At 38.4% G+C, this 115343-nt stretch carries 115 protein-coding genes (2 of these 115 cut by a window edge); 3 read left to right on the top strand and 112 right to left on the bottom strand.

What is annotated here, in order from left to right:
- The 52 genes from mutS to NV349_RS05410 form a co-directional block, all read right to left on the bottom strand.
- On the bottom strand, positions 1–668 hold the beginning of the coding sequence (gene mutS / locus NV349_RS05665) for a DNA mismatch repair protein MutS (protein WP_271912545.1). It extends 1903 nt beyond the left edge of the window; 668 of the gene's 2571 nt are visible here — the first part of the coding sequence; the start codon lies at positions 666–668; its stop codon lies beyond the left edge, outside the window.
- A 128-nt stretch (positions 669–796) separates the two neighbouring features.
- Positions 797–1444 (bottom strand): outer spore coat protein CotE, encoded by a 648-nt coding sequence (gene cotE / locus NV349_RS05660; protein WP_170829783.1) that lies wholly within the window; start codon positions 1442–1444, stop codon positions 797–799.
- 135 nt (positions 1445–1579) lie between these two features.
- The gene (locus tag NV349_RS05655) at positions 1580–2017 is read right to left on the bottom strand and encodes a YlbF/YmcA family competence regulator (RefSeq protein WP_058844648.1); all 438 of its coding nucleotides are present in this window, start codon (positions 2015–2017) and stop codon (positions 1580–1582) included.
- Complete coding sequence (gene miaB, locus NV349_RS05650) at positions 2018–3562, bottom strand: tRNA (N6-isopentenyl adenosine(37)-C2)-methylthiotransferase MiaB (protein WP_058844647.1); 1545 nt, start codon at positions 3560–3562, stop codon at positions 2018–2020.
- A 203-nt stretch (positions 3563–3765) separates the two neighbouring features.
- The gene (locus NV349_RS05645; RefSeq protein ID WP_271912544.1) at positions 3766–5034 is read right to left on the bottom strand and encodes a carboxylate--amine ligase; all 1269 of its coding nucleotides are present in this window, start codon (positions 5032–5034) and stop codon (positions 3766–3768) included.
- A 569-nt stretch (positions 5035–5603) separates the two neighbouring features.
- Positions 5604–6617: a histidinol phosphate phosphatase domain-containing protein gene (locus tag NV349_RS05640; protein WP_271912543.1), complete on the bottom strand. Its 1014-nt coding sequence runs from the start codon at positions 6615–6617 to the stop codon at positions 5604–5606.
- A complete protein-coding gene (locus NV349_RS05635; protein WP_271912542.1) occupies positions 6617–7399 on the bottom strand; it encodes a DeoR/GlpR family DNA-binding transcription regulator in 783 nt (260 codons plus the stop codon). Before NV349_RS05635 ends, NV349_RS05640 begins: the two co-directional genes overlap by 1 nt.
- Positions 7396–8397, bottom strand: coding sequence for an ABC transporter ATP-binding protein (locus NV349_RS05630; protein WP_271912541.1), 1002 nt, complete (start codon positions 8395–8397; stop codon positions 7396–7398). The genes NV349_RS05635 and NV349_RS05630 overlap by 4 nt, the downstream gene beginning before the upstream one ends.
- Complete coding sequence (locus NV349_RS05625; protein ID WP_141903508.1) at positions 8394–9179, bottom strand: ABC transporter permease; 786 nt, start codon at positions 9177–9179, stop codon at positions 8394–8396. Before NV349_RS05625 ends, NV349_RS05630 begins: the two co-directional genes overlap by 4 nt.
- A complete protein-coding gene (locus tag NV349_RS05620) occupies positions 9176–10021 on the bottom strand; it encodes an ABC transporter permease (RefSeq protein WP_271912539.1) in 846 nt (281 codons plus the stop codon). Before NV349_RS05620 ends, NV349_RS05625 begins: the two co-directional genes overlap by 4 nt.
- Positions 10022–10093: 72 nt before the next feature.
- The gene (locus tag NV349_RS05615) at positions 10094–10930 is read right to left on the bottom strand and encodes an alkaline phosphatase family protein (RefSeq protein WP_036121228.1); all 837 of its coding nucleotides are present in this window, start codon (positions 10928–10930) and stop codon (positions 10094–10096) included.
- Positions 10920–12008, bottom strand: coding sequence for an ABC transporter substrate-binding protein (locus NV349_RS05610; protein ID WP_101966385.1), 1089 nt, complete (start codon positions 12006–12008; stop codon positions 10920–10922). The genes NV349_RS05615 and NV349_RS05610 overlap by 11 nt, the downstream gene beginning before the upstream one ends.
- Before the next feature lie 241 nt (positions 12009–12249).
- Positions 12250–12627, bottom strand: a complete 378-nt coding sequence (locus tag NV349_RS05605; RefSeq protein WP_230593789.1) for a 2-oxoglutarate ferredoxin oxidoreductase subunit beta — start codon at positions 12625–12627, stop codon at positions 12250–12252.
- 209 nt (positions 12628–12836) lie between these two features.
- Positions 12837–14210: a sensor histidine kinase gene (locus NV349_RS05600; protein WP_271912537.1), complete on the bottom strand. Its 1374-nt coding sequence runs from the start codon at positions 14208–14210 to the stop codon at positions 12837–12839.
- The gene (locus NV349_RS05595) at positions 14201–14860 is read right to left on the bottom strand and encodes a response regulator transcription factor (RefSeq protein ID WP_036121239.1); all 660 of its coding nucleotides are present in this window, start codon (positions 14858–14860) and stop codon (positions 14201–14203) included. The genes NV349_RS05600 and NV349_RS05595 overlap by 10 nt, the downstream gene beginning before the upstream one ends.
- A gap of 10 nt (positions 14861–14870) precedes the next feature.
- Positions 14871–15626 (bottom strand): lantibiotic immunity ABC transporter MutG family permease subunit, encoded by a 756-nt coding sequence (locus NV349_RS05590; RefSeq protein WP_089932025.1) that lies wholly within the window; start codon positions 15624–15626, stop codon positions 14871–14873.
- Positions 15627–15629: 3 nt separating this feature from the next.
- Complete coding sequence (locus NV349_RS05585; protein WP_089932023.1) at positions 15630–16358, bottom strand: lantibiotic immunity ABC transporter MutE/EpiE family permease subunit; 729 nt, start codon at positions 16356–16358, stop codon at positions 15630–15632.
- A 1-nt stretch (position 16359) separates the two neighbouring features.
- Positions 16360–17067, bottom strand: a complete 708-nt coding sequence (locus NV349_RS05580; protein WP_089932163.1) for a lantibiotic protection ABC transporter ATP-binding protein — start codon at positions 17065–17067, stop codon at positions 16360–16362.
- 214 nt (positions 17068–17281) lie between these two features.
- Positions 17282–18148: a 2-oxoacid:ferredoxin oxidoreductase subunit beta gene (locus NV349_RS05575; RefSeq protein ID WP_058843921.1), complete on the bottom strand. Its 867-nt coding sequence runs from the start codon at positions 18146–18148 to the stop codon at positions 17282–17284.
- A complete protein-coding gene (locus NV349_RS05570; protein WP_271912534.1) occupies positions 18148–19887 on the bottom strand; it encodes a 2-oxoacid:acceptor oxidoreductase subunit alpha in 1740 nt (579 codons plus the stop codon). Before NV349_RS05570 ends, NV349_RS05575 begins: the two co-directional genes overlap by 1 nt.
- Before the next feature lie 262 nt (positions 19888–20149).
- A complete protein-coding gene (locus tag NV349_RS05565) occupies positions 20150–20416 on the bottom strand; it encodes a stage V sporulation protein S (protein ID WP_004224903.1) in 267 nt (88 codons plus the stop codon).
- Positions 20417–20594: 178 nt separating this feature from the next.
- Positions 20595–21392: a TIGR00282 family metallophosphoesterase gene (locus NV349_RS05560; RefSeq protein ID WP_058843922.1), complete on the bottom strand. Its 798-nt coding sequence runs from the start codon at positions 21390–21392 to the stop codon at positions 20595–20597.
- A gap of 405 nt (positions 21393–21797) precedes the next feature.
- Complete coding sequence (locus NV349_RS05555; protein ID WP_249646036.1) at positions 21798–22808, bottom strand: glycosyltransferase family 2 protein; 1011 nt, start codon at positions 22806–22808, stop codon at positions 21798–21800.
- Positions 22790–24319: an oligosaccharide flippase family protein gene (locus tag NV349_RS05550; RefSeq protein WP_089932019.1), complete on the bottom strand. Its 1530-nt coding sequence runs from the start codon at positions 24317–24319 to the stop codon at positions 22790–22792. The genes NV349_RS05555 and NV349_RS05550 overlap by 19 nt, the downstream gene beginning before the upstream one ends.
- Positions 24320–24338: 19 nt before the next feature.
- The gene (locus NV349_RS05545) at positions 24339–25538 is read right to left on the bottom strand and encodes a glycosyltransferase (RefSeq protein WP_244504798.1); all 1200 of its coding nucleotides are present in this window, start codon (positions 25536–25538) and stop codon (positions 24339–24341) included.
- Positions 25495–26574, bottom strand: a complete 1080-nt coding sequence (locus NV349_RS05540) for a glycosyltransferase (RefSeq protein WP_244504797.1) — start codon at positions 26572–26574, stop codon at positions 25495–25497. The genes NV349_RS05545 and NV349_RS05540 overlap by 44 nt, the downstream gene beginning before the upstream one ends.
- A gap of 15 nt (positions 26575–26589) precedes the next feature.
- Complete coding sequence (locus NV349_RS05535) at positions 26590–27288, bottom strand: CpsD/CapB family tyrosine-protein kinase (RefSeq protein WP_036121265.1); 699 nt, start codon at positions 27286–27288, stop codon at positions 26590–26592.
- Positions 27288–28004 (bottom strand): YveK family protein, encoded by a 717-nt coding sequence (locus NV349_RS05530; protein WP_271912532.1) that lies wholly within the window; start codon positions 28002–28004, stop codon positions 27288–27290. Before NV349_RS05530 ends, NV349_RS05535 begins: the two co-directional genes overlap by 1 nt.
- Before the next feature lie 68 nt (positions 28005–28072).
- Positions 28073–29230 (bottom strand): O-antigen ligase family protein, encoded by a 1158-nt coding sequence (locus NV349_RS05525; protein WP_101966486.1) that lies wholly within the window; start codon positions 29228–29230, stop codon positions 28073–28075.
- A gap of 20 nt (positions 29231–29250) precedes the next feature.
- Positions 29251–30033, bottom strand: a complete 783-nt coding sequence (locus NV349_RS05520; RefSeq protein WP_249646035.1) for a tyrosine-protein phosphatase — start codon at positions 30031–30033, stop codon at positions 29251–29253.
- A 131-nt stretch (positions 30034–30164) separates the two neighbouring features.
- The gene (gene rny, locus NV349_RS05515; RefSeq protein ID WP_036121270.1) at positions 30165–31724 is read right to left on the bottom strand and encodes a ribonuclease Y; all 1560 of its coding nucleotides are present in this window, start codon (positions 31722–31724) and stop codon (positions 30165–30167) included.
- A gap of 560 nt (positions 31725–32284) precedes the next feature.
- Positions 32285–33349, bottom strand: a complete 1065-nt coding sequence (gene recA, locus NV349_RS05510) for a recombinase RecA (protein WP_036121272.1) — start codon at positions 33347–33349, stop codon at positions 32285–32287.
- A gap of 158 nt (positions 33350–33507) precedes the next feature.
- Positions 33508–34767, bottom strand: coding sequence for a competence/damage-inducible protein A (locus NV349_RS05505; RefSeq protein WP_058843925.1), 1260 nt, complete (start codon positions 34765–34767; stop codon positions 33508–33510).
- Between the two features lie 17 nt (positions 34768–34784).
- Positions 34785–35363: a CDP-diacylglycerol--glycerol-3-phosphate 3-phosphatidyltransferase gene (gene pgsA, locus NV349_RS05500; RefSeq protein ID WP_036121302.1), complete on the bottom strand. Its 579-nt coding sequence runs from the start codon at positions 35361–35363 to the stop codon at positions 34785–34787.
- A 47-nt stretch (positions 35364–35410) separates the two neighbouring features.
- Complete coding sequence (locus NV349_RS05495; RefSeq protein WP_170829781.1) at positions 35411–36340, bottom strand: helix-turn-helix domain-containing protein; 930 nt, start codon at positions 36338–36340, stop codon at positions 35411–35413.
- Between the two features lie 16 nt (positions 36341–36356).
- The gene (locus NV349_RS05490) at positions 36357–37142 is read right to left on the bottom strand and encodes a DUF3388 domain-containing protein (protein WP_008178931.1); all 786 of its coding nucleotides are present in this window, start codon (positions 37140–37142) and stop codon (positions 36357–36359) included.
- Positions 37143–37359: 217 nt separating this feature from the next.
- Entirely contained in the window at positions 37360–37617 is a 258-nt protein-coding gene (locus NV349_RS05485; protein ID WP_004224939.1) for a DUF3243 domain-containing protein, read from the bottom strand.
- A gap of 43 nt (positions 37618–37660) precedes the next feature.
- Positions 37661–38389, bottom strand: coding sequence for an elongation factor P 5-aminopentanone reductase (gene ymfI, locus NV349_RS05480; protein WP_036121304.1), 729 nt, complete (start codon positions 38387–38389; stop codon positions 37661–37663).
- On the bottom strand, positions 38386–39687 hold the full coding sequence (gene yfmH, locus NV349_RS05475) for an EF-P 5-aminopentanol modification-associated protein YfmH (protein ID WP_271912529.1): 1302 nt from the start codon (positions 39685–39687) through the stop codon (positions 38386–38388). The genes ymfI and yfmH overlap by 4 nt, the downstream gene beginning before the upstream one ends.
- Entirely contained in the window at positions 39684–40955 is a 1272-nt protein-coding gene (gene yfmF / locus NV349_RS05470) for an EF-P 5-aminopentanol modification-associated protein YfmF (protein ID WP_058843927.1), read from the bottom strand. Before yfmF ends, yfmH begins: the two co-directional genes overlap by 4 nt.
- A gap of 175 nt (positions 40956–41130) precedes the next feature.
- Positions 41131–42090 carry an ABC transporter permease gene (locus NV349_RS05465; protein WP_036121312.1) on the bottom strand — a complete coding sequence of 320 codons (960 nt, stop codon included), beginning with the start codon at positions 42088–42090 and terminating at the stop codon, positions 41131–41133.
- Position 42091: 1 nt separating this feature from the next.
- Entirely contained in the window at positions 42092–43138 is a 1047-nt protein-coding gene (locus NV349_RS05460; RefSeq protein ID WP_036121315.1) for an ABC transporter permease, read from the bottom strand.
- Complete coding sequence (locus NV349_RS05455) at positions 43138–44685, bottom strand: ABC transporter ATP-binding protein (RefSeq protein ID WP_089932014.1); 1548 nt, start codon at positions 44683–44685, stop codon at positions 43138–43140. Before NV349_RS05455 ends, NV349_RS05460 begins: the two co-directional genes overlap by 1 nt.
- A 357-nt stretch (positions 44686–45042) precedes the next feature.
- The gene (locus tag NV349_RS05450; RefSeq protein ID WP_058843929.1) at positions 45043–46125 is read right to left on the bottom strand and encodes a BMP family lipoprotein; all 1083 of its coding nucleotides are present in this window, start codon (positions 46123–46125) and stop codon (positions 45043–45045) included.
- A gap of 54 nt (positions 46126–46179) precedes the next feature.
- Positions 46180–46908 (bottom strand): GntR family transcriptional regulator, encoded by a 729-nt coding sequence (locus NV349_RS05445; protein WP_036121324.1) that lies wholly within the window; start codon positions 46906–46908, stop codon positions 46180–46182.
- 200 nt (positions 46909–47108) lie between these two features.
- Positions 47109–49400: an FtsK/SpoIIIE family DNA translocase gene (locus tag NV349_RS05440; RefSeq protein ID WP_271912527.1), complete on the bottom strand. Its 2292-nt coding sequence runs from the start codon at positions 49398–49400 to the stop codon at positions 47109–47111.
- A 153-nt stretch (positions 49401–49553) separates the two neighbouring features.
- Complete coding sequence (locus NV349_RS05435) at positions 49554–51221, bottom strand: ribonuclease J (protein ID WP_058843931.1); 1668 nt, start codon at positions 51219–51221, stop codon at positions 49554–49556.
- 266 nt (positions 51222–51487) lie between these two features.
- The gene (dapA, locus tag NV349_RS05430; RefSeq protein WP_058843932.1) at positions 51488–52387 is read right to left on the bottom strand and encodes a 4-hydroxy-tetrahydrodipicolinate synthase; all 900 of its coding nucleotides are present in this window, start codon (positions 52385–52387) and stop codon (positions 51488–51490) included.
- 13 nt (positions 52388–52400) lie between these two features.
- Positions 52401–53438 (bottom strand): aspartate-semialdehyde dehydrogenase, encoded by a 1038-nt coding sequence (locus tag NV349_RS05425; protein ID WP_058843933.1) that lies wholly within the window; start codon positions 53436–53438, stop codon positions 52401–52403.
- Positions 53439–53520: 82 nt separating this feature from the next.
- A complete protein-coding gene (locus tag NV349_RS05420; protein ID WP_089932009.1) occupies positions 53521–54111 on the bottom strand; it encodes a dipicolinate synthase subunit B in 591 nt (196 codons plus the stop codon).
- Positions 54105–54884 (bottom strand): NAD(P)-dependent oxidoreductase, encoded by a 780-nt coding sequence (locus NV349_RS05415; protein WP_036121339.1) that lies wholly within the window; start codon positions 54882–54884, stop codon positions 54105–54107. Before NV349_RS05415 ends, NV349_RS05420 begins: the two co-directional genes overlap by 7 nt.
- 9 nt (positions 54885–54893) lie before the next feature.
- Complete coding sequence (locus NV349_RS05410) at positions 54894–55157, bottom strand: YlmC/YmxH family sporulation protein (protein WP_036121342.1); 264 nt, start codon at positions 55155–55157, stop codon at positions 54894–54896.
- Positions 55158–55323: 166 nt separating this feature from the next.
- On the opposite strand from NV349_RS05410, the gene NV349_RS05405 reads away from it, so the two are divergent.
- The 3 genes from NV349_RS05405 to NV349_RS05395 all read left to right on the top strand — a co-directional run bounded on the left by NV349_RS05405 (position 55324) and on the right by NV349_RS05395 (position 56315).
- Positions 55324–55662 (top strand): GntR family transcriptional regulator, encoded by a 339-nt coding sequence (locus tag NV349_RS05405; protein ID WP_230593794.1) that lies wholly within the window; start codon positions 55324–55326, stop codon positions 55660–55662.
- A gap of 141 nt (positions 55663–55803) precedes the next feature.
- Positions 55804–56061 carry a hypothetical protein gene (locus tag NV349_RS05400; RefSeq protein ID WP_271912523.1) on the top strand — a complete coding sequence of 86 codons (258 nt, stop codon included), beginning with the start codon at positions 55804–55806 and terminating at the stop codon, positions 56059–56061.
- A gap of 2 nt (positions 56062–56063) precedes the next feature.
- Entirely contained in the window at positions 56064–56315 is a 252-nt protein-coding gene (locus NV349_RS05395) for an ATP-binding cassette domain-containing protein (protein ID WP_271912522.1), read from the top strand.
- A 215-nt stretch (positions 56316–56530) separates the two neighbouring features.
- On the opposite strand, the gene NV349_RS05390 is transcribed toward NV349_RS05395, so the two are convergent.
- The 60 genes from NV349_RS05390 to fliF form a co-directional block, all read right to left on the bottom strand.
- The gene (locus NV349_RS05390) at positions 56531–57025 is read right to left on the bottom strand and encodes a pyridoxamine 5'-phosphate oxidase family protein (protein ID WP_036121345.1); all 495 of its coding nucleotides are present in this window, start codon (positions 57023–57025) and stop codon (positions 56531–56533) included.
- 11 nt (positions 57026–57036) lie between these two features.
- Positions 57037–57819, bottom strand: coding sequence for an ABC transporter ATP-binding protein (locus NV349_RS05385; RefSeq protein WP_089932007.1), 783 nt, complete (start codon positions 57817–57819; stop codon positions 57037–57039).
- Positions 57819–58811, bottom strand: coding sequence for a FecCD family ABC transporter permease (locus NV349_RS05380; RefSeq protein WP_036121351.1), 993 nt, complete (start codon positions 58809–58811; stop codon positions 57819–57821). Before NV349_RS05380 ends, NV349_RS05385 begins: the two co-directional genes overlap by 1 nt.
- 17 nt (positions 58812–58828) lie before the next feature.
- Positions 58829–59824: an ABC transporter substrate-binding protein gene (locus NV349_RS05375; RefSeq protein WP_058843934.1), complete on the bottom strand. Its 996-nt coding sequence runs from the start codon at positions 59822–59824 to the stop codon at positions 58829–58831.
- Between the two features lie 73 nt (positions 59825–59897).
- Positions 59898–60083, bottom strand: coding sequence for a hypothetical protein (locus NV349_RS05370; RefSeq protein ID WP_197412998.1), 186 nt, complete (start codon positions 60081–60083; stop codon positions 59898–59900).
- 517 nt (positions 60084–60600) lie between these two features.
- Positions 60601–61824: a M16 family metallopeptidase gene (locus NV349_RS05365; RefSeq protein WP_141903482.1), complete on the bottom strand. Its 1224-nt coding sequence runs from the start codon at positions 61822–61824 to the stop codon at positions 60601–60603.
- Positions 61825–61915: 91 nt separating this feature from the next.
- Positions 61916–64030, bottom strand: a complete 2115-nt coding sequence (gene pnp, locus NV349_RS05360; RefSeq protein ID WP_036121371.1) for a polyribonucleotide nucleotidyltransferase — start codon at positions 64028–64030, stop codon at positions 61916–61918.
- Between the two features lie 384 nt (positions 64031–64414).
- A complete protein-coding gene (locus NV349_RS05355; RefSeq protein WP_036121376.1) occupies positions 64415–64930 on the bottom strand; it encodes a DoxX family protein in 516 nt (171 codons plus the stop codon).
- Between the two features lie 458 nt (positions 64931–65388).
- Positions 65389–65658, bottom strand: a complete 270-nt coding sequence (rpsO, locus tag NV349_RS05350; protein WP_036121378.1) for a 30S ribosomal protein S15 — start codon at positions 65656–65658, stop codon at positions 65389–65391.
- A 173-nt stretch (positions 65659–65831) separates the two neighbouring features.
- Positions 65832–66779, bottom strand: coding sequence for a riboflavin biosynthesis protein RibF (gene ribF / locus NV349_RS05345; RefSeq protein WP_036121380.1), 948 nt, complete (start codon positions 66777–66779; stop codon positions 65832–65834).
- A 12-nt stretch (positions 66780–66791) separates the two neighbouring features.
- Positions 66792–67703: a tRNA pseudouridine(55) synthase TruB gene (gene truB, locus NV349_RS05340; RefSeq protein WP_036121383.1), complete on the bottom strand. Its 912-nt coding sequence runs from the start codon at positions 67701–67703 to the stop codon at positions 66792–66794.
- A gap of 111 nt (positions 67704–67814) precedes the next feature.
- Positions 67815–68156, bottom strand: coding sequence for a 30S ribosome-binding factor RbfA (gene rbfA / locus NV349_RS05335; RefSeq protein ID WP_271912521.1), 342 nt, complete (start codon positions 68154–68156; stop codon positions 67815–67817).
- 78 nt (positions 68157–68234) lie between these two features.
- Positions 68235–68513 carry a DUF503 domain-containing protein gene (locus NV349_RS05330; RefSeq protein WP_036121391.1) on the bottom strand — a complete coding sequence of 93 codons (279 nt, stop codon included), beginning with the start codon at positions 68511–68513 and terminating at the stop codon, positions 68235–68237.
- Positions 68513–70804 (bottom strand): translation initiation factor IF-2, encoded by a 2292-nt coding sequence (gene infB, locus NV349_RS05325; protein ID WP_089932001.1) that lies wholly within the window; start codon positions 70802–70804, stop codon positions 68513–68515. Before infB ends, NV349_RS05330 begins: the two co-directional genes overlap by 1 nt.
- 14 nt (positions 70805–70818) lie before the next feature.
- On the bottom strand, positions 70819–71127 hold the full coding sequence (locus tag NV349_RS05320) for a YlxQ family RNA-binding protein (protein WP_036121397.1): 309 nt from the start codon (positions 71125–71127) through the stop codon (positions 70819–70821).
- Complete coding sequence (gene rnpM, locus NV349_RS05315; protein WP_036121399.1) at positions 71124–71402, bottom strand: RNase P modulator RnpM; 279 nt, start codon at positions 71400–71402, stop codon at positions 71124–71126. Before rnpM ends, NV349_RS05320 begins: the two co-directional genes overlap by 4 nt.
- 136 nt (positions 71403–71538) lie before the next feature.
- The gene (gene nusA, locus NV349_RS05310) at positions 71539–72678 is read right to left on the bottom strand and encodes a transcription termination factor NusA (protein WP_058843511.1); all 1140 of its coding nucleotides are present in this window, start codon (positions 72676–72678) and stop codon (positions 71539–71541) included.
- 24 nt (positions 72679–72702) lie between these two features.
- Positions 72703–73179 carry a ribosome maturation factor RimP gene (gene rimP, locus NV349_RS05305; protein WP_036121405.1) on the bottom strand — a complete coding sequence of 159 codons (477 nt, stop codon included), beginning with the start codon at positions 73177–73179 and terminating at the stop codon, positions 72703–72705.
- Between the two features lie 334 nt (positions 73180–73513).
- The gene (locus NV349_RS05300) at positions 73514–77845 is read right to left on the bottom strand and encodes a PolC-type DNA polymerase III (protein ID WP_089932000.1); all 4332 of its coding nucleotides are present in this window, start codon (positions 77843–77845) and stop codon (positions 73514–73516) included.
- Between the two features lie 269 nt (positions 77846–78114).
- On the bottom strand, positions 78115–79821 hold the full coding sequence (locus NV349_RS05295; protein WP_058843510.1) for a proline--tRNA ligase: 1707 nt from the start codon (positions 79819–79821) through the stop codon (positions 78115–78117).
- A gap of 131 nt (positions 79822–79952) precedes the next feature.
- Positions 79953–81215, bottom strand: coding sequence for an RIP metalloprotease RseP (rseP, locus tag NV349_RS05290; protein WP_141903475.1), 1263 nt, complete (start codon positions 81213–81215; stop codon positions 79953–79955).
- A gap of 46 nt (positions 81216–81261) precedes the next feature.
- A complete protein-coding gene (gene dxr, locus NV349_RS05285) occupies positions 81262–82407 on the bottom strand; it encodes a 1-deoxy-D-xylulose-5-phosphate reductoisomerase (RefSeq protein WP_058843508.1) in 1146 nt (381 codons plus the stop codon).
- A 63-nt stretch (positions 82408–82470) separates the two neighbouring features.
- Complete coding sequence (locus NV349_RS05280; RefSeq protein WP_036124178.1) at positions 82471–83271, bottom strand: phosphatidate cytidylyltransferase; 801 nt, start codon at positions 83269–83271, stop codon at positions 82471–82473.
- Positions 83268–84062 carry an undecaprenyl pyrophosphate synthase gene (locus tag NV349_RS05275; protein ID WP_036124181.1) on the bottom strand — a complete coding sequence of 265 codons (795 nt, stop codon included), beginning with the start codon at positions 84060–84062 and terminating at the stop codon, positions 83268–83270. Before NV349_RS05275 ends, NV349_RS05280 begins: the two co-directional genes overlap by 4 nt.
- A gap of 311 nt (positions 84063–84373) precedes the next feature.
- Complete coding sequence (gene frr, locus NV349_RS05270) at positions 84374–84931, bottom strand: ribosome recycling factor (RefSeq protein ID WP_036124184.1); 558 nt, start codon at positions 84929–84931, stop codon at positions 84374–84376.
- On the bottom strand, positions 84931–85656 hold the full coding sequence (gene pyrH, locus NV349_RS05265; protein WP_036124188.1) for a UMP kinase: 726 nt from the start codon (positions 85654–85656) through the stop codon (positions 84931–84933). Before pyrH ends, frr begins: the two co-directional genes overlap by 1 nt.
- A gap of 213 nt (positions 85657–85869) precedes the next feature.
- Complete coding sequence (tsf, locus tag NV349_RS05260) at positions 85870–86757, bottom strand: translation elongation factor Ts (RefSeq protein WP_036124190.1); 888 nt, start codon at positions 86755–86757, stop codon at positions 85870–85872.
- Positions 86758–86856: 99 nt separating this feature from the next.
- Positions 86857–87576 carry a 30S ribosomal protein S2 gene (gene rpsB, locus NV349_RS05255; RefSeq protein ID WP_004269262.1) on the bottom strand — a complete coding sequence of 240 codons (720 nt, stop codon included), beginning with the start codon at positions 87574–87576 and terminating at the stop codon, positions 86857–86859.
- A 156-nt stretch (positions 87577–87732) separates the two neighbouring features.
- The gene (locus tag NV349_RS05250) at positions 87733–88317 is read right to left on the bottom strand and encodes a hypothetical protein (protein ID WP_271912518.1); all 585 of its coding nucleotides are present in this window, start codon (positions 88315–88317) and stop codon (positions 87733–87735) included.
- 9 nt (positions 88318–88326) lie between these two features.
- Complete coding sequence (locus NV349_RS05245) at positions 88327–88635, bottom strand: hypothetical protein (protein WP_036124197.1); 309 nt, start codon at positions 88633–88635, stop codon at positions 88327–88329.
- A 23-nt stretch (positions 88636–88658) separates the two neighbouring features.
- Positions 88659–89429, bottom strand: a complete 771-nt coding sequence (locus NV349_RS05240) for a FliA/WhiG family RNA polymerase sigma factor (RefSeq protein ID WP_036124200.1) — start codon at positions 89427–89429, stop codon at positions 88659–88661.
- Positions 89430–90115: 686 nt separating this feature from the next.
- Positions 90116–90487, bottom strand: coding sequence for a hypothetical protein (locus NV349_RS05235; protein WP_036124203.1), 372 nt, complete (start codon positions 90485–90487; stop codon positions 90116–90118).
- Positions 90487–90993 (bottom strand): chemotaxis protein CheD, encoded by a 507-nt coding sequence (locus tag NV349_RS05230; protein ID WP_369802726.1) that lies wholly within the window; start codon positions 90991–90993, stop codon positions 90487–90489. The genes NV349_RS05235 and NV349_RS05230 overlap by 1 nt, the downstream gene beginning before the upstream one ends.
- Complete coding sequence (locus tag NV349_RS05225) at positions 90993–91625, bottom strand: chemotaxis protein CheC (RefSeq protein ID WP_036124206.1); 633 nt, start codon at positions 91623–91625, stop codon at positions 90993–90995. Before NV349_RS05225 ends, NV349_RS05230 begins: the two co-directional genes overlap by 1 nt.
- A 9-nt stretch (positions 91626–91634) precedes the next feature.
- A complete protein-coding gene (locus NV349_RS05220; RefSeq protein ID WP_036124209.1) occupies positions 91635–92081 on the bottom strand; it encodes a chemotaxis protein CheW in 447 nt (148 codons plus the stop codon).
- Positions 92082–92108: 27 nt separating this feature from the next.
- A complete protein-coding gene (locus NV349_RS05215; protein ID WP_271912517.1) occupies positions 92109–94172 on the bottom strand; it encodes a chemotaxis protein CheA in 2064 nt (687 codons plus the stop codon).
- Between the two features lie 15 nt (positions 94173–94187).
- Positions 94188–95342, bottom strand: a complete 1155-nt coding sequence (locus NV349_RS05210) for a protein-glutamate methylesterase/protein-glutamine glutaminase (RefSeq protein WP_082673691.1) — start codon at positions 95340–95342, stop codon at positions 94188–94190.
- Positions 95343–96218 (bottom strand): MinD/ParA family protein, encoded by an 876-nt coding sequence (locus NV349_RS05205; RefSeq protein ID WP_058843507.1) that lies wholly within the window; start codon positions 96216–96218, stop codon positions 95343–95345. It lies immediately after the preceding gene.
- Positions 96215–97405 carry a flagellar biosynthesis GTPase FlhF gene (gene flhF / locus NV349_RS05200; RefSeq protein ID WP_058843506.1) on the bottom strand — a complete coding sequence of 397 codons (1191 nt, stop codon included), beginning with the start codon at positions 97403–97405 and terminating at the stop codon, positions 96215–96217. The genes NV349_RS05205 and flhF overlap by 4 nt, the downstream gene beginning before the upstream one ends.
- The gene (gene flhA, locus NV349_RS05195; RefSeq protein WP_036124222.1) at positions 97402–99435 is read right to left on the bottom strand and encodes a flagellar biosynthesis protein FlhA; all 2034 of its coding nucleotides are present in this window, start codon (positions 99433–99435) and stop codon (positions 97402–97404) included. The genes flhF and flhA overlap by 4 nt, the downstream gene beginning before the upstream one ends.
- A gap of 24 nt (positions 99436–99459) precedes the next feature.
- Positions 99460–100548 (bottom strand): flagellar biosynthesis protein FlhB, encoded by a 1089-nt coding sequence (gene flhB, locus NV349_RS05190; RefSeq protein WP_036124225.1) that lies wholly within the window; start codon positions 100546–100548, stop codon positions 99460–99462.
- 1 nt (position 100549) lies between these two features.
- A complete protein-coding gene (gene fliR / locus NV349_RS05185) occupies positions 100550–101323 on the bottom strand; it encodes a flagellar biosynthetic protein FliR (protein WP_141903467.1) in 774 nt (257 codons plus the stop codon).
- Positions 101324–101327: 4 nt separating this feature from the next.
- Positions 101328–101597, bottom strand: a complete 270-nt coding sequence (gene fliQ, locus NV349_RS05180; protein WP_036124229.1) for a flagellar biosynthesis protein FliQ — start codon at positions 101595–101597, stop codon at positions 101328–101330.
- A gap of 13 nt (positions 101598–101610) precedes the next feature.
- Positions 101611–102276 carry a flagellar type III secretion system pore protein FliP gene (gene fliP / locus NV349_RS05175; RefSeq protein ID WP_036124231.1) on the bottom strand — a complete coding sequence of 222 codons (666 nt, stop codon included), beginning with the start codon at positions 102274–102276 and terminating at the stop codon, positions 101611–101613.
- Positions 102273–102947, bottom strand: a complete 675-nt coding sequence (locus NV349_RS05170; RefSeq protein ID WP_230593865.1) for a flagellar biosynthetic protein FliO — start codon at positions 102945–102947, stop codon at positions 102273–102275. Before NV349_RS05170 ends, fliP begins: the two co-directional genes overlap by 4 nt.
- 10 nt (positions 102948–102957) lie before the next feature.
- Positions 102958–103320, bottom strand: coding sequence for a response regulator (locus tag NV349_RS05165; protein WP_004269288.1), 363 nt, complete (start codon positions 103318–103320; stop codon positions 102958–102960).
- 21 nt (positions 103321–103341) lie between these two features.
- Complete coding sequence (gene fliY / locus NV349_RS05160) at positions 103342–104565, bottom strand: flagellar motor switch phosphatase FliY (protein ID WP_058843505.1); 1224 nt, start codon at positions 104563–104565, stop codon at positions 103342–103344.
- Positions 104558–105553, bottom strand: coding sequence for a flagellar motor switch protein FliM (fliM, locus tag NV349_RS05155; RefSeq protein WP_036124724.1), 996 nt, complete (start codon positions 105551–105553; stop codon positions 104558–104560). The genes fliY and fliM overlap by 8 nt, the downstream gene beginning before the upstream one ends.
- 31 nt (positions 105554–105584) lie before the next feature.
- Positions 105585–106013, bottom strand: a complete 429-nt coding sequence (gene fliL, locus NV349_RS05150; RefSeq protein WP_036124726.1) for a flagellar basal body-associated protein FliL — start codon at positions 106011–106013, stop codon at positions 105585–105587.
- Positions 106003–106224 carry a flagellar FlbD family protein gene (locus NV349_RS05145; protein ID WP_036124831.1) on the bottom strand — a complete coding sequence of 74 codons (222 nt, stop codon included), beginning with the start codon at positions 106222–106224 and terminating at the stop codon, positions 106003–106005. Before NV349_RS05145 ends, fliL begins: the two co-directional genes overlap by 11 nt.
- A 101-nt stretch (positions 106225–106325) precedes the next feature.
- Positions 106326–107294, bottom strand: a complete 969-nt coding sequence (flgG, locus tag NV349_RS05140; protein WP_036124729.1) for a flagellar basal body rod protein FlgG — start codon at positions 107292–107294, stop codon at positions 106326–106328.
- An 86-nt stretch (positions 107295–107380) separates the two neighbouring features.
- On the bottom strand, positions 107381–107749 hold the full coding sequence (locus NV349_RS05135) for a TIGR02530 family flagellar biosynthesis protein (protein ID WP_058843517.1): 369 nt from the start codon (positions 107747–107749) through the stop codon (positions 107381–107383).
- 15 nt (positions 107750–107764) lie between these two features.
- Positions 107765–108454 (bottom strand): flagellar hook assembly protein FlgD, encoded by a 690-nt coding sequence (gene flgD / locus NV349_RS05130; RefSeq protein ID WP_036124730.1) that lies wholly within the window; start codon positions 108452–108454, stop codon positions 107765–107767.
- A 2-nt stretch (positions 108455–108456) separates the two neighbouring features.
- On the bottom strand, positions 108457–109722 hold the full coding sequence (locus NV349_RS05125) for a flagellar hook-length control protein FliK (protein WP_271912511.1): 1266 nt from the start codon (positions 109720–109722) through the stop codon (positions 108457–108459).
- A 26-nt stretch (positions 109723–109748) separates the two neighbouring features.
- Positions 109749–110357 (bottom strand): MotE family protein, encoded by a 609-nt coding sequence (locus tag NV349_RS05120; RefSeq protein ID WP_036124734.1) that lies wholly within the window; start codon positions 110355–110357, stop codon positions 109749–109751.
- A gap of 4 nt (positions 110358–110361) precedes the next feature.
- A complete protein-coding gene (gene fliJ / locus NV349_RS05115; RefSeq protein ID WP_036124736.1) occupies positions 110362–110811 on the bottom strand; it encodes a flagellar export protein FliJ in 450 nt (149 codons plus the stop codon).
- Entirely contained in the window at positions 110812–112137 is a 1326-nt protein-coding gene (gene fliI / locus NV349_RS05110; protein WP_036124834.1) for a flagellar protein export ATPase FliI, read from the bottom strand.
- Between the two features lie 5 nt (positions 112138–112142).
- Positions 112143–112931 (bottom strand): flagellar assembly protein FliH, encoded by a 789-nt coding sequence (gene fliH, locus NV349_RS05105; protein ID WP_036124738.1) that lies wholly within the window; start codon positions 112929–112931, stop codon positions 112143–112145.
- Positions 112924–113937 carry a flagellar motor switch protein FliG gene (gene fliG / locus NV349_RS05100; protein WP_036124740.1) on the bottom strand — a complete coding sequence of 338 codons (1014 nt, stop codon included), beginning with the start codon at positions 113935–113937 and terminating at the stop codon, positions 112924–112926. The genes fliH and fliG overlap by 8 nt, the downstream gene beginning before the upstream one ends.
- Positions 113938–113952: 15 nt before the next feature.
- Positions 113953–115343, bottom strand: the 3' portion of a protein-coding gene (gene fliF, locus NV349_RS05095; protein WP_036124742.1) for a flagellar basal-body MS-ring/collar protein FliF. 202 nt of this gene lie beyond the right edge of the window; the window shows 1391 of its 1593 coding nt (coding positions 203–1593); the start codon falls outside the window, past its right edge; the stop codon is at positions 113953–113955.

Raw genomic sequence — 115343 nt, 5'->3', positions numbered from 1 at the left:
AGACAGGCAACTTGTAATGGCTGGGGTACGGCTTCTAAATAGCTTGCTGCTTTGTCCATAGGCATTTCATCCACTTCAACTGATAGCACAATCCCAGCATGAACGGCGTGCTCTGCTAATAGTAGCTGTAAACTATCCGTTACAATAAGCTCTCGAATACCATAAGCCTGCATTTGCATTAAGAGGGCTTTTCCATCGCCTTCAATAGAAGAAGCCACTGCTTCACCTGTCGATAAATCTAAATAGGCATAGCCAAATGTCGTGTCATCTAATTGCTCTGCTGCCCCAATAAAGTGGTTGGTTTTACCGTCAAGCGCCTTACCTTCCATAATGGTTCCGGGTGTGATAAGCTGAACCACTTCACGTTTGACCACACCTTTTGCTTGCTTTGGATCTTCTGTTTGTTCACAAATCGCCACTTTATAGCCCTTTTGCACAAGTGTTTCAATATAATTTTTAGCCGAATGATGCGGCACACCACACATTGGTATTCGCTCTTTTGCGCCTGCATCTCGGCTCGTTAATGTAATCTCTAAAATTTGTGAGGCATTGATGGCATCCTCAAAAAACATTTCATAAAAGTCACCTAATCTAAAAAATAAAAAGGCATCTTTGTAGTCTTCCTTTACCTGTAGATACTGTTGCATCATTGGTGTATATGTTGTCATATAATTATTTACCTCGCTCTTACCATATAGATATTTTTATTATAACAAAAGATACATGCGAAACGCTTCCTTCACCTTTTTTAAGATGCTAGCATTTCGCATGTATCAAAAAATGATGTTTTTTAGACTTATCTTGGTCGTTCATCAGGAAACGATGAGGACTCTAACACATACCTGCTTTCTCCATCAGAGCTGGAAGATGAGCTGGAGCTTGATGAGGAGGATGAAGAACTTTCATCATTAAAGCTCCAATCTTCTTCATAGTCTAATGGATGGACACTAATACAAATTGTTGTTTCACCCATTACTTCGACAACTACTTCACGTTCTACAACAATTTCAAACTTCGTACCACATGGAGAGATAATCGCTTCAATACAATTTGGTTCTTGTATCACACGTACACGAACATCATCACCAACGCTAATTTCACCTTCACGATAATGAAGCTTCACTTTGTCTTTATAGTGAACCGTTTCGGAAAACACAGCTGTTTTCGAATGGTTACTATAGGCATACCACACATTGACATCAAATTTCCCAGTTACTTCTACAAATTTCCCGACTCTTTTCGCAGAGCAAGTATGATTGATTACCCAGCATCCTAAAATACTTGTCGGTTTATTTGTTGGTGATAATGTTACACGTTCTTCCGTTCTCTTCTTCCCTTTGGCAACTACTGCTTTCGTCACGATTTGTCGTAAACGTTTCAGCGCAATTCCTCCTTCGACTCTTTTCACTCCATCATATGCAGGTAGCGCCCATTGGGTGAACATATATTTTTAGAGAATGAAAAGTATCGTCCAAATCTTTTTCCGTGAGAGGTCTGCTATAGCATGGGAATGCTTCAATAGAAGAAGACATGAAAAAAGCTCGAATGCTGTCATTCGAGCTTTGATTTCGAGGATTTATTAAGAGCAGCTACCTGGCTGAGTATTTTCTACGTATGAACCCGTTTCACCACGAAGAACATCGCCACCAGTTGAGCGAACAATTTCATTTGTAACATTATTTGCGATGGTATTCGATACCAGTTGCAATAAGTCATTGACATCGCCTTGTGATTCTTTAAATTGTTGCACAACTGGAATAGCATTAATTTCTTCTTCGATTTTAGCAATTTTATCTTCAATCATTTTTAATGCTTTTTCTTTCCCTAAGTGTTGGAAATTAACCGCCTGTTTTTGTAAGCTTTTTAAGCTTGCAATACGTTCACGTACTTGTTGATTTTCATTAATCTGTGCTTCTGCCTTTTTGAAAAATTCAACCTCTGGTGTATTTGCAATCATATGTGCAATTTCATGTGATTTTTTAATTAAATCTTCTTTTGTATATAACACTTGTGTCATTTACGCTTCCACCTTTTCATTTTTTACGACTTCCACAAATTCACCCGTAAGTGAATAAGATGTAGTCTCTATTATTTTTACTTTTACTAATTGACCAATTACTTCTGCTGGTGCTTTAAAGTTTACTAAACGATTTTTCCGCGTATAGCCCGCTAGCACATCGTCTCGTCGTTTACTTGTACCTTCAACTAATACTTCGACAACCTCACCATTTAACCGTTCTAATGCTTTGCGTGAGTATTCACCCACCACTTCATTTAAACGTTGAAGACGCTCTTTTTTCACCTCTTCAGGTACATTGTCGACCATTTTGGCAGCTGGTGTTCCTTCACGAGGAGAATAAATATACGTAAATGCAGCCTCAAAGCCAACTTCACGATATAAGGACAATGTTTCCTCAAATTGCTCCTCTGTTTCATTCGGATAGCCAACGATAATATCTGTTGTTAATGTTACTTCAGGTATTGCGGCTTTAATTCTGTCTACTAAACCAAGGAAATGCTCTCGTGTGTATTTACGCGCCATAATTTTTAGGACGTCATTCGAGCCAGATTGAACTGGTAAATGGATATGCTCCACTAAGTTGCCACGCTTTGCAAGGATTTCGATTAAATGATCATCAAAATCACGCGGATGACTCGTAGTAAAACGGATACGTGGAATATCGATCTTTCTTAATTCATCCATTAAATCGCCAAGACGATAGTCGATATCCTCAAAATCCTTCCCGTAAGCGTTGACATTTTGTCCCAGCAGCATAATTTCTTTATAGCCCGCAGCCGCTAACTCACGAACTTCGGCAATGATTTCCTCTGGACGACGACTGCGCTCTTTACCACGAGTATATGGAACGATACAATACGTACAGAATTTATCGCAACCATACATAATATTAACCCAAGCCTTAATGGAGCCAAGGCGTTTTTTCGGCAGATTTTCAATGACATCGCCTTCTTTAGACCAAACCTCAATCACCATTTCCTTCGACATATAGGCTTCTTTTAAAATGTTTGGTAAACGGTGAATATTGTGCGTACCAAATACCATATCGACGTGTGGATAACTTCTTAAAATTTTATTAACAACAGATTCCTCTTGGGACATACAGCCACAAACCCCGATAAGCATCTCAGGGTTTTTTCGTTTATATTTCAGCAGGAAACCCAGTTCTCCAAATACTTTGTTTTCTGCATTTTCACGAATAGCACATGTATTCAGCAAGACAACGTCAGCCTCTTCAATCATCTCTGTTGGTGTGTAACCAAGCTGCATAAAAATCCCGGCCATCACTTCTGTGTCATGCTCATTCATTTGGCAGCCATAAGTACGAATATAGAAGGTGCGATCTTTGCCCATTCCTGCGAACTCTTCTGCAATGCTAAAATCCTTATGATACTTGACATCTTCTTTGCCACGTTTTTTAGCATCTTTTAAGGAAGGTGCTGTAAAGACCTTCTCAAAATATTTACTATAATCCTTTTCAGGCTTGTCTTCTTTTTTTGGTTGATTGACCTGTTGATTAGCTAAGCGTTGTTCCTCATTCATCGCAATCAGGTAACTCCTTTCAAACGAAATCCATGCACTTGAATTCCCATTTTATTATTATACTGAATAGTTGATACTTCCTACAAGGTTTGCGCCTCAAATGTCGTGGTTTCGACTTAATTACATGATGATAGGAGTAATTATCCATCAGCTTTAGCGTTCTATCCTTCAGTTTTGAAGCGCTATCCTTTCGTTTACATATGCTAACCATCGCTTTCATTAAAATACTTGCTGTACTTTACATGTAAGTACTGATTATACAATTTCAGCTTCATCCAACGTTTAATATTCATATCTTCTTTATACAGTAATGCATCTGTGTATCGTCCTTCTTTTACTAATCGCTTTGCTTCTAATTTTAATTTTTCATTGTTCATGTGTTTAAATAAAGTTTTTAGCGGAAGTAGTGACCATAGATGCTTAGTTTGGACATACGTTCGTTCATGATGAACGCCAAGCAAATAATCATCCACCATATACTGCATTAAATTATGACCGCTCGCCGTCACATAGTAGCTGGAAGCCCCTGCTCGCAAATTCATTTCAAATAGCTTATAGATTCCGTCTCGAGCATCATATTTCATATCAAAATTAGCAAAACCTGTATAGCCAATGTCCTCTAAAAAGTATCGAATGGAATCCATTAGCTGCTCATCGTAGTCTGTCATAACAGCTAAAGAAATACCTTTATTTTGCGGAGAAGGATCTTCAAGCAGTTTATTGCTGACACACATCAATTTGACTTTATGATCTCTTCCTACAAATACATCTAGTACACGAATAGAAGAATCATCACCTGGAATAAATTCTTGAACAATCAAGGAATCTTCATAGCTAGAACGATAAATACTGCGAATAATGTATTGCATCTCACTGGCATTATTTGCAAGAAATATTTTTTTCTTTTCGGGAAATGAACAGTGCGTATATGTCACTGCATTGGAAGGTTTAATGATAATGGGATACTGGAAAGGGAGTTCGCTGACTGCGTGATGCTCATTAGTTATGATCATGGTTTTGGGGTAGTTTAACTTATACTGATCACAAAGCTGATAAAATTTTTCCTTCGTTTGCACCTTCTTTAGTAAAGCTTGATCTATATAAGGTAAAATAAAATATTTTTCAAGCCGTTCTTTATTTTCAATGATAAGCTCTGCATAATAGCAGTCACAAACGATTAAAATCAATTTATTCTGTTGGCATTGCATGGCAACCTGGATTAAAGCTTGTACAAAATGGGCAGGGTCATCTAGACGCTCTACATAGTGAAAATCCAGAATGCTACTATTTTGCGTAGCAATTCCCTGTGAGCCTCCCAAAAAGAGTGAACGCATTGTTGCCCCTTTTACGGTGGGCTCAATAACAAGACTCTTGATACGATACGCTTCATAAAAAGAGCGGGCAACCCCGTAGGCATACTGACCCGATTGTATAATAATAGGTAAAAAGGGTTGTTCTTTTATACATGTCAATTTGACTCGCCTCACATTATAAAAATGAATTTAATCATTTGTATGCCAGCTACATTATACTTATGTAACAGAATGAAAAGGCACTATTATGTAACTTTAGTGCCTTTTCATAGTGTTGAAAAACAAAACTATCCATAGAATTTTTGTGAAAGGTGAAAATGGATTTCCGTTGCAGATTACTTACTTTCCTGTCGGCTCGCCTGTCTCCCTATCCCACGGGAGTCAAGTAGCCTTCCACTCCATAAAAATGTTAACTTTTTTTGCAAAGGTTCAAGTGGAGGGATGTTGTCACACATCACTTCTCCACATTGAAAATAAGAGGCTATCTCCTCTCTTATAATATAAATAATGGGCTATTTTGTTCAGGAAAAGACACTTTTGCAGAATGGTTGATTGGAGCGGAGCCAACGTCACTCCTAGGGGATTAGCGTCACAGTTGAGACATTGGAGCGCACGGAGTGAGTGAAGCAGCTCGTCGGACGCCCCCTGGAAAGGACGCTGGCAGAACGGAAATCAACCCCTCGCCTTTCAAAATGGCTGTTTCTGCTGTTGACATCACCTTTTTTCCATCACGTTAATGCTATCATTTTTTTGACTCGCTGCTCAAAAGCAACAATAGCTTGAACACCGTGACTTTTTAGTAGCTCGGTATTAGCACTTGTATATTTACCTAGATCATCAGGAAAATGCGCATCAGAGGATATAGTAAAAGCCACTCCATGGTCAAGTAAGGTTTGTAAAAAACGAGGGCCTGGGCACATTTCCTTTACAGGGTAACGATAATACAGCCCAGCATTGATTTCAGTGGCAGTTTGAGTTGTCGTTAGGGCCTGGGCAATCCGTTTATACCAGGCATCAAGAAAAGCATGATTCTCCACCTGATAATTAAATACTTTAAAATTATCTAAATGTGCAACAAAATCAAACATATTGGAATGAATCATTTGCTCGACAACCTTAAAAAATTGCTCATAACTTTGTTGTAAAGCAGACTGATCCATTTGCTCAAAAAGATGTTGTGTTTGAGGATTATCAAAGCCCCAGCCGTCAACAAAATGGACAGAACCAATCACATAATCCCAAGGATAACCAGCTAATAAAGCAGCTAATTGCTCTTCCCCGCCAATAAAATAATCTGCCTCTATACCCAGTCTCAAAGTAATGCCATGTTGACGCCATTTTTCCTTCGCCTGCTGAATGGTCGACACAAAGGCATCTATGTTCTCTGTCATCACGCGATCTAGCCAATAGCGCTGTACTTGACCAATCTCACTATCATCCAACCTCATAAAGCGTTCGAAATAGGCACGCGTTTCTTGAAAACGATATAAATGATCAACAATGCCTACCTCACGCAAGCCAAGCTGCTTGGCCTGTTCGAGATATAAATCCAACCATTCCTCACTATAACACCCCTTTTGCACTCGCTGTACTAACCGCTGTACTTGACAGGACATTTGTTGCTTGGAGCCTTTTTTCGCCTCATCCTCATGCTGGAAAAACTCCAGTGCCTGTGATGTACGCTCTAGCCAGCGAAATGAATAAGGTCCCTCTTCTAAATGTACATGATAATCAATTGTCATCAACTTTTCCCTCCATTACATACCGTCCATTTTTCCTCATAGGCTTGCCATTCTAATGGACAAGTACTTTCACAAAGAATTTCTGTACATTCATCAAGATGACAAATTTGAAAAAATGATTTGCCATTTATTTTGGTTGCATCGGCTAATAAATAACTCACTTTACTATGCTTGAGCATCTTCTTAGAAATAAGGGATTCATCCAAATCGTAATCATAAACAATGCCGTCACTAATGCCACCGCACGATAAAAATGTCTTATCAAAATTCATATTATCAAGCATCTCTAAAGTCATAGCGCCTGCAACTGAAGATTGTTTTGGATTCGCAGTGCCTCCTAGTAATATGACCTTGCCTGTCATACGTCGTTCTTCTATGGCTAAATTAAATTGTATTGCTGCTGCAATCGAGTTCGTTACAACCGTTATATCATCAACCGCTAGTAAAAAATCGGCCATATGGACCGTTGTCGTACCTGTATCAATTGCAATGGTATCACCATCACAAATACGTTTTGCTGCCATACGAGCAATTTGGCGCTTTGCCTCTTTTTGCATTTGCAGCTTGCGTAAAAATACAGGCTCGTTGCGCACGTTCGTATATTTAATAGCCCCACCATGGACTCTTGATAATAAATGCTGCTGCTCTAATTCATCAAAATCTCGGCGAATTGTTTCTGGTGCTACCTGAAGGGCATCGGCAATATTGGCAACAATGATTTTCCCGTCTCTCTCTAATTGCTTTAATATAAAATCAAATCTTTCAAGTTTGGCGTACGTCATGATAGTGCAATCACATCTTCTTTTGCGACATAACAGTTATAGGATTTGCCCATTTCAATCGAATAGCCTTGTTGATGTAGTTGTTCCATTGTAAACACCGTTTCACCATCAAATGTAGTACGAATAATATTGCCACTCATTAATGATTGTTTAGCGATTCCTACTAGACACATATCTCCTTCTCGTTGATTGAGATGCAGTGCTTCTGGTCGAATGGCAAATTTAGAGGCTTGCTCGACTAAAGATTCTCCAAGCATGTTTTCTAAAGTCTCGCGTGTAAAGACATTATAATGCCCAATAAAGTTTGCAATAAATTCATTATTCGGTCTTGTATAAATCTCTGTTGGTGTACCGTTTTGAGCAATGCTCCCATTATTCATGACAAATATTCTGTCTGAAACGGCCATAGCCTCTTCCTGATCGTGCGTTACCAAAATCATTGTCATATTGAGCTTACGTTGAATAGCTCGTAAATCTGCTTGTAGCTTCTTGCGAATTTGAGCATCGAGTGCACTAAGGGGTTCATCTAATAGCAGCACTTTAGGACGGACGATTAACGCACGTGCCAGAGCAACACGCTGCTGTTGCCCCCCCGATAATTCGTTTGGGTAAGCATTGGCTTTCTCACTTAGATGAACGAGGGCTAGCATTTCTTGAACACGCTGCTCGATGTCTGCCGCATTGACTTTTTGCATGCGCAAACCAAAGGCAACATTTTCTTGCACAGTCATATTAGGAAAGAGTGCATAGGATTGAAAGACCATGCCCACTTGACGATCCTTTGGCTGTACGCCACTCATATCTTTTCCTTCAATTGTAATTTTACCAGACGATGCATCTGTTAAGCCTGCCACAATGCGCAAAATGGTGCTCTTGCCACAGCCGCTAGGACCTAACAATGTAATAAATTCACCCTTTTGGATATTCATCTGAATATTGCTTAAAACCGTTGCTTGTCCATATTTTTTATGAAGCCCTTCAATAATAAGATAACTCATAGATTTGTAGCACCTTTCGATCGTTTTGTTACAATGGCAATGACAAATGTTAATAGACCCATTAGCACGATATAGATAAAAACAACTGCACTTGCAATATGTCCACTTGTGCTAAGCTTTTTCATTAAGTAAATTTGAACTGTTTCAAAGCGAGAACCAACCACAAGGTTAATCAAAACAAATTCACCAAATAAGACGGAGAATGATAACAAAGCACCTGCAAATAAGCCTGGATAAACGGTAGGCAGTAAAATTTTTGTGAAAGCCTGCCTTTTTGATGCACCAAGCAATTGGGCCGCATCAAGTAGCTGCCTTGCATCTATATTTCTTAAACTATTTCTTGTTCCTTGATAGATATAAGGAAGAATCCCCACCACATAGGCTCCTAGAACAACGAATATCATTGGTATACCTATTTGGCTATACACTCGAATGAGCCCTACAGCTAAAATGATTCCAGGGAAAGAATAGACCATGACCACTGCTATCTGTATCCATTTTTCGTATGTAGGAAAATACAAAACAATAACGAAAATGGCTGGCACAATGACAAGGAGTGCAATACTAACCGCACCACTTGCTAATAACACAGAACGGCCAAATGCCTGGATAAAATCGGTATCCTGAAACAATGTGGCAAGCCATTTTAATGTAAGTCCTTCTGGTAATATTGTTTTATTCCATTTCGATGCAAATGCATAAAGCGTCGTTGCCAATACTGGCAATAGTAAATACCCCACTAACAAGAGGAAAAAGAAATCAGCCAAGCCTCGCTTTTTCATTTTACTTTCCTCCTTGTTTTAGAGATACTCCACTCACTAATTAGCATGGCTGTCACCATTGTCACTGCTAATATAACAGCAATGGCACTAGCTAGCTCTGGCTGAGCAAAAATATCACCTTTTATTAAGGAACCTATACGAATGGCCACTAAATTATAATTACTGCTTGTTAGAGCATAGGCAGAGGCATACGCTCCCATTGCATTAGCAAATAACACACTAAACGTTCCTACAATCCCAGGTAACATAACTGGTAAACCAATCTTCAGCCAAAATTGCCAAATAGACGCTCCTAATAAAGCTGCTGCCTCCTTCCACTGTTGCTGAATCCCATCATAAATGGGATATAACAACATTAGCGATAATGGCAGCTGGAAGTAAATATAAATAAGTAATAAACCACCCCAGCTATAAAGAGAAAAGGATGTCAAAGCATCAATGTCCCATTTTTCAAATAACAATGTAAATAGACCACTATTACCAAGTAAAACGATAAAAGCAAATGCTAGCGGTATACCTGAAAAATTGGATGTTAAGTTCGTTAGTATTAAAATTTTCTCCCGTACTGGCTCAGTCAACTTCATCATGGCATAAACAGCGAACAATGTGACTACTAATGCAATAACAGCCGATACAACAGACAATGTAATACTATTTTTAAAGCCTTGCAATATATAGTCGTTCGTAAAAATGGACTCGTATTGCGTTAATGTAAAGCCCTCACTATTTTGAAAGCTCGTAATAAGCATATACAGTAAAGGCACTAGGAAAAATAATAAGAGTAGTACAAGAAAAGGCGAAAGCCAGGCAATGGACTGCCGCTTCGATATCAACACAACCACTTCTTTCTATAATTACTTGCGGCTCAAGAAGGATAGTAGTCGCTCCAACCTAAAAGGAGCGACTACTATTAGTTACACCTCTTTTGCTGTATACACACCTTCTAGCAAAAGGGGCTCCATATCATCCGCAGGCTCCATATTTAATAAATGACAGCACAGTGGTGCAATTTGTAATTGCGAAATAATCTCTTCTTTTATACCAGCCTTGACGGAATCCGAAATGACAAACAGTGGGACATGACGATCCTCATGCGTTGTTCCACCATGATTACCATCACTTGTCATACCATGGTCAGCCGTCACAATTACCTCATAGCCCTGTGCCATACACTTTGGAATAAATAATGAGAGCAGAGCATCCATCGCTAACACACGATTGCGGTATTGTGCAGAATCCGCCGTAAATTTGTGACCATCATCATCAACATTCATAGGATGAATATAAAGGAAATCAGGCTGCTTTTGATCCATTAACCAAGCTGCATCAGCAAATACATGACTATCTGGATAATGATCCTCAAAATAGAACAAGCCATTGTCAATCGGTAATTGCGTATCAAGCTGTAGCCTGTCCTCCATATAGTTAAATGGTGCTCTATTATAAAGCTCACTCACCCAATAATAGGCGGAGGCTGCCGTGGACAAACCATGCTCCTTCGCGACATGAAAGACACTTTTCTGCGTCGATAAGCGTACCGTCATATTGCTAGTAACGCCATGAACAATAGGGGGTGTCCCCGTTAAAATCGTCTCATATAATGGCCTTGATAATGATGGCACCTCTGCGCAAATCTTATAGCGAGCAGCCACCTGACGCTCCACTAAATGGTGCAAGAATCCCATATGTGTACAGGCTGTATCAAAGCGCAATGCATCGATGACAATAAGAACCACTTTGTTATTTTGCATGGATTAACACCTGCTCTTGATAGAGTTGAGGGATTTGCTTTGTTGTTTCTTCCCATTTCTTTTGATCTTTTACTGGCTGTGCATTCGTATACATATCTGCTGGTAATAATAAATCCTTTACATCTTGTGGAAGTTCTACGTTGTCTCGAATCGGACGCGCATAGCCTTTTGCTAAATTTTCTTGACCAGCGTCAGATAGAATGTATTCACGTGCTAGCATGGCAGCATGAGGGTTTTTGGCATATTTATTAATAATTGTTGCATAACCAGAAGTAACAGATCCTTCCTTTGGTATCACTACATCGAAGCGCTCCTCATCGATTTGGTGACGATAGCCTAATGCATTAAAATCCCATAAAATCGCTACATCGATTTCACCTTTTTCTAAGTTCGCTACTGATGGATCCCCCTGTAAACGACCTTGTTTCGCTAATTCAGCAAAGAAATCAACGCCTGGCTGGATGTTTGATTCATCTCCACCAAAGGCCATAGCTGCTGCTAAAATAGCAAACTGCGCTTGGTTAGCTGTTAATGCATCTCCAATACTGACTGTATAATCCCCATTTTTCAGATCCTCCCATGAGGTCGGGGCATTCTTTACATTATTTGTATCTGTTAAAAATGAAATTGTTCCAGTATAGCCAACAATCCAGTTTCCTTCATCGTCTTTTGCCCAATCCGGTATTTCATCCCAGTAGGAAGTTTTATATGGTAATGTTAAGCCCTTGTCCTTAGCGATTGGTCCAAAGGCAATTCCAACATCCCCAATATCGGCTGTCGCATCATCTTTCTCTGCTTCAAACTTCGCTAACTCCTCAGCACTCGACATATCCGTATCCTTGTGTTTGATGCTATATTCGGTTCCTAGCTCTTCCCAAGTTTCCACCCAGTTCGCCCATGTATCTGGCATACCAACAGAGTTAACAGTGCCCTCTTCCTTTGCTTTTTCTGTAATTTCTTCAAGCGATAAATCCTTGTTTACCTCATTTGCACTAGATGAACTGTCAGAACATGCTGCCAACATGGAAATGGCTAATGCACCGATTAGACCTTTTTTCCACAATTTTTGAATTGCCATGTGTTGGACCCTCCATTTGTTTTGGTTTATTTTTATTTGCTTACAACCCTAATGGTATAAAACAAACATTAAGCAAGTATGGAGGTCTTAAAAATATTTAGTAAAAATTATTGAGAAATTATAAATATCTATGAAAATACTTAATAAGTGAAGGAGCATTGTAAAGCTGAATGGAGGAGATGAAGAAGAAATCTAGTTTTGTATGTGTACGTTGGCTTTACCAGACGTACACATACCTAGATTATTTGGAGAGACCTAAAAAATCTGCATATGTATGCGGCTCATTTTCCTTTAGAATTGTTAAAAATGTAAACGCCAGTTGCACAACTGACCACCATCTCATATTGTAGGACATCTCAAAACGAGAAGGTTCTAACGTAAAGACATCTTGAAAAATCGTGAGCGGCTCGATTTGCTCATCTTTTAAAATAGATAGAAAGCCCAGAAACAACGTATGATCCTTCACTTCAATCAGTTTGTCATCTACAAGAGCATCAATATTTTCAGGTTGCTGAAAATTACACTGTGTAGCTACATAACGCTCTAAATCCTGAGCACGCTTTCGATCTTCACGTTCCTTTTTCTTTGCAATAAAATCAATGACGTTATTCACGTGCATCGCCTCTTTTTTTCTTTTATTGTAGCATTTTTTAAAAGAACATTGCCCGCACCGCCCCCTACAATTTTTACATGAAACCTTTAATTGTGTTTTTACTCACGATTGTACATTGAATACTCGTGATTGCAGTGTCTTTACTCACGGTAGCAGTACTTTTACTCGCGATTGATCGCTAAATAATCGCTAACAATAAAAAAGACATCTTATAATTAAGACGTCGCAATGGTGATTATCACTTTTCCTCCTCCCGTTATTGAATCATTAGCCAACGTTAGTGTTCCACCATGTTTTTGAATGATGGACTCGGCAATATAAAGCCCCATGCCATGATGATTTGCTGCATTTCTACTTGGATCTCCCTGATAAAATTGCTTTGTGGCTCTCTTTAAATCTTGCGATGAAAAACCAGCCCCACTATCCATCACAGTAAAATGAATAATATCGGCCTCTCCCTGAACAGATAAAGTGACTTTGCTATTATGTGGCGTGTGCTCTATAGCATTAACAATCAAATTTAATAAAGCCCGATAAAAAAGCTCCTCCTCTATCATAAAGGCATCAGGCAGTTTATCCTTTTCTACACTAACTTCAAGGTTTTTTTCTAAAGCAAGCGCCTTCATTTGCTGTTCTAGCTGTTGTATAAATGAAGCCAGCTCTACAGTTGTTTTTACACCACCAACACTTTGCTCCATATTGGATATATCCATTAATTGCTTTGTGAATTTTTCAATTTCTAGCGTATTTTTTAATATATAAGTGTTGTATTCTTTTTGTACTTCATCTTGAACAGTATCCAATAAAAGTTCCGCATTACCTCTAATAATCGTAAGAGGTGTTTTCAAATCATGAGCAAGTGCAGAAATTTGTTCTCTGCGTGCTCTCTCTGCCTGCCATTGTTGTGTCAATGAAGTATTTAATGCCTCCTTCATCTGCTCAAAGGAGAGTGCAATATCATCAATTTCTCGAATCCCAGATGGTTTTATATGAAAATCTAAATTTTGATGTTGGATTTTTTCAATGGCTTCTTGTAGGCCCAACATTTTTCGTTTAAGTCTTCTGCCGAAATGCACAGCAAGTACCGTTGCCTGTACGATAACGCCTATAATAAACAATAGTAAAGCCGTTAATTGGGGATTAGGTAAATATTTTCTCATAACAGGTGAGCGATACTCAGGGGCTAAACCATAGCGTAAAATACACACTTCCTGTTCTCGCTCAACAAATGCATAAAATCGAACATTACTTTTCGTCTCTCCCTTTTCCTTTAAACGCCATGCATGGGAAGCCTCTTTTTCTGTTAAAGTACCAGAAAGAAATTCCCCCTTATTAGAAATCACTGCGTAGTCTACAAGATCAGGAATCATATCATCTGTGACCTCACTGCTTGTAGCAATACGGTCTTTCGCTAAAGTGATTTGTGTTTCAGCATAATTGGCTGGCAAAATAATAGTAGCTGAAAAAGCAAACATAAATAAACCGATTAATAGTGCCCCTAATAAAATGATACTTAAGCAAAGAAAGAATAAATATCTCAGGAAAAATGTATGAAGGTGTGTTCCTTTCCTCGGTTTTATCATCTCCATTTATAGCCGATCCCCCAAACCGTATCAATGACATCTATGTCAAACGCATGTAGCTTTGACCGAATATTTTTGACATGTTCTGTTATCGCTGTACTGTCACTTTTGCCATCAAATCCAAAAATTGATTCGTATATCTGTTCTTTTGAGAAAACTTGCCCACGATGCCGTGCTAAAAATTCACATATTTCATACTCACTTTTAGTTAGCAGGATGCGCTCATTCTGAACAAACAGTTCTTTACCAGAAAGATTAAAATGAACTTTATCACTATAAAGGATGTTCCGCTTCTCTCTGCTTTCCCGTCGGATATGCGCATTCACCCTTGCCCGTAGCTCTCCAATGCCAAATGGTTTAATCAAATAATCATCTGCACCTAAGCCTAAACCATACATCACATCTTCTTCTAAGGATTTAGCTGTAAGAAAAAGAATCGGACAATCTACAGCATGCCGAATTTGCCCACATAATGTAAAGCCATCCATAATAGGCATCATCACATCAAGCAAAATTAAATCAAAGGAACCTAAATCCATCTTTCCTACTTCTGTCGGTTCGGACACAATGGTTACTAAGTGTTTATCTTTATAAAGTGCATTCTTTATCAACATTAAAATATCTACTTCATCATCCACTACTAATATATTTGCCATAATTCACCCTCTAATTTTCAGATGCTCTACCTTCCCATCTCCAAAACCATAAACAAGACAGCGCAAAAGTCAATAGGATACCCCCTAAGCACGCCATTATGCCAGTTTGAATACTTGTTTTGAGCAATGTTAAATCGGTTCCCATCGATGTTAAAATCCATAATGAAACAAAATGACCGCTCCATCCATAAGGGAAAAAGGGCCAAATACGATCCCCTAAGCCTGTAAGCAATAGGGCGACCAACAGCGCTTCTACAATACCTAAACCAATCGAAGCGCCTTTACCAAATTGGAGGCTTACAAATAAATGTAACATATAGAAAATCACATGACTGCCGAATAGAATACAAGCAGCCATACTATAAAATGAATAGCTCAAATCTACTTCATGTAATAATTCTCTAAAGCCAAAACTAAAAATAGCTATAGATAGAAAGATGGCTCCAAAGCTAAACAATAATAATAAGATGAGCTTGCTCATGTATGCCTTTATTTTTATGTTTGTTGTAGCTAGCATGCCTTGGAAACGACCAGCGTTTGCTTCTTGCTCAGATGCCATAGCACATACTAATCCTATAATAATCGGTAGCCCACAAGCTAACCCCTGAAAATAGGCAGTTACTTTTCCTTGAAAATCCCATGGCGAATAGGAGTAGTAGGCTAGAAATAGCCCAGAAATAGCAAGGGGGACAAGTATATGTGTCAGCAAAAAAGGTGTTCGTTTTGTTTTAAGGCATTCCACTCTCAATAATCGTAACATGTCCATCCGCTAGTTCGCCTCCCTTTTTTGGAACCACTTCGCAGTAAGAAAGCTAATCATCATAAACCAAGCTAGTGCTATCAGTAAGCCCGGAAGTATAACGCCTTTATCCAATAAAGGACTGCCTTGTGGTACTGGTAGACCGTTTGGTAATATGCCAAGTGTTGAACATAATAAACGTGCACCAATTGCAAATGGATAGTAATACCATAGTTCCCCATCCGCAAAGGCAACAATCCCTAAGATATTGGCTACTACATTGAGTAAGATAGTCAAATAGGTGCCTAATTTAGCTGCTAGGAAAAGACATAAAGGTATTTGCCACAAAAACGTCAAGAAAATAACAAAAGTACTTAGTAAACTGCTCTCTATTGGTAAACTATGACCGAATAGCCTGCCCCCAGCCGTGATTCCCCCAAAGAAAATAATCGTAATCACAAGAAGCCATATGCTTAATGATACTATTTTTCCTAGCCAAATCTTTTTAAGATCCAGTGGTAAAGCAAGAATACTATGGTATTTTATTTTTTTATCCTTTTCGACCACTAAGGCACAGCAAATCGTCAGTGCGCCTGGTAGCAGCATAGTATACCACCAGTTATAAGCACCTGTTTGAAAATACACGCCACCCATCAGCACGGCACTTATCAGTAAGGTCACAAGGGGCGTAAGCCAAAGTAGTTTGGCAATAAATGTTCGTTTCCATTTTAATTTTTCCGCTTTCATTATGGCTATCATGCTAGTAACCTACCTTTCTATTGGTAGCTACAACCTGCATAAACAGTGATTCTAATTCCTGACCTTGTGGTGCCGGTCCCTGATAGCCAAGCTTGCCATCAGCAATAATGCCAATGTCATCCACGACCTGTTCCACCTCAGACAAAATATGACTAGATAAAATAACGGTGATACCTTGCTCTGGAAATGAGCGAATAAGCTGACGAAGCTCCTGTATACCAATCGGATCCAGTCCATTTGTAGGTTCATCTAAAATTAACAGCTTTGGCTTGTTTAACAGCGCAATCGCTATACCTAATCGTTGCTTCATACCTAAGGAAAACTGTCCGGCCCGTTTTTTCCCTGTTTTCGTTAAATCTACAATTTTTAATACTTCTTCAATACGACTTTGCGGTAGACCTAACGCTATCGTGCGAACTTGTAAATTTTCCGTTGCTGTTAAATTGTCATACAAGGGAGGTGTTTCAATTAACACGCCGATGTCCTGTAAATCATTTCGTGTCCATGTATGTCCATTAAAAATGATATTTCCGGCATTTGGTCGTAACATACCTGTCATCATTTTTAATGTTGTGGATTTCCCCGCTCCGTTTGGTCCAAGTAAACCGTAGACTGTATTACGTTGGATTTCTAACGATACATTATCCACAATTTTTTGCCCTTTAAACGACTTATTAAGATTTTCTATCTTCAATATTAAATCTTTCATCATTATTCATCATCCTTTCGATGACCTTAGTATAAAAAACAATTATAAGGATTTTATAAGGATTCAATATCAAATACTCGCGGTGGCTGTGCTTTTACTCGCGATTCTTCTCTAAATACTCGCGGTAGCTAGGCTTTTACTCGCGATTCCTTACTAGAGCATAAAAAAAAGCATTTGGAATGTCCTCATTCCAAATGCTTTGATTCTATCATTTTTACATAAATTCTTTTACTAAATCATTGAAATCATTTTCACTCATTTTAATATCGATATCTGTTAATGGTAGCTCTGAGTAGCCAGGTACTTTTTCTTGATACGATGTTGTTTCCGTATCATGATAAATAACACCTGTTACTAAGCCCTCATGCTCCATCACTGTACGCATTGCCATACCACGATCATTGTGATCATAGCCTTCTACATCCGCTAGTTTTGTTAAGTTCTCTTTAAACCAATCGTATGTGTTCACTTTGTTATACGTTACACAAGGTGAAAAGACATTGATAAATGAGAAGCCTTTATGGTTGATACCAGCTTCGATTAAAGCTGTTAACTCTTTAATATCAGTAGAGAAGCCTTGTGCCACAAATGTTGCACCACTTGTTAATGCTACCTCTAATGGTTTCAATGATGGTTCAATCGCTCCACCTGGTGTAGATTTTGTAATAAATCCAGCAGCAGAACGTGGCGATGTTTGACCTTTTGTTAAACCATAAATTTGGTTATCCATTACAATATACGTAATATCAATATTACGACGGATAGCATGAATTGTATGCCCCATACCGATAGCAAATCCATCACCATCACCACCAGAAGCGATGACATGTAGATCACGATTGGCCATTTTTAATCCTTGTGCAATCGGTAGTGCACGACCATGAATACCATGGAATCCATAAGAATTAATATAGCCCGAAATACGTCCTGAACAACCAATTCCTGAAATCACAGCAAGTTCATTTGGCTCAATTCCGACATTTGCTGCAGCACGTTGAATAGCTGCTTGTACAGAGAAGTCTCCACAACCTGGGCACCAGTTTGGTTTCACTGTATTACGAAAATCCTTAAATGTTGCCATTAGCGAGTCAACTCCTTCACACGATTTTCTAATTCACCTGGCAAGAATGGCGTACCATTATATTTAGTGATTGTCGCGATTTTATCGTGACCACCAATATTCATCTTCATAATATTAGCCAATTGACCCGTATAGTTATTTTCTACAACGATCACTTTTTTCGCTTGTGCTACAAGAGGTGCCATTTCCGTAGATGGGAATGGGTGAATTAAACGAATATGCGCATGATTCACTTTCATTCCTTGCGCATTAAGTCGTTCTTGCACTTCCTCGATAGCTCCTCTTGTTGAGTTAAAGCCTACTAATAAGATATCCGCTTCCTCATGTGGTGCATTGACAAAGACAGGGTTATCAAATTTCAAACTCTCTAATTTACGGAAGCGTTTATCCATTTGTGTTTGACGATTGCCCGTTGCCTCAGATGGCTTCCCTGTTTCATCATGTTCAACACCTGTAACGTGGTGAATACCATGCAATGTACCTGGTAAAACACGAGGTGAAATCCCATCTTCAGTATCTTCATAGCGTTTGAAGTAGGCTTTATCGACAGCTTCATCAAGGTCATCAATCACAATTTTACCTCGACGAATTTCAATTTTATCGTAATCAAACGGTTCTACCGATTGTTTCCCTAGAGACAATTGTAAATCTGTCATTAAAATAACTGGTAATTGCAATTCCTCTGCAATATTAAATGCTTGGATTGTATCAAAAAATGCTTCCTCCATTGTTGAAGGCGCAATGACTACTTTAGGGATTTCTCCATGTGTTCCGTAAAGCATAGCCATTAAGTCCGATTGTTCTTGCTTTGTTGGTAGTCCAGTTGAAGGGCCTCCACGTTGCGTGTCTACTACTACTAATGGTTGCTCTGTCATACCGGAAAGACCAATTGCCTCCATCATCAATGAAAGACCAGGGCCTGCTGAAGCAGTAAAGGAACGTACACCACCAAAGTTAGCTCCGATTGCCATTGTTGCCGCAGCAATCTCATCCTCCGTTTGGATAACTGTCCCACCGAATTTCGGTAGCTTCTTAATTAAGTATTCCATAATTTCAGAAGCTGGCGTAATTGGGTATGCTGCCATAAAGCGTGTCCCAGCAGCTAATGCACCAAGTGCCACGGCATCGTTACCAATCATAAACATACGACGTTTGCCATCTGCAGGTGCAAGTTCCCATTGGCCTACACGTTCACCCAAAAGCTCATTCATAATTTGACGACCACGTGTAATGGCTTCCATATTTTTTTGAACGACCTCTTCGCCCTTTTTCCCAAAAATATCATCGACAACATTTTGGAACACTGCATCCTCTAGGTTAAGCAATGATGCTGTTGCTCCGATGGCTACCATGTTTTTCATTAACGATGTACCAAGCTCTGCTGCTATTTCTGTAAATGGAACAGCAAATAATGGCGCCTTTGAATCTTCTGGTTTGACCGGGTCAAATTTTGCATCCGCTAAAATAACACCGTTTTCTGTGAGCTCTTTATAATTGACATCGATTGTTTCCTGATCGAATGCCACTAAAATATCTAAATCATCCGCAATTGCACGCACTTCTGTTGGACGAACTGTAATTTTATTATTCGTATGGCCACCTTTAATTCGAGAAGAGAAGTGACGATAACCGTATAGGAAATAGCCTAGACGATTCATTGCCATTGAGAAAATTTCACCTGTACTCTCAATCCCTTCACCCTGTTGCCCACCGACTTTCCATGAAAGCTGATGTAACATGTCAACAACTCCTTAAATCCAATGTGTACTATTATTTTTCCTTCATAAGTTTAACACGAAGAAACCTTCTGCACTATTGTTTCTCAACGATTTAGGCGAAAATCAGACCTTTGACTGAAAATCCTGTTCATAAAGTTGTAATTTTCAAATCCAAGCAAAATCACACCTCTATTTCAAGTGACATGTATCATATGTAAACAGGAAAACGAAAAAATGCCTTGCCACGTTATTATGTGACAAGGCATTTTAGTTCATTACTTTTTTATCGAATACGTTTTTCCACGAGCAGCTTCAAGGCTGTACGTTCTTCACCAGCAATTAAAATATCGGCAAACGCCGGTGCGCAAATTAAATCTGTGCCACTTGGCGCTACAAATCCGCGTGCAATGGCCACTGCTTTTACGGCTTGGTTAAGTGCACCTGCCCCAACTGCTTGCATTTCTGCCTGCCCTTTTTCTCTGATTACCGCGACTAATGCACCTGCAACTGAATTTGGATTAGAGCGTGATGATACTTTTAATGAATCCACAATTATTCCTCCCCGTTTCGCGAATAGTGTTTACGCTCAACAACTCATGTCCCCCTTTTTGGACTTCAAGTTATTGTCCGTAGCACATTTTATGCTCCGCAAAACGGAAATAGACTAGTTTCACAAATAAACCTGTATCCACAGCAAAAGAGTCGTAAACCAACATACTTCGACTTATTTATCCTTGAAACGGATAATCTTCATTTATATAAATTCGTTCACAGGCAGTAGCTTTCCCTGTTCGATCATCCATCTCTACAAAGAAACCACTTAAAACCTCTCGTCCTTTTTTCGGTACTTCAAAACGGGATGGCATATTTGTTTGGAATTTATAAATGACACTATCCTTCGTCATGCCTAAAACCTCATCATATGGACCTGTCATACCTACATCCGTGATATAGGCTGTGCCGTTCGGGTAAATTCTTGCATCGGCCGTTTGTACATGTGTATGTGTCCCCACAACCGCAGAAGCCTTGCCATCTAAATGCCAGCCAAGGGCAATCTTTTCACTAGTCGCTTCCGCATGAAAATCTACGAAAACAAGTGGTGACGTTTGACGGGCTTCCTCAATTAGCTTATCTGCCATTGCGAATGGGTCCTCATGAGGAGGTAAAAATACACGACCATGTAAATTAATGACAGATAATGTCACACCGTTTTTAGAAATTTGCACCATACCTTTACCAGGTGCCTCACTTGAAAAGTTAGCTGGACGAATTAAATAATCCGCATCATCGATAAAATCGAAAATATCTTTATTGTCCCATGTGTGATTACCCATTGTAATTACATCTACACCTATTTGTAGCAGGCTATTATAAATATTATGAGTAATGCCACGTCCTGCCGCAGCATTTTCACCATTGGCAATGACAACGTCTGGATTATATTTCTTTTTTAAGCGAGGTAAATATTTTTCCACCGCATCTCGACCAATTGAACCTACAATATCGCCAATAAATAAAACCTTCATTTTTTAACCACTCTTTCTTTCCATTACGCCTCTATATCATTATGCTTCAGAGACTTTAACTTCGCACCTGAATACCATCACTAATTGTAACGCTAGGAGGAGGATTACGCAAAATAAAATATCAATGACGCCTCGGCGTCATTGCCGCTGATACTTCGCCTTTGCGCAGATAAACAATGCTTCCAGATTTTTTCGAGCTAACAAGTAGAAGTTAACCTAAGACCGTCACGACCTGTGACAACAATTAACTGACCTGCATCGTGCAGGCTTTCTTCAATATCAATAACCTCCGCCAGTATCCTTGGAGCAACATGATATTGGTCACACCGTTATTGCTCCTTTTGGTGTCTCCCTATTTCAGTTGGCGTCTTCATTGCAAAAAACATCGGCTAAATCAAGATCAATCTAACAACGCGAAATCACTTGATGCTTTTTCACATTTAAATAAATTAGTGTTGAAGATAGTGTAAGCCAATTGTTTTTGATAAGCTTTAAAAAAACAATTTGTTTCATCTTTCGTTTCATTAACTTAACCTTTAATACGTCTGGATAAGCCTTTAAAAAGGATTGAATCTCATACTTCATCTCTTGTGCAGTAGCACTTTGATGAAGAATAATCAATAGCCCCTCCAATTGGTAATTCAGAAAGCTATTTTTCACTTCCGCATAAACCTCGCCATCCTGTAGTTCCTTCAAAAGCTTTTTATACAATACATCATAATTGTGTCGTAAATGGACCATGGCTTTTTTTGTTAAGGAGCTTTCATTCGCCACATTATAATAATAAAGCTGTCTTGGAACATAACAGATGGACTGATTTTGTATGACAGCCCTTGTCAGAAACACTGTATCCTCTGCAAAGCTCATCGCTTCATCAAACCGTAGCCTATGGAAATCTAAAAAGGATTTTTTATACAATTTACAGCTGGCAAAACCAAAATGTGTTTCCCCTATTTCAGTAAATAATTTGTGTAAACAATCAATGGCACTGTAAGTACAGTAGCTGTTGGATGGATAATATAACGACCTGCTGCCCTCCGCTGCTTGCCAAAATAAATCACATTTTGCAATAGCAGAGCCTGTCAGCTTACATGCTTGATACAATTCTTCAAGCATCGTTAGCTCTAGCCAATCATCTGCATCAACAAAGGTAACATATTGACCGTTGGCATGGTGTATTCCAACATTTCTTGCTTTACTAACACCACTATTGGCATTCGTAAAAATGGTCATACGTGCATCAATTTGTGCAAACTTTTGTAAGATCGTTAATGATTGATCTTCACTGCCATCATTAATGACAATAATCTCAATATCCTTTAATGTTTGCTGACAAATGCTTGTTAAACATTTCTCCAAATAGGGCTCAGCATTGTAAACAGGTACAATAACGCTCACTAAGATTTTGGACGCCAAAATATTGCGCCTCCTTTACGAAAAAGCTCTAGCCACTTTGATTTTTGTTTTTTCGTCAAAGCAATACAAAATAGACTGATACCTGCCAGTAGCGTGTAGTAAAAAATAGATAGGCTAATAGATAGCCAAGTAACTGAAGGGTTTGTTAGTTCCCATAAAAGTTCGCTACAGCAAATAGCAACAACAAAGGCCAGTACTAGCCTGCCAATAGTTCGCCAAAACCTAAAGATATCCAAGCCAATTTTCTTGTGGTAATACATATTCATAATCACTACATTTCCAATAAATAATGAACAAGCTGTAACAATCGCGGTACCGATTTTGCCATAAAAGTAAATAGCCGGTATTGATACAAAAATATTTGCAACGGCAACAATGATTAATAAAATGGTTCTAAATTTAAACAAATTTTTTGCCTTCAACACATTAAGACCTAGATTTTGTATGAGATCAATACTAAACGGCACCATAATAATGAGGACAATCGCATAAATGGCAATAAACTCTTGACCTAGCCATAATACTAGAAACTCTTGACCAAAAAGAAAAAAGCCCCCTAATATATAGCCCACAACTAAAAATTGAATCGCGCCAACTTTTACGAATAGCTGATTTATTTCTACTAAGCCATCTTCTTTTGTCACTAGCATAGAAATACGAGGTAAAAACAATCCGCTAATCGCTAAAGCCAGTGACATAAAGATCAACACAATTTGAATCGCTACTGCATAGATGGCAACATCCTCGGTCCCCTTAAATATGCCTAATAACACTTGATCTGTTTGCCAATAAATTTTATCAACAATCACAGTAATAAAAATAAAAAATGAATAGATGAAAATTTCCTTTATGAGAGTTGTATTTTGGAGACTAAATGTGAATTGGATGGACAGTACCTTCATGCAATAAATGGCATCTAACAGTAAAAAAAGTATGTTGTAAATAGCAATAATATAGATCAATGTCACCGCATCTGTTCCCTGTAAAAGAAAAAACAACATTGTCAGGGGCTGCACAATCACCTGTAATAATGTCGTTAATTTAATAAAAATAAATTTTTCATATGCTTGTAAGATGGAAGTAAAGACACCTAACGGAAATTGCATTGCTAAACTAATCGTCATTATAAAGCCCATTAGCCTTGCCTTTTCTAATTGTTCCCCAGATAAGCTTTGCCCAAAAATAATATCCACATGGGAAAATAAGAAAAATCCTATCAATAAAGTAAGACAGCCGATACCAACAAATAATTTCAGAAAAAATCCATTTAATGCTGCTTCTAATGTTGGATCTGCTGCTGCTCGATTTCTAGCAATATAGCGTACAATAGCATTACCTAACCCCAAATCTAAAATGGAGAGATAACCTACAAGTACGATCATTAAGGAATATAGACCAAATTCTTTCTGACCAAGGAGTGATATCATAATCGGTGTGAAAATGAGTGAAGAGAGCATTGTACAGCCGATTGTTATATAAGAAAGAATGGCTCCAATCTTTATTTCTTTCATGAGCACACCTTTCTATTAGTTAGGATGGACTTTCCTTTAGAATTGCTGGATATAATGATTGATATTGCGCAACAACCTGTTGAATTTGAAAATTTGCTAACACATGTTCACGACCAAGGCTCGCTTTTTGTGCATATTGCCGTGAACTGTAATTTAAAGCCGTATTAATTCCACTTGCTAAAGCCTCTGCATCCTTGGCAGCTACAACCTCACCACTATTCCCGACCAAATAAGCACAATCCCCAACATTTGTTGTGACACAGCATGTGCCGCTTGCCAATGCCTCCACTAGTACATTCGGTAGCCCCTCTCCTACTGAGGACAAAACGAATACATCAGCTGCTGCCATTAATTGTGGAATATCCTCTCTACTGCCTAATAAGAACGTCACTTCCTCTAACTGGGCCGACTCAATCAGTTGTAGTAAATCCCTATTGGCATCATCAATTTCAAAACCTACTAAAAACAAATAAAAATCTTGCCGTTGCTGCCTTAGCTTTTTTACACTAGCCATCAAATTTTCATAATCCTTTAATGGGTCCCATCTGCCAACATGCAATAAAATGGGTTGATTGATGATGTCAAATTGTTCTACAAAATATTGCCTCTTCGTGCTTGGCTTATATTGATCTGTGTTGATGCCATTAACAATGACACGATGCTGCTTACCACTGTAGCCAATCGCTTCATGGATTTCTTTTACTTTTGGTCCACATGAAATAATAGCATCTACGCGTTTAGACAATTTTGCACAAAGCTTGGCAATAAAAATTGTCCGGCGTTTATTATCTTGTTTATTGAGATTACTATGGTGAATTCCCCAAATTAATTTCTTTTTTAGCAATATCGCTAGGATATATCCTAGTAAGTTAGCATGATACATCCATGTTTGAATAATGTCGCTTTCTTGACATAAACGATAGCAATTCATAAACGCGTTGACACGATTGCTACGCAGATCGCATATCGTTACCTTAATATTTAATTGCTTTTCTATTAACTCACCATACGTTCCCATCTCCGTTAAACAGATGACCTCTACCTCATAACCATCCCGATCCATGTTTTCTAAGAGACGATAAAGCATGGCCTCTGCTCCACCAAGGCCAATGGTCGTGATGATATGCGTAATTTTAATCTTCTTTTGAATAGTCTCATCCTTTGATGTAGTTTCGTTATATGTAGAGCGTGCACAATTTGCTTGCAATCGCTTGTGCATCAAGTCCTTTCATTTTAATATGGTCATGAATCATTTGGTGATCCACTTGACCATTCTGAGTTACAATGGCCTGAAGCCAACTATCAATCTCTCCATGTAGATCTAGATAATGCACTAAACCAATATGTAAATCTACTTCTCTCGGTAAAGAGGAAGAAACAATAGCAGGTGTCCCGCAAACTTGTGCCTCTAAAAGGACAATCCCAAAGCCCTCGAAGTGTGATGGCAGGAGAAATTTATCAAAGAGTTGAAGGAGCGTGAGTATATCTGCACGCTGTCCTAAAATTCGTACACAGTCCTCTACATTTTTTTGTTGGACGAGCTGTCGAATTTCTTGCTCTAAAGGCCCATCCCCTATCAAAAATAGTTGAAAAGGGATACCTCGCTGTTTTAAATAGACGGAGAGTTCAATTAAAAAAGAATGATTTTTCACTGGTACAAAGCGTCCAATATGCCCTAACACTAATTCATCATCTTTTATCCCTAGTTCTTCTCTCCATTTTTTTCTCTCTTCAAATGATATACATTTTACTTTTTGAAGTTCAATTGGGTTTGCTATTACTTCAAAAGGCCTTTTACTAAAACAAAATTCCCCCGCCTTTTGACTACATGCCACCAATTTTGTTGCATTGTAAACACTTAGTCTTTTCAACAATGCTAACATAATCTTATTGTTCCACTCCTCAGCAACATTCGTATGGCTGTGTAAAACACGGCATTGAACACCCGCTAAACGAGCTGCCAGCAATGTAAAGACCGCTCGATAGCCTGTATGATCGTGAACTGCGTCATATTGTTGCTGCTTTAGGATTCGATAAAGTTTCCTCATATAAGCAAGTGGTCCTTGCTGGGTAATGTATGTTTCGTAAAATATCTTGGAGCCCTGTTGAACTAATGTCTCATGGTATTGCCCTTTATTAAACGATAGAAAATCAAAATGGTACATTGATTTATTCGTATTCGTCCAAATGTCGACAACCATCGATGTAATACCGCCGAAATCTGTTGTTGGAATAATATGCAAAATTTTTTTCAAAGCTATTTTCCATCCTTATTCTTTGCCATAATAATGCTCGTACGTATTGCCCTTGATCTTATAGTTATTCAAGATAACACCTAAAATATTAGCCTTAGAAACTGTTAAGATTGACTTCGATTTGATAACGTCTGCTTGCCCAACCGCCCCTGTATTGACAATTAAAAGGGTGCCATCACATTTATTCGATAAAATTTGTGCGTCCGATAAAAAAAGTAACGGTGGTGCGTCCAAAATAATGATATCGTATATATTTTTCACTTCAGCCAGGAGGGAGGTCATTGTTTCTGAAGCTAATAACTCTGTCGGATTGGGAGGAATTGGCCCACTCGAAATGATATCTACTCCTTCGACGAAAGTTTCTTGAATCACCTCTTGTAGTGCAGATTGCCGTGATAATACTGAGGAAAGCCCTAAAATATTGTCTAGATAGAACGTATGGTGCAAAGTAGGTTTACGCATATCAGCATCTACAATCAGCACGCTTTTACCCTCTTGCGAAAATACCACACCAATATTCGCCGCATTTGTAGATTTTCCCTCGCCAGCAATGGAAGAGGTTACTAAAATCGTCTTCACATCTCGATTAGGCTGTGAAAACTTAATATTTGCGCGAATTGTTCGATATTGCTCTGATGGAATCGACGACATATCGGAAACGGTGATCAGCTTTCGAGCCATTGGTATTTTCTTTGTTTTTCTCTTAAAAAACATTAGGATGGCCCCCTGACCCTCAGTTTTTTTCTCGTCTGTAATTCGATATTACTGACGACCCCAATCACTGGTAATGATAAAATCTCCTCGATATCTTGCTCTGTTTTAATGGTCCTATCAATCGTTTCTAAAAAATACGCTAGCACAATAGCCAAAGCGAAGCCGCAAATAGCAGCTATAATAAGATTCAGCATTTTATTTGGCTTTACTGGTACTGGCTGCTCACTGTTTTGGGCAACAAAAAGAATATTAATATTGTCTACATGCATCAAGACAGGAATTTCCTCTTTAAACACTTCGGCAATTGAATTGGCGATTTTCACTGCATTCTCTTCATCTTTATCCTGTACGCGAATATTCACCACCTGAGAATTATTGGCGCTTGAAACCTCAATTTGCTTCATTAATTCATCTGGTGTCGTATCAAGTGACAGTACATCAATAACCTTCGCTAAAATAACAGGACTTTTAATAATCACATTGTACGTATTAATGAGTCGCAGATCCGTATCAACATTTTGTGCACCTACTAGTTGCTGATTTTCATAGCTTTTTTGATTGACCAATAATTGCGTTTCCGCTTCATATATCGGCGTTTGAATATAATAACTTATCAATATAGCGATGCCCATAGATAGAAGCATGAGCATGAGGATGAAGAACCAGCGTTTTAGCAATACTTTTATGAGACTTTGTATTGTCATTTCTTCATTCACAAATGGATCCCCTCCTAATAGGCAAATCGTGCACAATATTAATAAAGTATATTAAACAAGCCTACTGGTTATTCGGACAAAGTCGCACTTTTGCCCCTATCCCTCATACTTCCACTTACAACAAATACAAGGAGATGAAGCATATTAAAATAAAGTATTTCAAATGTAGAAACCCCTAATACGGCAACCACGACCAAGGCTGTAAAAACGATAAGCTGTTCATTCATCTGACGATAACCCTTGGCAATGGCAAAAAGAAACAAACAGTAGCTAACCAGTGCCAGCAAGCCTGCCTCCTGTAAAATATTAATCAATGTATTATGTGCATGGGAAACACCTATAGACCACAATGATTCAACACCGTGTCCCCAAAAATGAAAATGCTCAAAAACATATTGCCAAATTTCAAGGCGACCATCTGTTATGTTCGTAGATTTTTTCTCCATTTTTAATAGAATACTTTGTACCGCCTCTTGCATCATGTCCATTTTCATCATCACCATTACTACAACTACACCTAAACATGTAAACAATGTGACCAACTTTATGAAGGGCAGGAAGGTTTTGTTCATGCTTTTAACAATCCAAACCATGACAACAACTGTGGCAAGAGCAACGGTTAATAATGATGTACGCGCATTTGATAGCAAAATAACATACAAACTAATTAAATAGACGACCGTATAAAGTATAAAAGACAGCATGTATTTTACCTTTTGTTGCCCATGTAACATCTGTATTGTCACGTTATACAGTTTCATTAATACTACTATCACTAAACCAATCATAGAAAACCCCATTGTATTTGGATTTTCAAATACACCAGCAAAAGCTTCAAACATATAATGTGCTTGCTGAAAACATAGCATTAAAAATGGGATATAGGCGATTAGCACACTATTTAACACGATTTCTAATACTTGTGCTTTCACAAGATCATTAAAAAAAATAGAAACAGCTATAAACAGGCACATCAATTGTAAACTGTTTTTCAATAAAATCATGTCCTGATTCATACCTGCTGCTATGACACAAAAAAATGTATACAGACTAAAGAAAACACAGGCTTGTACATTGTGAATATGTATTTTTTTATGCAGGAGTACAGATATCACTATGATGAACAAGCCGATTACTAAAGATAATTTATGATAAATACCAGCGACTGGCTGCATGAGACTCATAAAAATAAGTGTGCTAAACATTAATGTGTAGAATATTTTCATGTGATTGTCACGCTCAAATCCTACAAAGACATATGAAAGAAATACCATCGTTTCCTTAAAGCCATATCATCCAATTCGAGTGGCAAAATTGGCTTATTTGCTAAAATGCTTGCATTATTCGTTAAGAGGCGATTGATCGAATCTCCCTCTTTCTTTCTCTCCAGATATTGCAGTGCTGCTTGATAATAAAAGCATCTTGTGCGTAGATCGTGGGCATCAGAGCCTATCATATGAATGTAATTGGCCCTCACTAAAGCAAGTGATAATCGCTGTACTTCCTTACCATACAATCCGGTTAAACTACCCGCCGTCAATTGTGTAAATACCCCTTGTTGAATGAGGGCATTCAGCCTTTTTGGATTTTCTCTAATAGCCATATTTCGTTCAGGATGGGCCAAAATGGGTTTATAACCCGCTATTTTTAATTGTCTTATCATTTCTACCGTATAGGCGGGGATAGTGCTAGAAGGAAGTTCCAATAAAATATAGTTGGACTTTGCTAATGTATGGAGCTGTTGTTGCTGAAGTAGTGTAGGAAGCTCATCATGTAAGCGTATTTCGTGGCCAGTATGGAGTGTAATTGGTATTTGCTCATGCTGTAACAATTGTTGTAAACTCTTGACTCGCTCTTCGACTTTTTTATATGGGACATGATATTGTGGGTGCATGGCATGGGATGTACAAATGATTTCTGTAATTCCTTCTTTAGCAGCTTGCCTTAACATATTCAAGGAATCTCTTTCATTTTGGGGTCCATCATCTACACCGTATAATACATGTGCATGGAGATCAATCAGGATCATCACATCTTTCATCGTTAATCAAAATATAGCCTTGTTCTTTTTTATGATAAGGGCTCCTTAAACATGACTCTACTGAAAGTAAAAAAGAGGCTCTCTAGATATGAATCTAAAGAAACCTCTAACTTTCAATATTATTTCGCGTACTCCACAGCACGTGTTTCGCGAATGACTGTTACTTTAATATGACCTGGATAGTCTAATTCTTCCTCAATACGTTTGCGGATATCTCGCGCAAGACGATGGGAGGCTAAATCATCAATTTTTTCAGGTTGTACAATAATTCGAATTTCGCGTCCAGCTTGAATTGCATAAGATTTTTCTACGCCATCATAGCTTTCTGAAATTTCCTCTAACTTTTCAAGTCTGCGGATATAGTTTTCAAGTGTTTCACTACGTGCTCCTGGACGAGCTGCTGATAATGCATCAGCTGCTGCGACTAATACCGCAATGACAGATGTTGCTTCTGTATCACCATGATGCGAAGCAATACTGTTAATAACGACTGGATGTTCCTTATATTTCGTTGCTAATTCCACACCGATTTCAACGTGGCTACCTTCAACTTCATGGTCAATTGCTTTCCCAATATCATGTAATAAACCTGCGCGACGAGCTAATGCTACATCTTCACCAAGTTCAGCAGCAAGTAATCCTGCTAAATGTGCGACTTCAATTGAATGTTTTAGGACGTTTTGTCCATAGCTTGTACGATATTTCATGCGGCCTAAAATTTTCATTAAATCCGGATGTAAGTTATGAATACCAATTTCAAATGTAGTTTGCTCACCTGTTTCGCGAATTTGTTCATCCACTTCACGACGAGCTTTTTCCACCATTTCCTCAATGCGAGCTGGATGAATGCGACCATCTTGTACAAGTTTTTCAAGTGCAAGTCGAGCCGTTTCACGACGAATTGGGTCAAAGCCTGATAAAATAACGGCTTCTGGCGTATCATCAATAATTAAATCAATGCCTGTTAACGTTTCCAAAGTACGGATATTACGGCCTTCTCGACCAATAATACGACCTTTCATTTCATCATTCGGCAAGTTCACAACAGAGACAGTTGTTTCTGCTACGTGATCTGCAGCAAAGCGTTGTAGTGCTAATGATAAAATTTCACGTGCTTTTTTATCTGAGTCTTCTTTTGCACGTGTTTCAGCTTCCTTCGTCATCACAGCTATATCAGTTGTCAGTTCTTTTTCTACTTCATTGAGGATAATTGATTTAGCTTCTTCTCTAGTTAAAGCAGAAATACGTTCTAACTCTGTTTTCTGTGATGCAACGAGCTCATCCACTTTGCTCTCCATCTGTTCAATATGCTGTTGTCTTTCAGCTAGAGCTTGTTCTTTACGCTCTAAGCTTGCTTCTCTCTTATTTAGAGCATCATCCTTGCGATCAAGATTCTCTTCTCTTTGCAATAAACGGTTCTCTTGTTTTTGAAGTTCTAAACGACGTTCACGAATGTCATTTTCGGCTTCAGTACGAAATTTGTGAGTTTCATCTTTGGCTTCAAGTAGTGCTTCTTTCTTCATTGCCTCCGCTTCTCGTTTTCCTTCTTCAACGATTGTTTCAGCGACATGTTTAGCACCAGTGATTTTTGAGTCATTCACTTTTTTCATGTAGATATAGCTAACAGCGGCACCAACGATGAGTCCAAGCAAAGCGGAGATGATAGTAATTCCATCCATATGAACACCTCCTCTTGCTATTTGGGTATTACAGTTTCAGTCGGCGCATACATCTATGTCACTTTGGCAAAAATGTGCTAGATTTTACTTGTGCAAAATCCGTTTTATTAGCCAAAGCTTTCGCTTCATTCAGTAGGTGTTTAGACATCTATTGAAAAGGAACAACAACCACCCATAACAAGGAAATCTTAAAAAGTGTAATGTCCATTTCACTATAAACATTTGCTAAATGAAGACAAAATGTACTGCCTATTTAAAGTCATAATTCAGAAATTATACATATTTAATTGTATAGCTAGCCTCAAACTCTGTCAAGGTTAGTCAGGCGTCTGCTCGCCCCATCGGATAAAAAAAAGTAAGTCCTATCCATTCAGTGAATTTTTTCCCTATTACTTTTACACTAGAAAAAAATTCACCTTCAAAACAATTACCATAAAAACAGTACATTAGAAATAACACGTCTAAGGCTTAGAGCCTCTCTCTTATTATGTGTAAAAATTGAAGATTATAGACAAAAAAATGCATTGTCCCCTTAAATAAAGCGGGAACAATGCAATCGTTTATTTTTCTTCTTCAAGAAGCAACATTAATTCGTCATCCATCTCTTCTTCATCATGTGCCGCAATTGTATAAGAAGAAGCCGCGATACCATAAGAAGCTCGAATTTTATTAGCGATTTCTTCTAAAACAGCTACATTTTCTTTTAAATACTGTTTAGCATTTTCTCGACCTTGACCTAGGCGTTCGTCACCATATGCATACCAAGAACCACTTTTTTGCACAATATCTAATTCTACACCTAAATCAACTGTTTCGCCTTCTTTAGAAATTCCTTCTCCATACATAATATCTACCTCAGCTGTACGGAAAGGTGGCGCTACTTTATTTTTAACAATTTTAATTTTTGTACGGTTACCAACAATATCATTACCTTGTTTAATTGCTTCTGCACGACGCACTTCTAAACGGACAGAGCTATAGAATTTCAGCGCACGTCCACCTGGTGTTGTTTCTGGGTTTCCGAACATGACACCAATTTTTTCACGAATTTGGTTAATGAAAATAGCAATCGTTTTTGATTTATTAATCGAACCTGAAAGCTTACGTAATGCTTGAGACATCAAACGTGCTTGTAAGCCGACATGAGAGTCACCCATATCGCCTTCAATTTCTGCTTTTGGCACTAAGGCAGCAACAGAGTCAATAACAATAATATCAATAGCACCACTACGCACTAATGCTTCTGCAATTTCAAGTGCTTGCTCCCCTGTATCTGGCTGTGATAATAATAGCTCATCAATATTAACACCTAATTTTTGTGCATAGATTGGGTCTAATGCATGCTCTGCATCGATAAATGCTGCTTGTCCACCTGTTGCCTGCACTTCTGCAATAGCATGTAGAGCAACTGTTGTTTTACCAGATGATTCAGGACCATATACTTCGATAATACGTCCACGTGGATAACCACCTACGCCTAATGCTGCATCAAGTGCTAGCGAACCACTTGAAGATGTCGCAATTTCTAAATCGGTTCTTTCACCAAGTTTCATGATGGAACCTTTACCAAAATTCTTTTCAATTTGTTTTAGAGCCTGTTCTAAGGCTGCTTTACGATCACTCATTCATTTTCCTCCTTCGAAAACTGTTCACTGTTTTTATCTATCTCTACTATACTTGTTTTTAAGAAAACGCGCAAGAAAAAAGCGAACATTTATTCGATTTTTCTTCAAAATAAAAATTTGGATAGTTTTCCTCTACCCAAATTTCTATTTCACTCTATTTAATATCGTTTTGTATAACCGCGTTCTTCTAAAAGCTGCATTAAATAATGACATGTAAATTTCACCGCACGTAGTCGATTTGTATTTCGCATGCCTGATAAATGCAGTAAATAAGTAAGTGGCTCCTCATCATTGATAGCAATACCAATCCAAACCGTACCTACTGGCTGGTGATCATGCGCTGTCGGACCAGCCTCTCCTGTAAGACCAATTCCAATATTAGTAGCAAACTTTTCGCGAACAGCACTTGCCATTGCCGCCGCACACTCACTGCTAACTACACCATGTGTATCAATTAATTCTTTTGAAATGCCAAGCTGTTTTATCTTTGCATCAGCAGCATAGGTAACAACGCCACCAATCAGTGCATTGCCTACCCCAGGAATTTCCGCAAGCTCAGATTGAAATAACCCAGCTGTTAAACTTTCTGCGGCAGCAATGGTTAACTGATTATCAAGTAGCATTTCTACCGTTTTAGAGGCAAGAGAGTCGTCATCTACACCATATTGATAATCTCCCACAAGTGCCTGTATCTCAGCAACCTTTGTAGCTATAAGCTGTTGAGCTTCCTGCTCTGTAGCCGCTTTAGCTGTAACACGTAATGTTACTTCTCCATCAGAGGCAAGTGGGGCAACTGTAGGATTTGTTTGGGCATCTAGAATATCTTGAACTCGTACTTCAAGCTCTGCTTCACCAATCCCATAGAAACGCATCACATGTGATGCAATGATCCCTCCATCATTAAGCATCGCAGCAAGCTTTGGTTTCGCTTCAAATTGAAACATAGGTTCCAGCTCTTTTGGTGGTCCTGGAAGTAAAATATAGGTGCGGTCATTTTTTGTGAAAATCATACCTGGCGCCATTCCATGGTGGTTGGCTAGCACTTCACTGCCAGCTAAAATTAATGCCTGTTTCCGATTATTCTCCGTCATTGGACGTCCTCGTTTGGCAAAAAATTGCTCAATATACGTTAATGCTACATCATCAGACTCAAGCGAAACACCAAGATGACGAGCAATCGTTTCCTTCGTTAAATCATCTTTCGTAGGTCCAAGTCCTCCCGAAAAAATAATTAAATCGGCACGAGTCTCCGCCACTTCAATAGCCTGTTCTAAACGTTTCGTATTATCGCCTACTACAGTATGATAAAAAACGTTGATACCAAGCTCGGATAATTGACTTGAGATAAATCTCGCATTTGTATTCGTAATTTGACCTAATAATAGTTCTGAGCCAACCGCAAGAATTTCAGCATTCATGATTCACAAGACCTTTCTTATTTAGACTCAAGTAAAACACGTCGATTTAGATAGAAATAATCCCACCCAGACCAAAGCGTAAAGAACAATGCAATATAGAGCATGATCGTATCAAATGGAATACCAAACAGTGTAAAGATTGTATTGTGTAAAAGAGCAGCTGCAATCGCTACAATTTGTGCCCAAGTTTTGATTTTACCGAGCTGATTAGCAGCAACAACTTCTCCCTCACCTGCCAAAATCAAACGTAAGCCAGTTACGGCAAATTCACGGCTAATAATAATGATGATTACCCAGGCAGGTGCCATATCAAGTTCTACCATTAAAATGAAGGCTGCTGAAACCAGTAATTTATCAGCTAAGGGATCTAAAAATTTCCCAAATGTTGTCACAAGATTATACTTACGTGCATAATAACCATCCACCCAATCTGTTGTTGAAGCAAAGATAAAAATAAGTGCACCTATAAAATGGTGGATCGGCATCTCAGCGCCAAATAGTGTCAAAGTTCCCCAGCCGAAATCAAACATCATCACAATGACAAAAAATGGAATAAGCAAAATTCGAGAGATGGTAATTTTATTTGGAATGTTCATTTTTCTAACACCTTTCATGATGAAAGAAAGTAGCCATCACCTGATGACTACTGTTCTTTATTGAAATTGATGACGATATTTTGCGTTACAATCTGCTGTGCATACGGTAGAAGTTCGTCATTAATATAGATTTTAGCCTGCGTTGAATTACCAAGACGGACACGTACATAGTTTTGTGTTGTAGCATCAAACTCAACTACTTCTCCAGCATTATAGACACGTGTGTCCGTTAATAATTCTTGTTGCTGTTGGTTGCGAATACCCACAAATGTAGGACCTGATACTTCGATTTTAATTTTCATTGTATCTGTACCTGTTAAGGTATAAGAAGTCGTCGCCCCATCCGCCTCAACCGTCCCCGCGGAAATTGTTTGCTTCATCTCTTCTGTTTGATCTGTTTGATCTTCATCAGTTGGTGTTTCCTCTGTAGAGTTTGTATCTTCTTTATCTTTTTTCTGTGCATCTTTATTTTCTTTGTCTTTTTTATCCTTTTCACTATCAATTGGTTGAATATTAGTATCATATTCCATTTCAGGAGTAGTATTTTCTACTTCGCTTGTCCCTGAACTATTTTTAGATTGCCATAGTATCCATATGGCCACAATGATTACAACGATAAATAAAGCTACAATGATTTTTGGCATAGCCTCCATCATTTTATTGGAAGGGCCTTTCGTTACTTTTCTTCTACTTGGACTATTCGTCATCGATTGACTTACTTGGTCATTTGGAGTACTCGGTAGTTCTTTTTTATAAGTCTCTAAAATTTCCTCTGCGTTCAAACCAACAGCTTCTGCATACTGCTTAATAAAAGCTCGTACATAAAACGAACCAGGCATAATGGAATAATTGCCTTCTTCAATTCCTACTAAATAACGCTTTTGAATTTTCGTTATTTCTTGTAAATCGTCTAAGCTGTAGCCTTTAGACAGTCTCGCCTCTTTCAGTCGAGTACCTAATTCTGCCACTAATAACACCTACTTTAACATCAAATTAAAAATTAAATCCTCCAAATGAATCGGATTCGGACATGTGATTTTTTTCCATTATTTCATAAGTAATTTCTTCATCCGTGTGATGACGTAATTCAATGATATAATCAAAATCCTCTATTTTATATTCTGAATGCTGCACAAACATATCTGGATGCTCAACAACTTTAATGCAAGGCATATTCATCATTTCACGCACTAATTGCAAATGTCGCTCATCAGATGAACGCCGAGTCACAATACCATCTAAAATAAAAATATTGTTACGACTAAATTCGTCTCCCACAAGTTTATTACGAACAGTTTGTTTAATCATTGTAGACGATAAGAAAATCCATTTTTTATTGGCACAAACACTTGCAGCTACAATGGATTCAGTTTTTCCAACGCGTGGCATACCACGAATACCAATTAGCTTATGTCCTTCTTTTTTAAAAAGCTCTGCCATAAAATCGACTAAAATACCAAGTTCGTCTCTTACGAAGTGGAAAGTGTTTTTTTCGTCTGCATCTCGAGGAATATAACGACCATGCCGAATAGCTAGGCGGTCACGAAGTTTTGGTTGTCGAAATTTGGTTACGTTAATATGTTCCATTGTCGAAACAATTGTACGAAAACGTTCAATCGCCTCATCATTGTCTGTATGCACTAACATACCACGTCGGTCCTCATCGACACCATTTATTGATATAATATTGACACGAAGCATCCCTAAAAGTGAAGCAATATCTCCTAATAATCCAGGGCGATTCACCTGAATTTCATATTCAAAGTACCAATCGCTCAACACACTCGTTCCCTTCCTATTAGTTAACGTAAAAAATCCTTTATAAGTTCCATCATAGCTGATTTTTTATGTAATGGAAAGTTAGAATACATGGAATTACGGCGTTATTTACTAATTTTTTTTGATGCATGTAGATTAGGCTTACATACGTTCCCTTTTTCGTAGATAAATAGCTTTTTTATATAGAAAAAAGAGGAGATTGGCTCTCCTCTTTTATTTACTGCACATGCTTATTTTGTACAAGCTTAATGACACAATTCGCTAATGCATGCTTCTCATCTTCAGAGGCAACGCCCCATAAATCCGACAGCACTCGCTCTTGTTCGTTTTTAGGATCGACATTTGTCGCTAAATATTCCCCAATTTGGACAGCAGCCGTTTGAATCATTTTCTTTGGCATACCACTCGATTCAGCTTGCATAACGTTTTGTCCTAAAAACGATGTCCATTTTTGCCAGTTTTCTAAAATGGTCATATTTCCTCCTCCTTTACACATGTAGTATGTGCAAAAAAGAATATTATATGTACCAACCGCCATTTAATCGTATGATTTGTCCTGTCACATAATCTGCTTTACCAGACAAATAAAAACGTACCATTTCAGCTACATCCTTTGTCTGACCAATGGTACCTAAAGGAATATCTTCTAAAATATAATTAAGTTCTTCTTGATTTAAATGGCTGTTCATTGACGTATTTATAAACCCTGGAGCAACAGCATTTACTCGAATACGGGATAGTGCCGCTTCTTTTGCATAGGATTTGACAAAAGCATGTTGTGCTCCCTTAACGGTTGCATAAAGTGCCTCACCCGCTGAGCCAGCCTCTCCCCAAATGGAGCCAATGAATAATACATAGCTCACCTCATGCTTACGCAATTTCTCAGATAGTAAAGCTGTCAGTCGCATTGGATTTTGAACGTGGACACGCCATAAAGCATCCATATCCTCCACTGTTGTATCTTCGAGCAGCGAATAATGTGCCTGCCCATTTGCAAAGACAATGGCCTGCACATTAAAAATTTGCGCGGCTACCATTTCCGCTCCTGTTAAAATAGAAAAATCCCCCTGCACAAGCATAAACTCTTGTGCAGGGAAGGTTTTAGAAAGCGAATCACATAATTTATGTGCCGCATTTTTATTATTCGAATAATGCACATAGATGGACCATCCATCTTCTGCAAGACTTTGACAAATGGCACGACCAATCTCACCTGATGCGCCTAAAACAAGGGCAAATTTTTTCACTGTGCTCCCTGCTTGCTTGGCAAAATTTTAAAGACTGTTTGTTGGGATTCTCCTTGAATAGAAGTAAAGGCTTTGTGTAAATCCTCTATTGTTAATGTTTCAAGAACTGGTACCACATCAAACAAATTCATATCATTAAAGGAATAACGTGTAAATTGGTTTGCGATGAATTCAATCGAATTTAATGCTCGTAGGAAGAAGCCAATTTTTTTACGTTTTATACGTTCCAAACCAGCACTATCCAATTGGCTATTCCCCTCATATTTCACTAATTCTTCTTTTATCGCTTGGGCCAATTTATCAGGCTCTGCTGAATCCGAACCAATCATGGCAAAACCAAAGCCTTTTTCTAACGTAAAATCAAATGCATAGGTCTCATCGATTAAACCTTCTTCATAGACACGTTCATAAAAATTAGATGTACGGCCAAAAATAAGTTCAAGCGCGATTTGAACAGACAGCTCATGCTTTAACATATCCTGTCCTGATAAATTCGTATCCTTTGCTTTCAAACCAACATAAATTTTCGGCTTTTGTACATCCATATTTAATGTACGTTCTTTAATCGCTACGTCTGTTGGTTCTGTATCAAAGAAACGTTGAATTGGTGTTGGCTCTGGGAACTCTTTTTTACCTTGATTGTCACGAATAAAAGTCATCATTTCCTCTGGCTCTACAGCGCCAATGACAAATAATAACATATTTGAAGGATGATAAAACGTATTGTAACACGTATATAAATGCTCTGCTGTAATGCCGTCAATCGATTCAATCGTTCCTGCTATATCAATTTTTACAGGATGTTGATGATACATATTTTCAATCGTACCAAAATATAGACGCCAGTCTGGTTGATCATCATACATCGTAATTTCTTGCCCAATAATTCCTTTTTCTTTGTTGACAGTAGCTTCTGTAAAGTATGGCTCTTGCACAAAATTCAATAAAGTTTCTGTGCTCTTATATATATTGTCAGTAGATGAAAATAAATAAGCTGTGCGTGTGAACGACGTAAAGGCATTCGCCGAAGCACCATATTCGCTAAATTTTTGAAAAACATCACCATCTTCTTTTTCGAACATTTTATGCTCTAAAAAGTGTGCAATACCATCTGGCACTGTAATACTTTCCGTTTCACCGATTGGTACAAACGTACGATCAACAGAGCCGTACTTTGTTGTAAATGTTACAAATGTTTTGGAAAAGCCCTTTTTTGGTAAAATATATACATCTAAGCCATTGTCTAGTTTTTCATAGTAAAGTGTTTCATCTAGTTGTTTAAATTCAATTGTTTTCATTGTGCGGCTTGCTCCTTTCCACATAAGAAATAGACCGCTTCAAGCTGCACTTGCTTAGCCATTGCAACAACGTCTTCCTTTGTTACAGCTTTCCACTTATTTGCCCAGGCTTCAACAGAGAATTCCTCAGGTAAATCTTTATATTGGTCAAAAATTTCAATTTGTCCACGCGCAGAATCCAAGGACTCTTTTAGCTGATTTGTCAGCATAGCCTTTGTTTGCTCCAGCTCTAAATCTGTAATGTCTCCAGCCTGCATGACAGCAAGTTGTTCTTTAATTAAAGACAATGCTTTTTCTTCATTTTTAGCTTCAATCCCAGAAACAACAAACAGAAGACCGTAATGCGATGCATAGGAGCTTGATGCGTAATAAGCAAGACTCTCTTTCTCACGCACATTCATAAATAATTTAGCATGAGGATAGCCTCCAAAAATGCCATTAAAAATCTGCATTTTAGCAAAATCAGCATCTCCAAATCGAATAGGCGTGCTAAAGCCAATATGAAGCTTACCTTGTTTCATTTCATGCTGTTCTCTTACGTAATCATTGTCAGGATGCTGTTGTGGTAATACTGCTGGCACTTCCTCTGGTGTGCGATCATTAAATGGTAGCGCTTTTTTTAATTTCGCTACAAGTTCCTCTTCATTAATGTCTCCAGCAACATAAATATCTATTTTGTCGTTAGCGAGCATGGATTGGTATGCCTCAAATAAAGAAGCAGGCGTAATTTTTTGAATTTCTTCTACGCTACCATTAGCCGAAATCGATGCAGGCTCGTTTGGTCTCAAGATTTGTTGTAAACGGAACTGAGCAAAACGAGATTTATCATCAAAAATAGATTCAATCCGTTGAATGACTGTTTTCTTCTCCCGTTCTACAATCGATTCCTTAAAGACACCGTTTTCTAAATTAGGCTCAAAAATAGCTGTGTGCAATAAACCAAGTACGTCGTTTAAGACACTTGTATTTGCTAGATAATGATCATTCACAGTCTCCACATTCATTAGCACCGTATGTTCATTACCTCGTTTTGATGTATCAAAATATAAAACAGTACCATATAAATCATCTAAAAAGCTACGGAAAGCAGCAGTTGTTTTATATTTAGCATTACTATGCTGTAGTACATTGGTTAACACTGTACGTTCCGATGCACTTTTAGCAGTTAATGCTCTTCTCCATTTAATCGAAAAATTTACGGTTTTAAATTGGGTTGTTTGTCGGATATGCAAATTGACACCTTTTGCAAAAGGTATTGTTTTAAACATATGAAACCCTCCTATCCTTCTTAATATAACGATGTACTACACATACTATACATGTCTATTGTCTATAATTGCAAAAAGAATCCAAAGTATGTATGGGAAAAATTAAAAAATACACCAATTTCATATGTAAAAAAAGACTGAGCATCGTTCACTCAGTCTTTTTGATTCATTTTTCTTAACGTTTACCTTTAATATAAGGCTGTCCACTTGCTTTTGGAGCATTCGCTTTACCAATAAAGCCTGCTAATGCAAGGATTGTTAAGACGTATGGTAAAATTTGCAGATAAACGGCTGGTACATTCTCGATGAATGGAATTTGACTTCCTGCAATACTTAATGTTTGCGCTAAACCGAAGAATAAGGCTGCTCCTAATGCACCAATTGGATGCCATTTCCCGAAAATCATAGCGGCAATGGCCATGAAACCTTGTCCAGCAATTGTTGCATGCGAAAAGTCATGTGTAATTGTTTGTGCATAGACTGCACCACCAAGACCACCTAATGCCCCAGAAATAACAACGGCAATATAGCGCATTTTATTAACATTAATCCCCATTGTATCTGCTGCCATTGGGTGCTCACCCACAGCACGTAAACGCAAGCCGAATGGTGTTTTATAGATAATAAACCAAGCACCAATGGCTACCGCAAATGCTAAAATAGATGTGCTGTAAACATCATGGAACAATAAAGGACCAAAGAATGGAATATCCTCTAAATAAGGAATACCGAAACGGTCGATTGGACGTGTAATCATATCCGTTTGACCTTTATCATAAATCATTTTAACTAAGAAAACTGTAGCAGCTAAGCCAAGTAAGTTAATGGCTACACCTGAAACTGTTTGATCGGCACGGAAAGAGATCGAAGCAACAGCATGGAAAAGAGAGAAAATCCCACCAATAATCATAGCTGCTAACATCGCTACCCAAATCGTTGCCACACCTAATGATGAAGCGAATTCTAAATTGACAAAAATACCAACAAAAGCACCAACAATCATTAAGCCTTCTAGCCCGATGTTGACTACACCAGAGCGTTCAGAGAATACTCCACCGATAGCAGTAAAAATCAAAGGTGTTGCATAAAGAATCGCTGAAGGGATGATGAAATATAACATTTCTAAAAAGCTCATGTTATTGTCCCTCCTTTTTCTTGCTCAGCTTTTGCAAGCCTACTCGAATAATATAGCCTGATGCAACGAAGAAGATAATCAATGCGATGATAATTGATACGATTTCTTCTGGAATACCCGCAGCATTTGGCATATTTAATGCACCATATTTTAATGAACCGAATAGTGATGCTCCAAACACTACCCCAAGTGGTGTATTCGCACCAAGTAGCGCAACGGCGATACCGTCAAAACCGATTCCTGTAAAGCCAGGTTTAATAGATGCGTTTTGGAATGTACCTAAAGCTTCCATCGCACCACCAAGACCTGCAAACATTCCTGAAATCGTCATCGCTAAAATAATATTTTTATTAACACTCATACCTGCATAATCGGCAGCATTTTTGTTAAAGCCTACTGCTTTTAGCTCGTATCCACGTGTTGTTTTTTCTAAAATGAACCACATAACTACTACCATTAATAGTGCAACAATGATCCCATAGTGAAGACTTGAATTGTCTGTAAGCTCTCTTAAAAACGGAGAACGTAAAGAAGCTGATTCATGGATACGTTCTGTTTTAAAGCTTCCATCGGACAATTTTTTAATCACTGCGTTGGCAATATAAAGCGCAGTATAGTTGAGCATAATTGTCGCAATAACTTCATGGACTTTAAATTTCGCTTTTAAGAAACCTGCAATAAAGGCCCAAAATGCACCTGCAGCTGCAGCAGCAAGTAATGCCAATGGTAAGTGAATAACTTTAGGTAGCTCAAATGCGTATCCTACCCAAGCTGCTGCTAGCCAACCTAAAATCAGCTGACCCTCAACCCCAATATTGAACAGTCCTGTGCGGAATGCAAATGCTACTGCAAGACCTGCCAAAATATAAGGTGTTATTTGACGAATTGTGTTCCCAATTGAATATGAATCTCCAAAAATACCTGTCCAAAGAGCAATATAACCTTCTACTGGGTCATAGCCACTGACTACCATAACGATAGCCCCTACAATTAAACCGATAATGATAGAGATGATAGGAACGAGTAGATTAATGACACGATTTGACATTAGTCGTTCCCCTCCTTCGCATCATGCTTATTATTTTTTTTACTTTGCCCTGCCATAAGTAAGCCTAGCTCTTGTTCTGTTGTTTCTTTTGGATTTAACTCATCTACTATTTGTCCATCATAAATAACAGCAATACGATCCGATACATTCATGACCTCATCTAATTCAAATGAGATTAACAGAACGGCTTTTCCTTTATCACGTTGCTCAATGAGACGAGAGTGAATGAATTCAATAGCCCCTACGTCAAGTCCACGTGTTGGTAGAGCAGCAATTAATAAATCTGGATTACGGTCGATTTCACGACCGATAATAGCTTTTTGTTGGTTACCTCCAGATAATGCACGAGCCGGTGTCATTTCACCATTACCTGTACGCACATCATACTCTTCAATGATTTGACGAGCTTTTTCCGACACTTTTTTATAATCCATGACAAAACCCTTTGCAATTGGAGATTGGTAATACGTTTGCAGTGCAATATTATGACCAATCGGGAAATCTAACACTAAACCATGTTTATGACGGTCTTGTGGGATATGACCGACGCCTTCCTCTGTAATTTTACGAGGCTTCATATTGGTAATATCTTTGCCATTTAACTTAACTGTCCCACTTTTGATTTTACGTAGTCCTGTAATGGCTTCGATTAATTCGGACTGACCGTTACCATCGATACCAGCTATACCTACGATTTCACCTCTGCGAACATTTAAGTTCAAACCTTTTACCTTATCAATATCTCGGTAATCCGTTACTACCAACTTTTCAATCGATAGCACTTCTTCAGTTGGGTTTGCGTCAATTTTTTCTGTTTTAAATTCAACTTGACGGCCAACCATCATTTCAGCCAATTGATCAGGATTTGTGGCAGCGGTTACAACAGTGCCAATCCCTTCTCCTTTACGGATAATCGTCACACGATCTGAAACTTCCATAATTTCTTTTAGCTTATGCGTAATTAAAATAATAGATTTACCTTCTGCAATCAGTCGACGCATAATTTGAATTAATTCTGTAATCTCTTGTGGTGTTAATGAAGCCGTAGGTTCATCAAAAATTAAAATTTCGGCACCACGATACAATGTTTTTAATATTTCAACACGTTGTTGCATACCAACTGTGATGTCTTCGATTTTGGCATTTGGATCAACATCCAATCCATATTTTTCAGAAAGTGCGTGTACTTTCTTCGCCGCATCTTTTATATTGACAATCCCCATTTTAGTAGGCTCCGTGCCTAAAATAATGTTTTCTGTAACCGTAAAGTTTTCTACCAACATAAAGTGCTGATGCACCATGCCAATTCCTAAATCATTGGCAACATTCGGGTTTGTAATTTTTACAGCCTTCCCACGAACATGAATTTCGCCACCCTCTGGTTGATATAAACCAAAAAGGACGTTCATCAAAGTCGATTTACCTGCACCATTTTCACCAAGCAATGCATGGATTTCGCCTTGTTTCAGTTGGAGGGTGATGTTATTATTCGCCACGAAACTCCCGAATTCTTTACGGATTCCAAGCATCTCAATCACATATTCCAAAATTGTCACTCCCTTAATAGGCACTTATTAAGTATTTTTGCCTTAGCGTATAGTATCTGCTGCTACATGATTGATGGTACAGATAAGCCATACGTCCAGTAGTCAATTTCTACCAGAGGCTAGAATTATTGCTTGATCTAAACCCACCTATAGAGGTAGTTGTTTTGCTAAATTAATACAGGAAAGGTCATCGTTAGAAACCTTTCTTCTATTAACTTATTACCATCATGATTTACCTCTATAAGATTCCTATAAATCTAGTTAAATAGAGTATTGCGAATAATCTAAATATAACGATAGATTGAAAAATCATCATAAGGTCCTTCTAAAAGTCCCTTATGATGATCAAGAGTTGAATTATTTTTCCACTTTTTCTGGAACTTTGATTTCACCCTTAGCAATCTTCTCTTTATATTCATCAATTACTTTTTGTACATCTTCTGGAATCGCACCGCGTGAATCTGCAAGTTTAACACCGTCTTCAGCTAAACCATAAGTAAGTGTTTCTCCGCCTGGGAAATCACCATTTTTTGCTCTATTTGAAATATCTACTACTGCTGTATTAACACCTTTTAACATTGAAGTTAATGTTACGTTTGTTTTATCGTCTACTTTACCTTCTTCGTATTGGTCAGCATCTACACCAATTACCCAAATGTTTGCCTCTGGATCTTTTTTCTTACGTTCTTTTGCTTCAGAGAATACACCGTTACCAGTTGCACCAGCAGCGTGGAAGATTACATCAACACCTGATGAGAACATACCGCTTGCTGTAATTTTACCAACATCCGCTTTATCAAATGCACCTGTGTATTTATCTTCGATGATGATATCTGGGTTTACAGCTTTTGCCCCTTCAAGGAATCCAGCTTCAAAGCGATTAATAACTGGGATATCTACGCCACCTACGAAGCCGATTTTACCTGATTTAGACATTTTCGCTGCCGCTACACCCGCTAAGAAAGCACCTTCTTGCTCTTTGAACATTACTGATACTACGTTGTCTGCTTTTACTTCAGCATCAATGATTGCAAATTGGCCATCTGGATTTTCCTCAGAAATTGCAGCCATTGCATCTTCCATCATATAACCAATACCGAAAATTAAATTGAAGTCACGACGTAGTAATGCATTTAAATTTGAATCATAGTCTGCATCTGATTTTGATTGTAGGTAATCAAAACCATCACCTTTTGATAAGCCGTGCTCTTTACCGTAAGCTTGTACACCTTCCCATGCAGATTGGTTGAATGATTTGTCATCAACGCCACCTACATCAGTAACCATTGCTACTGAGAAAGTTTCTTCTGTTTTGTCGCCGCCTGAAGCATTGTCATTGTCTTTTGCAGGTTTTTCGTCGTCTTTCGTACCACAAGCACCTAAAATAGCACTTGCCGCTAATACTGATGTTAATACTAAACCAAATTTACGTTTTTTCATTTAATTAACCCCCCAAAGGTATTGTAATTAGCAGGAAAAAAATTTAGAAATGTTCTACACCCGTTTACGAACTACATGGAAGCTGAATTTATCAGCTCGGAAATAATTTTTTGAATAGAGCACTACTTGATCATGGTCATCGTAATGCAACTGCTTTAACACTAAAAGAGCTGTTTCACGTCCGCAATTTAAAATCGGTGAGGCTTGTTCATGATACCCAATTGGATCAATATAAGTTACAGCATAGGCTACATGAATTTTGCCTGATTGCTCTAAAGCAGAGAACAGTGAAACTTCTTTTTTTTCGACAAAGTCAGTAGGCAGGAAGCTTGCGGGTAGCCTGTCTATGCAGTAAACTACTGGCTCACCATCCGCTGTTCTGACACGTTCAATCGTGAGTATTTTATCGTCGCCATCACATTGGAAGCGTTTTAAATCTTCTTCAGAAGGTGTGTGCTCAGTTGCCTTTAAAAAACGGGAACCCGGCTCCATACCTGCTGTTTCGATCATAGAAGAAATGCTCGATAGATGCTCGATGCCTGATGTAAACAACGGCTTAGGATTGACAAAAGTCCCAACCCCATGTCGGCGCACAATCACATTTTCCTCTTCCAACAGTCGAAGAGCTTCTCTAAGAGTAGCTCGACTGACTCCTAGTGATTTCGATAATTCAAACTCTGAAGGCAGCTTTTCATTTTCTTTAAAAATGCCAGCCTCAATGTCAGATTTTAAACGATCGATAACTTGAAGATAGAGATGACGATGATCTGCTTTAATAGTCACATATATCACCACCAAATCAGAGATCAGACATCTGATGTACAACATTCCTACTAATCGTTCATAAATATAACATTTTTGCAGAATGAAATAAACAGTTTTGAATAAAATCTGTTATAGAATTCATTCTTTCTTCATTTTCTTTGCAAATATTTGGACAAATATACAGTAGTTCTCACCATTTCGACATCTAGCTTTTTTGCTTAGTTATCATATTGGTGAACAAGTACTTGACGAGGCTTACTGCCCTCTGGTGGCCCTACAACCCCACGTTGCTCCATTTGATCGACAATTCGTGCAGCCCTTGAATAGCCAATACGGAAGCGACGTTGCAGCATGGAAACGGATGCTGTTTGCATATTGACAACTAATTGGACAGCTTCATCATATAATTCATCCGTTTCCTCTAAAATGGTTTCTTCTTCGGTAGGAATCATCTCCTCCTGATACTGCGCTTTTTGCTGTTCTATAACAAAATGAACGACTGCTTCTACTTCTTGATCCGATAAAAAGGCACCTTGCACCCTTTTCGGTTTGGAAGCGCCCGCAGGTAAAAATAACATATCACCCCGTCCAAGTAGGCGCTCAGCTCCACCCATATCTAAAATCGTTCTTGAATCGATGGCTGACGAAACGGCAAAAGCAATTCTCGATGGAATATTCGCTTTAATAACACCTGTCAAAACGTCTACACTTGGTCGTTGTGTTGCAATAATCAAATGAATTCCTGCTGCACGTGCCATTTGAGCTAATCGTGTAATAGAATCCTCAACATCACTTGATGCGACCATCATCAAATCTGCTAACTCATCCACTATGACTACAATATAAGGTAGCTTTGGATTTTTTTCCTCTGTTTGTTCATTCACTTTTTGAACATGTGCATTGTAGCCCTCAATATTTCGTGTACCTGTATGAGAGAACAAGTCATAGCGACGTTCCATTTCAGATACCACTTTTTTCAGTGCTTGCGAAGCTTTACGTGCATCTGTTACGACAGGAGCCAATAAATGAGGAATGCCATTATAAACGTTGAGCTCCACCATTTTTGGGTCGATCATCATAAGTTTTACTTCATGCGGTTTTGTACGCATTAGTATGGATACAACGATGCCATTTATACAAACACTTTTCCCACTGCCTGTTGAACCAGCTACAAGTAAATGTGGCATTTTATTGAGTTCGGCTAGTACAGCTTGTCCTGTAATATCACGCCCGAAGGCTACTTGTAATAATGCTTCTGGCTTCGCACCGTCCTTCGATTCCAATACCTCACGAAGTGTTACAATAGCCACTTCGCTATTTGGCACTTCAATACCTATCGCAGATTTTCCAGGGATTGGGGCCTCCATCCGAATATCTTTAGCTGCAAGTGCTAATGCAAGGTCATCTTGCAGATTGACAATTTTACTTACTTTCACACCTATATCTGGCAAAATTTCATATTTTGTGACAGCTGGTCCTAAATGCACTTGTGTTACCTTTGCCTTTACACCAAAGCTTTGTAATGTTTGCTCAAGCTTTTTGGCATTCGCCTGGATAACTGAATATTCACCACTTTGATCATGTTGAGGTGGTAGTTGTAATAGGCTATAAGACGGTAGCTGATAGTCTGCATTTTCCACTGCATCTGTACCTTGAATATGAACCTCATCCGTTGCTTCTTCTACTTCATTTTCCACCATAGCAGGCGTATCAAACACAGCTCTTTCCTGCGAGACATTTTGCGTAAAAGCAGAGATAATCGGCTCATGAGGTATTTCTTCCTCTTGTTCAGGCACATCCGTAATTTGATTTACAGCCGCAACCTCATCTCCACTTTCTACCCTTGAGCGGCGATTGTTTGGTTTTTTCGGTTTATTTTTCTTTTTATCATGATGCTTTTTTTTCCATTTGCCAAATAGATCTGGTGTTTTTTCTGCTAAATAAGGCACTAATGCTTTGCCAGTGACAAGTATGAGCCCAATAAAGAAGATGACCCAAGCAACAACTTTTGCCCCCGAGGCTTCAAATAATACATGAAGCCCACTAAATAAAAGGGCGCCAATCATCCCACCGCCCAGAGCATTGCTGCGGTGAATAATGCCATCTGTATTGATTAATATTCGCCACGATTCACGCAGCACAGAATCAGATAATAGACCACCTGATTTTGATAACTGTTCAAATAATATGCCATGACTAAAAATCGTTAAGCTCATAATAATGAGTACCATGCCAAGTATTAATCGATCCTTCATACTGACTTTTTTACGACCAATCATCATTAACAATGCAACAAATATAAGCATAAATGGAACAGCAAAATGTAAATTACCTAAAAGGAACATTGCGATGTTTTCTAGAATCCGACCAATCATGCCAAATTCAAAAATCATAATGACTGCTAATGCAATTAAAAGCAGTCCTAAAATTTCATACATAAGCGGATGCATATCTTTTTTTTCAGTTGTCGCTTTACTTTTAGTCACTTTTTTTCTTTTACTAACTGCCATCTATTTCACCTTCTTCTGCGATCCATTTTATATATGTAGCGAATCATAACATGTAGAACTCGAATATTTCAAAAAAAGGATTTTCCACCGCAATTGGGAGAAAATCCTTTTCATCTACTTTTTCCTCAAAACCTTTACGATGAGCTCGTTCAATTAATATTCCATAATAATTGGAATAATCATTGGACGACGTTTTGTTTTTTGGAATAAATACGTATTGAGTGTATCTCGAATTTCTTGTTTAATATTCGTCCATTCAAATGTATCTTTCCCAACATATTTTTCAATCACATTTTTTGCAATGTCAGATGCCTCAATCATTAATTCCTCTGATTCTCGTACATAGACAAAGCCTCGTGATAAAATTTCTGGGCCAGAGGCAATTTTCTTTTGTGCTCGATTTAATGTCACGACTACAATGAAAATACCATCCTGCGATAATAATTTACGATCACGAAGTACAATATTTCCTACATCGCCTACACCGATACCGTCAATTAATACGTTACCAGCTTGTACACGACCACTCATGCGCATTTTATTATTTTTGTATTCTACGATATCCCCTTTATCGGCGATAAAGATTTGTGATTTTTGCATACCGAGCTGTTGCGCTAACTTCGAGTGAGCAATGAGCATACGATATTCACCTTGAACAGGAATAAAATACTTTGGCTGCATTAAATTCAGCATCAGCTTCAAATCTTCCTGACTACCATGTCCTGATACGTGGACATTTTTACTAGAAGTCAAAATTTCAGCGCCGGCTTTTGACATAGAGTTCATCGTATTAGCCATTTGTACTTCCATGCCAGGAGAAGGTGTAAATGTAATTAACACCGTATCACCTTGTTTAATTTTAATGTCACGATGGTGCTTACGGACAATTTTTTCTAATGCATCTAGAGGCTCTCCTCTATTGCCAGTTGTAATAATGATAATTTCATCATCTTGATATTTTTGCATTTCTGAAATTGGAATAATTGTCTCTTCTTCAACTGTTAAATAACCAAGCTGTACACCTAAATCAACAGCTTTTTCCAATGGCTTACCAACAATCACAACTTTACGGAATGATTTTTGGGCTTGGGCAAAAACTTGCTGAATACGAATAAAATTCGATGCATAGACAGCTACTAAAATACGACCTGGTGCTGAGTGGAATGTTTTTGATAATTGCTCTTCAATCACAATTTCCGATGTCGTATAGCCTGGTCGTTCAGCTTCGCAAGACTCAGATAATAGAATAAAGACGCCGTCTTCCCCTAACTGTGCCATTTTTGCTAAATCAGGTTTAAATTTACCTGTCGCTGACTGATCGAATTTAAACTCTCCTGTATGAACAATCGCGCCTTCAGATGTATGGAACACTACCCCTAACGAATCGGGAATACTATGTGTTGTGTGGAAGAATGTTACATACGTTGAGTTAAAATTCATACGACTACGGTTTGTTACTTCGAAAAATTTCACCTGATGTGGTGCAGGTAATTCTTTTAAATGTTCCTTTGCTAATGCAATGGTTAATTTCGATCCGTACACAGGTGCCTTTATTTTTTGTAAAACATAGGCAATAGAGCCGATCGCATCTTCATGACCATGTGTTAAGAAAATACCTTTCACACGTTCTTTATTTTCTTCTAAGTACGTAATGTCAGGAATCACGATATCTATACCTAGCATCTCATCTTCTGGGAACATTAAGCCGCTATCCACTACAAATAGCTCTTCATCAATTTCTACTACGTACATTGCTTTCCCAATTTCGCCTACACCCCCAAGAGGGATGATACGAATCAATTCATTTTTCTTTTTTGTCAATTTATTTCCTCCTAAAAAATATCCCGAACAGCAACCACTTAACATTTATTATACGGTTTGCAAAGCTTTTGCACAAATTAAAAATACATGTTTCACGTAGGAAATAGATTTTCTTTTGATTTGCTGATTGCTAGTAGATGGAAAAACAAATATTGGATACCTTGTACGAATAGAGTTAATCAAGTATTTTTAAGGATGAGAAGTGATGAATGGATGTTTATAGCATACAAAAACGAGGCCGATAGAGTTATCAGCCTCGTTGCTCATTATCGAAAATTTTTCGCTTTTTCTTGGTACGTATCCCAAATTCGGTCAAAGTTCTCTTTTTCTTCATCTGTCATTTCCATCATTGGCAGACGTACATTGAGTGTATCAAAGCCTAACTTTGTCATCGCATATTTAATAGGCGATGGGTTCGGTTGAGCGAACAGCGCACGTACTAAAGGTAATAATGCTCGGTGAATTTTGGCTGCTAGCTTATGATTTCCTTCTTCAAACGCTTTAATCATTAATTGCATATCATTGCCTACAACATGGGCTGCTACAGAAATAACGCCTGCTCCGCCTATGGCCATTAACGGTAATGTTAAACCATCATCCCCACTATACACTAAGAAGTCATCATCTGGATCAATGTTCTCTATAACATCTCCCATCTGATCTAAGTTACCGCTCGCTTCTTTAATCCAAGCAATGTTTGGAATCTTGCTTAAAGCAACAGAAGTTTCATAGGCAACATTGACACCTGTACGCCCAGGGACATTATAGAGCATAACAGGTAGACTTGTTTGTTTAGCGATGGTTTCAAAGTGAGCGAAAATACCACGTTGATTCGGCTTATTATAATATGGAGCTACAAGCATAATACCGTCTGCTCCATTTTCTTCTGCTTTATGAGTCATCGCTATCGAGTAGGCTGTTTCATTGTCCCCTGTACCTGCAATAACCGGTACGCGTCCTGCTACTTTCTCTACTGTAAAGCGCACAACTTCGATTTTTTCCTCAGTAGACATTGTTGGGTTTTCAGAAGTCGTACCACAGGCAACGATACAGTCTGTACCGTTGTCTATCAAATGATTAATAATACGTTCTAGTTCTGGATAATTAATCGTGCCATCATCTTTGAACGGCGTAATCATAGCCGTCCCAATTCGACCTAAATTCATCCTTACACCCCTCTTATAGTAAGTTATCCTCAAGCATTGCTTCTGCAATTTGGATAGAGTTTAATGCGGCGCCTTTTAATAAATTGTCAGAAACGATCCATAGATGGAATCCTTTATTGTTGTCTAAATCTTGACGGATACGTCCTACAAAAGTAGCGTCTTCCCCTTCTGCATAAATAGGCATTGGGTAAGTTTGTGTTGCAATATCATCTTGTAATACTACACCTGGTGCATTGCGTAATACGTCAAAAATCTCTTGGATTGACGCTTCTTTCTCTACCTCAATATAAACAGATTCAGAGTGACCTGAAACGACTGGAACACGAACGCAAGTAGCAGCTACTTTGAGCTCTGGTGCATGCATGATTTTTTTCGTCTCATTAATCATTTTCATTTCTTCGTATGTAAATCCATTATCTGTGAATTTATCGATTTGTGGAATGACATTGCGTGCTATTGGGTAATGACGTTTATCACTACCAGACGGCAAAATAGTTGCTTCTACATCTTTACCTGCTTCCCAATTTGCGCTCTGTGCCTTTAATTCTTGAATAGCAGAAATACCCGCTCCTGAAACGGCTTGATATGTTGAAACGATTACTTTCGTTAAACCAAATGCTTTACGAATTGGCTCAAGTGCAGCCACCATTTGAATTGTAGAGCAGTTCGGATTCGCAATAATCCCTTTATGCTTCGCTAAGTCGCCTCGATTCACTTCAGGTACGACAAGCGGTACCTCTGGATCCATACGGAAATGGCTCGTATTATCAATAACTACTGCACCACGCTTAGCTGCCTCTGGTGCAAGCACAGCTGATACTGACCCACCAGCTGAGAATAAAGCGACATTGACGCCTTCGAAAGCTTCAGGTGTCGCTTCTTCAATTGTATATGTTTGACCATTAAATTCGATTGATTTTCCCGCTGAACGAGCAGAGGCTAGAAATTTAATATGCCCAATCGGAAATTTACGTTTAATTAATTGCTCCATCATTTTCGAACCTACTGCTCCTGTTGCCCCAACAACCGCAACTGTTAACTGCTTTGTCATCTGTCATCTCTCCTTGAATACATGTTCCATAATGTGTGCTATTGTATCACAAAAATACTGAAAATTGTGTGTAATCTATGATTTATTTGAAATATTGTATCAACAGCGGTTGTAATTGCTTTTTCTGCGTAATTGCTGCATGAACAGTATCCACCATTTGATCAAAATCAGCAATTAAAGAATTCGGTTTGGAGAGGGGGGCATCCTGACCAAAAGGAATAAAATAAATATTTTTGGCATTCAACAGCTTCATAATGTTTATACCATTTAAACCAAGTGCATCATTTGTTGAAATACCTAATACAACAGGTGATCCATTACGCAATGTTGCCTTCGCTGCCATTAATACGGGACTATCTGTTGCTGCATTCGCAAACTTACTTATGCTATTGCCCGTCATTGGCGCAATCACCATTGCATCTAATGGATTGGATGGACCAAATGGTTCCGCCTCTTTTATAGAAGAAATAACCTTTTCTCCTGTTAATGCTTCTATTTTGGCAATCCACTCCTCTCCAGTACCAAAGCGAGTAGCCGCATGTAAAACGGAGTGAGTAATAATTGGCACAACCGTTGCTCCGACATCAATGAAATTTTGAATTTTAGGTATGACATCTTCATACGTACAATGTGAGGCTGTAATACCTAGCCCAATTCGTTTCCCCGTTAACAATCTTCTTCCTCCTCTATTGCCTTGCACAAGATTGTAGCAGCGTCATGTGCAAAGTATTTCCCAGGCAATGATGGCAATAGTACATACGTTTGTAATTGCTCCGCATCTATATCTAAACAGCCTGGCTCTGAGGCCAAATCATATAAAACTGCTGGAACATGCTCTATAAATGATTCTGTAATCCATTTTGCTGGAATTGTATTGATGAAAATATCATCCGTAATAGACCATCGACGATCATCTAAATTCGTAGCTTTATAGCCATATGCTTTTGCCTCGCTCACTTGTACAACAGAACGTGCAACAATGTGGACGTTCGCCCCCATCTTAACTAGTAAAGAGGCGAGCATTTTGGCGATGCGTCCAAAGCCTGCGATTGTAAAATTTTGTCCGTAAATACATTTTTGCTCGAGTCCGTAAAACGTGGCGATAAATCCCTCCGCTGTTAACCGAGCATTTTGCCATATAAACGATTCTTGCTGCAAATAGCAAATGGATTCATTTTTCTCTAGTAATTGCTTCCAATGCATCGTTAATCGGCCTGTATAAAATTTAACTTGTGATATTCCATAGAGCTGCTCAACTTCTATTTTTAATGGAAGAATTGGTAGGATAATTTTATTTGGTTGGTATTCTAAAACCAGTTTATTTAACTCCTCGTTCCAAACGGTCGTTCTTTTATAAAACACTGTTCTCGATGGACTTCTTAGCATTGTCGCTAATTCCTTTAATCGTGAGTCCTCACCGATAACAAGCCATTTTTCGTTTTCCAAAAGCTCACCTCACTGTAAATATTCTGACTGTACTGAAGATGTTTTATTAAATAAAATCCGATCTTCACCAATTAAGATAATTTCGTGCCAAGGTATCATTTCACTAACTTTCATTTTCTTTTTTTGGAATGGTAGTTTATCTTTCACAATTTCAAAGCCATGTATTTTCCCTGTTTGCACATCTAATAGGCATTCTGTATGTGCCAAGATGCCAAAATGTACGCCACCCTCAATTTGAATTAACTCCTTATCCACCATCTCAGATAGTAGCATGCCTCATCTCCCTCCTTGTGCCATTACCTCAATATATGCGAGTTTTTGCAAATCGTGCCCCCTACCAAAAGTAGGAATGTGTTGCATTTCCATCGACATCTGTACATAGTGTATATACACCGTTATAACGGGTGAGGATTTGTGCATATCCATTTAAGTAATGCCAGTGATAAACCTCACGATACAGCTCAAAGAGGGCATTCTAGCGAATAAATTACATGCAGGTGATGCACTATCATCTATCCGTGCTCTAGCAAAGGATTTAAAGGTCAGTGTCATGACGACCAAACGTGCATACACCGATATAGAGCGAGACGGCTTCATCAAAACAGTTGCAGGCAAAGGGAGCTTTGTTACAGAGCGCAATCAAGATTTTCTACGCAAGGAACTTCTGCGACAGCTTGAGGAGCATTTGCAAAAGGCCGTAAAAATAGCGAAAGCAGCCGGTCTTTCTAATGAAAAATTGCAGGAACTCCTATCTTTAATAGTAGAGGTGGACAATTAAGAGGAATGCCATTGAGATTCATGATTTACATAAGGTCTTTGAAGGCTTTTCTTTAAAAGATGTAAGCTTTTCAGTCCCTCAAGGAACCGTGTAGGCTTTATCTGAGAAAATGGAGCTGGAAAATCCACAACCATTAAATGCATGCTGAACTTACTAAAAAAAGAATATGGCGAAATATTGCTTTTTAATAAAGATCATGTCGAACATGAACTATCGATAAAAAACGACAGCGGAGTCGTATTTGACGATTTACACGTACCAGAAACGCTAAATGCGACGCAGCTCGACAAAATCATGAGAAAAATATTCCAAACGTGGGATTCAGGCTATTATTTTGAACGATTAGCTCAATTTAATGTCCCAAAGAGGAAGAAGATCAAGGAACTATCAAGAGTATGAGGATGAAGCTGTCAATTGCATTAGCATTGTCACATCATCCAAAATTATTGATTTTAGATGAACCAACAAGTGGATTCGATCCTATCATTCGGGCTGAAATTTTGGATTTATTTTTAGCATTGATGCAGGATGAAACACATAGCATTTTATTTTCTTCCTATATTACAAGCGATTTAGAAAAAAATGCTGACTATATTAAGTTGATTCATAAAGGTGAAATTTTATTGAGCGAAAGTAAGGATGCCCTCTTATGATTATGGGATTTTCAAAGGGAATAGTGAGGAAGTAAGGGATTTGCCAGAGCATGCGATTGTGAGAAGACGTCAGGGAGCGTTTGGAATCGAGGCTTTAGCACTTAAACATGAAGGAAATGAGGCTTTCAGGCTTGAAAAACCTTAAATGGCTTCATTTATATACGACGCGAGAAATTTGCTAATCACCATCAAAAAATAGGCTGCCTATTGGCAACCTATTTTTTATCAATTACAACATGGATTAATGTGTCATTGGCAATATCAATCGTAAAGGCTTTGCCAAATCCAACTACATAGCGTCCGTCTAGAGGTGTTAATTCAAATAATGAGAAATCGAGTGAACGTAACATTTCCATCATTTTTGCATTAAATAGTTGATCGAAGGCAGCAAAAATCTCCTCATGACCTTCATTTCCTAAATTTTTAGGCTGACATTGCCAGCGTGCTCGCTCTGTGGCAAATGGATTGGCTGTCACAGCTTCATCTGCTACACAAATTAAATCGACTACTTCTGACTGCTCCATTAACTGGTAATGTTCGGCAATACGACTAATATACACATAAAATTTCCCATTCAAACGTATAAAAGGCGTTGTACTACTAAAAGGCTTGCCTTCCCCATCTACAAAGCTTAATACACAATTTTTTTTACCTTGAATAAATGCTTCATAGTTTTGTTTTACTTGTTCAATATCAATTGCTTTTGGCATGCTGTTTCCTCCTATACTTTGACCGTATTTTTTAATTGAATCCGTGGGGCATTATCCCATGTGACATATTGAATTTCTGCTTCCATACGATAAATTTGTTGGATCATTTGCTCCGTCATGACCTCATCCGGTGTACCCATTTGTGCTCGTAAGCCGTCCTTTACAACAACGATTTGATCGCTATAGCTAGAGGCTTGGTTTAAATCATGGAGCACCATCACAACAGTCATGCCCATATCACGATTAAGCTCTCGCACTAATTCTAGCACTTCATGCTGATGGGCAATATCTAAGAAGGTCGTGGGCTCATCCAATAATAGCACTTGGGGCCGTTGTGCCAATGCCATTGCAATCCACGCACGTTGCGCCTCTCCACCAGATAAAGCGGCAATAGGCTTTTCTTTATAATGTGAGAGGTAGGTTTTTTCCAATGCCCAATCAATTATGGCCTCGTCCTCTGCATTGAGACGCTCAAACCATTTTTTATGTGGATAACGACCATAGGCGACTAAATTTTTGACGGAAATATCGCTCGGTGCTTGATTTTGTTGACTCAGCATACACATTTTGCGTGCGATTTCCTTTGAGGATAATTGACGCATATTTACACCATCAAATAGGATGGTTCCTGCATGATACGGCTGCATCCGTGCGATCGCCTTTAAAATCGTTGACTTACCGGAGCCATTCGGTCCAATAATGGATAAAATTTCGCCCTGTTTCACTTCAAATGAAAAATTATGGACAACTTCCTTTTGTTCATAGCTGATGGATAGCTGATCAATTGTTAACATTAGAACGCCCTCTTTCTCATTAAATATAAGAAGTAAGGTCCACCGAGAACAGCCATTAAAATACCTGCTGGAATATCAAGTGGTGCAAATAATGTCCGTCCACCCGTATCGGCAATCAATAAGACAATAGCTCCCATAGCCATACTCATAGGCAACATGTACTTATAATCGGAGCCAACTAGTAGCCTAGCCATATGCGGGACGATTAATCCAACAAAGCCAATCATGCCAACTGCTGCAACCGAAATTGCTGCTAGAAAAACAGCTAAAATAGATAACATAATACGAATACGGGTCACACTTTCTCCTAAATTGGTTGCGACCTGATCGCCTAAACGAATAATATTAGCTTTTCGAATGGCAAAAATGGATAGAATCCAGCCGATAATGGCATACACATAAATCATATGCAGTGATGCATTTCCTTTTGCTGCAAGACTACCATTCATCCATTGCACAGCTGATGGTAAACGATCACTGTAAAGAATGGATAAGAATCCAATGACTCCACCACACAATGCATTTACGGCTACCCCTGATAAAATAATGGTGATGGGTGTAATGCCTGTACGTCTCCATGCAAGAGCATATACTATGGCTGCTGCAATTAAGCCACCAACAAAAGCTGCAAGCGGAATCAAATGCGTTAGCTCTGGATTAGCTAAAAGAATAAGTAACACAAAGGCCGCTGCCCCACTCGTTACCCCTGTTAACCCAGGATCGGCTAATGGATTGCCCATAACTGCCTGCAATAAGGCACCCGAAATGGCGATACTAGCACCAATAATTAATGCGAGCAGCACGCGCGGTAGGCGAATATCCCAGATGATGGTTGTATAAACACCCTCTTGATCACGTCCATTGATCAGGGTAGATAAAATATCAGGTACGGAAATATGAACACTGCCTAACCCGATCGCTACAATGGCTGCTAAAATCGTTACCACAAAGGTCGTGATAATAATCATGCGACTTCTTGCTGTATGAATCATACCTCTACCTCACGAACTTATTTATAAAAATAATCTGCAATTGTTGTTAGTGCTTTCTCAGCATTTGTAATGGATGTGACACCGAATGTACTATAATCAAGCATATAGATTTTGTCATTTTTATAGGCTGATAATTGTTGCCATGCACTATTCTTTTTAATCTCTTGTTTAAATTTATCTTCATTTGCTCCATGATCACCTGATGCTAAAACAAAAACGATGTCCGGATCAGCTACAACAATATCTTCTAAATTCATTGGCGAATACGTTGATTCTGCTTTTAGTACCGATTTCGCAATATTGTCTGCACCTAATCGTTCTACTAAGCTTCCTAAGTAGGATTGGTCGTTCATTACCATAAAGGAATCAGATGTACCGATGACAAGCATCACAGATGGTAATTCTTTTCCTTGTGCTTTCTCTTCCAATTCTTTTTCTTTTGCTACGAGATTTTGTAAAACCTCATTCATTTTTTCTTCTTTACCAAAGTACGTACCGAGCACTTTAAAGCTTAATTTTAAGTCTTCATATGAATCCGTTGGTAAATAAGCTGTCGGTAAATTCATTCCCTGTAGTGCTTGATCAAGTGAGCTTTGTAATGATGATGCCCCAAGGATTAAGTCTGTTTGTAAGCTTGAAATAACCTCTAAATCGGGCGACATTGGCGAGCCGATTTTTGTAATAGAATCAAAGTCTGCTGGGATAGGGTTTGTCGATGTTGGCACTCCTACTGGTGTGATGTCCAAAAGATGTAACATTTCTGTTAAAGGCACCGATGTCGTGACAATTTTTTCTGGTGCTGTTGTTGGGAAGCTTGCTAATGCCTTTTGGAATGCTTCCTCATCGACACCATCTTGAAATGCATCCTCTTGCACATCAGCTGTATCTGCTGTTTCTTGTTGTGTTGTTGCTTCTTCTTTTATTTCTTTGTCAGTACTCTTTTCTTCCTGATCTGCACAACCAGCTAGCGCTAGTGATAATGTCAGGGTACTGACAGCAAGCCATTTTTTCATAAGATAAATATCCTCCAATTTAAATGCGAATGATTTTCAATATCATTCATACTATCAAAGTTAATTGAGAATTTCAATGCTTAATTGAGAAGAAAATAAACATTAAAAAAGGAGAACTTTGAAAATATTCAAAGTTCTCCTCATGTTGTTGAAAAAAGATCATGTCAAAGGCAGAAAAAGCAACTTTGCAAGGAGAAGGGGTGATTTCCGTTCCGCCAGCGTCCTTTCCAGGGGGCGTCCGATGAGCCGCTTCACTCACTTACGTGTGCTCCAGGGTCTCATCTGTGACGCTAAATCCCCTAGGAGTGACGCTGGCTCCACTCCAATCAACCATTCTGCAAAGTGTCTTTACTTTTTTTCATAGTAATATAGCGATTAAATAGCCCATTATTTTTAGAGGGAATAAGCTCTTATTTTCAATATGGAGAGGTGATGTGTGACAACACTTCTCCATAAAGAGTAGTGAAGACCTTCGCCTTATTTGAAAACCTTTGCTAAAAAGGTAATACTTTTGTAGGTTGGAGTGGAGGCTACTTGACTCCCGTGGGATAACGAGACAGGCGAGCCTCTAAACGGAGTGATAGCGGAGGAGGCGGCTCGGGGCGCTCGCCCACAGGAAAGCAAGTAGCCTGCAACGGAAATCCATTTCTACCTTTCAATTGACTGTTTTGTTTTTCAACACTAAAAGGAGAACCTTGGTAATATTCAAAGTTCTCCTTTTTACTATAATGAATAAATTGTTATAACTTGGATAATTAGTATCATTTTAAGCTCTTTTATTCGCTTGGGCCAATAATCGAGATAGCTGGTTCGGCTTTTAAAATTTTGGCAATTAGTCGATCTACTGACTCCATGGATACAGCATCTATAGATGCAAGTACCTCGTCTACAGTACGATGCTTACGATGCACCAGCTCACTTGTCCCATTGCGATTCATACGGGCCCCCGTGCCTTCTAAACCAAGGACAAAGCTACCTTTCAGCTGCTCTTTTGCATTATCAAGCTCTTCTGCTGTGATGCCACCAGCGACAATGTCCAGTAAAGTAGCATCAATGGTATGCTGAAGCTGAGCTAATTGCTGGCGACTAGTACTACCATAAATCGTAAACGCGCCAACATCGGCATAACAGGATTGGTAGGAAAAAATAGAATAAGCTAACCCACGTTCCTCTCGTACTTCTTGAAATAATCGAGAACTCATATTGCCCCCAATAATGCTATTCAGTGCAATAAAACTATACATATCTGGATCTTTCACACCAATTGCTGGATATGAAATCGCAAGATGTGCTTGCTCGGTATCACGAATTTTCGTCATTTCTCCTGGATAAAATGCAGGATTTGTCAGTACAGGCGCAATCGCTTGTGGAGAAGGTTGGTAGTGTCCAAATAAATCTTCAATTGTTTGCATAAGCTGAGCTGAAATATTACCCGCAATGGATATAACAACAGATTCTGGACCATAATGTTTGTCCATATAATGTCGTATGGCGTCAGCCGTAAAAGTCTTTAATGTCTCAGCAGTTCCTAGTATCGGACGACCAAGTGCATCATTCGGATACATGACACTCCACAGTTTTTCATGAACATCATCATCAGGCGCATCTTCACTCATTAATATTTCTTCTAATACCACTTGTCGCTCTTTTTCTAATTCTTCTTCCGCAAACGTAGAATGAAAAAACATATCTGCTAGTATTGTGACAGCAAGCTCTGCATGATGATCTAAAACTTTTGCATAATAACATGTATTTTCTTTCGATGTGAACGCATTTAACTCTCCGCCAATTCGATCAAATTCTTCAGCAATTTGACGGGCTGAGCGAGTTGTTGTTCCTTTAAATAACATATGTTCAATAAAATGTGTGATGCCATTTTCTTCTGGTAGCTCATAGCGAGAACCTGCATTCACAAAAATACCTAATGCAACAGACCTCACATGATCTATATGCTCTGATACTAGCCGAACACCATTTTGACATGTATGTACTTGAACCAAAAAATCTCCCCCAATTATAAAAATTCTCTACTAGTCTTTTTGCTACTATTTAAAAAGGCTGCGCAATCATACGCAGCCTTTGGAATCATTATTATTTTTCTTGTTCAGCGCGTTCTTTTTCCTCTTGTATTACTACTTTACGAGATAAATTCACACGACCTTGCTTGTCAATTTCAATAACCTTCACAAGTAATTGATCGCCAAGTTTTAAGACATCTTCCACTTGCTTTGTACGTTCCTCTTGAATTTCGGAAATGTGTAGCAAACCATCTTTTCCTGGGAAGATCTCACAAAATGCACCGAATTTTTCAATACGTTTCACAGTCGATAAGTAATATTCCCCTACTTTTGCTTCCCGTACGATATCTTCAATAATTTGTTTTGCACGTGCATTCATTTCCTCATTTGCAGAAGAAATGTAGATTGTACCATCTTGTTCTGTATCAATCTTAACGCCTGTCTCTTCAATAATTTTGTTAATTTGTTTACCACCAGGTCCAATCACATCACGAATTTTATCTGGATTAATTTTCACGATGACAATTTTCGGTGCAAATTCAGACAATTTTTCACGAGGTTCAGCAAGTGTTGCAAGCATTGACTCTAGAATATGCATACGACCAACTTTCGCTTGTGTCAGTGCTTCTTCTAAAATATTGCGAGATAAACCGTCGATTTTAATATCCATTTGTAGTGCTGTTACACCTTTAGCTGTACCAGCAACTTTAAAGTCCATATCACCTAAATGGTCTTCCATCCCTTGAATATCCGTTAAAATGGAATAGTGCTCGCCTTTTTTGATAAGACCCATTGCAATACCTGCAACTGGTGCTTTTAATGGTACACCTGCATCCATCATGGCTAATGTAGATGCACAGATAGAAGCTTGTGAAGTGGATCCGTTTGATTCAAGTACTTCAGATACACAACGAATTGTATATGGGAAAGCCGATTCATCTGGAATAACAGCTTCAAGCGCACGCTCACCTAACGCACCATGACCAATTTCACGACGGCCTGGACCACGGATTGGACCTGTTTCCCCTACAGAGAATTGAGGGAAGTTGTAATGGTGCATAAAGCGTTTTGATTCTTCTACACCTAAGCCATCAATAATTTGTACATCACCTAGCGCCCCTAGTGTACAAATAGATAGGGCTTGTGTTTGTCCACGTGTAAATAGACCAGAACCGTGTGTACGTTGTAATAAGCCTGTTTCAGAAGAAAGTGGTCGAATTTCGTCGAGCTTACGACCATCTGGGCGAATCTTATCTTCCGTGATTTGACGACGCACTTCTTCTTTTACCATTTTATCAAGAATGTTATACACTTGTTTCATTGTTTCATCGTCGGCTTCTTGCTCTTCATAGGAAGCGATAACACGATCTTTTACAGCTTGAATGGCCTCATCACGCGCATGCTTCTCCGCAGTTTGAATCGCATCATGCATATCAGTCTCACAAGCTGCTTTTATATCGGCTTGAATCGCTTCGTCAATCTCAAATAATGTCACTGGTAACTTTTCTTTACCTACCTCTGCCACAATTTGTTCTTGGAAAGCAATGATTTTTTTGATTTCTTCATGACCGAACATAATAGCTTCTAACATGATTTCTTCTGGCACTTCAAGTGCGCCCGCTTCAACCATGTTGATGGCATCTTTGTTGCCTGCTACAGATAAATGAATTGTTGAGTGTTTCGATTGCTCCACTGTCGGGTTAACGATGAATTCTCCGTCAATATAACCTACTTGTACACCAGCTATTGGTCCATCAAATGGAATATCAGAAATAGCTAACGCTAATGATGAACCTACCATCGCTGCCATTTCAGATGTACAGTCAGGATCATTGGACATAACCATCGAAATGACTTGTACCTCGTTACGGAAACCATCTGGGAACATCGGACGAATTGGACGGTCGATTAAACGGCTTGCTAAAATCGCCTTTTCAGATGGACGCCCTTCACGCTTAATAAAGCCGCCAGGAATTTTACCTGCAGCATATAGACGTTCTTCATAGTTAACTGTTAATGGGAAGAAATCAAGTGGTTTTGGTGATTTTGACATTGTTGCTGTGGCAAGTACAGAAGTATCGCCATAGCGTACTAATGCGGCTCCGTTTGCTTGTTTTGCTAACTGTCCAACTTCAATTACAAGTGGACGGCCAGCCCATTCATAGGAATAGACTTTCTTTTCGTTCATTCAATGAACCCCTCTCTATTATAAAAACACTTACTTCGTCTGTATGTACTAATAGTAAGTGTACCAAAAATGCTTGTTCTATGCTAAATAATATTTCATGAAATAATCATACATTTAAATTCAGTTATTGCCAATTTATTTAAGATTTATTTCTATATTTTATTGAAAAAGCATTTTTTACATTGGTATACGGATTTTCAATGGATTCCTACCAAAAGGTACAAGCTTAAATATCAATTTATGATAACATTGCGCTCATCATACAACATCTTATCAGTATAAAGAAAGTCACATAGCAAGTAAAGCTAAAACAAAAATAGAGGTACTATCAATCATACCCTGTAACGATTTGCTACAGGGTATTTGATTTTATGAAATCGTAAGTTATGTAGTTTTCGTCATGGAGTGCATTGTATTTTTTTCTAGCTTCATTTTTTTGCTTATGATAGGCATTACGAAGCGATCAAGCCCAAATTTTCCAGCATTATAGCCTGCCACAACGATAAAGATCGCCAGTAGAATATCAAATGGATTACTAGAAATCGTACCAGCTAGCAAGAAGGCAAAATTCATAACCATTCCAAAAAATGCTGCATATGTAGTTAAGCACCCTAGTATTAAGCCAAGACCGACAAGGAATTCTCCCCAAGGAATGACCACATTAAATATTTCAGCATTTGGCAAGGCAAATGACTCTATAAATTTTACATATGTAGGATATACCACTTTTTCTCCACTCATGACAGGATTCTCTGATGCAAATGTTAAAAACCCTGAGGCATCAAATCCATTCGTCAATTTACTCCAACCTGCTGTCAGCCAATGCCAGCCCAAGTAAATACGCACGGCTGTTAGAATAGCAGCAACAATGTTATTCTCTCTTAAAAATGTATTAAACATTAACCAATCCCTACTCTCTATTTTTTACTTTTCACAACGGTCTTCAATAAATCTATAGAGATCAGCTATTCTCCACACTTGCACCCTGTTGTCCTTCGTAGATTGTGAACATTTTATAAATGACTATTCATTCGTAAACGAAAAAACAACCACTATTCAATTCGTTCAATGCATTGAGCAGCAACAAAGATAGACTATCGCATAGTTTTTGAATTTGGTTGCGAAATGTGATTAGAATATACCATCCTTTTCAACCATACTAAATTGTTTTGATGATTCGTTCATCGTTGTGTAATAAAGTTATGGCTTATTGTTGAACAACATAAAATAATAGACGAGAATAAACCTGCATTATGAACAATACGCTGCATATATGTCGCAAGTTTCAACCATAAAAAAAGACTGTAGACAAACTAAAATTTGTCTACAGTCTAATACAGCTATACTTGCGCTTTGAATTAGCGACGTAAGCCTAAACGGTTGATTAGTTCACGGTAACGTTGTACGTCTGTTTCACGAAGATATTTTAATAAGTGACGACGACGACCTACCATTTTAAGAAGACCACGCTCAGAGTGGAAATCTTTTTTGTGTGTACGTAAGTGAGCATTTAGAGCGTTGATTTCCTCTGTTAATACTGCAACTTGTACTTCTGGTGAACCAGTGTCACTTTCGTGAGTACGGTACTCAGCGATAATTTCGTTTTTACGTTCTTTTGTAATAGCCATTTGAATGGACCTCCTAAAATATAATGAATCCCCATTAGCACAGTAAACGTTGGAGTCATCGATATACCGAGCTAAGGTTAAGCATTTATGCACTTATGAATGTTACCATAAATCATTTGATCAAGCAAGTAAAACGTCGGCTTGAATGTTGTCATCTCATCATGCTGTGACGCTTACAAATCGTTAAAGTATCGGATAGCTTCTTGTTTATCCTTTTCGATTTGCGCTTTCAACGCCTCAATCCCATCGAATTTTCGTTCGCTTCGAATCCGTTTGTACCAAGCTACATGTACTTCTTCACCATAAATATTTTTATCAAAGTTTAAAATATGGACCTCAATCGATAATTGCTTATCATTTGGATCTTTGAAAGTTGGTTTGTAGCCCACATTACAAACACCATCATACCAGTTATTTTGCACGAGTAAACGAACAGCATAAACACCACTTGCTGGAATGAAAGTGCCTTCTAAAGCTTGGACATTTGCTGTAGGGAAGCCAATAGTACGTCCGCGTTTATCACCGTGTACAACAATCCCATTGATTTCAAATGGTCTGCCTAATAGTGTTGTAGCTTCTTCCATATCGCCCTCTTGTAGTAGCTTCCGGATACGGGTAGAGCTGATTTTCTCAACATCGTCTGTTTTCTTCTCCACAATGGTTACACCATACTCACCATTACTTAATGCACGCATATCGTCCATAGTTCCTTTTCCGAATGCCCCAAACGAATAATCAAAGCCAGCTGTAACATGTTGAATATTTAATCCACGAATAAAAGTATCAATAAATGCTGCTGGTGAAAGCTTAGCAAAATCAGAGGTGAAATGGACAACAAACACCGTATCCACACCCTGTTCTTCAAAGAGCTGTAATTTCTGTTGTAAGAGTGTAATATAAAAAACTTTTTCATTACGTCCACCAAGAACTAATGAAGGATGTGGATCAAATGTCATCACTGCAGTCGGAATTTGCCGCTTATTTCCCTCTTCCTTCGCTGTCTTGATAACTGCCTGATGCCCTCTATGTACACCATCGAAAAAGCCAAGAGCAAGCGAATATGGCTGCATGCTTTCTCGTTGCTGTAATTGATGTGGGTATTTTAAATGAATGACCTCCATTGAAAAATCCTCCTACTCTATCGTCGGAAACATCTTGTGTGGCTTCATCAAACCATCCTTCGTAGGGTGAGCCTGATAAACCGCCACTGCCTTTCCATTGATTCCAAACACAATTTTATCATGACTCTTTAATAATGCATCTGCTGGAAGCACTTGTCCATTGAAAATTTCTTTTTCATTGGCGGCAGTAATCTCAATATATGGATAGTCTGCTAATGCATACTCGACAGGTAAAATACAGGTAGCTGCTTGCTCTGCATCCATTAGCTCAGCAACCTGCGCTAATGTAAAGCAGTTATCACGAGTAAAGGTGCCTGAGGCTGTGCGTACGAGCTCCTTCATATGTGCAGGATAGCCAAGAGCTTCACCAATTTGCACAGCTAGTGTACGAATATAGGTCCCTTTACTGCAAGCAATACGAACCGGAAATGTAATCTCTTGCCCCTCATATTGTTCAATCTCATCAAGCAGCTCTAAAGCATAAATCGTTACTTGACGTGTTGGTCTTTCAACCGTTTCGCCTTTTCTGGCATACTCATAGAGACGTTTTCCATTTACTTTTACCGCTGAAAACATTGGTGGCGTTTGTTCAATAACACCTGTTAATGTAGCTAACACCTCTAACAGCTGCTCACGAGAAAAGCTTTTTGTGGTCTGATCTTGCGCAACCGTTTCGCCTTCTGCATCCTCTGTTGTTGTAGTACGGCCGATTGAAATGATAGCTTCATAGACCTTTCCTGCATCGGTTAAATATTCAGCAATACGCGTTGCTTGGCCAATACAAATAGGTAGCACACCCTCTACTCCCGGGTCTAGTGTCCCTGTATGCCCAACTTTTTTTGTGCGCAAAATTTTCCGTAATTTAAAGACACAATCATGGCTCGTCATGCCTCTTTCTTTCCAAAGTGGTAAAATACCGTTCATATTAGTGCCTCCCAGTTACCTTCTCTATCATCGACTACGTATTGACATAATCTTTTTCCATAAAGATAAAAGTCTGCCTGCATTAACATGCATGTGGCAGACTTTTTTAGCTTATTCTTTGTGTAAACCTCTTAACAATGAATCAATACGGTTACCATATTCAATCGATGAATCAAATTCAAAGAGTAGTTCTGGTGTACGTCGTAAACGAATGCGTGATCCGATTTCTGATCGAATGAAGCCAGAAGCTTTTACTAAAGCTTTAAGCGTTTCTTCACGTTCATGCTCATTGCCTAAAGATGTAATATAAATTGTCGCTTGCTGTAAATCACCCGTTACATCAACACCTGTAACAGTCACAAAACCAACACGCGGATCTTTTATTTTACGGCCAATAATATCGCCAAGCTCTTTTTTCATTTGCTCAGCAACACGGTTTGAACGTAGAGACATAATTTGTCACCTCTATTTCGATGTACAGATAGCTGTGCATTTCATTGCTGTATCAAGCTTACAGCTATCTACTATTGCTTATAAATAATCTCGCCACACATCAAGCTGTTCCCATGATGGATTTGACTGCAAATAATGGAGCGCATGATTTATTTCCCGTTCAGCTGCATCTTTTGATGAAGAAACAGCAACAAGTCCTAATTTCGTACGCTGCCATACATTTTGATGGTCAATTTCCGCAATAGAAACATTAAATTTCTGCTTTGTGCGGGTAATCATACGCTGTAAGACAGCGCGTTTTTCCTTTAACGAATGGGCAGTTTGAATGATGAATTCAACCTCTGCATAAACGATCATTAGACGCGTTTAACTTCTTCCATAATATAGGCTTCAATAATATCGCCTTCTCTAATATCGTTGAAGTTTGTAATCGTAATACCACATTCGTATCCTCTTGCTACTTCTTTCACTTCATCTTTGAAGCGTTTAAGCGTATCTAGCTCACCTTCAAATATAACCACATTATCGCGGATTACACGTACACCTGAATCACGCGTTACTTTTCCTTCTGTTATATATGAACCAGCAATTGTACCAACTTTTGATACTTTAATTGTTTGACGAACTTCTGCTTGACCAATAATTTTTTCTTCAAACTCAGGATCAAGCATACCTTTCATCGCTTGTTCAATCTCTTCAATTACTTTATAGATGATGCGGTGTAAGCGAATATCTACACCCTCTTCTTCTGCAGCACGTTTTGCGTTAACATCTGGACGTACGTTAAATCCAATAACAATCGCATTGGAAGCTGCTGCAAGAGAAATATCAGATTCTGTAATAGCACCCGCACCTGTGTGAATAATTTTCACATTTACGCCTTCTACATCAATTTTCATTAATGAGGCAGCCATTGCTTCAACAGTACCTTGAACGTCAGCTTTCACAATTAAGTTAAGCTCTTTCATTTCGCCTTGGCTCATTTGTTCAAATAAGTTATCCAACGTAACACGTTGTTTTTCTGAACGCTGTGCTTGAATTGCTGACATGGCACGAGTTTCACCAACTTGGCGTGCTGTTTTCTCGTCTTCAAAGACTACGAAGCGGTCACCAGCTTGAGGTACATCGTTTAAACCTGTAATTTCTACTGGTGTCGATGGGCCAGCTTCTTTTACACGACGACCTTTGTCATTCACCATCGCACGTACACGACCATACGTATGACCTACAACAATTGGATCTCCTACTTTTAATGTTCCATCTTGTACTAATAGCGTAGCAACAGAGCCACGTCCTTTATCAAGCTGTGCTTCAATAACTGTACCAAGCGCTAAACGATCTGGGTTCGCTTTAAGCTCACCAACCTCGGCTACAAGTAAAATCATTTCTAACAATGTATCAATGCCTTCACCTTTTAATGCAGAAATCGGTACGAAAATTGTTTCGCCGCCCCATGCTTCAGGAACTAAGCCATGCTCTGTTAATTCTTGCATGACACGATCAGGATTTGCTGATGGTTTATCCATTTTATTCACAGCTACAATAATTGGTACTTCGGCTGCTTTAGCGTGATTAATCGCTTCTACTGTTTGCGGCATGACACCATCGTCAGCAGCAACTACTAAAATGGTTAAGTCAGTTACTTTTGCTCCACGTGCTCGCATTGTTGTGAAAGCAGCGTGTCCTGGTGTATCAAGGAAAGTAATTTTCTTGTCGCCTTCCGTTACTTGGTATGCCCCAATATGTTGTGTGATACCACCGGCTTCTCCTGCTGTCACTTTCGTATTACGAATAGAATCCAATAATGTTGTTTTACCGTGGTCAACGTGACCCATGATTGTTACAACTGGTGGACGTTCTGATAATACTGCTTCGTTCACTTCTTCTATTTGCTCGAAGTGTGTTTCTAAATCCGTAATATCTACACGAATTTCTTCTTCCACTTCTACACCGTAGTCTGCGCAGATTAATTCAATTGCATCCTTATCTAATTCTTGGTTAATTGTTGCCATTACACCAAGCATAAATAATTTCTTAATGATTTCAGATGGCTCACGGTGTAATTTTTTTGCTAATTCCGCTACTGATAATGATTCAACAAAAGTAATTTTTTCTGGCAGTTCCTTTTGTTTTACTGGTATAGACGGTTGATGCGTTTTTGGATGGCGACGTTTGCCTCCATGAATGCCTGGTTTTGGACGTTGGTTGTAACCACCGCCACCTCTACGATTATTATTATTATTGTTATTATTATTATTTTGTGTCATATTTCTATTTTGATTACCTTTTGTATTCTTAGATTTTTCGTTAGACGAATTTGAGTTTTGCTGTGTGTGTTGCTGATTGTTTGCTTTAGGCTTAGAAGTAGCAGATTGCTGCCTTTGTCCTTCTTGCATTTTCACCGAATGCTGTGGTTTTTGCTGTCCATTCGATTGAGGTCTTTGCCCCATATTTTGAATGGGTTTTTTTGCTGCTACATTTTTCTCAGGTGTTGCTTTAAATGATTGGTTTAACTTTGCCACAATATCTTTTTCCAACATCGACATATGGTTTGTTACACTCACATTTAATTTACTTAGTGCTTCAATAACCTCTTTACTCGTTTTATTCACTTGCTTCGCATATTCATGAACTCTGATTTTGGTCATCTGCTCACCCCCGATTAGTTTTCGTTGAGTAGACTAGACAATTTACGTGCAAAACCTTTATCGGTAATAGCTAAAGCCACTCGGGCCTCCTTACCTGTAGCATGTCCTAGATCGTAGCGATCTCCAATTACATGATACTCAACGTTGTAGTACGTGCACTTATCTTGAATTTTCTTACTAGAGTTTTTAGAGGCATCGTTTGCAAGCAATACTAGCTTAGCATTGCCATTCCGAACTTCCTTTACTACTAACTCTTCTCCTGAAATCACTTTACGTGCTCTTGCTGCGATCCCAAGCAAATTAAATATTGCTTGATTTATCATAAAATTGACTCCCTACGAATCAGCAAAATAAGTTCCTCATAAATTTCTTCAGGAATTTTAACATCAAGCTGGTGCCCTAATACATTTTTTTTGCGCGCGATGTCGATTGCATTCTCTGATTTAGATACATATGCACCACGCCCAGGCTTTTTTCCGGAGATATCTACACTTACTTCGCCCTCTTTTGAACGAACAACACGTACCATCTCTTTCTTTGGTAGCATTTCTCCAGTTGCTACACATTTACGAAGAGGTACCTTTTTGTTTACAGCCATAAGAATCACCATTCCTCTCTGAAGCTTGTCGTAAGAGGTGGACAAGTCATGCTCTACTTGACGCTCTGACAGTATTCAGTCGGCGTAGGGGGCCCACTGAATACTGTCAGCTAACTCGTCACACGGGCTTTCTTACTTATTCTTCGTCGTCTTGATATAAGTCAACTGCCACGTCATCAAAATCACTTTCTTCATCTTCAGCAGGGATGAAAGTGCTTGTAGCAGAAGGATAAATACCTAATTCACGAGCATCTGTTTCACTCTTAATATCAATTTTCCAACCAGTAAGCTTTGCAGCTAGACGTGCATTTTGCCCACGTTTACCAATTGCTAATGATAATTGATAGTCTGGTACGACAACCGTAGTTGATTTTTCTTCCTCGTTCACTTGAACATCTAATACTTTCGATGGGCTTAATGCATTGGCTACGAATACAATTGGATCTTCAGACCATTCTACAATATCAATTTTTTCACCATTTAGTTCATTGACAATCGTTTGTACACGAGCACCTTTAGCTCCAACACATGAACCTACTGGATCTACTTCTTCATTATGTGCATGGACAGAAATTTTAGAGCGATCTCCAGCTTCACGAGCAATTGATTTAATTTCTACAATACCTTCATAAATTTCAGGTACTTCCATCTCAAATAATCGACGTAATAAACCAGGATGTGTACGAGACACAATCACTTGTGGTCCACGTGTCGTACGCTCAACCTTTGTAATATATACTTTGATACGATCATGTGGATGATAAGATTCGCCTTGAATTTGTTCATTAATTGGCAATGCAGCTTCTACTTTCCCTAAACCTACATAGATATTTCGAGCATCCAAACGTTCCACGACACCTGTTACGATATCATCTTCACGGTCTACATATTGCTCATAGATTAATCCTCGCTCCGCTTCACGTACACGTTGTGTGACAACTTGTTTTGCTGTTTGTGCGGCAATACGTCCGAAGTTGCGTGGTGTTACTTCCTGTTCCACGATATCTTCTAGCTGATAAGCTGGATTAATGACTTTTGCATCTTCTAAAGAAATTTGCAAACGATCATCTTCTACCTCTTCCACAACATCTTTACGTGAAAATACACGAATAGAGCCCTTATCTAAATTTAAGTCCACTCGAACATTTTGTGCTTGATTAAAGTTGCGTTTGTAAGCTGTAACTAATGCCGCTTCAATGGCTTCAATTAACACATCTCTTGAAATTCCTTTTTGTTCTTCTAGCGCATTCAACGCATCTAACAAATCACTACTCATTTTGTTTTCACTCCTAAATATGCATTATGCTGAAAAATCAATGGCAAGTCGTGCCAATGCGATTTTTTCTTGTTCAATTGTTACTGTCATTTTACGTGTTTTAATACGTACTTCCACCACTAATGTATGTTCATCGTATGACGTTAAGTAGCCTTGGAATTCCTTCATGTCCTTAATGGGTTCATAGGTTTTTACATAAATAAATTTGCCAATTGCTTTTTCAAAATCCGTATCTTTTTTTAAGGGGCGCTCTGCTCCAGGTGAAGAAACTTCTAAATAATAGTTTTGTGTAATTGGATCTTTTTCATCCAATAACAGGCTTAGTCGTTCACTAACTTGAGCACATTGGTCAATGTCAATGTCACCCTCAGGCGTATCGACATAAACACGTAAAAACCAGTTACGTCCTTCTTTGACGTACTCAATATCCACTAGCTCAAGATTTAACTCATCCACAATTGGTTTAGCGAGCTCTTCAATTAAAGATGGTACTTTGCTCATTGTTGCCTCCTGTATTTATCAAATTCTAGCGTATGAATTGTTCATCACTGTAAGTTAATGCAGTAATGAATCATAATAAAACAGAAATTCCACCAGTTGCTTTGGTGAAATTTTACGGTCTTACCTGCTGTTAGTCAAAATTTGTTTTGCTACGGTATAACAACAGAAAAGAGCGGGTATGCCCCACTCTTTTGCTGGAAAAATATCAACAAATTATTACCATAAGGATAGCACAGTTCTCGGCACAATGCAAATTTCCTTCATGACAGTTAACCATATTGTGTCAGGATTTTGAAATTCTACAGTGACCTTTCGCCACGACACAAATCACTTACTAAAAAAGTGATAACTGATTGGCATCAGGCATGCCTTCTAAGCAACCAAGTTGGTCCATGTATTCGATAAGTGTTTTCGATACACGCCCACGTTGCTGTAAATCTTCCTTGGATAAAAACTCTCCCTCTTCCCGAGCGGCTACAATCGTTTTGGCAACGTTGGTTCCAAGTCCTGGAATCGCATCGAACGGAGGAATTAATGAATTGCCATCAATGACAAATTCACTTGCTTGAGAACGGTATAAGTCAACTTTCTGGAAACTCATGCCTCGTTCACACATTTCCAATGCAAGCTCCATCACCGTTAATAAGTTCTTCTCTTTAGTGGATGCATCTAAACCTTTCATATTGATTTCATCAATACGTGCTCGAATCATTTGCGACCCTTGAACCATCGCAATTAAATCAAAGTCATCTGCACGAACTGTGAAATACGCTGCGTAATAGAGGATTGGGAAATGTACCTTGAACCAAGCAATACGTACAGCCATTAGCACATATGCTGCCGCATGGGCTTTCGGGAACATATATTTTATCTTTTTACAAGATTCGATATACCAGCCTGGGACTTTATTGGCGAGCATCTCAGCTTCAAACTCCTCAGATAAGCCTTTCCCTTTACGTACAGACTCCATGATTTTAAAGGCCAGTGATGGTTCTAGACCTTGATAAATTAAATACACCATAATATCATCACGACAACCAATTACTTCTTTCAGCACACATGTACCGTTTTGAATTAATTCCTGTGCGTTGCCTAGCCATACGTCGGTTCCGTGGGAAAGTCCAGAAATTTGGACAAGCTCTGAGAATGTGGAAGGCTTTGTATCTTCAAGCATTTGACGTACGAAACGTGTACCAAATTCCGGGATACCCAATGTTCCTGTCTTACAGCCAATCTGCTTTTCTGTGACTCCTAACGTTTCTGGAGAACTAAAAATTTTCATTACGACAGGATCATCGGTTGGGATTGTTTTTGGATCTATTCCAGATAAATCCTGCAACATCCTGATAACCGTCGGATCATCGTGTCCAAGTATATCAAGCTTTAAAATATTGTCATGAATAGAGTGGAAGTCAAAATGGGTTGTCCGCCATTCTGCATCCTGTGCATCTGCAGGGAACTGCACTGGAGAAAAGTCATAAATATCCATGTAATCAGGTACAACGATAATTCCCCCAGGGTGTTGCCCAGATGTACGTTTTACTCCTGTACAGCCTTGCACTAAACGGTCGACTTCCGCACCTCGGAAATGTAAATTATGATCATTTGCATAGCCCTTTACATAGCCATATGCTGTTTTCTCTGCCACTGTACCAATAGTTCCAGCACGATAAACATAATCCTCTCCAAATAGCACCTTCGTATAGTTATGAGCTTGTGGTTGGTATTCACCAGAAAAATTCAAATCGATATCGGGTACCTTGTCACCTTTAAAACCAAGGAAGGTTTCAAATGGTATATCTTGTCCATCTTTTTTATAAGGTGTGCCGCATTCCGTACAGTCTTTATTTGGCAAGTCAAAGCCTGAGCTGACCGAACCATCATCAAAAAACTCAGAATGCTTACAATTAGGACAAATATAATGAGGAGGTAATGGGTTAACCTCTGTAATTTCCATGAAGGTTGCGACTAATGAAGAACCAACCGAACCACGTGAACCAACTAAATAGCCATCAGCTAATGACTTTTTCACCAGTTTGGCTGAAATTAAATAAATAACACCAAAGCCGTGTCCCAAAATCGATTTTAATTCTTTTTCAATTCGAGCTTTCACGATTTCTGGTAACTCCTCACCATAAATACGATGGGCCATTTCGTACGTTAAATTGGTTACCTCATCATCGGAGCCTTCAATTTTTGGTGTATAGAGGTCATCCTTAATCGGTTTTACATCACCAATACTCTCTGCAATTTTTTGCGCATTCGTTACAACCACTTCTTTTGCAAGATCTGGTCCTAAAAAATCAAATTCCTTGAGCATTTCATCCGTTGTTCTAAAATGAACCTCAGGTAGCTTGGATCGATTTAAAATATTAGCTCCACCCTGTGAACCAATAAGTATTTGCCTAAACATGGCATCTGTTGGATCTAAATAGTGGACATTTCCAGTGGCAACAACAGGTTTATCTATCTTCTTCCCAAGCTTAACAAGCTTACGAATAATATCCTCTAACGTCCATTCATCACGTACAACATTGCGTTCAATTAGTGGCGCATACACAGCTTTCGGTTGTACCTCGATATAATCATAGAATCGAGCAACTTGCTCTGCTTCCTCAGGTGACTTATTCATCATCGTTTCGAAGAGTTCACCATTACTGCAGCCTGAACCTACTAATAAACCTTCGCGATACTGCTCGAGTACAGCCCGTGTCACTCGAGGAACACGATAGAATGTTTTCGTATGAGAATGTGAGACGATTTTAAATAAGTTTTTTAAGCCCACATTATCAACGGCTAAAATCGTACAATGCATTGGTCGACCTTTTTTATAGGCATCGCCACCACCAATATGCTTATTGAAGTCGTCATGGTAATTAATCGCTAGCTCATCTGCATCTTTTAATAAATGTAATAGTAGATAGCCTGTCGCCTCTGTATCGTAAATCGCTCGGTGATGTTGTGTTAATTCAATATTGAATTTTTTACACAGTGTGTTTAAACGATGATTTTTCATAGTAGGATAAAGCAATCTTGCAAGCTCTAATGTATCAATGACCGGATGGGTTGTTCCTTCAAGGCCAAATTTCTTATAGCCTGTATATAAGAAACCTATATCAAATGATGCGTTATGAGCAACAACTATTGCGTCACCAATAAAGGCATGAAATTCTTTAATCACTTGCTCCACTTCAGGTGCATTTCGAACCATATCATCTGTAATTCCTGTTAGTTCAATGGTAGTAGCCGAAAGTGGATGATGTGGATTGGCAAAGCTTTCGTATTTATCTATGACATGCCCGTCTTTAATTTTTACTGCGGCCAATTCAATAATCGTATCGTAAGCCGTAGATAGCCCTGTTGTTTCTACGTCAAAGACAACATACGTTGTGTCTGCTAATAAACGATGTTCAGGAGCATAGGCAATCGGTACACCATCATCTACTAAATTTGCTTCTAGACCATAAATGACCTTGATCCCATGTTTTTTTCCTGCTGCATATGCTTCAGGGAAGGATTGCACAACAGCATGATCCGTAATAGCTATTGCTGGATGCCCCCATTTTGCGGCCTGTGCAACAAGCCGGTCAACAGGTGTAACTGCGTCCATTTGGCTCATCGGTGTGTGCAAATGTAACTCAACACGTTTTTCGCCCTCTGGTGCTAAATCTTGTCGTGTTTCTTTTTTAATTTCATTAATATCATTCGCCATGACAATTAAATCACGGATGAATGTATCCGTTTGAACAGAGCCTCGCACTTTAACCCACATGCCCTTTTTCAGATGCTGCATTAATTCTGCATCATCATTATCACGAGAGAACATTTTAACGATGATGGAATCTGTATAGTCGGTAATTTTAATTTGTAATAAGGAGCGTCCACTTTTTAGCTCTTTAATCTCCGTATCAAAAACAAACCCTTCAATAATGACACGGCGTTCTTCCTCGACAATCCGTTTAATTTCCACTATTTCATCATCTTTAATATGCATTCCAAGCTGGAATGGACGGTCACCAAGATTCGCCAATGCCGGGTTATCCTTTTTCTCTTGCTCACGTTTTTGGAAATCTTGCATCGCTTGCTGCGCTAGGGCCACTTCTTCCATACGTTTCTGCTCCATAAACGCCTCTTGTGCCGCGATCATTTCTTCCGTCTCTTCTTGTAGTACAAAGTCGATTACCATATGGGGGAAGCCGAATTGACCATAGCTTTCGGAAAGCTTGTCAGCATACTTTGTTTTCAGCATCATAAATTCCATTTCCTGCATGCAGGACAAAGTAATTTTTTGGCCATTCCACATTGGCACTTGAGAGATGAGACAGCTTTTAAGCGTCGGTGCCATCTCATCAATTTGTTCCACAACACTTAACCAGTAAGCTTGCACCAGTTCCTCTGTCACATTTTTCTCTACCGTTTCAAAGGTAGTATTAATTTGTGCAATTGCTGAAAATTTCTCCGTTAAATGTGTACGGAAAAGCTGATATAACGGAAACGGCAGTATATCTTGTAATTTAATGGTGAAATGCCAAAGTCTAACCTTTTTATGGACTGTTAGGCGTGATAATTCACCTTCCTCAAAAAATGACATGTACACATCATCTGTTAATTCTAATTGTTGCAAGAGCATTCGAAGTCTCATTCTTGCCTCTTGTTGCTGTTCCAATCTAACGACACCTACTTTCAGAAAGAGGTAGGTTGTTAAGCCTCCTCCTCTAATTCGTCTCAAAGACACGAGAGAATTCAAGAAAAAAATTCGCTCCCTCACTGCGGGCGCTCTTCAAGCTTAACAGAGTTTTACCATCTGTTGTTTCTTGCTTGGCTCACTGTCCCGCAGAAGTGTCGCGAATTATTTATCTCTATCTTATCAAAATTTTACGAAAGCCTCTATCAAAAGCATTAACTTCCAATTATAACCGATCTCTTAACAAGCCATTAGTTTTTACGGAAAAATTCGTTAAGGCGATCAATGACCTCTTCTTTTTTCCATTCAAATGTTTCACCAGTTTGACGGAATTTCACTTCTACCATACCTTCAGATGCTTTTTTACCAACCGTTACACGCACAGGTAAACCAATTAAATCAGCGTCTGCAAATTTTACACCTGCACGCTCGGCACGATCATCTAAAAGTACATCATAACGATATGATTTTAATAAACCGTAAAGTTCATCTGCTAATGCCACTTGCGCCTCATCTTTCGTGTTAACTGGCACAACATGAATATCATATGGTGCTAATTGTATTGGCCAAGTAAATCCATTATCATCTTGGAAGTGCTCAGCCACGGCAGCTAGAATACGAGATACCCCAATACCGTAACAGCCCATAATAAACGGTTGAGCCTTCCCTTGCTCATCTAAGAAAGTACCATTCATTTTAGCAGAGTATGTAGTACCTAATTTGAAAATATGACCAACTTCGATACCTTCTGCGAATTTAATAAACCCTTGTCCGTCTGGGGAAGGATCTCCCTCTTTAATAAAACGAATATCTAAGTAGTCATTCACAGCAAAATCACGCTCTGGGTTGACATTCACTAAATGGAATCCATCTACATTTGCACCTGCAATACCATTACGGATAGATTTGATAGCTTGGTCCGCTACTACCTTTACGTCTACTGGTAATTTCACTGGCCCAATTGAACCAACGCCACAGCCTAATAATTCACGGATTGCTGCTTCACTAGCCAGCTCCACAGAACCTGCATCAAGTGCATTTTTCAGCTTGATATCATTAATTTCATGATCCCCACGTGCAAGGACAACCACAAGCTCCCCGTCTACATCAAACACTAAAGATTTGATCACACTGGCTGGCTCGACATTTAAGAACGCTGATACTTCTTCAATTGTTTTTTGCTCTGGTGTTGCCACTTTTTCAACTTCTTTTAAAGCGTCATCTGATGGTTGATAATCCGCAATGACTTCAGCCATTTCGATATTTGCTGCATAGTCAGAAGTATCTGAGTAGGCAATCGTATCTTCCCCAATTTCAGATAGCACCATAAATTCATGTGTACCTTTACCGCCAATCGAACCTGCATCTGCAATGACAGCGCGGTAGTTTAAGCCAAGGCGGGAAAAAATATTTGAATACGCACGATACATATCTTCATATGTTTCATCTAAACTTTCACGTGATGCATGGAAAGAATAAGCATCCTTCATTATAAATTCTCTTCCTCGTAGTAAGCCGAAGCGAGGGCGCTTTTCATCACGGAATTTAGTTTGAATTTGATACAATGTTAACGGCAATTTTTTATAGGATTTAATTTCATCACGTACTAAAGTTGTAATCACTTCTTCATGAGTTGGTCCTAATGCAAAATCACGGTTGTGACGGTCTTTTAGGCGCATTAATTCTGGTCCGTATTTTTCCCAGCGACCTGATTCCTGCCAAAGCTCAGCAGATTGTAAAGAAGGCATTAGAAGCTCAATAGAGTTGATGGCTTCCATTTCTTCACGGATAATGGTTTCAATTTTTGTTAAGACACGTTTTGCAAGCGGTAAATACGAGTATACCCCACTTGTATTTTGACGAATAAACCCTGCTCGTAATAATTGCTTATGTGATTTTACCTCAGCATCCGCAGGTACTTCACGTAATGTTGGGATAAATGTTTTACTTTGCTTCATTCAGTGTTCCACCTTTTTTAATAGATAAGTTTATACTCTCAATAGCATAAACAAATTTAGCTTTGAGCGCAATGTTTCATAGTAATTGCGCTCAAAGCTAGAAAATGAAATTTCATTTAACTGTCATTGGTTTAAAAGAAGAATCGTTGAATATCGTTCCATGTCACGACAACCATTAAAATCATCAGTAGGACAATTCCTACGAAATGGACAATTCCCTCTTTTTGACGATCGATTGGTTTACCACGTAAAGCTTCAAAACCAAAGAATAATAAACGACCACCATCAAGTGCTGGTAATGGAAGTAGGTTCATAATTCCTAAGTTAATACTTAACATTGCGGCCCAATTCATTAAGTTCATAATACCATACTGGGCTACTTGCTCTGTTGCTTTATAAATGCCAACAGGTCCAGAAAGCGCATCTATTGTGAACTTACCAGTAATCAACATACCAAGAAGCTCAAATATTTTCATGGTCATATTATAGGTTTCTTGTGCTCCATAAACTACAGCTTTTAATGGATTAAATTCTCTCGGACTGTCATAGCGCACACCAATTTGACCATATTTTTCGCCATCCTGCTGGATTTCTTTCACAGTCATATTTAAGTTCATAGATTGTCCATCACGTTCCACAGTCACTGTAATTTCTTCGTTTGGATGATCTTGAACAATAGCGGCTAAATCCTGCCATTTTTCAACGGCTTGTCCGTCAATGGCTGTTACTCTATCTCCCGCAAGCATTCCTGCCTGTGCAGCTGGATCATTTTCTACTACTTCAGTGATAATCGGCTCGTATGTTGGGACACCGTGGATTAACCCAATTACCAAGTAAATCACAAACGCAAGAATAAAGTTAAACAAAGGACCTGCAAAGATTGTCATCGCACGTTGACCAACTGTTTTTGCATTAAATTGACGATCATGTGGTGCAATGACCAATTCACGACCATTTTCCACAAGAACACAATCTCTTGCTACGTCATAACGAACTAGACGTTCTTCTTCATCATAGCCTTCTACAAATAAATTCTTCTCTAAATCAGCACGCTCAACTTCTAAAAATAATAAATCTGGTAGCTGCTTATTACTTTGATTGAAAATAATTTTTTTCACAACATTATCTTCATCGACAATTAGCCCTATTCGATAGCCTGGCTGTAGTTCAGTGCCATCCATATCCTCGCCGGCCATACGAACATACCCACCGATAGGCAATAATCGAATAGTATACATTGTTTCTCCATGCGTTTTCCCATAAATTTTGGGACCCATTCCAATAGCAAATTCACGCACTAAAATACCTGCACGTTTAGCAAATAAGAAATGTCCAAGTTCATGGAAGAAGACGAGCATCCCAAATATTAAAATAAATGCAATGGCTGTTTGCATAATATCCCACCTTTAATAGCGATTAGTTAACGATACAGTACTTTCGTTATTTTACCATGTCTAACACTATTTTTCTTGTCTCACTGTCCACATGTAAAATCGTTTGTAAATCTGGTACTGCAATGTTTTGATGTGCATGCATTACTCGTTCAATCGTCTCATCAATTTCAAGGAATGTAATTTTTCCTTGTAAAAAGGCTGCAACTGCCGCTTCATTTGCTGCATTCATCGCTGTCAAAATGGTACCACCTGTACGACCAGCCTCATATGCTAAACGCAAAGCCGGGTAGCGCTCAAAGTCCATATCTTGAAAATGTAGTTGTCCAATTTGCGCTAAATTTAGTCGCTGACCATTATGTAATGGTATACGATCAGGATAGCTTAAAGCATATTGAATCGGTACGCGCATATCTGGCGTGCCTAGCTGAGCAATCACACTAGTATCATGATACTCAACAAGAGAGTGAATAATACTTTCTCTATGCAAAAGTACATCTATTTTATCATATGGCATATCAAATAAAACATGTGCTTCAATGACTTCTAATCCTTTATTCATCATTGTTGCGGAGTCTATCGTAATTTTTGCGCCCATAGACCAGTTCGGGTGATTCAATGCATCTGCGACCGTCACATGTTGTAATTGGTCACGTGTTTTATCACGGAAGCTACCACCTGAAGCTGTAATAATTAAACGCTCAATATTTTTGGGATTTTCGCCATTCATTGATTGGAAGATGGCTGAGTGCTCGCTATCAACAGGTAAAATCGTGGCCTTATGTTTTTTGGCTTCTGCCATGACTAAATGACCAGCTGTAACAAGTGTTTCCTTGTTAGCAATGGCAATCGTTTTGCCCATGCGAATAGCTGCTAATGTTGATTCCAGACCAACACTGCCTAGCACAGCATTGACGAGTACAGTTGAGTCTGGATGTGTAGCAACTTCTACAAGACCTTTCGCCCCAAATGTAAATTGGATTTCAGGATAATCTTTCGCAAGGTCTCGTGCATCCTCTTCTAGCTGCACAGAAACTAGCTCGGGTTTTAATGTTTCAATCATTTCTCGTGTTTTCTCAATGTTTTTCCCTGAAGAAAAAGCCACTAATTGAAACGCATCACGTTGTTCTTTTAAAATATCGTAGGTTTGCCAACCGATTGAACCCGTTGCACCTAATAAACTAATTTTTTTCACAACAAATTGTCCCCTTTTTCTATCTAAGCAAATGATTTAGCAAGATGTCTTTTAATATACAGATTAATTACCAAACAAATGTAAAAAATGAAGGAGAGGCACGACAAATAATAGACTATCGAAGCGATCTAAAATTCCGCCATGCCCTGGTAAAATATTGCCCGAATCTTTTACATCAAAATGACGTTTGATAGCTGATTCTACCAAATCTCCCATTTGTCCAATAATAGAGGCAAAAATCGTGACAAAAACAAGTGATATATAACCATTTGCAAATGGGTAAATGAGTTGCATACCAACTGCAAAAATAACCGCAATGACAATTCCGCCTAGAAAACCTTCAATCGTTTTCTTCGGTGAGATTTCAGGCCATAACTTATTCTTTCCTAATTTTCTTCCTACAAAATAGGCACCTGAATCTGTTGTCCAAACAACTAATAAACAATAGACAACATACTCTAATCCAACATTTCTTGTTTCAATTAAATAATGGAATCCTAACCCCACATAAAATGCACCCAATAAAATAAAGCCCACTTCGTCAAAGGTTATTTTATTTTTTACAAGGACCACGTAAATCAGCAGTAACATCATTAGACCATAAACAACCATTAAATTGGATGAATAGCCTATTGTCTCTACAACTTTTTCACTCCAATCTTTCGGTATAACAAGTAATACTAATGTTATTAATCCTAGAAAACCAGGCACAGAAAAAATGGAAATCCCTTTCATTTTTAAGATTTCATAAAAACCGACAATAGCCATTGCAAGCACAAGTATGGTAAATGGTACTTTGCCATAAATAACGAACGGAATAAAAAGTGCTGCTGCAATTATTGCCGTGATAATTCGTTGTTTCAAGTTGTTTCTTCTCCCTTCAACCCACCGTAACGGCGATTACGCTTCTGATAATTTTCCACCGCTTCCAGTAAGCTTTCCTCACTAAAATCTGGCCACAATGTATCTGTAAACCAAAATTCTGTATAGGCGAGCTGCCATAACATAAAGTTACTTAATCGTACTTCACCACTTGTACGAATTAGAAGATCTGGTTCAGGCAAATGGGCCGTCATTAAATGAGACGTTAAGCATTCTTCTGTTATGTCTTGCATCGTTAATTGACCGTCCTGCACTTTTTGCAGCATCGTTTTCATGGCATTGACCATTTCAGAACGACTCCCATAGTTCAGCGCAAAATTTAAGACAAGCCCTGTATTATGCTTTGTTTCTTCCATTGCCTCATACAACGCCTTTTGCGTATGAGCAGGTAATAAGGATGGATCGCCAATCATTTCGACACGTACATTACGCTGCATCATTTCTGGTAAGAAAGAACCTAAAAATTCAACAGGTAGACGCATAAGAAAATCAACCTCTGGTTTTGGTCGCTTCCAATTTTCTGTGGAAAATGCATATACGGTTAAAACTTTAATTCCTAAATCCGACGCAAACCTAGTTACTTTACGTACTGTCTTCATTCCTTCATGATGACCAGCAACTCGTGGCATAGCACGTTTTTTCGCCCAACGTCCATTTCCGTCCATAATAATCGCTACATGGGCAGGAATCGGCTCGCTTTTAGTTAGGGCCACACGCTCCTCCAATGATAGTGTATCCATATTTATTTGTTTTCCTAATAGCTTTTTAAACATGCTAACTCCCCCACTACAACTAATCGGACGTATACTAACCTATCATAACAAACAAAAGCGCTTTTTGTCTTTTTTTTCCCTCTAAATTGACTATGTATGTACTAGCTTATTTTAGAACTATACACATAATAAAGAATAAGTTTGTTAGAAAATCGATGATGTTGTTATTAATGATCTTTTCGCATTTCATGTATGCTCTTTATATGACAAAGCAATTGATTATGAACAATAAAGCGAAAAGACGTCCTGTTATGTATAGGACGCCTTCATCTCATCAAAAAGTTCCATCATAGACATGTAAAACGTCTTGTTTACACCTCTAAAATTTCTTTTTCTTTATCTTTCGCTACTTGATCTACTTTCACAATGAATTCATCTGTTAATTTTTGAATATCGTCACCATAGCCACGTAGATCGTCTTCTGTGATTTCGCCAGCTTTTTCAAGTTTTTTCAAATCATCGTTTGCATCGCGACGAACGTTACGTACAGCAATTTTTGCGTCTTCCGCTTCTTTTTTCACTTGCTTTACTAGATCCTTACGACGATCTTCTGTTAGCGCTGGAATCATTAAACGAATGATCGAACCATCATTTGTTGGTGTAATCCCGATATCTGATTTCATAATTGCTTTTTCAATATCACCTAAAATTGTTTTATCGTAAGGTGTAATGACTAGTAAGCGAGCTTCTGGTACAGAAACACCTGCAAGTTGGTTAATTGGTGTTGGTGCCCCATAGTAGTCTACCATGATACGATCCAATAAAGATGCGTTCGCACGACCCGCACGAATAGATGATAGTTCACGTGAGAAAGCTGTGATTGTTTTGTTCATTTTTTCTTTTGCTTGTTCTAAGACTTGTTTAGCCATTATACGTTCCTCCTAACAACTGTTCCGATTTTTTCGCCTTGTACAGCACGTTTAATGTTACCTGGCTCCGTAATTGAGAAAACAATTAGCGGGATATCGTTATCCATACATAAAGTGGAAGCCGTTGAATCCATTACTTGTAAGCCTTGTTGGATAACTTCTAAGTATGTGAGTGTATCATATTTAATGGCTGTTTCATCCACTTTTGGATCTGCCGAATAAACGCCATCGACATTATTTTTAGCCATTAAAATCGCATCTGCGTCAATTTCTGCTGCGCGTAATGCGGCAGTAGTATCAGTAGAGAAGAACGGATTACCTGTCCCTGCTGCAAAGATAACGACACGTTTTTTCTCTAGATGTCTAACTGCTTTACGACGAATGTATGGCTCCGCTACTTGAGTCATCACAATAGAAGATTGAACGCGTGTTTCAATACCTAATTTTTCAAGAGCATCTTGTAAAGCTAGTGAGTTCATAACGGTTGCTAACATGCCCATATAATCGGCTGCAGCACGATCCATTCCCATTTCACTACCTATTTTACCACGCCATATATTACCGCCACCTACAACAACAGCAACTTCTACATCAAGATCTACTACTTCTTTTACTTCTTCTGCAACAGACTTGATTATTTTTGGTGATAAACCGAAGCCCGCTTCTCCAGCTAACGCTTCACCACTTAGTTTAATAACTACTCGTTTATATTGCGGTACACTCATTGTAAACCTCCGTAAGACTTTATTTAAAACCTTTCTATTCCCTTTTCCATTATAGTATATCTAACAATAATTGCTAGTTGTGAATAAGGCAGAATAGAAAATTATATCCGTTTTTCGTTCATTTCGGAAAAATAGGGAACACGCTATGTTGTGTTCCCCATTTTAGTCTAGATAATCTAGATATTATTTGATTAGAATCAAATGCAAGCGAAATTAGTTACCTTTAACTTGGCTCATTACTTCTTCTGCAAAGTTATCTTCACGTTTTTCGATACCTTCACCAACAGCGTAACGTACAAAGCCGTTTACTGAACCACCAGTTGAAGCTACGAAATCACGTACTTTTTGATCTGAGTTTTTAACAAATGTTTGATCAAGCAAGCAAACGTCTTCGAAATATTTACCAAGACGGCCTTCAACCATTTTCGCAACGATGTTTTCTGGTTTACCTTCGTTAAGAGCTTGCTCTGTTAATACTTTACGCTCACGTTCAACTTCTTCAGCAGAAACTTCATCGCGAGAAACATATGTTGGGTTGATTGCTGCAATGTGCATCGCAACATCTTTAGCTGCTGCTGCATCAGTAGAACCTTCTAAAGTCACTAATACACCAATACGGCCGCCCATGTGTAAGTAAGCACCGAATGCATCTGCATCAGATTTTGATTTAATTTCGAAACGACGAAGTGTAATTTTTTCACCAATTGTTGCAACAGCTGTTGAAATTTGATCTTCAATTTTTACACCTTCAGCATTTGTAAGCTCTAAAGCGGCTTCAACTGAAGCTGGTTTAGCAGCAAGTAATTGCTCTGCTAAAGAAGAAACTAATACTTGGAATTTGTCGTTTTTCGCAACGAAGTCAGTTTCAGCGTTTACTTCCACGATAATCGCTTCGTTACCTTGTTCTAAAATGTAAGTTGTACCTTCTGCAGCGATACGGTCAGCTTTTTTAGCAGCTGACGAAAGACCTTTTTCACGTAGGAAGTCGATTGCAGCTTCTAGGTTACCATCAGTTTCTACTAACGCTTTTTTACAATCCATCATACCAGCGCCAGTTTTTTCGCGTAATTCTTTTACTAATTGTGCAGTAATGTTTGCCATTTAGTGTTTCCTCCTCAAATTGGTTGAACTATTTAATGATAGGTTCTAAAAAAGGTGATAAGGGTTTTGAGCCACTTATCACCTTTTTGTAAACGTGAATTACTCAGCAGCAGCTTCTACAGCTGGAGCTTCTTCTTCACCTTGTTTTGACTCGATTAAAGCGTCAGCCATTTTAGCAGTTAAAAGTTTAACAGCACGAATAGCATCATCGTTAGCAGGGATTACGTAGTCGATTTCATCTGGATCACAGTTAGTATCAACAATACCTACTAGAGGGATGTTTAATTTACGAGCTTCTGCAACAGCAATGCGCTCTTTACGTGGGTCAACCACGAACATTACGTCTGGAAGATCGTGCATATCACGGATACCGCCTAGGAATTTGATTAGACGTTCGTGTTCTTTTTTAAGTTGGATTACTTCTTTTTTAGGAAGAACTTCGAAAGTTCCTTCTTCTTCCATTTTTTCGATTTGTTTCATACGTGCAACACGTTTTTGAATTGTACCGAAGTTTGTAAGAGTACCACCTAACCAGCGTTGGTTGATGTAGTAGTTGCCTGAACGTTCAGCTTCATCTTTGATCGCTTCTTGTGCTTGTTTTTTCGTACCAACGAAAAGAACTTTACCACCGTCTTGACCAACTTGACGCATGAAGTCATAAGCTTCCTCTAATTTTTTAACCGTTTTTTGTAAGTCGATGATGTAGATCCCGTTACGTTCAACGAAGATATATTTCTTCATTTTTGGGTTCCAACGACGAGTTTGGTGACCGAAATGTACACCAGCTTCAAGTAATTGTTTCATAGAAATTACTGACATGTGAATTTCCTCCTAGTATGTTTGGTTTTTATCCTCCGCATTTATCATCTGCAACAAGCTACCCTAAGCTTAGAGCACCACTTACTACATCAAAATGCGTGTGTAGTAATAACACCATTTGCAACTATATCATAGCTTTGATTGATTCGCAACAATTTAGTGATGAAATTTCAGTAAAAGCTCGATTTCTGTTTTCCCCTTTTGCAGTTGTTTCGCTATCTCCTCTACCGATTTTCCCTGCTTTGCTAATTCTAGCGCTTGCTGTTCCACCGTCAGCACTTTTTCTTTTTCAGGTAGACTTGCCATCTCCTCTTTTGGAGATGGCACTGCTTGTGCCTTTTTTGCACCAGTATGTTGCTGACGTGAATAAGCATTTGCTACAATTTTTTTAGGTACGTAGATACGAGAATCTTTATCTAAACTTAGCGAACTATCACTTTTAGTCCCTTGGGTTAAATCCGAAGACGACTGTTCCATTGGTGTCACACTTTGTTCTATTTGCTGCAAGCTACTCGCCGCTATTTCGGGCTGTTTGACATTTTGTAACTCTTTAATAAGACGGTCATTTTCATCTTTCATTTCTGCTAAATAAGCCGTAATGGTATCGTCCATTTCCCTCATTAAACGTTCTTGCTTCTTTTCTAAATCCTTAAATTTTGCTAGCTTTGTATTTAAAATAATAAGGAAGTAAAATGAAAGTAGCTGTAAAAAGAATAGTAACGCTATTAGTATGGTTGTCATTGTAAACTCCTATCCACTAAAATCTACGAAATTCCCTTTAAACGGATGTTGTGCCTGTTTTTCTTGTTGACCCTGCTTCTTTTTCTTCTTTTTATGAATACCTGTTAAATATTCGCCACCTGCATCCTCATCCTCACTAATTTCATCCATACCTTCTGTTGTATTGACAATTTTTTGCTTGCGCTCTACTTCTTTTTTTAATGCTTCATTTGCGTGTGCCTGTTGGGCTAATGCTTGTTGCTGTGCCTGATCTGCCATTTTCCCCGCTTCAAATGTTTTTGGAATAGCAATTTGTAATTCGACACCTTTTAAACTCATTGGAATCTCTCCCTCAAGGATATTTACGCATTAATCATTTCACTTGATAATAGCTTTCGTAGCTTTAATAGCGCTTTTGAATGAATCTGTGAAATACGTGATGTTGACAGTTCAAGCATTTCACCAATTTCAGTCAAAGTTAATTCCTCTGTGTAAAATAAACTAAGTACAAGCTGTTCTTTTTCATTGAGCTTTTGAATATTCTCAGCTAAGTCACCTAATAACTCCGATTTAATAACAGTTTGCTCAGGTGTTTTTGTCGTATCATCTCGGATGACAAATGACTTACCGTCCGCTTCCTCTTGATCCTGTTGCTCATTAATGGAAAGAACATTTGAAAAAAAATGCTCTTGCACTGTCTGATACACATCTTCAACAGATACTTCCATATGCTCCGCAAGTTCCTCAGGTGTTACATGACGCATATATTTTTGCTCTAATTGTTCAATTTGAGCATCTAATTTTTTGGCTTTTTCACGCGCTGAACGCGGTAACCAGTCTTCCTTACGTAAACCATCAATGATAGCGCCTCTTACTCTAAACGAAGCATATGTATCGAATTTTAAATCTCTGTTAATATCAAATTTATTTAATGCATCAAAAAGCCCTACCATGCCTAAACTCGTTAAATCGTCTCGTGATACGCTCTTTGGCAAACCCGCACCAATACGTTGGACATGGTAAGATACTAAAGAAATATATTTTTTTATAAGTAAATCACCAGCATCTGGATCACGCTCATGAATCCAGCGATTCCATAGTTTTTGCTCATCGTTCAGAATTGGTTGTGTCATGAAATCCACCTCTCTAAAAACGCTTTACGCGCCCGTTTGCCACTGACTATTTGCGCTCATAAAATTAATCATTCAACAGGATTTTTCGGTTAATCTTTGTAAAAAATCCACATTAAAGCTAATCTAGACGTGAGCTTCGAATAGTTAAAAACTCGATAAGCAGTTGCCATCTTTCCTATATTATAACAAGAATCGACTATAATTTCATTTGTTTCTCTTACTCTCTAATATATTCCTTAATTTTTTAATCTCATAGAAAAACTGTACCCTTGTTATGATGAACAGTTGGATACAGTTCTAAAATTTGTCTACAGAATTAAACTTATAATTTAGGACGCTATTTAATTCGATGCTAAGGTGCATCATAACTATGACATTGAACAAAAAGGTTATAATACCTACATTGCATCCACAATGCACCAATTGTCGTTTCAAAAACGTGCTATAGAGCTAGAAATAATTTTTCCATTGAATATTGAGATCTACGAGCGATTGCTTCAGCCCATTACTAATACCATGTTCGCCCTCCCCCTCCTTTTGACCATTTTTGCTTATCTGCTTCATTAAGCGGTGGTTTTCCTCCTGTAATAAAGTGCGCTAATAAGCTAGCCTGAGCTTTTGAGTTTCTCGTATAATAAAGCCTTCAAATGCCCAATAAAAAAAGAGCCGCTATTCGCGACTCATTTTTATGCATTCACTTGTTGCTCTTCTTCTCGATTCATCATCGTTCGTACTACTTGAGCAATTTCCTCGGAATTTTCATCTTGAAATTCAACCGTTGAATTAACTGCTGGAGCTTCTTGCTTTGCGCCATCAGTAGCATCAAGTTCATGATCTGTTAGACCATCTTCATCCACTTCTTCATTAGCCTCTGGCGTAAACATGATGTAAGCAATTAAAAAACGTACTATATACATAGCGATAAAGACGATAATTGCTACAACAAAAGCGCTGATGATGATGCGAAGGGGAGTAGATGGTTTTTGAAATGTACTGAAAAAATAAATTGAAAAAGCAATTAATGCTCCCCATAGATTGTAAAAAATAGAACCAAACATTAGATTTCGCTCACTCCTTGGTTAACTGTTCGAATATGTAATATCGACGTTGCAGGATTAAATTCAATCGTTCTACCACTATTTCCACCAGTATCCTCGGCCACTAAAGGTACTCCATGTCTCTTTAACTCATGTTTAACTGCTTCTACATTGCGGGGACCGATACGCATCGTATCTTTGTCAGATGTAAATTGAAACATCTGCGCCCCCCCTGCAATTTTTGCCTTTAGTTTAAATTTTTGAACGCCTTCTAATTTTAATAAATCTATCATTGCTGCAATACCTGAATCTGCAAATTTTGCCACATTGATTGACTCAGCTCTACCTAAGCTTGAATCTGGTAACATCACATGGATTAAACCAGCAATTTTTTTTGACTCATCATATAAAATAACGCCCACACAAGAACCAAGACCAGAAGTTCGAATGGTGTTAGGTAACTTTACTACATCCATTTGTGCAATTCCCACTTTAATTACTTGTCCACTACTGCTGCTTAACATCATCATGAAACTCCTAATGCTTTAAAAATTGCATCGAATGAGTCGGGATCGGGAAGCAGGAAGAAATGACCTCTCACCGTTTCGTGGTCTTCTACACCTTCTTCAAAAATGGATGTATTTATCACAATAACATTATCACTTACATGTGATAATTCGATTAAACCAATACTGATAATAGCGCCAAACATATCTACACTTAGACCAGGTACTGTTGGGTAAATTTTCAAATTGGTAAAGTCCGATAAGGCAGATAAATAGGAGCCCGATAAAATATTGCCCATTTCTTGCATAGCTGATAAGCCTAGCTCTGAAACTGGTTGCTTTTTAAAGTCAAATGTATCATCAAAAATAAGACGACGGATAAAGCGATTTGCTTGCTCGATAGGTAAAATAAAGAACATACTTCCTTCAGCATCTCCTTCAATACGAAGGTAAATACCAACTACAACGTTTTCAGATCCGCCAGCCAGTTCCATCATTTCGTTAAAGGACACCATTTCTACCTTTGGAACGCGCATATCAATTTTTTTCCCAAGTAAATTGGAAAGTGCTGTCGCGGCATGCGCAGCACCAATATTTCCAATTTCCTTTAATACATCTAAATGTAGCGATGTAATCTTTTGATTAAATGTCATTATCGATCCCTACTTTAGTGGATTTAATACTTTTTCTAAATGTAACAAGATTAATAATCGTTTCTCTACTTTGGCAACACCTGAAATAAATTCTTCTTCAAGTGAGCCAACGACCTCTGGTTGCGGTTCAATTGCACTTGCTGGAATATCAATAACATCGTTCGCTGAATCTACAACAAAACCTACTTCCATATCTTCTAATGAAATAATGATAATGCGTGTTGTTTCTTCATGTTCAGAAACAGGTAGTTCAAAGCGTTCACGTAAATCGACTATTGGTGTAACAACACCTCGTAGATTGATTACACCTTTCACATATTTCACGGTTTTCGGTACACGCGTAATATGCATTAATTTTTCAATTCCTTGTACATGGGACACGGGAATTGCATATTCTTTATCTGCTAGCTGAAAGACAATTACTTTAATACTTTCTTGTTCCACTGCGTTTGTCATACTTTACACCTCTCTTATTCATTCACCTTATTTAATTAGTGCGTTGCAATCTACAATTAAGGCTACTTTACCATTACCTAAAATCGTTGCACCTGAAATGGCAAAGATATTTGTTAAGTAATTTCCTAATGACTTCAAGACAATCTCTTGTTGTCCAATGAAAGAATCCACTACTAGACCAGCAAGTTTTTCACCTTTGCGAACAATTACGACTGAATGGAATTCTTCATCTTGTGACTCTTTACGAGGAACCTCAAAAATTTCCTCTAAGAATACCAATGGAACAACCTTGCCACGGAAGTCGATTACTTTTTGATTATGCGCATTCATAATCTCTGATGAACGGATAATAGATGTTTCAATAATAGAAGATAGTGGAATTGCATAAATTTCTTTTTCAATCTCCACCAGCATGACTGAAATAATCGATAATGTCAGTGGTAATTGAATCGAGAAGATAGATCCAACATCCTGTGTAGATTCAATTGAAATATTACCACCAAGTGATTCAATCGTTGTTTTCACAACATCTAAACCTACCCCACGACCAGAAACATCAGAAATGACATCGGCAGTTGAGAAGCCTGAAGCTAAAATAAGCTCATTAATCTGTTTATCAGACATTGAATATGATTGTTCTTGTGTCACAATGCCTTTTGAAATAGCTTTCGCTAGTACTTTTTCACGATTAATGCCCGCGCCGTCATCTTCAATTTCAATAAAGACATAGTTTCCACTATGATACGCACGTAGGACAACTGTTCCTTCTTCTGGCTTACCTTTTGCACGACGAGCCGTCGGATTCTCAATCCCATGATCCACAGAATTACGGATTAAGTGAACTAGTGGATCCCCAATTTCATCTATAACCGTACGATCTAACTCGGTTTCTGCACCGATGATTTCTAGGTTGATCTTTTTATTTAAGTCACGCGATAGCTGACGAATCATTTTTGGGAATCGGTTGAATACTGTTTCCACTGGTACCATACGCATCGTTAAAATAATTGTTTGTAGATCACCCATCACACGACTCATGCGCTCTACTGTTTCATTTAACTCACCATGATTCACTTCTGTAGCGATCGATTGTAGTCGACCACGATCAATGACAAGCTCTTCAAACAAGTTCATTAAAATATCAAGACGTTCAATATTTACACGAATCGTTTTATTCCCTACAGGTGCATGAGCTTTATCAGCTTTAGCTGGTGCTGCTGCTTTGGCTGGTGCCGCAACAGGTTCAGCTTTCGCAGGCGTAGCTGCTGGTGTTGGTTCTACTTCTACCACTGCTGTTGCTGCTACTTCCTGATGGGCTTCATATTGTTTTTCACTAAATTTCTTCAGGTCAATTGTTGTCACAACGACTTCATCAACCTCTGAAACCTTCATTATTTTTTTCTGCATATCTTCGGCTGTTTCTTTTGTCACAAAAGCAACATAGAATTGTTGATCAAACTGTTCATCTTCAAGCTTTTCAACAGATGGACTGGACTTAATGACATCTCCATCTTTTTCTAAAATTTCAAACACCATAAATACACGCGCAGCCTTTAATAGGCAATCCTCACGTAATGTAACTGCAATTTCAAATGCATTGAAGCCTTGTTCAGATGATTGTGTAATAACTGTTTGTTCAAAGCTATCATATTCTAAAACACTTGCAACGACTGCCGGTGCCACTGTTGCTACCACTTCTGGTACTGCTTCCTCACCTAATTCAATGCGCTTCAGTTGAGCAACAGTTGATGAAACATCACGTTTACCATCTCCACCGTTCGCAATATCCATCACCATTTCTTCTAGATGATCAACAGATTCAAAGACAACATCTAGTATTTCAGGTGTGACATGGATTTTCTCATTACGAATAGCATCTAAAACATTCTCCATTTTATGTGTCAAATCCGCTAAATCTTCAAAGCCCATTGTGGCAGACATACCTTTTAACGTGTGGGCAGAGCGGAATATTTCCCCAACAATGGCCAAATCATCTGGATTCTTCTCTAATTCTAATAAATGTTCACTACATGCTTGTAAATGCTCTTTACTTTCTTCGATAAACATCTCTAAATATTGATTGACTTCCATAAGAGGACACCCCTTTTAAGGCAAATATTTCATTATTGTTTGTGCAATATCATCTACATCTGCAACTTCATCAACAAGTTGCGTTTCTACTGCTGCTTTTGGCATACCATATACAATGCAAGTTTCGGCTGATTCTGCAATAGCTATGACATTACCACTTTTTTTCAATGCTTTCAGTCCATTAGAACCATCATGGCCCATACCAGTCATAATGACTGCCACTTTATCAAAATCCTTATATTGACTAACATCTTCAAACATTACATCTACAGAAGGGCGATGGCCTGATCTCGGTGCTTCCTGATTATCAAGAACAATGCCAAAAGTCGTTCCTACTTTTCTCAGCTTTAAATGATAACCACCCGGTGCAATATAAGCTACTCCATTTTGCAATATATCGCCCTGTTCCGCTTCTTTTACAGCAATTTCACTTAGCTGATCCAGACGAGTAGCAAGTGATTTAGTAAATCCAGCTGGCATATGCTGAACAATTAATATAGGTGCTTGTATGGACTTAGGAATTTTAGTAATGACCTCCTGAAGTGCACGAGGTCCTCCGGTTGATGTACCAATTAACACCATTTTCTTTCCAACTTTACTCCATTCTACCAGTGGCTTTGATGTAGCTACATTGCTAGCAGCAACATTCATAAGAGTTGGTGTTCGTCCATGCTGTTGTGGCTCCTTTACTACGGTACTCGCTCTTGTCACTGGTTCTTGTTGTTTTTTACTACCAGAAGGTTTTTTCAGTTTGGAAATCGGCACCATTGCCGCCTGCTCTACTTTGTGAACAAGCTCATTTTGGATTTTATGTAAATCAAGAGAAATGGTTCCGCTTGGCTTTGCGACAAAATCTACTGCACCACTCTCAATTGCTGCTATTGCATTTTCTGTCCCACGTTGAGTGGTACTCGAGAGCATTATTACAGGAACTGGACATTGAATCATAATTTCTTTTAAAGCATCTAGCCCATTCATTTCAGGCATCTCAATATCCATTGTCACAACTGTTGGCTTCAACGACTGTATTTTTTTGATCGCATCTTTTCCATTTCGTGCCGTTCCAACTACTTCCACCTTAGAGTTGCCAACAAAAAAGTCACTAATTAGCTTTCTCATAAAAGCAGAATCATCCACAACTAATAGCTTGCTTTTATGTAAAAAGTCCAATTAATCACGCCCTTTCGAGAAAATACTTCTGAGTTTCGATAAAAATTTTTTAGCTGTTTGTTCATGTGCGTGTATTTCCTCTGCACGATGTTCCATAAAACGAACGACTATAAGTTGTAATGTCTTTGATATTAGTGCGTCTGGATAAGCAAGCGAGAATGGTACTTGCTCACGCACAGCCTTACGCACAACTGGATCTTCAGGTAATGAACCTAGAATGGTTATTTCTTTGTCTAAAAAACGTTTCATCGTTATTTTTAAACGTTCATTCGTTTCAATTCCTTCTTCTTTGCTAAAAGCACGGTTACAAAGAATGTAAAACTCCTTCTCTGGATCACGTACATGAATATATTTCATCATGGAGTACGCATCTGTTATAGAAGTAGGCTCCGCTGTTGAAATGACAATAATTTCATCAATGGATGTCAGTAAGTCTAATGACCAATTTGTCGCACCAGCCCCCATATCAAATAAAATATAATCATAGTTTTTTTGAAGCTGTTCAAAGGCATGAATCAATCGCTCAAACATACTTTGTGACCAATCTAGAACGCTCGTCATACCAGACCCACCTGAAATATACTTTAGATCATAAGGTCCTTCAAATATTACCTCATCTAGTAATTTATTTCCTTCTAAATAGTCTTTCAAACTATAAGAAGCATTTTTCCCAATTAAAATATGAATATTCCCCATCCCAATATCCATATCTACAATGGCAACTCTTTTTCCCTTTTGGGCCAAGGTTATAGCAAAATTCATGGTGAAGTTACTTTTACCTACTCCACCTTTGCCACTGACAACTGCGATGGCTCTACCTAGTTCGCCCTGCTGCCTCATCATTTTCAAGCGTAATGTTTCAGCTTGGTCTCTCATTTTTCTTCACCTTGAAAAAACAAATTAAGTACTGCTTCTAAATCAGCTTCCTCAATATCTTCTGGTACTTCTTGACCATTCGTATAGTAAGCAAGTCCTTTATTATATTTAATCATTAAATTGATCATTGTGCCAATAGAATTTGTTTCATCAATTTTTGTGAAAATGAATTTTTCAATTGGTAATTGCTTAAATTGGTCTACAATGTTCTCCATATCCTTTTCTTTCGTTGTCATAGCAAGGACTAAGTAAGACTCTGCTTGATCATCGAACTTAATGAGACGTTGGAGATCATCCACATACTTGACCTCTTTATAATTGCGACCTGCTGTATCAATAAACACCAAATCTAAATGGGATAAACTTTGGATTGCTTGCTCGAAATCGGTCGCATTATAAGCAATTTCAACTGGAGCCTGTAAAAGACCTGCATATGTTTTTAGCTGTTCTATGGCAGCAATTCGATACGTATCGGTCGTAATAAAGCCGACTTTTTTCTTTTTTTCTAACACAGCTCGCGCTGCCATTTTAGCAATCGTTGTAGTCTTTCCAACTCCTGTTGGGCCTAAAACATTTATATACTTTCTTTCATAGGACAATCCTCCGACAGGAAGGGCCTCTAGCTGCTTACGTAGTAAATTTTTCGTTATTAATTTACATTGTGAAAAATTTATTTCTGACGCTTCTTTGAAATGCATAAAAAGCTCATCACCTATCGTTGTGATGAGCTCTTCACTTAGCTCTTGCTGTCTTAAGTATTCAATGAAGGGGAAGAGTTCATCGGGATATTGAGCTTGGGTGGTCTTTTTATGCATCGATTGCATTAAAGATTTTAAATCTGCAATTTCCTTCCTCAATTCTTCAGAGATGCTAGTATCCTCATGCACTGCTGCAACATGTGGTGTTGGCTCTTGATGGACTTTTGCTTGAATAGCATTTGTAATCTCTTGTAACCTTGCATTTTCTTTTGTTTCTACAGGTAGTACAGCTGGTGCTGGAGCCACATAACTTGGCTCCATAACATCAACTCCCGCGACCACTTCAAAACTTTTCTTTTTAATCATACCGAAAAATTTCTTTGTGATGACTACTTTTGAATTTAAAATGACTGCGTCCTCACCTAATTCTGCCCGCACTTGCTTCATCGCCTCTGGTATGGATGATGCATAATATTTTTTCATTTTCATTGAACATTCACCACCCCAACACTTTGAATTTCAACTGAAGCATCCAGCTCATTATAAGAGAGAACTGGAATTTGAGGGAAATAACGCTCCGTCAATTGTCGTAAATACATACGAACTGCTGGAGAGCATAAAATGATAGCGGATTGCTCCATAAAGGAAACACGCTCTACTTCTGCTGCAATAGTCTCTAAAACGGTTTGAGAATCTTGAGGATCCATTGCTAAATAATTTCCGTGATCCGTTTGTTGAATACTATCAGCAATCATTTTTTCTACTTTACCTGACACCGTAATCACCTTTAATGCTGAACTATCTCCAACATATTGTGCAGTAATTTGACGTGCTAATGCTTGACGGACATACTCCGTTAAAATATCTGTATCACTCGTTAATTTTGCATAGTCTGCTAATGTCTCAAAAATTATAGGTAAGTTACGTACAGACACATTTTCTCGAAGAAGCTTGCCAAGTACCTTTTGGATTTCTCCAGTAGACAAAGGAGTCGGTGTTAATTCTTCGACTAAAATAGGATGTGTTTCGCGTAAGTGATCGATTAACTGCTTCGTCTCTTGGCGTCCTAGTAACTCATGTGCATTTGCTCGAATGATTTCTGTTAAGTGTGTTGACACCACACTTGGTGGATCAACAACTGTGTAACCATACATTTCGGCATCTTCTTTCACTTGCTCCGTAATCCATTTCGCTGGTAGTCCAAATGATGGCTCCACAGTATCAATTCCTTCAATAGAGTCATCATCACCAGGGCTCATCGCTAAATAATGATCTAATAAGAGCTCGCCTCGTGCCATTTCATTCCCTTTTATTTTAATACGATATTCATTTGGTTGCAGCTGAATATTATCTCGAATACGAACAACTGGGATGACGATACCTAATTCTAATGCTAGCTGTCGTCGAATCATAATAACACGATCTAATAAATCCCCACCTTGTGTAGCATCTACTAAAGGTATTAATCCATAACCAAATTCAAATTCGATCGGGTCCACATTTAATAAATTCACAACATTTTCAGGGCTCTTCATGCCATCTGTTGCCACTTCTTCCTCAATTTCAAGTAATTCCTCTTCATCCTCTGGCTTCTTACGCCCCATCATATATGCTCCTGTAATGAGTGACGCACCAATTGGAATCGTTATCCAATCTGGAATTGGTGTAAATAATCCAAGTAAGATAATCGTTCCACCAGCTACATAAAGAAGCTTTGCCTGAGCAAATAATTGTCCTGTTATATCCTGGCCAAGACTTCCTTTTGAAGAGGCACGGGTTACAACAATCCCTGTAGCTGTTGAAATAAGTAAAGCCGGGATTTGGGATACAATACCATCTCCAACTGTTAGTTTAGAAAAATGAGTTGCTGCTTCTGCAAATGGAAGACCCATTTGCACTACCCCGATAATGATCCCAAATAATAGGTTGATAATAACCATTACCATTGAGGCAATGGCATCCCCTTTTACGAATTTTGTGGCACCATCCATCGCTCCATAGAAGTCTGCTTCTCCCGATACCTTTTCACGTCGTTCACGTGCTTCTTTTTCGGAAATGACCCCTGCATTTAAGTCAGCATCAATACTCATTTGTTTACCAGGCATTGCATCGAGTGTGAAACGTGCTGCTACTTCAGCTACACGCTCCGCGCCCTTTGTAATTACAATAAACTGAATTAACACTAGAATTAAGAAGACAACTAAACCAACAAGAACATTCCCGCCAACTACGAAATCACCAAAGGTTTCAACGACTGACCCTGCATCACCATTTGCTAAAATAGCACGGGTTGTGGAAACACTTAGTCCTAATCGGAACAAGGTTAACAGTAAAATGACCGATGGGAAGATAGAAAAGTCCAATGCTTCCTTCATACTCATTGCTGTTAGCAGTACAATTAATCCTAATGTAATATTAATGACAATTAAGAAACTTAACATCCACGGAGGAAGAGGGATGATGAGCATCGCAACGATTAAAATAACCGCACCTAAAACCCCAATATCGCGAACTTTCATTTGTGTCCCTCCTACTTAAAAGCTTTAAATTTTTCGCTTAATACGGTAAACATAAGCGAGTATTTCTGCTACTGCCTTAAAAAATTCCTCTGGTACTTGATCACCAATTTCTACCTGATCATACATCGCACGTGCTAAAGGTCTATTTTCAACCATTATGACATCATGCTCTTTGGCGATCAGCTTAATTTTTTGGGCGACAAAGTCTGTCCCCTTCGCAACGATACGTGGGGCATCCATATTGTCCTCATCGTATTTGAGGGCAATCGCATAGTGAGTAGGGTTGGTGATAACAACATCTGCATTCGGCACCTCTGACATCATACGACGCATCGCCATTTCGCGTTGACGTTGTTTGATTTTGGATTTAATCAGCGGGTCACCCTCACTATTTTTATATTCATCTTTAATATCTTGCTTAGACATTTTAAGATTTTTTTCATACTCATGTTTTTGATACATCCAGTCCAGAACGGATACACAAAGTAAAACTAAAGATGCGGCTATACCCATTATGCCGACAAGCTTCCCTACTGTAATGAGCGTCATCCATGGACTTTTAAAAGATAAAGCCAAAACTTCTGGTAGGTTTGTCCAAATAATAATTGTTGTGACACTTCCTATAAAGCCAATCTTTAAGACCGACTTCAGCAGTTCAACAATGGCCTTAACAGAAAATATTTTTTTTAACCCTTTAATAGGATCCATCTTTTTTAAATCAAATTTCATTGGTTCTAATGTAAATAAAAAGCCAAACTGCAGGAAATTACCCGCAAGAGCTCCAACAAAAGCAATCGCCATGATGGGCACAATAATAAAAGCCATCTGTATCAATGTTTCTGTAAATAAACGCATCACACTATCAATCGTTAATTTTTCGATGCGTATGTTATGAATAAATGTTTGTCTAAAAAAAGCTAATAATTCATCACGCAAGGAGCCAGCAAAGAAAAATAAAAAGATAAATACCATAAGCATGACAATGGCACTAGAAATATCTTGACTCTTTACAACTTGCCCTTTTTTTCGAGCATCCTGACGTTTTTTAGGGGTTGCCTTTTCTGTTTTTTCACCTGCAAAAAACTGGATATCTAAACTTAGTAGTAGCTTCATATCATCCACCACCTAAAATGGCCATTAAATCCCGTATACCGTAGATCATAATCGTAATGAGCTTTTGAATAACTTGAATCATCACAGCCATCATTGTAAACATTACTAAAAAACTAACTCCGATTTTAATCGGAAAACCGACCACAAAAATATTTAATTGCGGTACTGTTTTTGCTGTTATTCCTAAAGCTAAATCGACTAAAAATAAGGTCGCCACAACAGGAGCAGCCATCTGAAATGCTATCGCGAAAACGGCTGTGAAAGTCGTCATAATAAATTTAGGTAAGCTTTCACTAGCAAAACTAGGAAATTGATCCATCGGTAAAAATTGATAGCTATAGTAAATTCCATTCAGAATCATATGATGGCCATCAATCGCTAATAAAAAAAGAAGTGCTAGCATATTAAAGAACTGACCAATTAATGGGCTTTGCGCACCTGTTTGTGGATCAATAATATTGGCAATGGCAAATCCCATTTGAAAATCAATAAAGCTTCCTGCAATTTGTATTGCAGACATGATGATGTAGCCCATAAGACCAAGCAATAGTCCAACAAGTGCTTCTTTCATCACTAATAATATGTATTCATCATTGAAGACCAATGGCTCAACATCAATTGTATAGTACATCATCCAAGCTAATACCAGTGCGAGAGTAATTTTGACTTGTGGCGGAATGGTCCTATATGAAAAAAAAGGGACCGTAACAAAAAATGCTGAAACACGCACAAGTACTAATAAGAAAACCGTTAAATGTGGAATTAATTCATTCATGGACTCACCCTATATAACGTGTTAAATTCTCGAATATGTCTCTCGCATAGCTAGTAACTTGAGATAACATCCATGGGCCAAAGAATACGATGGCCACTAGGACAGCGACAATTTTGGGTACAAATGCTAATGTTTGCTCTTGTATCGAAGTTGTTGCTTGAAAGATACTTACCGCTAAACCAGTGATTAAAGCAACTAATAATAGCGGACCGCTTGTTAGAAGGATAATCATAATGGCACGTTCTGCTATGGAAATAACCAATTCACCTGTCATACTGTATCATCCCCTAAAAACTTTGTAGTAACGATTTCATGACTAGATACCAGCCATCGACCAGAACAAATAATAAGATTTTAAATGGCAAGGAAATCATTACTGGTGGTAACATCATCATCCCCATCGACATTAAAGTACTCGCAACAATCATATCGATGACAAGGAATGGTATAAAAATCATAAAACCAATTTGAAATGCTGTTTTTATTTCACTTAAAGCAAATGCTGGGACGAGCATTGTTAGTGGGATTTCCTCCACTGATGCTGGTTTTTCTGCTTGATTATAAGATAAAAATAATTCAAGGTCTTTTTGCCTTGTATGTTTACTCATAAACTCTTTAAATGGTGCACTAGCACGATCATATGCTTCTTCTAAACCAATCTCCTCAGCAAATAACGGCTGTAACGCCTCTTTATTCACCTCTTGAAAAGTTGGTGCCATAATAAAGAACGTTAAAAATAGTGCTAGACCAACAATCACTTGATTTGGTGGCATTTGCTGTGTCGCTAATGCCGTCCGCACAAAGGATAAGACAATGACAATTCTAGCGAAAGATGTCATTAATATTAAGATACTCGGTGCAAGAGATAAAACCGTTAGTAACAGTAGGAGCTTAACAGACGTAGAGACGTTGGTTGGATCGCTATTGGAAAAAACATTGATTAAATCATTCATTTATCATCCTTCTCCTTTTGCTTCCATCTCTCTATCTCATCACTACGCTCCTGTTTTATTTCAGATATCTTTTTTTCAAATAGTTTGCCAAATGAATCTTGCTTTTGTTCATTGTGCATACTCACTTGCTCTTTTTTCTTAAACTTAGAAAGTACTTCTGCAATATACGGTGATGTTGTTGCAAGTTCTTGCCTTTCGTTATAGAGTGCTAGCAATGCTTCAACTTCTTCAGGATCAGTAATTTCACGTAACAGTTGCACATCTTCTCCAACCCCTACTAAATACAATGATTTACCTACTTGTAAAAGCTGAACTGACTTTTGAGCACCTAACGATAAACCGCCTAAATTTTGTACCATTTGATTACGTTGGAAGTTTAAATTTCGTTTATTTAAAAACTTCATCAATCCATAAAATAAAGCTACAACAAAAATAAGCGCCAAAACCATTTTTATGTATTCCCATGCAGATATATCTCCAGCTGCTGATACATTTATTTCTTGTTTAGCAGCTGGATCGGTAGTATCTCCATTACAAGCTTCTGGGTTTTCAATGCAATCAGTGACACTATTCGTATCAGCATCCGCATAAACAGAAGTTGGTGTCGGGTACAAAAACAGGAAGGATACAAGAAATGCGAAAATCATCGTGAAACGAAATGATTTTAACATTCTCATACAATCATCCCAGTGCTTTTTGAATCGCTTCAATTACACGATCTGCTTGGAAAGGCTTCACGATAAAGTCTTTCGCGCCAGCTTGAATTGCATCGATTACCATTGCTTGTTGTCCCATGGCTGAACACATAATTACAGTTGCACTTGGATCTGTTCCCTTAATCGCTTTAAGAGCCGCAATACCGTCCATCTCAGGCATTGTGATATCCATTGTTACTAAATCGGGTTTTAATTCATTGTACTTTTCAACAGCCTGTAAGCCATCTGCTGCCTCTCCAACAACTTCAAATCCATTTTTTGATAAAATATCCTTGATCATCATGCGCATAAATGCAGCGTCGTCTACAATTAAAATTCTTTTAGACATGGTTAACTCCTCCAATTGAAACTATCTTAAATTATTTAAACGCTCTGCTTGACTTAAAACATCTGTAATACGGACACCAAAGTTTTCATCAATAACAACGACTTCACCTTTAGCGATTAAACGACTATTGACTAAAATATCAACAGGCTCCCCCGCTAATTTGTCTAGCTCAATAATTGAACCACTCGATAGTTCTAAAATCTCTTTAACAGAACGTTTCGTACGTCCTAACTCTACAGTAACTTGCAATGGAATATCAAGTAGCATATTTAAATTTCTAGCTTCAGATTGAGAGATTACATTTGGATCAAAGCTAGCAAACTGTGCTTGTTGCACATTCACAGGTTGTGCAGGTCTTGCTGGTTGCGTAAACTGTGGTTGCTCTTGATAAATAGGTTGCTGCGTTGGTGCTGTCTGCTGTTGATATACTGGTTGTGCAGGTGGTGGTGTTACAGGTGCTTGTTGTTGAACTGGTGGCGCTGCAATTGATGGTGCCTCAGGGGCAATCGTTGCAGCTACGGGTTCTTCAATAGACTCTGTTTCACCTAAAAGAGATTTTACAATGTTTTGACTAAATTTAAGCGGTAATAATTGCATTAAATTTGAATCAATTAAATTACCAATGCGTAGTCTAAAGGATACTTTAACTAATAAATCGTCTTCTGGAATATTGTCACGGCCTTCATCCTGTGAAATATTCATTAAATCAATAGTCGGTGGAGAAATATCCACTTTTTTATTAAATACAGTCGACATCGATGTTGCCGCTGAACCCATCATTTGGTTCATAGCCTCTTGAACAGCACTTAGTTGAATTTCACCTAAGTCTGGCTTCGGATTTAAACCATCGCCACCTAACATTAAATCAGCAATAATGGCTGCATCCGATTGTTTAATAACAAGTAAATTCATACCTGTTAAACCAATCGTATATTCCACTTGTACAGCCACATAAGGATGAGGAAACTCCTCTTCTAATTTATTACGGTTTATCATGGAAATACTTGGAGTAGTAATATCTACTTTTTGACCTAATAACGCAGAAAGTGCTGTAGCAGAACTTCCGAAAGAAATGTTACCTACCTCACCTAATGCATCTTGTGCAAACGAATCAAGGTAATCCTCAACTCTTAAATCATTAGTCTCATCATTTGAAGAAGCTGCAGTGTCGCTGTTTTTATCTTCCAACGTCTCGCCCCTTAATAACGCTTCAATTTCTTCTTGGGAGAGCATTTCATCACTCATCTTCGTCTCCTCCTTTCAAAGGGTCGATAATCTGGATTGCTAATTTTTTGCCTTGCTTACCTGGTTGAACCGTGAATTTTGGCAATGTTCCAACTTTCAGTATTAATGGATCTTCGATTTTTTGATCTAATTGTATAACATCACCAATTTGCATTGTAAGGAAATCCTCAATGGTAATGTCCGACAGACCCAGTTCAACTGAAAGTGGTAATTGTGCTTGTTTCACACGTGTTTCCAGCATTTTTGTTTGCTCTGGAGACATCTCTTTTGTATTTGTCTGCATCCAGTAGCGAACAGATAGATTTGGAACAATAGGCTCCAACACAACATGCGGGATACAGATGTTAATCATACCGCTTGTCTCACCAATAATCGTATTTAACGAAATTACGACCACTGTTTCATTTGGTGAGATCATTTGTAAAAATTGTGGATTTACTTCAAGCTCCACTAATATTGGATCAATTTCTGCAACATTTTCCCATGCCTCGCGTAAATTGTCGAATGAGCGTTCAAAAAGGTTTGTCATAATCTTTGTTTCAATTTCTGTTAAGTTATCTACATTACTATGACTTGCCCCACTACCGCCCATTAGACGATCTAACATGGAATAGGCAATGTTCGGATTTATTTCCATCAATATATTACCATCTAATGGTGGCACTTCAAACACATTAATGAGTGTCATATTCGGAATCGAACGTACAAACTCTTCAAATGGTATTTGGTCTACCGATGCAACCGTAATCTGTACATAGCTTCTAAGCTGTGCAGAAAAGAAGGTTGTCAATAGTCGTGCAAAGTTTTCGTGTATTCGGGTCAAACTTCGGATTTGATCTTTTGAGAATCGAAGTGCTCGTTTAAAGTCATAAACTTTAACCTTACGTCCCTCGTCCTCCTTTTTTATATCGTCAGCTGACATTTCCCCAGTTGATATAGCGGAAAGCAGCGCATCTATCTCGGATTGAGATAACACATCTCCTGCCATTTGCCCACCTCCATTTCAAGCAGTTTCTGTTTTATTGAGTGATGAAGGAGGTAAAATATACTTCCTGAACTTCTCCCTCTTGCATCAATTCATTTAACCTTGTTTTTAATGATTTTTGGAAAATTTGTTTCCCTTGCTTACCCTCTAAATCCTTTTGCTCCATTTCAGAAAGCTCTTGAATGGCAATATTTTGCACTTGGAAAACACGCTTTGTTAATTCTGTAGCAGCATCTTTACTTGTCGTTTGAATTTTTAATGACAAGCGTACAACTCTGTTATCTGCAAGATTTGTCGTGATTTCAGGAACCTCCACAGAGGATTCTACAATCTCATCAATGGATGGCTCAACAGCTCCTGTTGGCTTATTAAATTGTGTAAGCAATACAAATAAAATAACGCCAATCAGTATGACTGCTACTAGCAAAATAATAATCATTGTTAACATTTTATTATTCTTCATCTTTTTCACCTCGTAGATGCGGGTTGGATAAAATTTGTATATTATTATAAAAGGCAGTTACCTTTTGTCGCACCTCATCTTCACTCTCTAAAACAATTACTTTTGTTCCAGTTGTTAAAGTAATAGTCGTATCTGGAAACGATTCGACTGTTTCTATGTATAAAGCATTTAATGTAAATGCTTTGCCATTAAGACGTGTTAGTTCGATCATTGAAATAGGGCCGGGTCTAGCGTGAGAGCCGGCCCGACCCTCCCTCATATGAAAATATGTTTTATCAAACACCTGTTATGAATTAAAGAACTATATAATCATTATCGTTTTAAGTTTACTAGCTCTTGTAACACTTCATCTGATGTTGTAATAATACGAGTATTCGCTTGGAAACCTCGTTGAGCCACAATCATCTCTGTAAATTCTTCCGATAAGTCTACATTGGACATTTCTACTGTGCCAGGTACTACTTTACCCATCCCTGCAACAGTGGCTACTTGTGCATAGGCAGCACCAGAGTTTGCTGTTTGTTGGTAATAGTTTCCTCCAACCTTAGAAAGACCACCCGCATTTGGGAATTTAGCCATAATTAGCTGTCCTGCCCATTTGCGATCACCGTTTAGGTCCACATATTCAATGGTACCATTAGCTCCGATGCTAATTTCTTTAGCAGTCGTTGGGATACGGATTGGCCCTACCTCACCATCGTCTGGGTCTAGTACACCATCATCATCAAATAAGTTAGCACCTTCATCTCCAGAAGCGACTGGTGCTTCATCTGGATTGATACCATCGTCATCAGTTTCCATAACAATTTCTTCTCCAGCAGATACTCCTACTAGATATTTACCATCAGCATTTACTATATAGCCATTGCTATCCATATAGAAAACACCATTACGAGTAAATAGGGTATTATTGAAACCTTCTTCGCCAATAAAACCACTATCTGGGTCTGGAGCTCCATTTGCGTCAGCTACCATGAAGAAGCCATCTCCTTCAATCCCTAAGTCAAGTCCACGCCCAGTACCTTGTAATGAGCCGCCACCATGTATTGTATCAATAGCAGCTAATTGAGAACCCAAACCAACTTGTTGTGGGTTAACACCACCTCGTGTAGCTGTTGCTGCAGATGCACCAGCTTGTGTTTGAGACATTAAATCTTTAAAAAGAACACGCCCCTTTTTAAAGCCAACAGTATTAACATTTGCGATGTTATTACCAATAACATCTAGCTTCGTTTGGAAGTTTTTAAGACCTGAAATACCTGAATACATAGAACGTAACATAAGTTTTCGTTCTCCCTTCGTTTTTTATAGGTGTGCCTCTATCAATCAGCATCACCAAGGCTTCCTTACATAAGAAGGTCCAGCCTTTACAGCACAATCGTGCCATCAATATTTGTAAATAACTGTTGTTTTGCCTCCGTGCGATCCATTGCTGTAATGACAGTAGCATTTTTAGCACTGACAATTAAAGCTGCTTGATCCATCAAGACTAATGGTTGTTTGACACCTTTTGAGTGTGCTTCAAATACCTTATCCGATACTACCTGCCATTCTTGTTCAGAGATGTCAATTTTACGTTCAATGATCCGTTCATGCGCATGTTTGCTCACCTTTAGTTCTTGCTTTGCAGCCTCCTGTAAATGAGCTTTAAAGGATTGCTGCGATTGAATTGGCTTAGGTTGTATTGTGCGAATAGATGGATGCAAGGGTACACGATGAATTGAAAATTTATCCATCATTCTTCTCCACCTTTATTCGCTAATTACTGTAAAATCTTTATCTGTTAGTTTTTTATCATTATCTAATACGTAATAGATAACGCCATCTTTATTTGAAACAGAGACAATTCGACCTTGTAATTCTTGGTCGCCATCTTTATACGTAACATTTTTACCAATCAGTTTACTTGCCTGTACAAGCGGAGATTCTGGTACAGTATTACCGCCATCTGTATTTGTTCCAGAGCCACCTAGTATCCCTGAAATATTACCAGGCGTTATTTCTTTTCCATCTGTTAATTTGAATACAACACTACCATCTACAAATTTCAAGGATTCAATTACACCTGTTCCTTCATTTACAACAGGATCCCCTTTTTCATCTGTTTTATCTGTAATTTCATGCCATTTCACTTCTTTACCAACAAAGGATGCATAATTCATCATCTGTGTTTGTTGCTGTGATGCCAATAATGACTCCATTGTCTTTGTCATGTTTTGCATTTGTTCTAAAGAAGAAAACTGTGCCATTTGAGAAATGAATTCTCGGTCATCCATAGGATTTGTAGGGTCCTGATGCTGTAATTGTGTAATTAAAAGTTGTAGAAAGGCGTCTTTGCCAAGCTCACTATTACCTGTTTGTTTCGTTGGTTTTTTATAATTCGAGTAATACAAATCATCCGTTATGGATGTATTGCTTACATTTTTTGTTGCATCTGCCATTATTACACCTCCTCATTGATTAAATAGTCATCAAAGGATAGTCCTTCATCTTCATCTTCATTTTTATGTTCTTGCTCTTCATCCTGTTGCTGCTTAAAGAAATTATTGAAGAAGCTTTGATCGCGTTGCTGGCGATCTGCATCTTGTAGTGATTGTGCTATATCAAGACGATCTACTTGAATGTTTTGTTGAACAAAAGCTTGTTTTAGCTGATGTGCTTGACTATCAAGTAATTCACGTCCATGAGCTGTAGAAGCTAGTAAACGAGCTGTCAGTACGCCATCATTTTGTACAAGTTCAATACGAACTGTCCCAAGATTTTCTGGGTACAATTTAATCGTTAAACGTGTGATCCCTTGTGCATTTGAAATTTGTGCTCTATTCATAATAGCCTGCATTTCTTTTAACAAAGCCTCAGACTGCGCAGGTTTGGCAGTTGGTAATGTGACATGGAATGTATCCGGTTTTGTTTGAACTGTTTGCGGTGTAACCATGTCATTTGTGCTTGTCTCACTCTGCTTCGTCACTTGTACTTGCTGAACTACTTGCTGAAAGCCTTGTAATGGCAATGCTCCAGTTGTTTTGGTTGTTGTTAGTTGTGTAGTTTCTACTTGCGTTTGTAATGATGTTAATAGACTCTTAACCGTTGTTAATAAGTTTTCTTGTGAAGTTGTTAAGTCCGTTTTCTGTCCGACTAATTGTGCTAGCTTCAATACTTGAAGCAGTTGTGTAGCGTCTTTTGGTGTTACTTGTCCTTCACCTTGTAAAGCAGGTCCTATTTGCGCCTGCAGTATCGGCGCTTGGGCATCTACTAGTGATAGTAGCTCCCAAACATCACTAGCTTCCTTCTCTTCTCCTAGCAGCTGTTGGACTATTTTTTGAAGTTGCTCTTCATCAATACCTAATACATTTAGTATATTTTCTAAATTAAGCATTTCATCCATTGCCACTGCTTTATTGTCTTCGCCAAGCTGAAGCATTAATAACCCATCATCATGAGGGATTCCTAGTAAATCTAGTAATTCCTCCATTGAATCAGCATTTAAAACCGCTTGTAAATCGGCTAGCTCCTTTGTTGCAGTTGACTGCGAAGATTGGTTTGTTTGCGTTGAAGACGACATCATTTTACTAAAAACAGACCCGAAATTCGATACATTTTCTTTATTCGGAGTTCCATTGACCTTACCTTCAGGACTATTAACGGTTGAAGATTTTGCTGCTTTATTAGGTACAGACTTAGTGATCATTTGCATCATTGCTACATCCATTGTTCTTTCACCTCCTTTCATTTATCTTATTGTTTAGCCATTAACTCCGTATATTTTGCTGCATCTTTGGCATCCATTTTCTCTAATATGGCTGCTAACTTATCAGGCTTTAAATTCGTTAAAATTCGTAGCGCCTCCGCATCACTCATATTGATTAATACTGGTGCTGCAGCTTTCGGAGACATCTTATCGAACGTTGATAAGATATCATTAAAGTCACGCTTTACATCATCTTGTTGTCGATTCAATTTTTCAATTTCAAATTGCAACTGTTCTTTTTCTATCACTAACTTCTCTTTTTCAGTTGTTGTTGTATCAAGCTTTTTTTGTAGCTGTGTAATTTCAGCTTCTTTTTCTTGTATCTCTGCCTGTAAATTAACTAATTTAGAGTCGTTATTAATGGCAGCATCTTTAGCTTGTTGCTCTTCTGATGGGACAAAGGGTAAACTTCCTATTGCCTTTTTCCCTAAATCAAAGACATTCGTATTCATTAACGTTGCCACAACAAGTAAAACCGCTACTACAAACATAATCGGTAGTACAATCCAAGTAAAAAACTTTAGAAAGCCCCCTGTTTTTTTCTTTGATTGCACTTCTACTAACTCCGCTGTCAATCGATTGTCTTTTTTTGCCATGAAATCACCTGATTTCTCTCTTGTTATACGTTTGTAATGAAATTTCATCTAGAAAAAGGCTTTCTATACGATCTTGCTCTTGCTGGAATAGCTTCAAATCTTTTTCTCTCATTTTTTCAAATTTACGTACTTCCAAGTTTTTTTCTAATAATTTTTCCTCGTGCCAATTCATCTTCGCACGAGCTTGTATCACTTTCTGTTGTACATCTGCAATTGTTTTCTCAAGACTATCTATAAAACGACTATAATGATGAATTTCGTCAATAGATGAGCCAATCGTTAAACGCTCCTGCTGAAATGCGATTAAGTCTTCTTTCTTTTTAAGTAATTCATATAATCTTGTTGCTATTTCTTCAAAAGAACGGACAGATTCTTTATAAGCCATTTCGGTTTCGTTTTTTTCTTGCTCACGAATTGTTAACACTTTTTCAAAACGATACACATAACTGACCATCTATTTCGCACCACCGTTCGATAATGTTATTAACTCATTGACACTTTCTTCTAATGTTACTTTGTCTAAATAGCCTTGTTTAAGATAATGCGTAATGAGCGGTTCATAATGAATGGCCTCATCAATCTCTTTAGAAGTTCCTCTTTTGTAAGCTCCAATATTGATCAAATCCTCAGATTTGTCATATGTATAGTAGAGTTCCCTTAATCGTTCAGCAGCTTTTTTATGCGCTGGCTCTGCAACATGATTCATCAAACGGCTTACGCTTTTTAAAACATTGATGGCTGGATATTGACCTTTATTGGCTAGATTTCGATCCAATACAATATGGCCATCTAATATCCCTCGCACAGTATCAGCTATTGGTTCATTCATATCATCACCATCAACTAAAACGGTATAGAATGCTGTGATTGAGCCCTTTTCATTAGTACCAGTACGTTCTAATAATTTAGGTAATATCGCAAATACAGAAGGCGTATACCCTTTTTGTGCCGGTGGTTCTCCCGTGGCAAGTCCAATTTCACGTTGTGCCATGGCTACACGTGTAACGGAGTCCATCATCAGCATGACATTTAAGCCTCGATTTCTAAAATATTCGGCAATCGCTGTCGCTGTAAAAGCGCCTTTAATCCGCATTAATGCTGGTTGATCTGATGTGGCTGCAACAACAATGGAGCGACTTAAACCTTCTGCGCCTAAATCACGTTCGATAAATTCACGAACCTCACGACCACGTTCTCCTATGAGCGCAATGACATTTAAATCTGCTTGCGTGTTTCTAGCAATCATACCTAGTAACGTACTTTTTCCGACCCCAGAACCAGCGAAAATACCAACACGTTGACCATTACCAACTGTTAGCATGCCATCAATCGCCTTCACCCCTACTTCGAGTCTTTCGTCAATTGGTGGACGAGTCAGTGGGTTCGGTGGATCTTGCTCAGTAGGGACGGTCATTAACCCTTTCGGTAATAAGGTGCCATCGATTGGATTCCCCATAGAATCCAATACTTTTCCTATTAACTCAGGGCCCACTTTTACTTCTAGAGGGGCACCAGTCCCTTCAACAAGACAGCCAATAGATATTTCACGTAAAGAGGTGAATGGCATTAAGACAACTATCTCATCTTTAAAACCAACAACCTCTGCTAAAATGATTTGGTGACCATTGTTTACAGTTTCCACATGAATTTTACAGACATCACCTATGGAACTATCTGGACCTTGCGACTCAATCATCAAGCCGACAACTCTAGTTACTCTACCAAACTTTTTAAAAGTAGGTATATGAGGAATATGTTCGATTAATTGAGCCGTTTTCATCAAGATCATTCCTTACTCTCTAATATTTCATGTAGCTTTAATCTAAGCTCATTCAATTGCTCATCAATACTAACCATAATGCGACCATGATTTGTTTCAATATAGCAATCTGTTTCATTGTCTAAATCTTCATTCACAAAAATCATAAATGGTACATCCATCGGGAACATTTCTGCTAATTCATCTCGATTAGTGGTAATTAAAGCGTAGTATGTTGGGGAAACATAAATTTTAATTTCTTTCATTTCCCTTGCTTCTTTCAACCCTCGACGCACAATTGACACAAACAGTTCGTTATCTTGCTCTAGTGAGGTGCCAATAATTCGTTCTGCTGCAGTTAAGCCTAACTCTAAAATGACCGCTTCTTGATCTTCAATATATTTTTGTGCATTTTGTTTCGCTTGAATCATAACTTCATTCGCAGTTTGAAGTGACTGGGCCATTGCTTCAGAGGCTTTGTTCATACCATCTTCATAGCCTTGCCCAAACCCCTCATCATACGCCTCTTGCACTCGATTCGGTCTCTCTTCTTCCCAGCTTAACTTTAAGTGTTCAATTTCTTGGAAGTGTAATTGCTTTTCTTGTTCAAACATCTCACGTTCTGCTTGCAAAGTAGCTCTAGCTTCTGCAAGTAAACGATCTCGCTCTGCCATTATTTCATCCAATGTTAATTGATGCTGTGATGAGACTTCATGTTGGTCTACTTCAATCGGTTCAAACATATCTCGGATTTGGATTTCTTTAATACTATCGCTATCAGACTGGGTGTAAATAGAACGGATGATTCTAGACAATGACGTCATCTCCTCCACCGCGAGCAATAATAATCTCTCCAGCATCCTCTAGACGACGAATAACAGCAACAATTCGAGATTGCGCCTCCTCTACGTCACGTAATCGTACAGGTCCCATAATTTCCATTTCTTCTTTAAATGTATCAGCCATACGCTGTGACATATTGCGGAAAATAATATCTTTTACTTCTTCACTTGATACCTTCATTGAAAGCAGTAAGTCTTCGTTTTCACAGTCACGAATAACACGTTGAATGGAACGATTGTCGAGTGTAACGATATCTTCGAACACAAACATACGTTTTTTGATTTCCTCTGCAAGTTCTGGATCCTGTATTTCGAGTGCATCGAGAATTGTTTTTTCTGTTTGTCGATCTACGCCATTTAACACTTCTACGACAGCATCGATACCACCTGTTTCAGTGTAATCCTGTGTAACTGTTGACGATAATTTACGCTCTAATACAGATTCAATTTCACTAATTACTTCTGGAGAAGTCGATTCCATTACTGCTATACGTTTAGCAATATCCGCCTGTACTTCCTGTGGTAGTGAAGATAAAATAACACCCGCTTGCCCCGCCTCTAAATAAGAGAGAATCAGGGCAATTGTTTGTGGATGTTCATTTTGAATAAAGTTAAAAATTTGTGCTGGATCAGCTCTTCTAGCAAAATCAAACGGACGCACTTGTAGAGAAGATGTTAGACGATTAATAATCGTTTGCGCTTGTTCAACACCAAGCGCTTTTTCTAATACTGTTTTCGCGTAGCCAATACCACCTTGTGTGATATAGTCTTGCGCTAGTGCGATATTGTGAAATTCTTCAATAATCTCTTCTTTGACATTTGATTCTACTTTTTTAACACTTGAAATTTCTAATGTTAAACGTTCAATTTCTTCCTCTGTTAAGTGTTTATAGACAGAAGCTGAAACCTCAGGCCCTAATGAAATTAACAAGAGTGCGGCCTTTTGTTTTCCGGTTAATTCCTTATCTTTCTTGGACACAGCCGAACCTCCTAGTTAGTCTTCCGCAATCCAACTACGCAGTAACTTTGCAAAATCGTCTGGCTTTTCTTTAGCCATTTTTTCAAGCTGCTTACGACGCATTGTAGCTTCCGTTTCAATTTCTTCATTAATATCATCAATCATTAATTCTTCTTGTTCTTCTAGGATACTTAGCTCTTCTTCTTCCTGCGCACGCTTACGAGAACGGATAATAAAGAATGCTAGTAATAAAATAACAGCTAATAAGATACCGCCAATGACCCAAACCCACCATGGGATAACTGGTTTTTCATCAGCGACCTCTGTCGCCTTACCATATAAAGGTTGTACTGAAACAGCTACTTTCTCGTCAATTTGCTCTTGTGTAAGTTCTGCTGCCACATCTTTGGAAATTGTTGTACGAACTATTGTACTTAAAATTTTCTCGATATCTTCACGAACACCATCTGGTAATGACGCTGCATCTGTCGCTGTTGGTGGTTCAACAATGACTTGAATTCCAATATCTTGAACTTTATAAGGAGCTTCTTGGATATCTTTACGTATACGATTCACGTCATTATTGATCGTTTCCTCTGTACGTTCATAGTCACCATTCCCTGTTGCACCTTCGTTATACGTTGTGAAGTTATCTGTAGTTGTTTCAGCTTCAGGTGTTCCTGCAGCTGCTGCGCCTGTACCAGAATACTGCTCTGTAATTCGTTGAGCACTAATTGCGATACCTTCCATATTTTCTTCATCAACAGGTGTCACAAGGTTTTCTTCACGATTTTCTTTCTTGAAGTCAATATCCGTTGTAACAGAAACCATCACTTTATCTTGTCCCATCAACGTTCCTAGCATATTTTGCACTTGACGCTGTAGATCACGTTCTACTAATTTCTTCATTTGTAATTGACCTTCGGCTGTCGCTGTGGAAGTACCATCAGTAGTAGCAGCATTCAAATCAAAGTACTCTGAGAATTGATTAGAGATTACGATGTTTTCAGTTTTTAAATTGGGAATACTTTTTGACACCAAATTGTACATAGTAGTAATTTGCTGTTCTGTAAATTTATAGCCAGGGTCTGTATTTAAAACAATAGATGCCGTTGCCTCGCCTTGCACATCCGTTACGAATACCCCTTCTTCAGGAACTGTAATCATTACTTTGGCATCTTTTACACCCTCTAAATTTTTAAAAAGCTTAGCAATTTCAGTTTCAGTTGCTGCTTTTTTTAAGAGGTTAAATTCATTATCTGTCATACCAAATCCTGAACTATTAGCAAATGAGTAATCAATTGTGCCTGTTTGCGGATAGCCCTCTGAAGCTAATTGTACTAACAAGGAGTCAACTTGCTCTTCTGGCACTAAAATAGATGTTCCACCTGGAGCAATTTCATAGTTCACACCTTGGGAATCTAGTG

It is taken from the genome of Lysinibacillus sp. OF-1 (genome assembly GCF_028356935.1).
GTDB classification, from domain to species: Bacteria; Bacillota; Bacilli; order Bacillales_A; family Planococcaceae; genus Lysinibacillus; species Lysinibacillus fusiformis_D.
Note: the sequence above shows the minus strand (reverse complement) of the source record. Positions and strands in the feature narration are given on the sequence as shown.

Excerpts from the sequence above, each read along its gene's own strand:
- NV349_RS05520 (WP_249646035.1), bottom strand. The coding sequence starts at position 30,033 with ATGATCCTGATTGATCTCCATGCACATGTATTATACGGTGTAGATGAT.
- NV349_RS05380 (WP_036121351.1), bottom strand. The coding sequence starts at position 58,811 with ATGATTCATACAGCAAGAAGTCGCATGATTATTATCACGACCTTTGTG.
- fliM (WP_036124724.1), bottom strand. The coding sequence starts at position 105,553 with ATGGCAGGAGATGTGTTATCTCAATCCGAGATAGATGCGCTGCTTTCC.
- rpsO (WP_036121378.1), bottom strand. The coding sequence starts at position 65,658 with ATGGCTATTACAAAAGAACGTAAAAACGAAATTATCGCTGAGTACCGT.
- NV349_RS05605 (WP_230593789.1), bottom strand. The coding sequence starts at position 12,627 with ATGCACGTGAATAACGTCATTGATTTTATTGCAAAGAAAAAGGAACGT.
- NV349_RS05330 (WP_036121391.1), bottom strand. The coding sequence starts at position 68,513 with ATGATCGTTTATGCAGAGGTTGAATTCATCATTCAAACTGCCCATTCG.
- flhA (WP_036124222.1), bottom strand. The coding sequence starts at position 99,435 with ATGAAAGTTCGCGATATTGGGGTTTTAGGTGCGGTTATTTTAATCGTT.
- NV349_RS05450 (WP_058843929.1), bottom strand. The coding sequence starts at position 46,125 with ATGAAAAAACGTAAATTTGGTTTAGTATTAACATCAGTATTAGCGGCA.
- NV349_RS05165 (WP_004269288.1), bottom strand. The coding sequence starts at position 103,320 with ATGTCTAAAAGAATTTTAATTGTAGACGACGCTGCATTTATGCGCATG.
- fliP (WP_036124231.1), bottom strand. The coding sequence starts at position 102,276 with ATGAATGATTTAATCAATGTTTTTTCCAATAGCGATCCAACCAACGTC.
- rseP (WP_141903475.1), bottom strand. The coding sequence starts at position 81,215 with ATGCAAACAGCCATTGCATTTATTTTAATATTTGGGATGCTCGTCTTC.
- NV349_RS05240 (WP_036124200.1), bottom strand. The coding sequence starts at position 89,429 with ATGACACAACCAATTCTGAACGATGAGCAAAAACTATGGAATCGCTGG.
- rnpM (WP_036121399.1), bottom strand. The coding sequence starts at position 71,402 with ATGGCTGTAAACAAAAAGGTACCTCTTCGTAAATGTGTAGCAACTGGA.
- dapA (WP_058843932.1), bottom strand. The coding sequence starts at position 52,387 with ATGAATTTAGGTCGAATTGGGACGGCTATGATTACGCCGTTCAAAGAT.
- NV349_RS05460 (WP_036121315.1), bottom strand. The coding sequence starts at position 43,138 with ATGTCAAATCGTGTCATTAATCTACTCGTTCCTATCATCTCTATCATT.
- NV349_RS05545 (WP_244504798.1), bottom strand. The coding sequence starts at position 25,538 with ATGCACAAGCGATTGCAAGCAAATTGTGCACGCTCTACATATAACGAA.
- NV349_RS05590 (WP_089932025.1), bottom strand. The coding sequence starts at position 15,626 with ATGGACATGTTACGATTATTGAGAGTGGAATGCCTTAAAACAAAACGA.
- NV349_RS05570 (WP_271912534.1), bottom strand. The coding sequence starts at position 19,887 with ATGTTACATCAGCTTTCATGGAAAGTCGGTGGGCAACAGGGTGAAGGG.
- NV349_RS05355 (WP_036121376.1), bottom strand. The coding sequence starts at position 64,930 with ATGTTTAATACATTTTTAAGAGAGAATAACATTGTTGCTGCTATTCTA.
- NV349_RS05630 (WP_271912541.1), bottom strand. The coding sequence starts at position 8,397 with ATGAGTTATCTTATTATTGAAGGGCTTCATAAAAAATATGGACAAGCA.
- infB (WP_089932001.1), bottom strand. The coding sequence starts at position 70,804 with ATGACCAAAATCAGAGTTCATGAATATGCGAAGCAAGTGAATAAAACG.
- NV349_RS05145 (WP_036124831.1), bottom strand. The coding sequence starts at position 106,224 with ATGATCGAACTAACACGTCTTAATGGCAAAGCATTTACATTAAATGCT.
- NV349_RS05585 (WP_089932023.1), bottom strand. The coding sequence starts at position 16,358 with ATGATAGCCATAATGAAAGCGGAAAAATTAAAATGGAAACGAACATTT.
- fliY (WP_058843505.1), bottom strand. The coding sequence starts at position 104,565 with ATGAGTGATGAAATGCTCTCCCAAGAAGAAATTGAAGCGTTATTAAGG.
- NV349_RS05535 (WP_036121265.1), bottom strand. The coding sequence starts at position 27,288 with ATGTTTTTTAAGAGAAAAACAAAGAAAATACCAATGGCTCGAAAGCTG.
- NV349_RS05550 (WP_089932019.1), bottom strand. The coding sequence starts at position 24,319 with ATGAAAGAAATAAAGATTGGAGCCATTCTTTCTTATATAACAATCGGC.
- NV349_RS05600 (WP_271912537.1), bottom strand. The coding sequence starts at position 14,210 with ATGGAGATGATAAAACCGAGGAAAGGAACACACCTTCATACATTTTTC.
- yfmF (WP_058843927.1), bottom strand. The coding sequence starts at position 40,955 with ATGTTTAAAACAATACCTTTTGCAAAAGGTGTCAATTTGCATATCCGA.
- NV349_RS05525 (WP_101966486.1), bottom strand. The coding sequence starts at position 29,230 with ATGAAAATATTCTACACATTAATGTTTAGCACACTTATTTTTATGAGT.
- cotE (WP_170829783.1), bottom strand. The coding sequence starts at position 1,444 with ATGTTCACCCAATGGGCGCTACCTGCATATGATGGAGTGAAAAGAGTC.
- NV349_RS05595 (WP_036121239.1), bottom strand. The coding sequence starts at position 14,860 with ATGGCAAATATATTAGTAGTGGATGATGAAGTAGATATTTTAATGTTG.
- flhB (WP_036124225.1), bottom strand. The coding sequence starts at position 100,548 with ATGAAGCTACTACTAAGTTTAGATATCCAGTTTTTTGCAGGTGAAAAA.
- NV349_RS05395 (WP_271912522.1), top strand. The coding sequence starts at position 56,064 with ATGAAGCTGTCAATTGCATTAGCATTGTCACATCATCCAAAATTATTG.
- NV349_RS05220 (WP_036124209.1), bottom strand. The coding sequence starts at position 92,081 with ATGACAAACGCAGTGGAACAAGAAAGTATTAAAGTAATTGTCTTTCAG.
- NV349_RS05575 (WP_058843921.1), bottom strand. The coding sequence starts at position 18,148 with ATGGCAACATTTAAGGATTTTCGTAATACAGTGAAACCAAACTGGTGC.
- NV349_RS05615 (WP_036121228.1), bottom strand. The coding sequence starts at position 10,930 with ATGCAAAATAACAAAGTGGTTCTTATTGTCATCGATGCATTGCGCTTT.
- NV349_RS05135 (WP_058843517.1), bottom strand. The coding sequence starts at position 107,749 with ATGGATAAATTTTCAATTCATCGTGTACCCTTGCATCCATCTATTCGC.
- miaB (WP_058844647.1), bottom strand. The coding sequence starts at position 3,562 with ATGAATGAGGAACAACGCTTAGCTAATCAACAGGTCAATCAACCAAAA.
- rimP (WP_036121405.1), bottom strand. The coding sequence starts at position 73,179 with ATGAGCAAAGTACCATCTTTAATTGAAGAGCTCGCTAAACCAATTGTG.
- tsf (WP_036124190.1), bottom strand. The coding sequence starts at position 86,757 with ATGGCAAACATTACTGCACAATTAGTAAAAGAATTACGCGAAAAAACT.
- ribF (WP_036121380.1), bottom strand. The coding sequence starts at position 66,779 with ATGGAGGTCATTCATTTAAAATACCCACATCAATTACAGCAACGAGAA.
- NV349_RS05640 (WP_271912543.1), bottom strand. The coding sequence starts at position 6,617 with ATGACAATTGATTATCATGTACATTTAGAAGAGGGACCTTATTCATTT.
- NV349_RS05440 (WP_271912527.1), bottom strand. The coding sequence starts at position 49,400 with ATGGCAGTTAGTAAAAGAAAAAAAGTGACTAAAAGTAAAGCGACAACT.
- pgsA (WP_036121302.1), bottom strand. The coding sequence starts at position 35,363 with ATGAACATTCCAAATAAAATTACCATCTCTCGAATTTTGCTTATTCCA.
- NV349_RS05275 (WP_036124181.1), bottom strand. The coding sequence starts at position 84,062 with ATGTTTAAAAAGCTATTAGGAAAACAAATAAATATGGATACACTATCA.
- NV349_RS05465 (WP_036121312.1), bottom strand. The coding sequence starts at position 42,090 with ATGAGCTTTTTAGAAATGTTATATTTCATCATCCCTTCAGCGATTCTT.
- rny (WP_036121270.1), bottom strand. The coding sequence starts at position 31,724 with ATGGATGGAATTACTATCATCTCCGCTTTGCTTGGACTCATCGTTGGT.
- NV349_RS05250 (WP_271912518.1), bottom strand. The coding sequence starts at position 88,317 with ATGACAACCATACTAATAGCGTTACTATTCTTTTTACAGCTACTTTCA.
- rbfA (WP_271912521.1), bottom strand. The coding sequence starts at position 68,156 with ATGTCTCTACGTTCAAACCGTGTTGCTGAGCAAATGAAAAAAGAGCTT.
- pnp (WP_036121371.1), bottom strand. The coding sequence starts at position 64,030 with ATGAACGAAAAGAAAGTCTATTCCTATGAATGGGCTGGCCGTCCACTT.
- fliL (WP_036124726.1), bottom strand. The coding sequence starts at position 106,013 with ATGAAGAATAATAAAATGTTAACAATGATTATTATTTTGCTAGTAGCA.
- fliI (WP_036124834.1), bottom strand. The coding sequence starts at position 112,137 with ATGAAAACGGCTCAATTAATCGAACATATTCCTCATATACCTACTTTT.
- NV349_RS05230 (WP_369802726.1), bottom strand. The coding sequence starts at position 90,993 with ATGATGTTAAGCAGCAGTAGTGGACAAGTAATTAAAGTGGGAATTGCA.
- NV349_RS05245 (WP_036124197.1), bottom strand. The coding sequence starts at position 88,635 with ATGAGTTTAAAAGGTGTCGAATTACAAATTGCTATTCCAAAAACATTT.
- NV349_RS05635 (WP_271912542.1), bottom strand. The coding sequence starts at position 7,399 with ATGACGTACGCCAAACTTGAAAGATTTGATTTTATATTAAAGCAATTA.
- NV349_RS05125 (WP_271912511.1), bottom strand. The coding sequence starts at position 109,722 with ATGGATGTAGCAATGATGCAAATGATCACTAAGTCTGTACCTAATAAA.
- flgG (WP_036124729.1), bottom strand. The coding sequence starts at position 107,294 with ATGTTACGTTCTATGTATTCAGGTATTTCAGGTCTTAAAAACTTCCAA.
- NV349_RS05410 (WP_036121342.1), bottom strand. The coding sequence starts at position 55,157 with ATGCTACTATCTGAGATGGTGGATAAGGAGTTAATTCAAATTGAGGGT.
- flgD (WP_036124730.1), bottom strand. The coding sequence starts at position 108,454 with ATGGCAGATGCAACAAAAAATGTAAGCAATACATCCATAACGGATGAT.
- NV349_RS05385 (WP_089932007.1), bottom strand. The coding sequence starts at position 57,819 with ATGTTAACAATTGATCAGCTATCCATCAGCTATGAACAAAAGGAAGTT.
- flhF (WP_058843506.1), bottom strand. The coding sequence starts at position 97,405 with ATGAAAATGAAAAAATATTATGCATCATCCATACCAGAGGCGATGAAG.
- NV349_RS05390 (WP_036121345.1), bottom strand. The coding sequence starts at position 57,025 with ATGCCAAAAGCAATTGATATTGAACAAGTAAAACAAAACTATGAAGCA.
- NV349_RS05215 (WP_271912517.1), bottom strand. The coding sequence starts at position 94,172 with ATGGAAGTCAATCAATATTTAGAGATGTTTATCGAAGAAAGTAAAGAG.
- NV349_RS05120 (WP_036124734.1), bottom strand. The coding sequence starts at position 110,357 with ATGGCAAAAAAAGACAATCGATTGACAGCGGAGTTAGTAGAAGTGCAA.
- frr (WP_036124184.1), bottom strand. The coding sequence starts at position 84,931 with ATGGCTAAACAAGTCTTAGAACAAGCAAAAGAAAAAATGAACAAAACA.
- fliQ (WP_036124229.1), bottom strand. The coding sequence starts at position 101,597 with ATGACAGGTGAATTGGTTATTTCCATAGCAGAACGTGCCATTATGATT.
- NV349_RS05295 (WP_058843510.1), bottom strand. The coding sequence starts at position 79,821 with ATGAAGCAAAGTAAAACATTTATCCCAACATTACGTGAAGTACCTGCG.
- yfmH (WP_271912529.1), bottom strand. The coding sequence starts at position 39,687 with ATGAAAACAATTGAATTTAAACAACTAGATGAAACACTTTACTATGAA.
- nusA (WP_058843511.1), bottom strand. The coding sequence starts at position 72,678 with ATGAGTAGTGATTTGTTAGATGCGTTGAATGCGCTAGAAGAACAAAAA.
- NV349_RS05655 (WP_058844648.1), bottom strand. The coding sequence starts at position 2,017 with ATGACACAAGTGTTATATACAAAAGAAGATTTAATTAAAAAATCACAT.
- NV349_RS05400 (WP_271912523.1), top strand. The coding sequence starts at position 55,804 with ATGCTGAACTTACTAAAAAAAGAATATGGCGAAATATTGCTTTTTAAT.
- recA (WP_036121272.1), bottom strand. The coding sequence starts at position 33,349 with ATGAGTGATCGTAAAGCAGCCTTAGAACAGGCTCTAAAACAAATTGAA.
- NV349_RS05205 (WP_058843507.1), bottom strand. The coding sequence starts at position 96,218 with ATGAGAGACCAAGCTGAAACATTACGCTTGAAAATGATGAGGCAGCAG.
- NV349_RS05425 (WP_058843933.1), bottom strand. The coding sequence starts at position 53,438 with ATGACAAAGCAGTTAACAGTTGCGGTTGTTGGGGCAACAGGAGCAGTA.
- NV349_RS05560 (WP_058843922.1), bottom strand. The coding sequence starts at position 21,392 with ATGAAGGTTTTATTTATTGGCGATATTGTAGGTTCAATTGGTCGAGAT.
- NV349_RS05375 (WP_058843934.1), bottom strand. The coding sequence starts at position 59,824 with ATGAAAAAATGGCTTGCTGTCAGTACCCTGACATTATCACTAGCGCTA.
- NV349_RS05485 (WP_004224939.1), bottom strand. The coding sequence starts at position 37,617 with ATGACCATTTTAGAAAACTGGCAAAAATGGACATCGTTTTTAGGACAA.
- NV349_RS05580 (WP_089932163.1), bottom strand. The coding sequence starts at position 17,067 with ATGAAAGATTTAATATTGAAGATAGAAAATCTTAATAAGTCGTTTAAA.
- NV349_RS05610 (WP_101966385.1), bottom strand. The coding sequence starts at position 12,008 with ATGGCAATTCAAAAATTGTGGAAAAAAGGTCTAATCGGTGCATTAGCC.
- NV349_RS05170 (WP_230593865.1), bottom strand. The coding sequence starts at position 102,947 with ATGTTAAAATCATTTCGTTTCACGATGATTTTCGCATTTCTTGTATCC.
- NV349_RS05225 (WP_036124206.1), bottom strand. The coding sequence starts at position 91,625 with ATGACATTTAATCAAAAGATTACATCGCTACATTTAGATGTATTAAAG.
- NV349_RS05235 (WP_036124203.1), bottom strand. The coding sequence starts at position 90,487 with ATGTTTGGTTCTATTTTTTACAATCTATGGGGAGCATTAATTGCTTTT.
- NV349_RS05320 (WP_036121397.1), bottom strand. The coding sequence starts at position 71,127 with ATGATAAATCAAGCAATATTTAATTTGCTTGGGATCGCAGCAAGAGCA.
- truB (WP_036121383.1), bottom strand. The coding sequence starts at position 67,703 with ATGAACGGTATTTTACCACTTTGGAAAGAAAGAGGCATGACGAGCCAT.
- NV349_RS05505 (WP_058843925.1), bottom strand. The coding sequence starts at position 34,767 with ATGAATGCTGAAATTCTTGCGGTTGGCTCAGAACTATTATTAGGTCAA.
- pyrH (WP_036124188.1), bottom strand. The coding sequence starts at position 85,656 with ATGAGTGTACCGCAATATAAACGAGTAGTTATTAAACTAAGTGGTGAA.
- fliR (WP_141903467.1), bottom strand. The coding sequence starts at position 101,323 with ATGAATGAATTAATTCCACATTTAACGGTTTTCTTATTAGTACTTGTG.
- rpsB (WP_004269262.1), bottom strand. The coding sequence starts at position 87,576 with ATGTCAGTAATTTCTATGAAACAATTACTTGAAGCTGGTGTACATTTC.
- NV349_RS05625 (WP_141903508.1), bottom strand. The coding sequence starts at position 9,179 with ATGAAAAAGCGAGGCTTGGCTGATTTCTTTTTCCTCTTGTTAGTGGGG.
- fliJ (WP_036124736.1), bottom strand. The coding sequence starts at position 110,811 with ATGGTCAGTTATGTGTATCGTTTTGAAAAAGTGTTAACAATTCGTGAG.